116 protein-coding genes, 1 tRNA gene and 1 pseudogene (2 of these 118 cut by a window edge) are annotated in these 113,225 nt (G+C 58.0%); 59 read left to right on the top strand and 59 right to left on the bottom strand.

What is annotated here, in order from left to right; genetic code table 11:
• Together AVO44_RS01410 and AVO44_RS01415 are read left to right on the top strand one after the other, a co-directional pair.
• Positions 1-1,738: the 3' portion of an extracellular solute-binding protein gene (locus AVO44_RS01410; RefSeq protein WP_082677355.1), read on the top strand. Its footprint begins 77 nt before the window's first position; only the last 1,738 of its 1,815 coding nucleotides appear in the window; its start codon lies off the left edge, out of view; it ends in the stop codon at positions 1,736-1,738.
• 575 nt (positions 1,739-2,313) lie between these two features.
• A complete protein-coding gene (locus AVO44_RS01415; protein ID WP_338057215.1) occupies positions 2,314-2,508 on the top strand; it encodes a hypothetical protein in 195 nt (64 codons plus the stop codon).
• Here AVO44_RS01415 and AVO44_RS01420 read toward each other — a convergent pair.
• Positions 2,500-3,123, bottom strand: a complete 624-nt coding sequence (locus AVO44_RS01420; RefSeq protein WP_068332590.1) for a helix-turn-helix domain-containing protein — start codon at positions 3,121-3,123, stop codon at positions 2,500-2,502. The genes AVO44_RS01415 and AVO44_RS01420 overlap by 9 nt on opposite strands.
• A 64-nt stretch (positions 3,124-3,187) precedes the next feature.
• Here AVO44_RS01420 and AVO44_RS01425 point away from each other — a divergent pair, with 64 nt between their 5' ends.
• From AVO44_RS01425 to AVO44_RS01445, 5 genes are all read left to right on the top strand, one after another.
• On the top strand, positions 3,188-4,705 hold the full coding sequence (locus tag AVO44_RS01425; RefSeq protein WP_068331553.1) for a class I adenylate-forming enzyme family protein: 1,518 nt from the start codon (positions 3,188-3,190) through the stop codon (positions 4,703-4,705).
• Positions 4,702-5,361, top strand: coding sequence for a DsbA family oxidoreductase (locus tag AVO44_RS01430; RefSeq protein WP_068331556.1), 660 nt, complete (start codon positions 4,702-4,704; stop codon positions 5,359-5,361). Before AVO44_RS01425 ends, AVO44_RS01430 begins: the two co-directional genes overlap by 4 nt.
• Positions 5,362-5,435: 74 nt before the next feature.
• Positions 5,436-6,644 (top strand): multidrug effflux MFS transporter, encoded by a 1,209-nt coding sequence (locus AVO44_RS01435; RefSeq protein WP_068331558.1) that lies wholly within the window; start codon positions 5,436-5,438, stop codon positions 6,642-6,644.
• A 57-nt stretch (positions 6,645-6,701) separates the two neighbouring features.
• Positions 6,702-8,366, top strand: a complete 1,665-nt coding sequence (locus AVO44_RS01440; protein ID WP_068331561.1) for a metallophosphoesterase family protein — start codon at positions 6,702-6,704, stop codon at positions 8,364-8,366.
• A complete protein-coding gene (locus AVO44_RS01445) occupies positions 8,363-9,037 on the top strand; it encodes a hypothetical protein (RefSeq protein ID WP_068331562.1) in 675 nt (224 codons plus the stop codon). The genes AVO44_RS01440 and AVO44_RS01445 overlap by 4 nt, the downstream gene beginning before the upstream one ends.
• Here the strand turns inward: AVO44_RS01445 and mfd are convergent.
• Complete coding sequence (mfd, locus tag AVO44_RS01450; protein ID WP_068332595.1) at positions 9,034-12,489, bottom strand: transcription-repair coupling factor; 3,456 nt, start codon at positions 12,487-12,489, stop codon at positions 9,034-9,036. The genes AVO44_RS01445 and mfd overlap by 4 nt on opposite strands.
• A gap of 21 nt (positions 12,490-12,510) precedes the next feature.
• Positions 12,511-13,035, bottom strand: coding sequence for a component of SufBCD complex (locus AVO44_RS01455; protein ID WP_068331564.1), 525 nt, complete (start codon positions 13,033-13,035; stop codon positions 12,511-12,513).
• A 119-nt stretch (positions 13,036-13,154) separates the two neighbouring features.
• On the opposite strand from AVO44_RS01455, the gene hemB reads away from it, so the two are divergent.
• The 4 genes from hemB to AVO44_RS01475 all read left to right on the top strand — a co-directional run bounded on the left by hemB (position 13,155) and on the right by AVO44_RS01475 (position 18,011).
• Positions 13,155-14,153: a porphobilinogen synthase gene (hemB, locus tag AVO44_RS01460; RefSeq protein ID WP_068331568.1), complete on the top strand. Its 999-nt coding sequence runs from the start codon at positions 13,155-13,157 to the stop codon at positions 14,151-14,153.
• Between the two features lie 141 nt (positions 14,154-14,294).
• Positions 14,295-14,867, top strand: a complete 573-nt coding sequence (locus AVO44_RS01465) for a lipid-binding SYLF domain-containing protein (RefSeq protein WP_068331571.1) — start codon at positions 14,295-14,297, stop codon at positions 14,865-14,867.
• 174 nt (positions 14,868-15,041) lie between these two features.
• A complete protein-coding gene (locus tag AVO44_RS01470) occupies positions 15,042-17,504 on the top strand; it encodes a penicillin acylase family protein (RefSeq protein ID WP_068331572.1) in 2,463 nt (820 codons plus the stop codon).
• A 111-nt stretch (positions 17,505-17,615) separates the two neighbouring features.
• Positions 17,616-18,011, top strand: a complete 396-nt coding sequence (locus AVO44_RS01475; protein ID WP_068332597.1) for a nuclear transport factor 2 family protein — start codon at positions 17,616-17,618, stop codon at positions 18,009-18,011.
• 3 nt (positions 18,012-18,014) lie between these two features.
• Here the strand turns inward: AVO44_RS01475 and hflX are convergent, their stop codons facing one another.
• The 4 genes from hflX to trkA all read right to left on the bottom strand — a co-directional run bounded on the left by hflX (position 18,015) and on the right by trkA (position 22,565).
• Positions 18,015-19,286, bottom strand: coding sequence for a GTPase HflX (hflX, locus tag AVO44_RS01480; protein WP_068331573.1), 1,272 nt, complete (start codon positions 19,284-19,286; stop codon positions 18,015-18,017).
• Positions 19,286-19,525 (bottom strand): RNA chaperone Hfq, encoded by a 240-nt coding sequence (gene hfq / locus AVO44_RS01485; RefSeq protein ID WP_010440340.1) that lies wholly within the window; start codon positions 19,523-19,525, stop codon positions 19,286-19,288. The genes hflX and hfq overlap by 1 nt, the downstream gene beginning before the upstream one ends.
• 125 nt (positions 19,526-19,650) lie before the next feature.
• Positions 19,651-21,189 carry a TrkH family potassium uptake protein gene (locus AVO44_RS01490; protein ID WP_068331575.1) on the bottom strand — a complete coding sequence of 513 codons (1,539 nt, stop codon included), beginning with the start codon at positions 21,187-21,189 and terminating at the stop codon, positions 19,651-19,653.
• Positions 21,189-22,565: a Trk system potassium transporter TrkA gene (gene trkA / locus AVO44_RS01495; RefSeq protein WP_068331577.1), complete on the bottom strand. Its 1,377-nt coding sequence runs from the start codon at positions 22,563-22,565 to the stop codon at positions 21,189-21,191. The genes AVO44_RS01490 and trkA overlap by 1 nt, the downstream gene beginning before the upstream one ends.
• Before the next feature lie 96 nt (positions 22,566-22,661).
• Here trkA and AVO44_RS01500 point away from each other — a divergent pair, with 96 nt between their 5' ends.
• The gene (locus AVO44_RS01500) at positions 22,662-23,141 is read left to right on the top strand and encodes a hypothetical protein (RefSeq protein ID WP_068331579.1); all 480 of its coding nucleotides are present in this window, start codon (positions 22,662-22,664) and stop codon (positions 23,139-23,141) included.
• A gap of 12 nt (positions 23,142-23,153) precedes the next feature.
• Here AVO44_RS01500 and ntrX read toward each other — a convergent pair whose 3' ends face one another.
• The 5 genes from ntrX to dusB all read right to left on the bottom strand — a co-directional run bounded on the left by ntrX (position 23,154) and on the right by dusB (position 30,402).
• Positions 23,154-24,563, bottom strand: coding sequence for a nitrogen assimilation response regulator NtrX (gene ntrX / locus AVO44_RS01505; RefSeq protein WP_068331580.1), 1,410 nt, complete (start codon positions 24,561-24,563; stop codon positions 23,154-23,156).
• A complete protein-coding gene (locus AVO44_RS01510; protein WP_068331582.1) occupies positions 24,560-26,848 on the bottom strand; it encodes a sensor histidine kinase NtrY-like in 2,289 nt (762 codons plus the stop codon). The genes ntrX and AVO44_RS01510 overlap by 4 nt, the downstream gene beginning before the upstream one ends.
• Before the next feature lie 99 nt (positions 26,849-26,947).
• Positions 26,948-28,315, bottom strand: a complete 1,368-nt coding sequence (locus AVO44_RS01515; RefSeq protein ID WP_068331589.1) for a response regulator — start codon at positions 28,313-28,315, stop codon at positions 26,948-26,950.
• A gap of 12 nt (positions 28,316-28,327) precedes the next feature.
• A complete protein-coding gene (locus tag AVO44_RS01520; protein ID WP_068331590.1) occupies positions 28,328-29,422 on the bottom strand; it encodes a two-component system sensor histidine kinase NtrB in 1,095 nt (364 codons plus the stop codon).
• Positions 29,419-30,402 (bottom strand): tRNA dihydrouridine synthase DusB, encoded by a 984-nt coding sequence (gene dusB / locus AVO44_RS01525; protein ID WP_082677356.1) that lies wholly within the window; start codon positions 30,400-30,402, stop codon positions 29,419-29,421. The genes AVO44_RS01520 and dusB overlap by 4 nt, the downstream gene beginning before the upstream one ends.
• Positions 30,403-30,587: 185 nt before the next feature.
• On the opposite strand from dusB, the gene AVO44_RS01530 reads away from it, so the two are divergent.
• The 6 genes and pseudogenes from AVO44_RS01530 (at position 30,588) to AVO44_RS01555 (ending at position 35,567) form a co-directional block, all read left to right on the top strand.
• Complete coding sequence (locus AVO44_RS01530) at positions 30,588-31,718, top strand: bifunctional 2-C-methyl-D-erythritol 4-phosphate cytidylyltransferase/2-C-methyl-D-erythritol 2,4-cyclodiphosphate synthase (RefSeq protein ID WP_068331591.1); 1,131 nt, start codon at positions 30,588-30,590, stop codon at positions 31,716-31,718.
• Complete coding sequence (locus AVO44_RS01535) at positions 31,715-32,212, top strand: phosphatidylglycerophosphatase A family protein (RefSeq protein ID WP_068331592.1); 498 nt, start codon at positions 31,715-31,717, stop codon at positions 32,210-32,212. The genes AVO44_RS01530 and AVO44_RS01535 overlap by 4 nt, the downstream gene beginning before the upstream one ends.
• Positions 32,209-32,691, top strand: coding sequence for a CinA family protein (locus AVO44_RS01540; protein WP_068331594.1), 483 nt, complete (start codon positions 32,209-32,211; stop codon positions 32,689-32,691). Before AVO44_RS01535 ends, AVO44_RS01540 begins: the two co-directional genes overlap by 4 nt.
• An 85-nt stretch (positions 32,692-32,776) precedes the next feature.
• Positions 32,777-33,019 (top strand): annotated as a pseudogene (locus AVO44_RS01545) (ammonia channel protein); the annotation flags it as partial.
• Between the two features lie 141 nt (positions 33,020-33,160).
• Positions 33,161-33,841 (top strand): orotate phosphoribosyltransferase, encoded by a 681-nt coding sequence (locus tag AVO44_RS01550; protein ID WP_068331598.1) that lies wholly within the window; start codon positions 33,161-33,163, stop codon positions 33,839-33,841.
• A gap of 235 nt (positions 33,842-34,076) precedes the next feature.
• Positions 34,077-35,567 (top strand): replicative DNA helicase, encoded by a 1,491-nt coding sequence (locus tag AVO44_RS01555; RefSeq protein WP_068331600.1) that lies wholly within the window; start codon positions 34,077-34,079, stop codon positions 35,565-35,567.
• 1 nt (position 35,568) lies between these two features.
• Here AVO44_RS01555 and AVO44_RS01560 read toward each other — a convergent pair whose 3' ends face one another.
• Positions 35,569-36,129, bottom strand: a complete 561-nt coding sequence (locus AVO44_RS01560; protein WP_205626517.1) for a GNAT family N-acetyltransferase — start codon at positions 36,127-36,129, stop codon at positions 35,569-35,571.
• A gap of 192 nt (positions 36,130-36,321) precedes the next feature.
• Here AVO44_RS01560 and alr point away from each other — a divergent pair, with 192 nt between their 5' ends.
• From alr to AVO44_RS01610, 10 genes are all read left to right on the top strand, one after another.
• On the top strand, positions 36,322-37,356 hold the full coding sequence (gene alr, locus AVO44_RS01565) for an alanine racemase (protein WP_068331603.1): 1,035 nt from the start codon (positions 36,322-36,324) through the stop codon (positions 37,354-37,356).
• A complete protein-coding gene (locus tag AVO44_RS01570) occupies positions 37,353-38,135 on the top strand; it encodes an MlaE family ABC transporter permease (RefSeq protein ID WP_068331605.1) in 783 nt (260 codons plus the stop codon). Before alr ends, AVO44_RS01570 begins: the two co-directional genes overlap by 4 nt.
• Positions 38,132-38,878: an ABC transporter ATP-binding protein gene (locus AVO44_RS01575; protein WP_068331608.1), complete on the top strand. Its 747-nt coding sequence runs from the start codon at positions 38,132-38,134 to the stop codon at positions 38,876-38,878. The genes AVO44_RS01570 and AVO44_RS01575 overlap by 4 nt, the downstream gene beginning before the upstream one ends.
• A 468-nt stretch (positions 38,879-39,346) precedes the next feature.
• Positions 39,347-39,799 (top strand): paraquat-inducible protein A, encoded by a 453-nt coding sequence (locus tag AVO44_RS01580; RefSeq protein WP_068331609.1) that lies wholly within the window; start codon positions 39,347-39,349, stop codon positions 39,797-39,799.
• Positions 39,800-40,116: 317 nt separating this feature from the next.
• Positions 40,117-40,734 (top strand): DNA repair protein, encoded by a 618-nt coding sequence (locus AVO44_RS01585; protein WP_233421896.1) that lies wholly within the window; start codon positions 40,117-40,119, stop codon positions 40,732-40,734.
• Between the two features lie 119 nt (positions 40,735-40,853).
• The gene (gene radA, locus AVO44_RS01590; protein ID WP_068331617.1) at positions 40,854-42,215 is read left to right on the top strand and encodes a DNA repair protein RadA; all 1,362 of its coding nucleotides are present in this window, start codon (positions 40,854-40,856) and stop codon (positions 42,213-42,215) included.
• Between the two features lie 41 nt (positions 42,216-42,256).
• A complete protein-coding gene (locus AVO44_RS01595) occupies positions 42,257-42,877 on the top strand; it encodes a CvpA family protein (RefSeq protein ID WP_068331620.1) in 621 nt (206 codons plus the stop codon).
• Positions 42,878-43,505: 628 nt separating this feature from the next.
• Positions 43,506-45,029: an amidophosphoribosyltransferase gene (gene purF / locus AVO44_RS01600; protein ID WP_068331624.1), complete on the top strand. Its 1,524-nt coding sequence runs from the start codon at positions 43,506-43,508 to the stop codon at positions 45,027-45,029.
• A gap of 267 nt (positions 45,030-45,296) precedes the next feature.
• Positions 45,297-45,545 carry a hypothetical protein gene (locus AVO44_RS01605; RefSeq protein WP_068331626.1) on the top strand — a complete coding sequence of 83 codons (249 nt, stop codon included), beginning with the start codon at positions 45,297-45,299 and terminating at the stop codon, positions 45,543-45,545.
• 42 nt (positions 45,546-45,587) lie between these two features.
• Positions 45,588-46,232, top strand: coding sequence for an SDR family NAD(P)-dependent oxidoreductase (locus tag AVO44_RS01610; protein WP_068331633.1), 645 nt, complete (start codon positions 45,588-45,590; stop codon positions 46,230-46,232).
• A 61-nt stretch (positions 46,233-46,293) separates the two neighbouring features.
• On the opposite strand, the gene AVO44_RS01615 is transcribed toward AVO44_RS01610, so the two are convergent.
• From AVO44_RS01615 to tatA, 4 genes are all read right to left on the bottom strand, one after another.
• Positions 46,294-47,136, bottom strand: coding sequence for an ATP-binding protein (locus AVO44_RS01615; protein WP_068332605.1), 843 nt, complete (start codon positions 47,134-47,136; stop codon positions 46,294-46,296).
• Positions 47,137-47,254: 118 nt separating this feature from the next.
• Complete coding sequence (tatC, locus tag AVO44_RS01620; protein WP_068331635.1) at positions 47,255-48,130, bottom strand: twin-arginine translocase subunit TatC; 876 nt, start codon at positions 48,128-48,130, stop codon at positions 47,255-47,257.
• Positions 48,127-48,585, bottom strand: coding sequence for a Sec-independent protein translocase protein TatB (gene tatB, locus AVO44_RS01625; protein ID WP_068331639.1), 459 nt, complete (start codon positions 48,583-48,585; stop codon positions 48,127-48,129). The genes tatC and tatB overlap by 4 nt, the downstream gene beginning before the upstream one ends.
• 6 nt (positions 48,586-48,591) lie before the next feature.
• The gene (gene tatA, locus AVO44_RS01630) at positions 48,592-48,807 is read right to left on the bottom strand and encodes a twin-arginine translocase TatA/TatE family subunit (RefSeq protein WP_068331640.1); all 216 of its coding nucleotides are present in this window, start codon (positions 48,805-48,807) and stop codon (positions 48,592-48,594) included.
• Between the two features lie 219 nt (positions 48,808-49,026).
• On the opposite strand from tatA, the gene AVO44_RS01635 reads away from it, so the two are divergent.
• A complete protein-coding gene (locus AVO44_RS01635; RefSeq protein WP_068331641.1) occupies positions 49,027-49,332 on the top strand; it encodes a hypothetical protein in 306 nt (101 codons plus the stop codon).
• A 21-nt stretch (positions 49,333-49,353) separates the two neighbouring features.
• The gene (locus AVO44_RS01640; protein WP_068331643.1) at positions 49,354-50,025 is read left to right on the top strand and encodes a helix-turn-helix transcriptional regulator; all 672 of its coding nucleotides are present in this window, start codon (positions 49,354-49,356) and stop codon (positions 50,023-50,025) included.
• Positions 50,026-50,064: 39 nt separating this feature from the next.
• Here the strand turns inward: AVO44_RS01640 and AVO44_RS01645 are convergent, their stop codons facing one another.
• The 8 genes from AVO44_RS01645 to AVO44_RS01680 all read right to left on the bottom strand — a co-directional run bounded on the left by AVO44_RS01645 (position 50,065) and on the right by AVO44_RS01680 (position 57,486).
• On the bottom strand, positions 50,065-51,231 hold the full coding sequence (locus tag AVO44_RS01645; protein WP_068332611.1) for a LysM peptidoglycan-binding domain-containing M23 family metallopeptidase: 1,167 nt from the start codon (positions 51,229-51,231) through the stop codon (positions 50,065-50,067).
• A gap of 62 nt (positions 51,232-51,293) precedes the next feature.
• Complete coding sequence (locus AVO44_RS01650; protein WP_068331646.1) at positions 51,294-51,944, bottom strand: protein-L-isoaspartate(D-aspartate) O-methyltransferase; 651 nt, start codon at positions 51,942-51,944, stop codon at positions 51,294-51,296.
• A complete protein-coding gene (surE, locus tag AVO44_RS01655) occupies positions 51,941-52,723 on the bottom strand; it encodes a 5'/3'-nucleotidase SurE (protein ID WP_068332613.1) in 783 nt (260 codons plus the stop codon). The genes AVO44_RS01650 and surE overlap by 4 nt, the downstream gene beginning before the upstream one ends.
• 121 nt (positions 52,724-52,844) lie before the next feature.
• Positions 52,845-53,966 carry an ABC transporter ATP-binding protein gene (locus AVO44_RS01660; RefSeq protein WP_082677357.1) on the bottom strand — a complete coding sequence of 374 codons (1,122 nt, stop codon included), beginning with the start codon at positions 53,964-53,966 and terminating at the stop codon, positions 52,845-52,847.
• A gap of 45 nt (positions 53,967-54,011) precedes the next feature.
• The gene (locus AVO44_RS01665) at positions 54,012-55,058 is read right to left on the bottom strand and encodes a methyltransferase domain-containing protein (RefSeq protein WP_068331649.1); all 1,047 of its coding nucleotides are present in this window, start codon (positions 55,056-55,058) and stop codon (positions 54,012-54,014) included.
• Between the two features lie 95 nt (positions 55,059-55,153).
• Complete coding sequence (locus AVO44_RS01670; RefSeq protein ID WP_068331652.1) at positions 55,154-56,266, bottom strand: hypothetical protein; 1,113 nt, start codon at positions 56,264-56,266, stop codon at positions 55,154-55,156.
• A 2-nt stretch (positions 56,267-56,268) separates the two neighbouring features.
• Positions 56,269-57,048 carry an SDR family oxidoreductase gene (locus AVO44_RS01675; protein WP_068331654.1) on the bottom strand — a complete coding sequence of 260 codons (780 nt, stop codon included), beginning with the start codon at positions 57,046-57,048 and terminating at the stop codon, positions 56,269-56,271.
• A gap of 75 nt (positions 57,049-57,123) precedes the next feature.
• A complete protein-coding gene (locus AVO44_RS01680; protein ID WP_068331657.1) occupies positions 57,124-57,486 on the bottom strand; it encodes a SnoaL-like domain-containing protein in 363 nt (120 codons plus the stop codon).
• 109 nt (positions 57,487-57,595) lie between these two features.
• On the opposite strand from AVO44_RS01680, the gene AVO44_RS01685 reads away from it, so the two are divergent.
• From AVO44_RS01685 to AVO44_RS01695, 3 genes are all read left to right on the top strand, one after another.
• Entirely contained in the window at positions 57,596-59,200 is a 1,605-nt protein-coding gene (locus tag AVO44_RS01685) for a peptide chain release factor 3 (RefSeq protein WP_068331660.1), read from the top strand.
• 18 nt (positions 59,201-59,218) lie between these two features.
• Entirely contained in the window at positions 59,219-60,157 is a 939-nt protein-coding gene (locus AVO44_RS01690) for a glycosyltransferase family 2 protein (RefSeq protein ID WP_068331662.1), read from the top strand.
• A 185-nt stretch (positions 60,158-60,342) separates the two neighbouring features.
• Entirely contained in the window at positions 60,343-61,698 is a 1,356-nt protein-coding gene (locus AVO44_RS01695) for a DEAD/DEAH box helicase (RefSeq protein ID WP_068331663.1), read from the top strand.
• Here the strand turns inward: AVO44_RS01695 and AVO44_RS01700 are convergent.
• From AVO44_RS01700 to AVO44_RS01710, 3 genes are read right to left on the bottom strand one after another with little or no spacing between them, the layout of a single operon-like run.
• Positions 61,695-62,597 (bottom strand): DMT family transporter, encoded by a 903-nt coding sequence (locus AVO44_RS01700; RefSeq protein WP_068331664.1) that lies wholly within the window; start codon positions 62,595-62,597, stop codon positions 61,695-61,697. The two genes, AVO44_RS01695 and AVO44_RS01700, sit on opposite strands and share 4 nt — an antisense overlap.
• Before the next feature lie 21 nt (positions 62,598-62,618).
• Complete coding sequence (locus AVO44_RS01705; protein ID WP_068331666.1) at positions 62,619-63,503, bottom strand: fatty acid desaturase; 885 nt, start codon at positions 63,501-63,503, stop codon at positions 62,619-62,621.
• Complete coding sequence (locus tag AVO44_RS01710) at positions 63,496-63,699, bottom strand: DUF2061 domain-containing protein (RefSeq protein WP_068332619.1); 204 nt, start codon at positions 63,697-63,699, stop codon at positions 63,496-63,498. The genes AVO44_RS01705 and AVO44_RS01710 overlap by 8 nt, the downstream gene beginning before the upstream one ends.
• Positions 63,700-63,806: 107 nt before the next feature.
• On the opposite strand from AVO44_RS01710, the gene AVO44_RS01715 reads away from it, so the two are divergent.
• Both AVO44_RS01715 and AVO44_RS01720 read left to right on the top strand, forming a co-directional pair.
• Positions 63,807-64,673 (top strand): helix-turn-helix domain-containing protein, encoded by an 867-nt coding sequence (locus AVO44_RS01715; protein ID WP_068331668.1) that lies wholly within the window; start codon positions 63,807-63,809, stop codon positions 64,671-64,673.
• A gap of 82 nt (positions 64,674-64,755) precedes the next feature.
• Complete coding sequence (locus AVO44_RS01720; protein ID WP_068331670.1) at positions 64,756-64,938, top strand: hypothetical protein; 183 nt, start codon at positions 64,756-64,758, stop codon at positions 64,936-64,938.
• Between the two features lie 6 nt (positions 64,939-64,944).
• Here the strand turns inward: AVO44_RS01720 and AVO44_RS01725 are convergent, their stop codons facing one another.
• From AVO44_RS01725 to bcoG, 3 genes are read right to left on the bottom strand one after another with little or no spacing between them, the layout of a single operon-like run.
• Positions 64,945-65,703 carry an SDR family oxidoreductase gene (locus AVO44_RS01725; protein WP_068331675.1) on the bottom strand — a complete coding sequence of 253 codons (759 nt, stop codon included), beginning with the start codon at positions 65,701-65,703 and terminating at the stop codon, positions 64,945-64,947.
• A complete protein-coding gene (locus AVO44_RS01730; RefSeq protein WP_068331683.1) occupies positions 65,700-67,166 on the bottom strand; it encodes a carnitine 3-dehydrogenase in 1,467 nt (488 codons plus the stop codon). Before AVO44_RS01730 ends, AVO44_RS01725 begins: the two co-directional genes overlap by 4 nt.
• A 39-nt stretch (positions 67,167-67,205) precedes the next feature.
• Positions 67,206-68,117, bottom strand: coding sequence for a 3-dehydrocarnitine:acetyl-CoA trimethylamine transferase BcoG (gene bcoG, locus AVO44_RS01735; protein ID WP_068331686.1), 912 nt, complete (start codon positions 68,115-68,117; stop codon positions 67,206-67,208).
• A gap of 132 nt (positions 68,118-68,249) precedes the next feature.
• Between bcoG and AVO44_RS01740 the strand changes: the two genes are divergently transcribed.
• Positions 68,250-69,236 carry a GlxA family transcriptional regulator gene (locus tag AVO44_RS01740; protein WP_068331691.1) on the top strand — a complete coding sequence of 329 codons (987 nt, stop codon included), beginning with the start codon at positions 68,250-68,252 and terminating at the stop codon, positions 69,234-69,236.
• Between the two features lie 64 nt (positions 69,237-69,300).
• Here the strand turns inward: AVO44_RS01740 and AVO44_RS01745 are convergent, their stop codons facing one another.
• Genes AVO44_RS01745 through AVO44_RS01755 form a run of 3 tightly spaced genes read right to left on the bottom strand, consistent with a single transcriptional unit; the run spans position 69,301 to position 72,314 of the window.
• Positions 69,301-70,347, bottom strand: coding sequence for an aldo/keto reductase (locus tag AVO44_RS01745; RefSeq protein WP_068331694.1), 1,047 nt, complete (start codon positions 70,345-70,347; stop codon positions 69,301-69,303).
• 37 nt (positions 70,348-70,384) lie between these two features.
• Complete coding sequence (locus tag AVO44_RS01750) at positions 70,385-70,843, bottom strand: DNA polymerase III subunit chi (RefSeq protein WP_068331697.1); 459 nt, start codon at positions 70,841-70,843, stop codon at positions 70,385-70,387.
• A gap of 4 nt (positions 70,844-70,847) precedes the next feature.
• Positions 70,848-72,314, bottom strand: a complete 1,467-nt coding sequence (locus AVO44_RS01755) for a leucyl aminopeptidase (RefSeq protein ID WP_068331700.1) — start codon at positions 72,312-72,314, stop codon at positions 70,848-70,850.
• 239 nt (positions 72,315-72,553) lie between these two features.
• Between AVO44_RS01755 and lptG the strand changes: the two genes are divergently transcribed.
• From lptG to rsmA, 5 genes are read left to right on the top strand one after another with little or no spacing between them, the layout of a single operon-like run.
• On the top strand, positions 72,554-73,654 hold the full coding sequence (gene lptG / locus AVO44_RS01760) for an LPS export ABC transporter permease LptG (protein ID WP_068332622.1): 1,101 nt from the start codon (positions 72,554-72,556) through the stop codon (positions 73,652-73,654).
• Positions 73,654-75,816 (top strand): LPS-assembly protein LptD, encoded by a 2,163-nt coding sequence (locus AVO44_RS01765; protein WP_068331703.1) that lies wholly within the window; start codon positions 73,654-73,656, stop codon positions 75,814-75,816. Before lptG ends, AVO44_RS01765 begins: the two co-directional genes overlap by 1 nt.
• Positions 75,807-77,060 (top strand): peptidylprolyl isomerase, encoded by a 1,254-nt coding sequence (locus tag AVO44_RS01770; protein WP_068331705.1) that lies wholly within the window; start codon positions 75,807-75,809, stop codon positions 77,058-77,060. Before AVO44_RS01765 ends, AVO44_RS01770 begins: the two co-directional genes overlap by 10 nt.
• On the top strand, positions 77,057-78,049 hold the full coding sequence (gene pdxA, locus AVO44_RS01775) for a 4-hydroxythreonine-4-phosphate dehydrogenase PdxA (protein WP_068331708.1): 993 nt from the start codon (positions 77,057-77,059) through the stop codon (positions 78,047-78,049). Before AVO44_RS01770 ends, pdxA begins: the two co-directional genes overlap by 4 nt.
• Positions 78,046-78,888, top strand: coding sequence for a 16S rRNA (adenine(1518)-N(6)/adenine(1519)-N(6))-dimethyltransferase RsmA (gene rsmA / locus AVO44_RS01780; RefSeq protein ID WP_068331710.1), 843 nt, complete (start codon positions 78,046-78,048; stop codon positions 78,886-78,888). Before pdxA ends, rsmA begins: the two co-directional genes overlap by 4 nt.
• Positions 78,889-78,945: 57 nt before the next feature.
• Here the strand turns inward: rsmA and AVO44_RS01785 are convergent, their stop codons facing one another.
• The 3 genes from AVO44_RS01785 to prfA form a co-directional block, all read right to left on the bottom strand.
• Positions 78,946-79,527, bottom strand: coding sequence for a DUF4167 domain-containing protein (locus AVO44_RS01785; RefSeq protein WP_068331715.1), 582 nt, complete (start codon positions 79,525-79,527; stop codon positions 78,946-78,948).
• Positions 79,528-79,770: 243 nt separating this feature from the next.
• Positions 79,771-80,613, bottom strand: a complete 843-nt coding sequence (gene prmC, locus AVO44_RS01790; protein ID WP_068331716.1) for a peptide chain release factor N(5)-glutamine methyltransferase — start codon at positions 80,611-80,613, stop codon at positions 79,771-79,773.
• Complete coding sequence (gene prfA / locus AVO44_RS01795; RefSeq protein ID WP_068331717.1) at positions 80,610-81,665, bottom strand: peptide chain release factor 1; 1,056 nt, start codon at positions 81,663-81,665, stop codon at positions 80,610-80,612. Before prfA ends, prmC begins: the two co-directional genes overlap by 4 nt.
• Positions 81,666-81,728: 63 nt before the next feature.
• On the opposite strand from prfA, the gene AVO44_RS21515 reads away from it, so the two are divergent.
• A complete protein-coding gene (locus AVO44_RS21515; protein WP_068331718.1) occupies positions 81,729-82,031 on the top strand; it encodes a hypothetical protein in 303 nt (100 codons plus the stop codon).
• Here the strand turns inward: AVO44_RS21515 and AVO44_RS20540 are convergent.
• From AVO44_RS20540 to AVO44_RS01815, 4 genes are all read right to left on the bottom strand, one after another.
• The gene (locus tag AVO44_RS20540; protein WP_082677358.1) at positions 81,957-82,361 is read right to left on the bottom strand and encodes a DUF1499 domain-containing protein; all 405 of its coding nucleotides are present in this window, start codon (positions 82,359-82,361) and stop codon (positions 81,957-81,959) included. The genes AVO44_RS21515 and AVO44_RS20540 overlap by 75 nt on opposite strands.
• A gap of 63 nt (positions 82,362-82,424) precedes the next feature.
• The gene (speB, locus tag AVO44_RS01805) at positions 82,425-83,372 is read right to left on the bottom strand and encodes an agmatinase (protein ID WP_068331719.1); all 948 of its coding nucleotides are present in this window, start codon (positions 83,370-83,372) and stop codon (positions 82,425-82,427) included.
• A gap of 63 nt (positions 83,373-83,435) precedes the next feature.
• Positions 83,436-84,404 carry an agmatinase gene (gene speB / locus AVO44_RS01810; RefSeq protein ID WP_068331722.1) on the bottom strand — a complete coding sequence of 323 codons (969 nt, stop codon included), beginning with the start codon at positions 84,402-84,404 and terminating at the stop codon, positions 83,436-83,438.
• Between the two features lie 12 nt (positions 84,405-84,416).
• Positions 84,417-85,580, bottom strand: a complete 1,164-nt coding sequence (locus tag AVO44_RS01815; RefSeq protein WP_068331726.1) for a M20 aminoacylase family protein — start codon at positions 85,578-85,580, stop codon at positions 84,417-84,419.
• Between the two features lie 66 nt (positions 85,581-85,646).
• On the opposite strand from AVO44_RS01815, the gene mazG reads away from it, so the two are divergent.
• The 4 genes from mazG to AVO44_RS01835 all read left to right on the top strand — a co-directional run bounded on the left by mazG (position 85,647) and on the right by AVO44_RS01835 (position 88,464).
• On the top strand, positions 85,647-86,504 hold the full coding sequence (gene mazG, locus AVO44_RS01820) for a nucleoside triphosphate pyrophosphohydrolase (protein ID WP_068332625.1): 858 nt from the start codon (positions 85,647-85,649) through the stop codon (positions 86,502-86,504).
• 63 nt (positions 86,505-86,567) lie between these two features.
• Positions 86,568-87,509, top strand: a complete 942-nt coding sequence (locus tag AVO44_RS01825) for a nucleoside hydrolase (RefSeq protein WP_068331729.1) — start codon at positions 86,568-86,570, stop codon at positions 87,507-87,509.
• Positions 87,506-88,018: a GrpB family protein gene (locus AVO44_RS01830; protein WP_068331732.1), complete on the top strand. Its 513-nt coding sequence runs from the start codon at positions 87,506-87,508 to the stop codon at positions 88,016-88,018. Before AVO44_RS01825 ends, AVO44_RS01830 begins: the two co-directional genes overlap by 4 nt.
• Positions 88,015-88,464, top strand: coding sequence for a GNAT family N-acetyltransferase (locus AVO44_RS01835; protein WP_068331735.1), 450 nt, complete (start codon positions 88,015-88,017; stop codon positions 88,462-88,464). Before AVO44_RS01830 ends, AVO44_RS01835 begins: the two co-directional genes overlap by 4 nt.
• Here AVO44_RS01835 and AVO44_RS21210 read toward each other — a convergent pair.
• From AVO44_RS21210 to AVO44_RS01860, 6 genes are all read right to left on the bottom strand, one after another.
• A complete protein-coding gene (locus tag AVO44_RS21210) occupies positions 88,461-88,628 on the bottom strand; it encodes a hypothetical protein (protein ID WP_169794822.1) in 168 nt (55 codons plus the stop codon). The genes AVO44_RS01835 and AVO44_RS21210 overlap by 4 nt on opposite strands.
• 160 nt (positions 88,629-88,788) lie before the next feature.
• Positions 88,789-89,313 (bottom strand): GNAT family N-acetyltransferase, encoded by a 525-nt coding sequence (locus AVO44_RS01840; protein ID WP_068331737.1) that lies wholly within the window; start codon positions 89,311-89,313, stop codon positions 88,789-88,791.
• Between the two features lie 38 nt (positions 89,314-89,351).
• Positions 89,352-90,629, bottom strand: coding sequence for a phosphopyruvate hydratase (gene eno, locus AVO44_RS01845; protein ID WP_068331740.1), 1,278 nt, complete (start codon positions 90,627-90,629; stop codon positions 89,352-89,354).
• Between the two features lie 145 nt (positions 90,630-90,774).
• Positions 90,775-91,656: a DMT family transporter gene (locus AVO44_RS01850; protein ID WP_068332628.1), complete on the bottom strand. Its 882-nt coding sequence runs from the start codon at positions 91,654-91,656 to the stop codon at positions 90,775-90,777.
• Positions 91,657-91,793: 137 nt separating this feature from the next.
• Positions 91,794-92,207: a Fur family transcriptional regulator gene (locus tag AVO44_RS01855; protein ID WP_068331741.1), complete on the bottom strand. Its 414-nt coding sequence runs from the start codon at positions 92,205-92,207 to the stop codon at positions 91,794-91,796.
• A 25-nt stretch (positions 92,208-92,232) separates the two neighbouring features.
• Positions 92,233-92,985 carry an endonuclease/exonuclease/phosphatase family protein gene (locus AVO44_RS01860; protein WP_068332630.1) on the bottom strand — a complete coding sequence of 251 codons (753 nt, stop codon included), beginning with the start codon at positions 92,983-92,985 and terminating at the stop codon, positions 92,233-92,235.
• A 114-nt stretch (positions 92,986-93,099) separates the two neighbouring features.
• On the opposite strand from AVO44_RS01860, the gene AVO44_RS01865 reads away from it, so the two are divergent.
• Positions 93,100-93,372 carry a hypothetical protein gene (locus tag AVO44_RS01865; RefSeq protein ID WP_068331742.1) on the top strand — a complete coding sequence of 91 codons (273 nt, stop codon included), beginning with the start codon at positions 93,100-93,102 and terminating at the stop codon, positions 93,370-93,372.
• Between the two features lie 26 nt (positions 93,373-93,398).
• On the opposite strand, the gene AVO44_RS01870 is transcribed toward AVO44_RS01865, so the two are convergent.
• Complete coding sequence (locus AVO44_RS01870) at positions 93,399-94,817, bottom strand: protein adenylyltransferase SelO (protein WP_068331745.1); 1,419 nt, start codon at positions 94,815-94,817, stop codon at positions 93,399-93,401.
• Positions 94,818-94,903: 86 nt separating this feature from the next.
• On the opposite strand from AVO44_RS01870, the gene AVO44_RS01875 reads away from it, so the two are divergent.
• A complete protein-coding gene (locus AVO44_RS01875) occupies positions 94,904-95,323 on the top strand; it encodes a cupin domain-containing protein (protein ID WP_068332633.1) in 420 nt (139 codons plus the stop codon).
• Between the two features lie 41 nt (positions 95,324-95,364).
• Here AVO44_RS01875 and AVO44_RS01880 read toward each other — a convergent pair whose 3' ends face one another.
• Positions 95,365-96,498 (bottom strand): anhydro-N-acetylmuramic acid kinase, encoded by a 1,134-nt coding sequence (locus AVO44_RS01880; protein WP_068331747.1) that lies wholly within the window; start codon positions 96,496-96,498, stop codon positions 95,365-95,367.
• Positions 96,499-96,749: 251 nt separating this feature from the next.
• Between AVO44_RS01880 and tyrS the strand changes: the two genes are divergently transcribed.
• Positions 96,750-98,003 carry a tyrosine--tRNA ligase gene (gene tyrS / locus AVO44_RS01885; protein WP_068331748.1) on the top strand — a complete coding sequence of 418 codons (1,254 nt, stop codon included), beginning with the start codon at positions 96,750-96,752 and terminating at the stop codon, positions 98,001-98,003.
• Position 98,004: 1 nt separating this feature from the next.
• On the opposite strand, the gene AVO44_RS20880 is transcribed toward tyrS, so the two are convergent.
• The gene (locus AVO44_RS20880; RefSeq protein ID WP_068331749.1) at positions 98,005-98,817 is read right to left on the bottom strand and encodes a hypothetical protein; all 813 of its coding nucleotides are present in this window, start codon (positions 98,815-98,817) and stop codon (positions 98,005-98,007) included.
• Between the two features lie 209 nt (positions 98,818-99,026).
• Between AVO44_RS20880 and AVO44_RS01895 the strand changes: the two genes are divergently transcribed.
• Together AVO44_RS01895 and AVO44_RS01900 are read left to right on the top strand one after the other, a co-directional pair.
• Entirely contained in the window at positions 99,027-99,782 is a 756-nt protein-coding gene (locus AVO44_RS01895; RefSeq protein ID WP_068331750.1) for a 3-hydroxyacyl-CoA dehydrogenase, read from the top strand.
• A 9-nt stretch (positions 99,783-99,791) separates the two neighbouring features.
• Positions 99,792-100,343, top strand: a complete 552-nt coding sequence (locus AVO44_RS01900) for a sugar O-acetyltransferase (protein ID WP_068331751.1) — start codon at positions 99,792-99,794, stop codon at positions 100,341-100,343.
• Here the strand turns inward: AVO44_RS01900 and AVO44_RS01905 are convergent.
• The 3 genes from AVO44_RS01905 to AVO44_RS01915 form a co-directional block, all read right to left on the bottom strand.
• Complete coding sequence (locus AVO44_RS01905; RefSeq protein WP_068331752.1) at positions 100,340-102,148, bottom strand: ABC-F family ATP-binding cassette domain-containing protein; 1,809 nt, start codon at positions 102,146-102,148, stop codon at positions 100,340-100,342. The two genes, AVO44_RS01900 and AVO44_RS01905, sit on opposite strands and share 4 nt — an antisense overlap.
• A 41-nt stretch (positions 102,149-102,189) precedes the next feature.
• Positions 102,190-102,924: a GNAT family N-acetyltransferase gene (locus AVO44_RS01910; RefSeq protein WP_068331753.1), complete on the bottom strand. Its 735-nt coding sequence runs from the start codon at positions 102,922-102,924 to the stop codon at positions 102,190-102,192.
• Between the two features lie 94 nt (positions 102,925-103,018).
• Positions 103,019-103,498 (bottom strand): outer membrane protein assembly factor BamE, encoded by a 480-nt coding sequence (locus AVO44_RS01915; RefSeq protein ID WP_068331756.1) that lies wholly within the window; start codon positions 103,496-103,498, stop codon positions 103,019-103,021.
• A gap of 84 nt (positions 103,499-103,582) precedes the next feature.
• On the opposite strand from AVO44_RS01915, the gene AVO44_RS01920 reads away from it, so the two are divergent.
• The 8 genes from AVO44_RS01920 to AVO44_RS01955 all read left to right on the top strand — a co-directional run bounded on the left by AVO44_RS01920 (position 103,583) and on the right by AVO44_RS01955 (position 108,953).
• Positions 103,583-104,119, top strand: coding sequence for a YceD family protein (locus AVO44_RS01920; protein ID WP_068331759.1), 537 nt, complete (start codon positions 103,583-103,585; stop codon positions 104,117-104,119).
• A gap of 207 nt (positions 104,120-104,326) precedes the next feature.
• Positions 104,327-104,533: a 50S ribosomal protein L32 gene (gene rpmF, locus AVO44_RS01925; protein ID WP_068331762.1), complete on the top strand. Its 207-nt coding sequence runs from the start codon at positions 104,327-104,329 to the stop codon at positions 104,531-104,533.
• Between the two features lie 23 nt (positions 104,534-104,556).
• Positions 104,557-105,645 carry a phosphate acyltransferase PlsX gene (plsX, locus tag AVO44_RS01930; protein WP_068331765.1) on the top strand — a complete coding sequence of 363 codons (1,089 nt, stop codon included), beginning with the start codon at positions 104,557-104,559 and terminating at the stop codon, positions 105,643-105,645.
• Between the two features lie 21 nt (positions 105,646-105,666).
• Positions 105,667-106,638, top strand: a complete 972-nt coding sequence (locus tag AVO44_RS01935) for a beta-ketoacyl-ACP synthase III (protein ID WP_068331767.1) — start codon at positions 105,667-105,669, stop codon at positions 106,636-106,638.
• 96 nt (positions 106,639-106,734) lie between these two features.
• Complete coding sequence (ihfA, locus tag AVO44_RS01940; protein ID WP_008755922.1) at positions 106,735-107,037, top strand: integration host factor subunit alpha; 303 nt, start codon at positions 106,735-106,737, stop codon at positions 107,035-107,037.
• A gap of 18 nt (positions 107,038-107,055) precedes the next feature.
• Positions 107,056-107,676: a MerR family transcriptional regulator gene (locus tag AVO44_RS21445; protein WP_068331768.1), complete on the top strand. Its 621-nt coding sequence runs from the start codon at positions 107,056-107,058 to the stop codon at positions 107,674-107,676.
• A 62-nt stretch (positions 107,677-107,738) separates the two neighbouring features.
• Positions 107,739-107,815 (top strand) — tRNA-Pro (locus AVO44_RS01950).
• A gap of 61 nt (positions 107,816-107,876) precedes the next feature.
• Positions 107,877-108,953, top strand: coding sequence for a 2'-deoxycytidine 5'-triphosphate deaminase (locus tag AVO44_RS01955; RefSeq protein ID WP_068331769.1), 1,077 nt, complete (start codon positions 107,877-107,879; stop codon positions 108,951-108,953).
• On the opposite strand, the gene AVO44_RS01960 is transcribed toward AVO44_RS01955, so the two are convergent.
• From AVO44_RS01960 to argS, 6 genes are all read right to left on the bottom strand, one after another.
• Positions 108,954-109,178, bottom strand: a complete 225-nt coding sequence (locus AVO44_RS01960) for a hypothetical protein (RefSeq protein ID WP_068331772.1) — start codon at positions 109,176-109,178, stop codon at positions 108,954-108,956.
• A 64-nt stretch (positions 109,179-109,242) separates the two neighbouring features.
• Positions 109,243-109,899: an SMC-Scp complex subunit ScpB gene (gene scpB / locus AVO44_RS01965; RefSeq protein ID WP_068331773.1), complete on the bottom strand. Its 657-nt coding sequence runs from the start codon at positions 109,897-109,899 to the stop codon at positions 109,243-109,245.
• Entirely contained in the window at positions 109,892-110,686 is a 795-nt protein-coding gene (locus tag AVO44_RS01970; RefSeq protein ID WP_068331774.1) for a segregation and condensation protein A, read from the bottom strand. Before AVO44_RS01970 ends, scpB begins: the two co-directional genes overlap by 8 nt.
• Positions 110,676-111,683, bottom strand: coding sequence for a beta-N-acetylhexosaminidase (nagZ, locus tag AVO44_RS01975; protein ID WP_068331775.1), 1,008 nt, complete (start codon positions 111,681-111,683; stop codon positions 110,676-110,678). Before nagZ ends, AVO44_RS01970 begins: the two co-directional genes overlap by 11 nt.
• Entirely contained in the window at positions 111,680-112,744 is a 1,065-nt protein-coding gene (locus AVO44_RS01980; RefSeq protein WP_068331776.1) for an SPOR domain-containing protein, read from the bottom strand. Before AVO44_RS01980 ends, nagZ begins: the two co-directional genes overlap by 4 nt.
• An 88-nt stretch (positions 112,745-112,832) precedes the next feature.
• Positions 112,833-113,225, bottom strand: the end of a protein-coding gene (argS, locus tag AVO44_RS01985) for an arginine--tRNA ligase (RefSeq protein WP_068331777.1). It continues 1,353 nt past the right edge of the window; only the last 393 of its 1,746 coding nucleotides appear in the window; the start codon falls outside the window, past its right edge — the gene reads right to left on this strand; the stop codon is at positions 112,833-112,835.

The following is a 113,225-nucleotide window of genomic DNA, read 5'->3' on the forward strand; positions in this document are numbered from 1 at the left end:
TGCAGAATCGGCTCATGGCATAGCTATGTACGGGGACCCTGCCCTACCACCGGATTTTGTGTCTCTGCCCTACGTAAACCCGGATGCACCCAAGGGCGGCAAGGTCGTTTTCGGCAACACCGGCGGCTATAACAGTTTGAACCCGTTTGTGCAAAAAGGCACGTCGCCGTGGCAATTGCGATTTTGGACCCACGAGAGCCTTATGGGCCGATCCTGGGACGAACCTTTCACTCTTTACGGGTTGTTAGCCGAATCAGTTGAGACTGCGCCCGACAGGTCCTGGGTCGAATTTACCCTGCGTGAAAACGCCCGGTTCTCGGATGGCAGTCCAGTGACCGTGGATGATGTCATCTGGTCGTATGAGGTATTGGGTACAGAAGGACACCTGCGGTATCGCGGACTCTGGGGCAAGATCGACAAGATTGAACAAACAGGCCCTCGCGCGGTGCGCATCACGTTCAATGAACCTGATCGCGAACTTGCGCTGATAGCTGGGCTGCGCCCCATCCTGCAAAAAGCGCAGTGGGAGGGGAAAGATTTCGCCAACGCGTCTTTGCACGACATTCCAATCGGCTCGGGTCCCTATGTGGTTGATGGGTATGAGGCTGGTCGTTACGTGACGCTGCGCCGCAACCCGGAATACTGGGGGGCAGATGTCCCGTTTCGCCGCGGCACCATGAACCTGGATGAGATGCGCATCGAATTCTACGGTGACGGCACGGTTCTGTTTGAGGCTTTCAAAGCAGGCGAACTGACTGCCGTGCGTGAGTTCAACGCCGACAAATGGCAAACTCAGTACAACTTTCCGGCCGTGCAACGTGGCGATATCGTCAAAACCGAGATCCCGCATGGTAAACCTTCGGGCATGACCGGCTTCGTCATGAACACGCGCAAGGCTCCGTTTGATGACTGGCGTGTGCGTGAGGCCATGTTGCTGGCCTTTAACTTCGAATTTATCAACGACACGATTACAGGTGGTGTGCAGCCCCGGATCACATCGTATTTCTCAGGGTCCGATCTGGGTATGCAACCCGGTCCAGCAACGGGTCGCGTGGCCGAGTTGTTGGAACCCTATGCCGGCGACCTACCCCCCGGCGCAATCGAAGGCTATGCCCTGCCCGTTAGTGATGGGTCCGCCCGCAACCGAACCAATATCCGCGAAGCAAACAAACTGCTGAACGGGGCAGGCTGGACCATTCAGGATGGCGTGCTGCGGAACGAGGCCGGTCAAGACTTTACCATCAGCGTATTGCTGCAACAGGGCGACACCGAGAGTCAGACAGCCATCGAAATCTACACACGCGCGCTTGAGCGTCTGGGCATCACCATCAGTGTCGAGCAGGTGGATAGCGCGCAATTCGCAGGTCGCACTGCCGAACTGGACTTTGACATGACGTTCTTCCGCCGGGCGCTTTCGCTGTCTCCGGGCAATGAACAGCGGCTGTATTGGGGCAGCCAGGATGCCGACACGCAGGGTACCCGAAATCTGATGGGTGTTGCCTCGCCTGCTGTGGACGGGTTGATCGACACGATGTTGGCCTCAGAGACCCATGAAGATTTCGTGGCCGCAACCCGCGCTTTGGATCGGGTTCTGACAGCAGGTCGCTATGTCATACCCATCTGGAACTTCGATATCGGCCGCATCGCCCATGTGAAGGAACTGAAGCAGCCTAAGACCTTGCCGATCTATGGCGATGGCCCTGAATATATGCCGCAGGTCTGGTGGTACGAAGACTAGCTCAACACCGGTGAAGCTGTGCTGGACGGTGTCGTCTCATTTCTTGGGATGGGTCCGCACATCTGTGGGTTTAGTGACGCTAGTTTGCGACGTAGACCCTTCGCACTTTTCGGCGGATTTCAGCACACGCACAATAACATGCCATATTTAGGGCACTGAGATACGGGTCCCGCCAGAACTTGTTTGTCTACCTAATTCCAGCTTAATTCTAAAAAACGGCCACAAGGGGCTTTACGGATCGCACTTCTTGGCTGTAACCTATTGGTATTTCAATGTGTTGTTAGACTAAATTATCCTGATTATTTCGTGAGATAACTAGCTTTCGACACGTGGCACTTTGATTTTACGGACCGGCCCCCACTCACTCCAAAATCAGGTCCGTAGGCCCGTTGCGTGTCGTGCGCGACGGGCCTTTTTGATTTGGGGCTAGCGATCATTGGGTGCGACATTTTGTCATCCGCGCGGAACCCTGCCCCCTTCGTAACGTGACTATAGGGCTGGGCAGCCGTGAAACCTTAACAACGGAAAGCACACAGATGTTAAGCTGGACTGACCTTACTCAAGACTGGGACGCAATGTATTCACGCGCCAAAAGACGTTTCCCGAACCTGCGCGATCAGGATAAATCACAGCTGTGCAAAGACCGAAAAGGGTTTGAAGCGTACTTGGCCGAGCGCCACCACCTGACCGTCAACGAAGCGCACGAAGAGCTCGAGGATTTTCTGTTTACTGAAGGCCTGAACCGCGAGTGCAGTCGATCTTTAGGCTAGTGACGTCACCCACAGGATTGTTGCGTCCTCGTCGCTGACCGAAATCACGTTGTGACCCATGCTGCCATCATAATAGGCACTGTCTCCCCGACGCATTTCAACTGGTTCGTAGAACTCGGTGTACAGTTTCACAACGCCGGTCAGCACGAAAAGGAACTCTTCTCCGTCGTGGCGCACCCAGCCGTCAAACTCGTCCATTGAACGGGCACGGACGCGGGCGCGATAAGGCAGCATCTGCTTTTTCGTCAGTGTCTCAGCCAGCAGTTCATGCTCGTAGGTTACGGTTGGGTGCGCGGCACCCTGTCCCATACGGGTTACGGCCATACGTCCGATTACCTGGTCGCGCTGAGGGGGCGTAAAAAGCTGGGGCACCGAAATCTCTAACCCTGTCGCCAGCTTTTTCAGCGCGTCATAAGTCGGCGACATCTGCCCGTTTTCGATCTTGCTGAGCGTAGATCGCGCAAGCCCCGCCTGCGAGGCCGCTTGTTCCAGCGTCCAGTTCCGCGCCTTGCGCAACTGACGCACGCGTGCGCCAAGATCCAGCGGCTCAGGATCGCTATGCTCGCCCGAGTCACGGGCAATACGGATAAGGGATGGCTGATCATTTGTGCTCATGCGCAACTCTATAGGCGCACCCTGCTCTGCTTGCAACGCGACAAGCGGCGCGATAGCCAGTGTCATGCTTTCCGTTTTCGACCAAGGGCCATTTCAGGCCTGCCCCACACCGTTTAATCTGGCCGCGCATGTGCTGCAAAAAGCGGATAGCCGACCAGAGAAGGTCGCCCTTTCCGTTCTACGCGGCACTGGTACCGAGGACTGGAGTTACAGCGCGTTGAAAGCGGCAATCCTCGGTACAGCCTCCGGGCTGCTGAACGCTGGGCTGAAACCCGGAGAAATCGTTTTGATGCGGTTGGGAAACACGGTGGATTTTCCCATTGCCTATCTCGGTGCTATTGCGGTCGGGATCGTGCCAGTCCCCACATCGTCCCAGTTGACCGAGCCGGAAACGGAACGCATGATCGCGGACCTGAGCCCCGCCGCCATTCTGCGCGACCCAGGCGTCGCCTGTGCGGCGCATCCTTTGCAGATCACATTGGGCGCGCTGTCAGACATGCGCACCCTGCCCCCCGCTGAGTTTCAGTTCGGCGACCCGAACCGGCTGGCTTACGTCGTTTATACCTCTGGAACCTCTGGCAAGCCGCGCGCCGTGGCCCACGCGCATCGCGCCATCTGGGCGCGGCAGATGATGGTGGATGGATGGTACGGGCTGCGGGATACGGATCGATTGTGCCATGCCGGGGCGTTCAACTGGACCTACACTCTCGGCACAGGTCTCATGGACCCCTGGACCATTGGCGCAACGGCGCTGATCCCGCAACCGGGCACCGACCCTGACGACTTGCCCACCTTGCTGCGCGAACATCGGGCGACAATTTTTGCCGCCGCTCCCGGTGTCTTTCGCAAGTTGCTCAAGACCTCGCAGACCCTGCCTCTGCCAGACCTGCGCCACGGTCTTTGTGCAGGAGAGAAGCTGTCGCGACATCTGCATGCGCAGTGGGCCGACGCGACCGGAACAGAATTGTACGAAGCGTACGGCATGTCCGAATGCTCGACCTTCATCTCGTCCAGCCCTGCCCACCCTGCGCGTGGTGAGGCATTGGGTCAACCGCAGCCGGGACGCCGCGTGGCGATCCTAGGACCGAATGGACCCGTTCCGCAGGGGCAGGAAGGCACCATCGCCATTCACCGCTCGGACCCTGGCCTGATGCTGACCTATCTGAATGCACCCGACGAGGCCGAGGCCCGAATGCAGGGCGACTGGTTCCTTACCGGCGATCAAGGAGCTATGGCCATTGACGGGCAAATCACGTATCTGGGCCGCGACGACGATATGATGAACGCGGGCGGTTATCGCGTCTCACCGGTCGAGGTTGAGGCCGCACTGTCCAAATACCCCGGCATCACGCAAGTCGGCGCTGCGGCGGTTGAGGTCAAGCAGGACACATTTGTGATAGCTGCCTTCTACACAGGCCCGGCAAAGCTGGACGATGCCGACCTGCATGCCTATGTCGAGGCAAACCTGGCGCGGTATAAGCAACCCCGCGCTTTTATTCACATGCCCGAACTGCCAACTGGCGGCAACGGCAAACTCCTGCGCCGGGCGCTTCCGGCCTACTTCAAGGCGAATACACCATGACCCAGACCGTAAAACTCGACATCATGTCCGACCCGATCTGTCCGTGGTGCTATATTGGCAAGACACATCTGGACAAGGCGTTAGCCGCGATCCCTGACCACCCGTTCGTCATCGAGTGGCATCCGTTTCAACTCAACCCCGACATGCCGGACGAAGGCATGGACCGACGCGAATATCTTGAGCGCAAGTTTGGCGGCAAAGAAGGTGCTGTTCGCGCCTATGCGCCGGTTGTTGAACATGCTGAAAAAGCCGGTCTGAGCATAGACTTCGAAGGCATGAAGCGCACGCCCAACACACTGGACGCCCATCGCCTGATCCACTGGGCCGGGATTGAGGGAAAGCAGGGCGCGGTCGTTGACGCTCTGTTCGACGCGTATTTCGTGCAGGCACGAGACATAAGCGACCACGAAGTGTTGGCCGATATTGCCGACGGTGTCGGTATGGACGCGGCCGTTGTGTTGAAGCTGCTGGACTCGAGCGCTGACCGCGACGATATTCGCGCCCGCGATACCCATTCGCGCCAGATGGGGGTCAACTCGGTCCCAACCTTCATCGTGGCCAGCCAGCACGCCGTGCCGGGCGCGCAACCTCCAGAGATGTGGGAAAAAGTGATTGGTGAGATCATGTCGCAGCTTGAGGAGCCCTCTGCAAATTAGCACAGAGCCCTGCGCATTTTGATCCTAGCGCCACCTGACCTGTCGTGATAGCGCGGTCAGGTCAGGAGGACGCCATGACAGGTCGGATGTCTACGGGTGAGTTTATCGCACTGATCGCAATGATGTTTGCGACCATTGCGTTTTCGATCGACTCCATGCTGCCCGCACTTCCTGAGATCGGGGCGCAACTGAGCCCCGATGACGTCAACCGGGCACAGTTAATCCTGACCTCTTTCGTACTGGGCATGGGGATCGGGACGTTCTTTGTGGGCCCCTTGTCTGACGCTTTTGGACGCAAACCAGTGATCTTTGTCGGCTCGGCCTTGTATATCGTTTCGGCGGCGGTGGCTTGGGCGAGTTCCTCGTTGGAATTGCTGTTGGTTGCACGCGTTGCTCAGGGTATCGGCTGCGCTGCACCGCGTGTGGTATCAATGGCCGTTATCCGCGACCTTTATGCAGGCCGGGAAATGGCGCGGATCGTCTCAATTGCCATGATGATCTTTACGCTCGTCCCAGCAGTCGCGCCGATGCTGGGGGCTGGAATGATCGCTATTGCCGGATGGCGCGGAATCTTTGCCTCATTCATCCTGTTCTCGGTCGTCACCGTCCTTTGGATGGGCCTGCGCCTGCCCGAGTCCCTAAAGAAAGAGGACCGCCGGCCACTGCGATTATCCCTGATGGCCTCGGCAGCGCGCGAGATGTTCAACCATCCCACAGTCCGGGTGTCCATCTTCGTGCAGACGCTTTGCCTTGGCATGTTGTTTACCATGTTGACCATGGTTCAACCGGTTTATGACGTGATCCACGACAGCGCGGACAGCTTCCCCTTCTGGTTCGGTTTCGTGGCTTTGATGGCAGGATCAGCAAGCCTGCTGAACGCAGCACTGGTTATCCGGGTGGGTATGCGGCGGCTGGTGACATGGGCTTTGGGTGCGCAGATCATCGTGACAAGTAGCGTTATCGTTCTGAATATGATGCCACTTTCGGCCAATATGTCCTTTGCCGTTTTTGTCTTCTGGCAAACTTCGATATTTTTCACGGCTGGCATGACAATGGGCAACCTGAACGCCATCGCGATGGAGCCGATGGGCCATATCGCGGGAATGGCCGCGTCAGTCATCGGTGCGTTCTCAACCGTTCTGGCCGCTGCCATTGCCGCCCCGATCGGTTTGCTTTTCGACGGGTCCCTAACCCCCCTGACCACCGGAATTTTGGTTATGAGCGCCACCGGCTTCGGGCTTATGCTGCACATGGGCCGGATCGAAAACAGGCTGCTCGTCTGATCTGTGCAGCTTCGGTAAAACTCGCTAGGCTGTCATCGACCTGAGGGGAGGTGATGAATGAGCGACTATTACGACCTAGGGACATATTCCTGTCCGATCAGCACATCTGTACCCGAGGCGCAGCTTTGGTTTGATCGCGGGCTGATCTGGACGTACGGCTACAACCACGATGAAGCTGTTGTTTGTTTTCAGCGCGCGTCTGAATTCGATCCAAACTGCGCCATGGCCTTTTGGGGAATAGCCTACGCTGCAGGACCGAATTACAATCTGCCATGGGATCTGCAGGATGAGCGTGGTCAACAAAAGGCGCTGGCACAGGCCTATGATGCGACTCAGCAGGCGCTTTCCAAAATGGAGGCCTGCACGCCGTTAGAACAGGCACTGATCCGCGCTTTGCCATCCCGCTACCCGCAGCGCGAACCGTTGCCGGACATGCACGGCTGGAACCACGATTTCGCCGACGCGATGCGCGCCGCTTTTGCAGATCATCCCGATCATCTGGACCTGCGCACGATCTATGTCGAGGCTCTGTTGAACCTCACTCCTTGGCAGATGTGGGATCTGAATTCGGGCAAACCCGCCGAGGGCGCAGCGACGCTTGAGGCTCAGAAGGCGCTGGAAGATGCTATGGCCAACGACCCCGGCGCAATGTCCCATCCGGGGCTTCTGCACCTCTACGTTCACTTGATGGAAATGTCGCCAACCCCGGAAAAAGCGCTCAAGGCCGGGGATGTGCTGCGTACGCTGGTTCCTGACGCGGGCCATCTGGTGCATATGCCCACTCATATCGACGTTCTGTGCGGTCACTACCACGATGTTGTGTATTGGAACGAAAAAGCGACCGAGGCTGACTTGAAGTATTACGAGCGTGAAGGTGCGTTCAATATCTACACGGGCTATCGGCAGCACAACTATCACTTCGCCATTTACGGCGCGCTGTTTCTGGGTCAGTTGGAACCGGCCCTACGCGCCAATCAAGGTATGTGGGATACCACGCCTGAGGATTTGCTACGTATCGAAAGCCCGCCCATGGCGGATTACTTTGAAAGCTATATGTCAATGGGACCGCATATCCTGGTCCGCTTTGGCTTGTGGGAGGAGGCGAAGGCCTTAAACCTTCCTGACGACCCTGACCTGTACCGCACTCTGACCGCAACGATCCACTACGCCCGTGCAATCGCGTTTGCCGCCACCGGCGATGTAACGAAGGCAGAGGCCGAGGAACAACTTTTCCTTTCAGCCAAAGCCTGCGTGCCAGAAACGCGATTGCTGCACAATAACCGCGTTATCGATCTGCTTGAAATCGCGAGGGAAATGCTGCGCGGAGAGATTGAGTACCGCAAAGGCAATTTCGATATCGCGTTCGCCCATCTGCGCCGATCAGTCGAATTGGACGACACGCTTCCTTATGATGAACCTTGGGGCTGGATGCAGCCCACCCGTCATGCTCTTGGGGCACTTCTGTTCGAACAGGGCCGCGTGGCCGAGGCTGAAGCCGTCTATCGCGAGGATCTCGGATTGGGCGGCAGGCTTAGCCGTGCCTCGATCCACCCCGACAATGTCTGGAGCCTTAAGGGTTTGCACGACTGCCTGAAGGCACGCCAAGAAGACACTGAAATTACGCAGATCAAACAGAGGCTTGATCTGGCGCTGGCACGTGCAGACCGCGCTGTTGGGGCTTCTTGCTTTTGCGCTCAGGCCGCTATGAGGGCTGCGGAATGAAATACGCGCTGTTGTTGGTGGCCGTCCTGTCCAGTCCGGCCTTTGCCGACCGCCAGACCTTTCCCCCTGCGGATCAGGCCAACCGCGATCCGTCGCTGGTGGCCTTTCGCGAAACCCTGCTGTCTTATGTTTCCGCAAGAGATGTCGACGCCGTCGTTGCGACCGCCTGTCCCGATATCTATCTTAGCCACGGCGGTAGTGGCGGCCCGGCAGAGCTTCGCGCCAATCTTACGCTCGATCCTGAAACCCTGTCGGAAGAAGATCAAGGTAAGGCTGACGAATTGCGCGCGCAGTACTGGGCCGATCTGGAATACACCCTAGCGCAGCCCGGCTATTTCGACGAAGAAGGTGAATTCTGGATGCCGCATCAATGGCAGATCACCTTGCCCGCGTCGCTAGACCCCCAGCTTGCCTTTTTCGTCACCGGCACCGATGTCGCCCTGCGCCAGGGGCCGGACCGCACTGCGCTCACCTTGGGATTGATAAGTCATGAGGTCGTCATCATCCGTGAATTTCAGAACGATACCGAGTATCAGCGCGTTCTGCTGACCGACGGCACACAGGGCTATATGCACCGGGACTATCTTTGGCCCATGACAGGCTATCGCGCCGCGTTTTCAAAATCAGACGCAGGCGACTGGCAGCTTTGCACCTTTGTCAGCGGCGACTAGGCCTTGGCCTTCTTCTTTTCGGCTACGACTTTTTCGGCCAAGTCACGGGCGATTGCGAACGCACCCTTGATCTTGTCGCTGTCCTTCTTCCAGTCACGCCGGACAATGATCTTGTTGTCTTTGACCTTGGCTAGGCCGCGTTGATCCTGAATGAATTCCACCAATCCCTGGGGCGAGGCAAACTTGTCATTATGAAACTGAATCGTTGCGCCTTTTGGCCCACCGTCCAGTTTGGCGATACCGGCCCGTTTGCACATGGCCTTGATGCGCACCACCAACATAAGAGTGTTCACCTCTTTCGGAAGTTTACCGAACCGGTCGATCAGCTCTGCCGCGAACCCTTCCAGTTCAACCTTGGTCGAGAGTGACGACAGGCGGCGATAGAGACCCAGACGCACATCCAGATCGGGCACGTAGTCCTCGGGGATCAGAACAGGTACGCCCAAATTGATCTGCGGCGCCCACTGATCTTCGGTCTCTGTCAAACCCTCCATCTCACCGGCTTTGATCTTGGCGATCGCCTCCTCCAGCATCGACTGATAGAGTTCATAGCCAACGTCGCGCATCTGGCCCGACTGCTCCTCACCCAGCAAGTTACCCGCGCCGCGAATATCAAGATCCTGACTGGCCAGCGTGAACCCAGCCCCCAGCGTATCCAAAGAACCAAGAACCCGCAGGCGCTTTTCGGCTGTGGCCGTCAGCTTCTGGCGCGGTTTTGTGGTCAGATAGGCATAGGCGCGGGCTTTTGACCGACCAACACGGCCGCGAATTTGATAAAGCTGAGCAAGGCCGAACATATCCGCCCGATGCACGACCATCGTGTTCGCTGTTGGAATGTCCAGGCCGCTTTCCACAATCGTTGTGGCCAGCAGCACATCATACTTGCCGTCGTAGAAAGCGTTCATCCGGTCATCGAGTTCGCCAGCCGCCATCTGGCCATGCGCCACGACATAGGTGAGTTCAGGTAGTTGTTCCTTTAGAAACTCTTCGATCTCAGGCAGGTCCGAGATCCGCGGGACAACATAAAAACTCTGCCCACCGCGATAGTGTTCACGCAACAGCGCTTCGCGGATCGTTACGGAGTCAAACTCGCTGACATAGGTTCGGATCGCCAGCCTGTCGATGGGCGGAGTACCGATAATAGACAGATCGCGCACGCCCGTCAGCGACAGTTGCAGCGTGCGCGGGATCGGCGTTGCGGTCAGGGTGAGCACGTGAATGTCAGACCGAAGCTGTTTCAAACGCTCTTTGTGGCCGACGCCAAAATGCTGCTCTTCGTCAATGATCAACAGGCCAAGATTGTTGAATCGAATACCCTTGGCCAACAGCGCATGGGTACCGATCACGATATCCACAGTTCCACGCACCAGCCCATCGCGGGTTTGCTGCGCCTCTTTCGAGGATACAAACCGCGACAATTGACGAACCTCAAGAGGGAAGCCGCGAAAGCGTTCCTTGAACGACGCCGCATGTTGACGCGCCAGCAAGGTGGTCGGAGCAATTACGGCAACCTGTACCCCGGACATCGCCGCGACAAACGCCGCGCGCATGGCGACTTCGGTTTTTCCAAAGCCGACATCACCGCAAATCAGGCGGTCCATCGGTGCGCCCGAATGCATATCCTCCATCACTTCCGCGATCGCGCGCAACTGATCTTCGGTTTCCTGATACGGAAAGCGAGCGCTGAACTCCTCCCACGCGTGGGGTGGTGGGTCCATGACGGGAGCTTTGCGCAGCGCGCGCTCAGCCGCGATCCGGATCAGCTTGTCCGCCATCTCGCGGATGCGCTCTTTCAGCTTTGCCTTCTTGGCCTGCCATGCACCGCCACCCAAGCGGTCCAGCAGACCTTCGTCATGGCCGTATTTCGACAGCAGTTCAATATTCTCGACCGGCAGGTACAGCTTGGATTGCTCGGCATATTCCAACAACAGGCATTCGTGGGCGGCACCTGCGGCGGTAATAACCTCCATCCCCATGTAGCGCCCGATCCCGTGATCAACATGTACCACAAGATCACCGGGGCTGAGGGATTGGGTTTCGGTCAGGAAATTCTCAGCCTTGCGGCGTTTTTTGGGCTGTCGGATCAGACGATCGCCCAGAACGTCCTGTTCGGCAATCACTGTCAAGTTGGGCGTTTCAAACCCGTTCTCCAAGGCCCAGACCGCAAGATGCAGCCCGCGTTTGCCTATGCGCGTTCCATCGGCGACAGCGATGGCCTCGGCCAGACCTTCGTCTTCAATCAGTCCGGTCAGGCGTTCGCGCGCACCTTCTGAGTATGACGCCAGTAGAACCGGACCTTTGGCAAGCTTATCGGAGATATGACTGGCAAGCGCACCAAACAGGCTGACGCTTTCTTGTTGCCGTTCAGGCGCAAAGTTCCTGCCGATCCGTCCCCCAGCGTCAATCACGCCCGGCCCGCTGGCCTGCGGCAACGGGTTGAACTGCATCACACGCCGATCCCCCACTGCCCGGTCCCACGCAGCGTCGTCCAGATAAAGCAATCCGGGCGGCGTCGGTTTGTAAACCGTATCCATGCGGGACCGATTTTCCAACGCCAGCCGTCTGGTTTCGTATTGATCCTCAATCGACTCCCACCGGGCCAGTCGTGCAGGCGTAACCTGATCATCCAACGAGACCGTGGCATCGGGCAAATAGTCGAACAAGGTTTCCAGTTTTTCGTGGAAAAACGGCAACCAGTGCTCGATGCCCTGATGTTTTCTGCCCGCGCTGACCGCCTCATACAGCGGATCGTCCGTACCAGCCGCGCCGAACTCGATGCGGTAATTCTGGCGAAACCGCGTGATGGCGGCCTCATCCAAAATGACCTCGGATACCGGGGCCAGTTCCACGACCTCCAGCTTTTCGGTCGTGCGTTGAGACACCGGATCAAAACGCCGAGCACCGTCAAGAACGTCGCCGAACAGGTCCAATCGGACCGGACCGGATTCGCCCGGAGGGAAAATGTCGATGATCCCGCCCCGTACCGCATAGTCACCGGGTTCCATAACCGTAGGGCTTTGAGTGAACCCCATACGTACCAGAAAGTTTCGCAGAGCGGCTTCGTCAACACGGTGATTAACACGCGCCGTAAACGCGGCTTCTTTCAATACGTCCCGCGCGGGCACGCGTTGAGTTGCGGCATTCAGCGTGGTCAGCAGAACGAACCGGTCGGGCATCTGGTGCACCAACGCGGCCAGCGTCGCAACACGCGCCGCAGCAATATCGGCATTGGGCGACACCCGGTCATAGGGCAAGCAATCCCATCCGGGGAAAACAAAAACCGGCATGTCAGGTGCGAAAAAGGCAAGGGCCGCCCGCATCGCCTCCATCCGTTTGTCGTCCCGTGCGACATGGCAGACGGGCTGGCCCGAACGCTTGATCTCGTTCAGGACAAGCTGCGCGTCAAACCCCTCGGGGGCGCCGCCGACACTTACGTGGTTCGGAGCCGTCATCATCTTGCCTTTCCGAATTTCCTAGCCCAGCACACCGATCGAGAAGTTCTGGTACATGCCCCAAAGCGATGTGATCAAGATCGAAATCATACCGATGATCTGCGTGTAGATCCGGCAGCGGGTTAAAACCTTACTCACGAACTCTAGCGTCTTTTCGCCTGCGCGCAGCTTGCGCGCTGCCCGGATGTGGAGGAGCACCACAAAACAGACGGGGAAAAGCAGAAGGAACACTGCCTGAGCAAATTCTACGCCGTAATAAAACCCAAGTGTGCCCAGCCCGGTAAAAACGAAACAGACCAACCCCAATAGGGCCAGCCCGGACACGTCAACGATATAGATAATCCGGTTTCCATTGATACGAACGATATCCAGAAGGTCCTGTTCCGTCTGCCCTCTGATTCGACGGGCGCGTACCAAAAGGTCATGCGGCACGCCCATCGTCCAATGGCTGACCGACGACCACAACACCGCCAGCGCGATCCAGTACCACAGATTCGAAAAGCTGCGCATGTCGATGATTTCGAAAAGCGTAGAGGATATGTCCAAGCGTCAGCCCTTTATTCCACGTCCTGAGGGGCTAATTCGCACCGGCGCGTTCATCCTTACCCTTGAGACCACACGGAATTCATGCCACCCAATGCGGGATTATTCAAGGAGAGCGCGACATGAAACCCACCATCGCCCCCTACCCCCTGACCCGTTTCCGCAGAGCGCGCCAATCTGCGGCGGTGCGCGGGCTGGTCCGTGAAAACACGTTGACCACGGACGATTTGATTTGGCCCGTTTTCGTGCGTGACGGTGAGGGTGTGGAAGAAGCCGTGCCCTCGATGCCCGGCGTGGTACGTCGATCCGTGGACCTGATCGCCAAGGCCGCGGTTGAGGCGCAAGCGCTGGGAATTCCTGCGATCTGCATCTTTCCCTATACGGATTCCAGCCTGAAAACCGAAGACTGCGCAGAGGCGTGGAACCCCGACAATCTGTCCAATCGCGCCATCCGCGCCATCAAGGCCGCCGCCCCCGATATTGCGGTCATGACGGACGTCGCGCTGGACCCGTACAACATCAATGGTCACGATGGTTATGTCGTCGATGGCGAAATTGTGAACGACGAGACGGTCTCGGCCCTGGTCAAGATGACACTGGCGCAGGCTGAGGCCGGGGCTGACATCATTGGTCCGTCCGACATGATGGATGGCCGTATTGGTGAGATGCGCAAGGCGCTGGAATCAGCCGGACATCAGAACGTAATGATCCTCAGCTACGCCGCCAAGTATGCGAGTGCCTTCTACGGTCCTTTCCGGGATGCGGTCGGTGCTTCGGGCGCGCTGACGGGTGACAAGAAAACCTACCAGATGGACCCGGGAAACTCGAACGAGGCTCTGCGCCTGATCGAACGCGACCTGACCGAGGGTGCCGATATGGTGATGATCAAGCCCGGCATGCCCTATCTGGATATCTGTCGCCGCGTGAAAGACGCCTTTGGCGCACCCACTTATGCGTATCAGGTGTCGGGCGAGTATGCGATGATCCAAGCAGCCGCTCAGAACGGCTGGATCGACGGAGAAAAGGTCATGCTCGAAAGTCTGTTGGCCTTCAAGCGTGCTGGATGCGACGGCATCCTGACCTATTTCGCACCTCAGGTCGCGCGTATCCTGCAAGGCTAAAACCCCAAATTCTCGCAAGTTTTCGCCGATTGTGATCTGTCAGTGCTCAGCTTTCCCGTGACACGCAGCCGCAATCGGCGTAGTCTTGCACACAAGATCGGGTACACCCGACATATCAGGCAGCTATACAGAGAAAACATTATGAGCAGTTCCAATGCATCCCGACTAAGCCGTCGCGGCTTTGCTTTCGGCATGGCCGGCCTTACCCTTACAGCCGCTTGCGGAAATGGCGTGGGCAACTCGAACGCGGTCAAGATTGACGCCCGAGTCGATGCCACGCTAACCGAAATGTACGCGCGCTATCCAAACACTGTCGAAATCGCCAACAAATCCAATGGCATGTTGGTCATGCCGCTGATTACCGACGCTGGGTTCATCTTCGGCGGTGCCTATGGCCAGGGCGCACTGCGCATCAATGGCGCAACGGTAGATTATTACTCGGCCGTTTCAGGCAGCGCAGGTTTACAGATCGGCGCGCAGCAGTATGCCCATGTCCTGTTCTTCATGACGCAGGACGCGTTGGACGACTTCCGCCGCTCCAGCGGTTGGACCGCCGGGGCTGACATCGGCTACGTCGTCGATGCGACCGGCGACACGCTTTCAACCGACACCACGACCTTGCGATCACCCGTCTTGGCCGCCGTATTTGGTCAGGCCGGTCTGAAATTCGGCGCAACGGTCGAAGGCACAAAATACACGCGGATCATTCCGTAACTTCGGGCTGCCACTCCCCCGATCCTGGCCCCCGCCATCGGCCCCAAGCTGTGGCGGGGTTTTTCATTTTTGAGTACCGAAACGGGAATATTCGCGGGTTGCCCCTCTTTCGGTTGGAACCCCCATACACTAGTCTTGCCGCAACAAGAATTGGATCAGGATTGTAGGCCGTAGATGGGATTTGTGTTTCGCTGGCTCGTGCGTATTACAACAGGCCTGATCCTGCTGGCATTGGCCGCGGTGGCCCTCGTATATTTCCTCGCCAGCCAATCTCTGCCGGACTATGATAAAACGGTTAAGGTCCGAGGGCTGACAGCGCCGGTTGAGATCGTTCGGGATACAGCCAATGTGCCGCATATTCTGGGCCAAACTGACCCGGATGTGTTTTTTGGACTTGGCTATGCCCACGCACAGGACCGACTGTGGCAGATGACTGTCATGCGCCGCACAGCGCAGGGCCGCTTGTCAGAAGTATTCGGCACTCGAACCGTCCATGTCGATAAACTGCTGCGCCGACTGGACCTTTATGGCCTCGCCCATCGCTCGGTTGAGGTGCAGGACGATTACACAAAGGCCGCGCTGCGTGCCTATGCCGCCGGAGTGAACGCACGGCTGGAGGAAATCAACGAAAATGCCTTAGGCCGTGGCGCGCCCGAAATGTTTCTGTTCAATGCGGCTGTATCCCCCTGGCAACCCGGCGACAGTATCGCTGTGATCAAGCTGATGGGCCTGCAACTATCTGGCCACCTTCAGGACGAGGTACTTCGCGCCCGTACCTCATTGATGCTGAATGATTCCGAACGTCTGGCCGATATTCTGCCCGACGTGCCCGGCGCAGGCGTTGCAGCACTGCCCGAATATGCCGCTCTGTTTCCCGGTGTGCCGCGTTATGCCCAAGGCATGCCAATGCCCGAAACACCGCTGTCGCCCTTTCCGAAACGTGGCTTGGCCGGCGCATCCAACGCCTGGACTGCTGCCCCGTCACGCTCGGCCAGTGGCGGCACCTTGCTGGCCAATGACCCACATCTGGGCTTCACTGCGCCCGGCACCTGGTATCTGGCGCGGCTGGAACTGGCTAAGGGTGGTGTGATTGGCGCGACCATACCTGGTGTTCCCGCAGTGATGACAGGGCGCAGTGATCGGTTGGGCTGGGGTCTGACCTCGTCCTATCTGGACGATCAGGACGTGCATATTGAACGGTTGAACCCCGACAACCCCGAGGAATACCTGACCCCGGATGGTTACAAAGAATTCCGCACCCGTCCTTCGATCATTGAGATTAAGGACGAGGCACCCATCACCCTGACCCTGCGTTGGACGGAAAACGGCCCCGTCCTGCCTGGCAGCCACTACGATCTGGAGACGATCACCCCGCCCGGTCATGTCGCGTCACTTTCATGGACAGCACTCAGCCCACGCGACACGTCCATAACGGCTTCGATGGAACTTATGAATGCGGACAGTGTCAGGGATGCAATTGACGTGGCCGAGCTTTTCATTGCGCCCTCGCAGAACCTATCGCTGGTCGACAAAGACACGATCGGTATGAAACTGATCGGTGCCATGCCCAAGCGTGACCTGCGCAATCAAAGCCGAGGCCGTATTCCGACGCCCGGTTGGCTGGCTGAAAACCTTTGGCAGGGCCGCTTGCCGTATACCGATAATCCTGAATTCGTCGCGCCGGTTGGCGGCATACTGGGCAATACCAACAACAAGATCATCGACCGCCCCTTCCCGCAGCATGTGTCCTACGAATGGGGCGACACGCAGCGCGTGCATCGTTGGGAACGCCTGATGCAATCGCGCGAGGTCCACACCCGCGACAGCTTTATCGAGGCGCAACTGGATACTGTCAGCTTCACGGCCCGGTCATTGCTGCCGCTGATCGGTGCCGACCTGTGGTTCACCGGAGCGTCGGCCCCTGAAGGCACGCCGGAACGGCAGCGCCAGATCGCCCTTTCCCTGCTGGCTGAGTGGAATGGCGAGATGAACGAACACCTGCCCGAACCGCTGATCTATGCGGCTTGGTTGCGGGCGCTGCAAAACCGTCTGATCTCGGACGAGCTTGGCCCGCTGGCGGCAGAATACAAGCATGTCGAACCGCTGTTTATCGAACGGGTTTATCGCGACATCGACGGAGCGTCGGTCTGGTGCGATGTCCGCCAGAGCGCCCCGAACGAGACCTGCACCGACATGGCCAGACTGGCCTTGGACGACGCATTGATCTGGATCGGTGAAACCTATGGCACTGCGCTGGAATCCTTGCGCTGGGGTGACGCCCATCAGGCCACTCATGATCATCCGGTTCTGGGGTCGGTTCCCGTGCTGCGGTTCTTCGTCAACATCCGCCAATCCACCAGCGGCGGAGACAATACTCTGCTACGCGGTCGAACCTCGGGCGAAGGTCGGGACCCGTTCCAGAACGTTCACGGTGCTGGCTATCGCGGGGTCTATGACTTTGCCGATCCGGACAGTTCGGTCTTTATCACGGCCACCGGTCAATCGGGTCACTTCCTGTCGCGCTATTACGATGATCAGGCGCAGCTGTGGCGGCGTGGGGAATACATCCCGATGTCGCTGGATCTGGATCTGGCGCGGGCCGCTGCCGTGGGGGTCACTACCCTGATCCCGCGCTGATTTAGCCTGTTTCGGCAGGACCTTGCCCTTTTGTGTTACCCGCCGTGGACGCAGACCCGCCTTTTCGCCTACGATCTTAAAGGGTCAGTGTTTTGGACCGGGGGGGTACAGATGGCCAGTATTCGCGATAGGCTGAACAATCTCGCGCGCGACTATGCAATTGCCTGGAGTTCAGGCGACCCGAACGCGGTGGCCGAGTTCTTTGCCCCTGACGGGCAAATTTCGATCAACCGGGGCGAGCCAATTATCGGTCGTTCGGCAGTGGCCGAAATGGCGCGCGGGTTTTACACCGATTTCCCCGACCTTGAGGTCAGGTGCGATATGCTGCGCTGGGCCGGATCGCACGCGATCTTCGTCTGGACACTGGAAGGCCATCATGCCGAAACAGGCAACCATGTGGTCACGCGGGGTTGGGAAGAATGGGAGCTGACCGACAACTACAAAATCCAAACGTCGCTTGGTTGGTTCGATGCGGACGATTATCAGCGTCAGATCGACGGTGTCTGACGCCTAAAGCCCCGCAAATTGCGCTGCTTGTTTGTCGGTCCAAAGAACGGTGATCTGAAACCCATCGTCCGTTTGTTTTTCAGACCGAACCACATCCTGCCGAAACAGCCAGGCGCGCTTGTTGCCTTCGGCAAAATCCAACGAAAGCACTTCCTCGTGCCGTGCGCCCTGCAATTTGGCTGCAATTTCAGCCAAAAGGGGTTCGACGCCTTCACCTGTTACGGCTGAAATGGCAAATATTGCAGGGTCGCGGTCCGCCCGCTTCAGTGCCGCTTCGCGTTCTTCGTCGTTCAGCAAGTCGATCTTGTTCCACACATCCAACCGCGGGCGTTCGTCATCCACACCCAATGATGTCAGGATCGCTTCTACATCCTGTGCCTGCGCTTCAGTGTCTTCGTGGCTTATGTCACGGACATGAATGATGATATCGGCGCCCAGAACTTCTTCCAGCGTGGCCCGGAAAGCCGCAACCAGCTCGGTCGGCAGGTTCGATATAAACCCCACCGTGTCCGACAGGATCACCTCGGGCCCATCGGGGAGTTCGACCCGGCGCATGGTTGGGTCCAGCGTCGCAAACAGCATGTCCTTGGCCATCACCTTGGCCCCGGTCAGGCGGTTGAACAGCGTAGATTTCCCGGCGTTGGTGTAGCCCACCAAAGCAACGATCGGATACGGAACCTTGGCCCGCGCAGCACGATGCAGCGTTCGCGTCTTGACCACTTTCTGAAGTTGCCGGCGTAACCGCACGAGTTGTTCGTCAATGGCGCGGCGGTCGGCCTCGATCTGGGTTTCACCCGGACCACCGACGAATCCCAATCCGCCCCGCTGACGCTCAAGGTGCGTCCAGGCGCGCACCAGTCGCGTTCGCTGATAACTGAGCGCGGCCATCTCGACCTGCAACACACCCTCGCGGGTGCGGGCGCGGTCACTAAAAATCTCTAAGATCAGGCCGGTGCGGTCGAGGATTTTGACCTTCCAGGCCTTTTCAAGATTGCGCTGCTGCACAGGCGTCACGGGGCCGTCGATCAGAACCAATTCAATCTTGTTGTCGTGCAGACGCTCGGCCAATTCTTCGATCTTGCCACTACCGAACAACAAACCAGGCTGGGCACGTTGCAGGCGCACGATTTCTGACCCGATCACATCCAGGTCGGGCAAAGCGGCGGCCAAAGCCACCGCCTCTTCCAGCGCTGGTCCGGGAACGCGGCGCTGTTCATCTGATTTGATTTCCGGATGCAACACCCAAGCGCGGGTGTGCATCCTGTCATGTTCCATCAAGAGGCGTCTTCGCCCTCATAAAGGCTGATCGGCTGCGACGGCATGATGGTCGAAATCGCATGTTTGTAGACAAGCTGCGACTGACCGTCGCGGCGCAGTAACACGCAGAAATTATCGAACCAGGTGATGACACCCTGCAATTTAACACCGTTGATCAGGAATATTGTGACCGGGACCTTTGCTTTCCGTACATTGTTCAGGAACGCGTCCTGCAGATTCTGTCTGTCCGAAGCCATATTTTTATAATCTCGCCATTGTTCTTGCTACGCGCTGCGGACCAACGCGCTCCCTCCGGGTGAGTATGGAGTGTCATTAACCGAGTTTCCAGATGAAAAAACAGTCATTTCGCATATGACGATCGTTAGTCCCGCCATAGACTTGGCGTGATAAGGGCAATAATCGCCAAGGTTTCAAGCCGTCCAATTACCATTGCGGCACACATTGTCAGCTTGGCGCCCCCAGACAGGTCCACCAGACGAATGGGAATATCCGTAGCCAGTTCAATCACAGGACCCGTTGTGCTAAGCGCCGCAACGGTCAAAACCATGGCCTGTTCGAACTCGGCCCCCATCATCGCAAGCAACAGGTTGAACAGAGCCGCAGTCAGCGCGAACATCATAAGAAAGATCCACGCGATAAAGGCGCCATCGCTTTGGATACGCCGATTTCCGCCACCTACGCCACTGACGGATGAGGGGTAGATTAACCGGTCAATTTCGCGCGCGCCGTTCAGGTACAGGGCGAAGACGCGCAGCAACTTGACCCCACCCGCCGTGGTCGCAACGCCGCCACCGATAAGTGCCAAGCCCATCAGGATCAGACCCGGCGTACCCAGCCCGGACAATTGTTGGGAGTCGTTCCAATTGGCACTTTCAAATCCGGCCGTGGTCAGAAACGACAGGACCGTGAACAGCATGCCCCAAAAGACGTTCACCGCGTCGATCGGGCGAATCGTACCGCCAATTTCACTCACACCCGCCAGAGCACGAAAGAACAGAAGCACCGCAATTGCTATCGCGATCATTATACCGATCCGGAATTCGGGATCCTTGTCCAAACGCGTGTAGCCAGACGCAGCGGTATCCGATGAAAACGTCAACCGGGACAGCGCAAAGAACAGAAACAGGAATATGACCGCTTCGCCCGTGATACCGGCCTGCGCGCCTTCTAGCCCTCCGACCGGTGAAATGCCCGACGTCGCCATCGTGGACATGGCGTGACAGATTGCGGTCAGCCCCTGCTCACCCGAGACCAGAAGCAGCACCCAGATCACGGCGGTCAGGCCAGCATAGACCGGTGTCAGCGTGCGCGTAACGCGGATCAGACGCCCGCGCGGGTCAACCTTTTCGCTTTGCGCCACGCCCGAAACCGGTCGGCCGGGCTCCCCGCGTGCTGTCACCTCGAACCCGCCCAACGACAACGGTGCCAGAATCGCGGCGGCTGAAATCCACATCAGCAAACCGCCCATCCAGCCCACCAGTGCGCGCCACAGATGCATCGGGGCGGTCAGGCGATCGGGGTCTGGGAAAATGTCCGCACCTGTGGTTGTCAGCGCACTTACCATATCGAAATAGGCGTTGAGAAAGGTGGTGTTTCCCAGCGCATCATGAAGGGGGATAGCCAGGAACAGTGGCAGCACGATAAAGCAGCCAAGCAACACCGCAAGCTGCCCCAGCGTCCCGCGCCGTGGAACCCGGTTCATGGACGCCAGCGAAATGATCGCAACGACGAAAATACCCAGCAGCCCCGAGTAGAAGAACGACCGCGACACATCATGGTCATCCAGTGCCAATGCATAGATTGCAGGAACCCACATCGACAGTGAAAACACACCCCAGATCAGCAGAAACAACGGCAATCGCCGCAATAGCCTTATCTGTTGTGTGCTCGTGCGCTCCATTAGAAGAAGTCGATTGAAACTTGCAGCAACCGTTCAACCTCGGGCACATCCTTGGCCAAGGCAAAGATCGCCACAACATCCTTTTCTTCGATCCGCAGACTGCCCGACGGGCGCAGCACCTGATCTCCCTTTTGTACGGCTCCCACCAAAACGCCCTCGGGGAAATCAATATCGCGCAACCTCTGCCCTGCAAGCGGCGAGGTCGACAGAACCTCGGCCTCGATAACCTCGGCCTCGGCATCGCCGACTGAATAGACCTGCCGCACGCGCCCGTGGCGAATGTGGCGCAGGATTGAGCTGACAGTCGTGGCGCGCGGGTTGATATAGGCATCGATCCCAAGCGGCCCCATCAGCGCCACCATGCTGGGGTCATTGATCAGCGCAATCGCCAAGGCGCACCCTTCGGCCTTGGCCCGGACAGCAGCCAGCATGTTCGCCCGATCATCATCAGTCACCGCCAACATGGCGTCGGCTCGTTCGATCCCGGCCTCACGCAGCAAGGCGGCATCCAAACCGTCCCCGTTCAGAACAATCGTCCTTTCCAACGCTTCGGCAGCCAGTTCGGCGCAATGGCGGTCGCGTTCGATGATCTTGGCGCGAACCCGGCTTTCGCGTTCTTCCAATGAGCGCGCGACCTCAAGGCCCACATTGCCGCCACCAACGATCACCACACGGTCTTGTTTCTTCTGGGTCTTGCCAAAGACCTCCATCGTGCGGTCCACGTCCTGAACGCTGGTGAAGACATAACATTCATCACCAACAAACAGTTGATCTTCGGCTTCCGGAGCGAAAAGGCTGCCTTCGCGTCGTACACCCACAACGATCGAGCTGAGGGTCGAAAACAGGTCTGTCAGCTGCCGTAGCGGTGTATTCACGATCGGACAGTCGTCGTCGATCCGGATGCCTAACAACTGCGCCTTTCCGTCCATGAACATTTCGGTATCGAAGGCCGAAGGGGCTGAAAGGCGGCGCATGGCGGCGGCGGCGACCTCACGTTCCGGGCTGATGACCACGTCAATGGGCAGGTGATCCCGGCGAAAAAGGTCCGAGTGGATCGCCGCAAGATAGGATTTCGACCGCAGACGCGCGATTTTGCGTTGGATTGAGAATACAGAGTGCGCCATTTGACAGGTGACCATGTTCACCTCGTCCGAATGGGTCGCGGCAATGATCATGTCGGCGTCGCGCGCTCCGGCACGGTCCAGCACATCGGGGTAGCTGGCAAAGCCCGCAATCCCCTGCACATCCAGTGTCTCAGTCGCGCGGCGGACCAGATCGGGGTTGTTATCCACCACTGTCACGTCATTCAGTTCGCCTGACAGGTGCCGTGCAATCTGCCAACCCACCTGACCGGCGCCGCAAATAATGACCTTCATGTTCCTGGCCTTTCTGCCTGAATTGCTTGAATGACAGATGCCCCCAGAGCGGTCAATTCATTTGTCATCGGGGTGAAGCTGCGGCAAGATAAGTGCATGAAAACAGTGCTTCGTTTGCTACTTCCTGTTGTAATCCTGTCGTCTTGCAGTCCGCTTTCGCTGTATTACCGCGAAGGCGAGACCGTGTCTCGCATGCAAGCCGAAACCCAAAAATGCCAGGTCGAAGCGTTGCAGGATGTGCCGGTTGCAAACCAGGTAAGGCAAAGCCCGCCCACCTATTGGCCCGGCCGAACGTATTGTGATGGTCGGGGCCGCTGTTATCGCTCGGCCGGCTGGTGGCAGCCCGGCCAAGTCTACACGGTCGACGTCAACAAGACGCTACGCAATCAGGTCGAGGCGCAATGCATGGCCCAGAAAGGGTATCGCCCGGTCAGCCTTCCACCCTGCAAACAGGGCGTAAAATCACAGGTGCCAAGAACGCGAACCACAACACTGCCACCGCTGAGCACGCAATCGTGCTTTGTAAAAATCGAGGGCGGTTCGTTCCAGATCATTACGCCCGGTCAGGCAGGGTAACGCCCCGGCGAATTACTCCGCCGGTTCTGGTTCATCCAGCTGCGCCACCCGCGCGCCCGATTTGTTCGATGTCACAACGCCCAGTGATTTCAGCTTGCGGTGCAATGCGCTGCGTTCCATCCCGACAAAGCTGGCGGTGCGGCTTATGTTGCCACCGAAACGGTTGATCTGAGTTAACAGATATTCCCGCTCGAACGCTTCGCGTGCCTCGCGCAATGGCAAGGTCGCCAAAGCCCCCGACAGGACAACACGACCCGAATCGTCGGTCTTTTCCTCTTCGGTCGGCAATTCCTTGGCCTCGATCGGACCAGACCCTTCGCCAAGGATAAGGACACGCTCGATCAAGTTCTTGAGCTGTCGGACATTGCCGGGCCACGTCATCGTCTGCAAGAGCGCCACCGCCTCTTCCGAGATTTCGCGTATCGTCAGACCCTGAGATTCGTTGCACATCTCAATGAAATGCTGAGCCAAAACCGGAATATCCTCGCGGCGTTCTTCCAATGACGGCACTGCAATCGGTACCACATTCAGCCGGTGATACAGCTCTTCTCGGAAGCGGTCAGCGGCAATTTCCGCCTCAAGATCACGATTGGTCGACGAGATCACCCGCAGATCAACGCGCACTTTGTCTGATCCACCAACGCGCTGGAATTGCTGGTCGACAAGCACACGCAAAATCTTGGACTGCGTGCCCTTTGGCATATCGGCCACTTCGTCGAAATACACCACGCCACCATGCGCCTCTTCCAGCAGGCCAGATTCAATGCCGCGCTCAGGCGTTTCACGACCAAACAAAACCTCTTCGACCCGTTCAGGTTCGATCCCGGCGCAGTTCACGGTGACGAAGGGAGCATTGGCGCGGTTGGAATGCGCATGGATATACCGTGCTGCGATCTCTTTGCCCGATCCGGCCGGACCACTCAGCATTACCCGGCCATTTGACTTGGTCACTTTGTCCAACTGGCTCTGCATCGCACGGAATGCAGCGGATTTGCCGATCATATCCGAGTTCGTGACCTCTTTACGTTTGAGCGATGCATTCTCGCGGCGCAGGCGAGAGGTCTCCATCGCGCGGCGGATCACCACCATCAATTGGTCAATATTAAAGGGTTTTTCAATAAAGTCATACGCACCCTGTTTAATCGCCGCCACGGCGATCTCGATGTTTCCGTGGCCTGAAATTATCACCACCGGCACATCCGGGTTGTCGCGCTTTACCGCCTTGAGTATGTCGATACCGTCCATGCGGCTGTCTTTCAGCCAGATATCCAGAATCAACAGCCCCGGCGGTTCGGAGTTGATCTCGGCCATGCACTCATCCGAGTTGCCAGCCAGCCGGGTTGAATAGCCTTCGTCCTCCAGAATGTCGGACACCAGCTCGCGAATATCGCGTTCGTCATCTACGATCAGAATGTCACTCATCTTTGGCCTGCTTTCAGTTTGTTAGTATGAATTGCCTGCTTTTGTGGCGCTGTCGTCGGAGAGAAATTGCCCCCCGGTAATCGGATCACGGCCATCGCACCGAAATGGTCCTGTCCGTCAAATTTGGGGGCATCTTCCAGCGTCAGCGCCCCGCCGTGTTCTTCGATAATCTTTTTGACGATGGGCAGGCCCAAACCTGTCCCTTCGTCCCGTGTGGTCACATAAGGCTCGAACAAACGCGCGCGGTCTTCGGGCAATCCGACGCCGTTGTCAGCAATCGTAATCACCGTGCCCGCATCATCTCGGGTCACGTCCACCTTGATCTGAGGTTTCAGGTCTTCCGGCGGTCCCTTTTGCTTGAGCGTTTCAATCGCCTCACCTGCGTTCTTGATAAGATTTGTCAACGCCTGAGACAGCATCGTTGCATCCACATCCGCAAGGATTTGCTGATCCGGCAGCGTGGCATCAATTTGTACGTCCGGTTGTCCGGCTTGCTGCAGCAACACGGCCTCACGCACCAGTCCAACCACGTCTTCTTCGCGTCGATCCGGTTGCGGCATGCGCGCGAATTTCGAGAACTCGTCGACAATGCGTCGCAGATCGTTGGTTTGCCGCACGATCACGGTGGTCATGGATTCAAGGCTATCGCAATCCTCTTCGTCCAATTTGCGCGAGAACTTGCGTTTGATGCGTTCAGCACTCAGCTGAATTGGGGTCAGCGGGTTCTTGATCTCATGCGCGATCCGCCGCGCAACATCGCCCCACGCGGCCATTCGCTGCGCACTGACAAGATCGGTCACGTCATCGAAGGCCACCACGTAACCTTCAAGCCTGCCATCTTCGCCCCGGCGGGTCGCCATGCGGACAAGCAGATTTTCCAACTGACCCTTACGGGTCACCTTGACCTCACCCTGAACCGCTTCTTGTCCGCTTTCTTTGAGGCTTTCAAACAGCGGCAGAAACTCCGGAACCGCGATCCCGATCGAGAGTTTTTCATCCAAGCGCGTCCAGTCCAGCAACCGTTCCGCAGACCGGTTTACAAAAGTCACGCATCCATCCGGATCAACACCCACCACGCCAGACGTCACCGAGCTGAGAACAGAATCAAACAGCCGCCGGCGGCGTTCGATCTGGCGGGTATTCTCAAGCAATGTGTCGCGCTGGCCTTTAAGTTGCCGGGTCATCTGGTTGAAATACCGGCCCAACATCGCGATCTCATCATCGCTGGCCTCTTCGATCACCTGCACACTCAGATCCCCGGCCCCAACGCGCTGTGCAGCAGTCGTCAATCGACCCACGGGGCGTGAAAGACGTTCCGCAAACCACATGCCCAGCGACATAGCTGCCAGGATAAGGATCACAGCAAAGCCAAGGTAAAGCAGGCCAAACTCAAAAAGCACCCTGCCCCGCTCGCTTTCAAGCTGTTGGTAGAACTGCGCCGTTTCCTTGGTGTCATCCAGCAGCGTCAACAACTGGCCGTCGACCTCGCGGCTGACATACAGATATCGGTCAAGATACGCCCGCAACGGAACCAGCGCGCGGAACTCATTGTTTTCCCAGTCAGCGATGATCAAAACACCATTGTCCGAGGATTCAACAAATTGTTCCGGCGTTGGCGCTTCGTAATCGAACAGATAAGACCGATCCCCACGCGAGCGGATTTCGCCGCTGCCATCAATGACATAGGCCTCACGCAGGCCGCGCTGGATTTGCGCCTGACCCTGCGCCAGAACCTCACGCAGTTCGGCGTCGGAAATGTAGAAGTCCAGATTTCTGGCGTTGTCGAGATACCGCGCCAACACCGCAGCGTCCTGCGTTAGCCCCTGCCGATGTTCTAGTTCATAGGCTTCGGCCGCTGTAAGGGACGAACCTACCACCTGCCGTACACGGTCGGAAAACCAGCCTTCCAGACCGATATTCACCGTTAATCCTGCAAAGATCGCGACAGTGACCGTCGGCACCAGTGCCAGCAGCGTAAAAGCGCCGATCAGCCTCAGATGTAGCCGGGAGCCAGCCGATTTCTCGCGGCGCGCTGCGATCAGACTGAAAACCTGACCGAGAACCAACGCGGCGACGACCAGCACATAGACAAGGTCAGCCAGCAGGATCAGGCGCAATGTCGGCGCGGTTGCTCCAAGGTCAAATGGACCGATGACAAGATACGTGGCCAACGCCAGCGCCGGCCCCAGAAGAACCAACCCCAAGGTGCCGAAATTGCGCAGTTTTCGGGATTTCCGCCACCGATTGATCGCTGGAATAGGCCCGCTCTGTGCCCGGGTTGCCACCGTCTGCCCTCATTCTGATGTGCCGCTTGCGCGACGAACCGCCATATGTCGTGGTCCTTGCCGGACGCTGGCCCGGATGCCACGGTTTGTGTGGCGATATTACATCAGTTTACGGCGTCGTGTCACCTGAATATCGAGGTCCGTTATCTTTTTGCGCAGCGTATTCCGGTTAATCCCCAATAGATCTGCACATTTCGCCTGATTTCCACCAGTTGCGTCCAAAGCCAGCTCGATCAGCGGGGCTTCGACCTCGCGCAGGATGCGCTGATACAGACCCGGAGGTGGCAAAATATTGCCGTGCAGGTCGAAATAGCGACGCAAGTGCCGCGCCACCGAAGCGGATAATTTTTCGCGCGCACCATCGCCCAAGACGGGTTCAGCTTCGGGCTGCGTGCCCAACACCATCTCTACTTCGGCCTTTGTGATCTCGTCAGCTCGGCTGGTCAGGCTGAGGCGGCGAATGGCGTTTTCAAGTTGCCGCACATTGCCCGGCCACGAATAGCGTCGGACCAGTTCTACCGCCTCGGGGCTCAGCCAGCGCTTGGCGCCGTGCTCACGTTCCTCCCGCGCTAAAAAGTGCTCGGCCAGCAATGGGATGTCGTCAACACGCTCGCGCAGGGCCGGAACATGAACGGTTGCGCCGCAAAGACGGTAGTAAAGGTCCTGGCGCACCCGGCCGCTCTCCATCGCTTCGGTCAGGTCCGACTGGCTGGTGGCCATAAAGCGCGGTACATGATCGCCGGGTGTATCCATCATCCGAACGATCCGGGCCTGAAGCTCGTCTTCAATATCTGCGATTTCATCGATCAGCAGCGTACCACCGCGCACCCGGGCCATCACCCGTGCCGGCCCTTCCAGGTCACGCAAATCCGAGGCTGTCACCGTCGCAAAAGGTAAAGTACGCCGATCCGAGAAATCATGAATGGCCCGCGCAATCAGAGACTTACCTGTCCCGCTTTCACCAGAAATCATCACTGACAAATCCGTGTTCATTACCCGCGCCACCAACCGGTACAGCGCCTGCATGACAGGTGTCCGCCCTATCAGCGGCAGCTCCTCGGGGCGGTCCTCGGAGGGTTCCGCCACGTCCGTTTGCACCCGCTGTTTTTGCTCCAACGCCCTTGCAGTGCGTTTCATCAGATCAGGAAGGTCAAACGGTTTGGGCAGATAGTCGTAGGCGTCCGCCTCGGCGGCCTGTATCGCGGTCATAATCGTGTTCTGAGCGGATATGACAATGACCGGCAGGCCCGGGCGATCCTCGGCGATCTTGGGCAGCATCTCCAAACCATTTCCATCCGGCATGACCACGTCTGAGATCACCACATCCCCCTTACCCTCACCAACCCAGCGCATCAGCGTGGTCAGTGATGAGGTCGCGTGAACTTTGCACCCCGCCCGGGTCAGGGCCTGCGTCAGAACAGTGCGGATCGTGCGGTCGTCATCTGCAACCAGTACAGTGCCATCCATCAGGTGCTCTCCTTACTCTGCGCTCTCTTGCGCCGTGATTTCGCTTGCCTCTTTGGGTGCCCGCCTCAATGAGATGCGGAACACCGTGCGACCCGGCACCGACTCGGCTGATATCCAGCCGTCGTGGTCCGATATGATCTTGCTCACCAGCGCAAGCCCAAGGCCGGTGCCATTTTCCTTGCCCGATACGAAAGGGTCGAAAATATCGCCGCGGATCTTCTCGGGCAAACCCGGCCCGTCGTCTATGATCTCTATTTGCAGGGGCAGCATATGCCCCGAACCGTCGCTGCGACGAAGCCGAAAGGAATGCTCGTAATAGGTACGTAACCTTATGGTTCCGCCTTTGGGATCAGCAGCTTCCGACGCGTTCTTGAGTAGGTTCAGAACCACCTGCAAAAACTGATCCGGATCGCCGTAAGCCAGAGGCAGCGAGGGATCGTAATCCTCGATGATCCGCATATGTGCACCGAACCCCAGCAAGGCAGAACGCCGCGCACGATCCAGAACATCGTGTATATTCACCGGCTTGAAATCGGGCGGCGAAAGGTTTCCGAATTGCTCGACCTGCTCTAACAGCTTTACGATACGTCGGCTTTCTGCCACGATTAAATCGGTCAGTTCAAGGTCTTGCGGCGAAATGTTCATGCTTAGTAATTGCGCCGCACCCGTAATACCTGCCAATGGATTCTTGATTTCGTGCGCCAGCATCTCAGCCATGCCAATCGCCGACTGTGCGGCCGATTTGACCGTGTTGCCCCGCGTCATGCGCCCGGCCAGTTCGCGCGGGGTGATGATCATGATCATTGACCCCTGATGCCCTATCAACGGCGCGATTTGTAACGCACATTGCAGCGGCGAGCGGTTGCCTGATCCAACATCCACGTCATTTACAAAAAGCGGCGTGCCCTGCTTGCGCGCACGCTCAAAGGCTTCTTCAAGCGGAGCGTCCACGGCGATCTGATCCCAGACGGGATGCCCTAGCACGGACTTCTGCGAGGCATTCAGAAACCCCTCACCCGCCGAATTTACATCGGTGATCCGATCCTCGACATCGATGATGAACGCCGGAACAGGCAGGGACGCCCAAATGCTTTTGTCTGAGTTCACGCAGCCGCCTCCGCATCCGCGCAGAGCGCATCGCCCAGCAGGCGCATCACCTCTTCTGTATCGCGCGAGGTCAGAATGGCGCGGCGCAACGGCGCTGGTGTTCCGGCCTCATCCATGTACCAACCCAGATGTTTGCGCGCGACGCGCAGGCCAAGCTCAGACCCGTAGAACTCCAACATGGCCTGATAGTGCGTGCACACCATATTGACCAAACTGTCACCCGTGGGAATTTCCGGAGCGTCTGTACCATAGAGGTCATGACATACCTGTGCCAAAAGCCACGGTTTGCCCTGCGCGCCCCTGCCGATCATCACGCCATCTGCACCGGATTGATCCAGCGCGGTGCGCGCGGTCGCCGAGTCCACGATATCTCCGTTCGCGATGACGGGGATCGAGATAGCCTTTTTCACCGCGCGAATAGCCTGCCAATCGGCGTTGCCCTTGTAGAACTGGCATCGGGTACGGCCATGGATTGTAACCATGCAGATGCCTGCATCCTGCGCGCGCCTCGCGATTTCAGGCGCGTTCAACAGGGCATCATCCCAGCCCAGCCGCGTTTTCAACGTAACCGGCAGATCGACCGCCCCAACCACAGCTTCAATCAACGTCAAAGCGTGATCGGGCGTTTTCATCAGGGCCGAGCCGGAATACCCGCTTGTGACCTTCTTGGCCGGGCAACCCATGTTTATATCTATGACGCGCGCTCCGCGGTCAGCCACCTGACGCGCGGCCTCGGCCATCCAGTACGCCTCACGCCCCGCCAGCTGAACGGCGGTGTTTTCCACATTCGCAGACAGTTCGGCCCGTTCTCGAACACCGGGTTTAGACTGAACCATTTCCTGGCTGGCGACCATCTCACTCACGACCATGCCTGCGCCAAAACGCATCACCAGATCACGAAAGGGCCGGTCCGTGATTCCGGCCATCGGCGCCAGCATGACCGGCGGGTTCAGGGCTTTGTCAGCAAGTTGAACGTTCAAGGTGCTTAATCCTTAGGCAGTTGCAGGTTTGATATAGAATTGAGCGCATATGAACAACAAATCGACCCCCGACAAGCCCGCAAAATCATCTCTTGCCTATTTTTTAGGCAGATTGACGCGGGTGATTGCCTCTGCATTCACCACAGCCTAAACATCACCTTCGAACCAACCGGAGATCGCGCCCCATGACAACCGTCGCCATCATCGTCGCCGCAGGACGCGGGCAACGTGCCGGCGGGGGAATTCCCAAACAGTGGCGTGCTCTTGCAGGTCGTCGCGTTGCGGATTGGACTATCGACCGGTTTCGCGGCCAAGTGGACCATGTCGTGCTTGTGTTGTCTGAAGAAGATCAGAATGCCTGGGCGGAATTCGAAAACTCTGACCTGATCTTGGCCAAAGGGGGCCATGATCGCGCGGGGTCTGTCCGCAGCGGTCTTTCAGCGCTCAGGTCCCTGGCGGTGCAACGAGTTTTGATCCACGACGTTGCGCGGCCTTGTGTTCAAAAGCAGACTATTCAGCAAGTTTTGACAGCACTCGACACCTATCCAGCCGCGGCCCCAGGATTGGCGGTCACGGATGCGCTCTGGACAGGCGATGGTGTCCTTGTGACCGGCATGCAGGACCGAACCGGCCTGTTTGCCGCGCAGACACCGCAGGGGTTTCACTATGACGCAATCGTCGCAGCACACGCGGCCCACCCCGGAGGCGCCGCAGATGATGTCGAAGTGGCCCGAGCCGCAGGGCTGGATACGGCCATCGTGCCCGGTGACGCGGATAACATCAAAATCACACGCCCCGAGGACTTTGTCCGGGCGGAACGTATATTGGGAAAAGCTATGGATGTAAGGCTGGGCAACGGGTACGACGTGCATCGGTTTGGCGACGGGGATCACGTCATCCTGTGCGGTATAAGGGTGCCGCATGACCGTGGCCTGCAAGGCCATTCCGACGCGGACGTCGGCATGCACGCCGTTACCGATGCTATTTACGGCGCACTGGCGCAGGGCGATATTGGCCAGCACTTCCCACCTTCGGACCCGCAATGGAAAGGCGCCGCCAGCAAGATCTTCCTGCGCCACGCGGTCGAACTGGCCGGGAAGATGGGCTATCAGATTTCGAATGTCGATTGCACGCTGGTCTGCGAATACCCCAAGATTGGCCCCCATGCGCCCTCTATGAGGGACGAGATGGCCCGGATCATGGGGCTGCGCGCCGATCAGGTCTCGGTCAAGGCAACAACGTCCGAGCGTCTGGGCTTCACCGGGCGGAGCGAAGGGATTGCCGCGCTGGCCACCGCATGTCTGGTGAAATCATGACCGCCGCGCGCTTGATCGGAACCGTCTGCGGCGTCGGATACTTGCGCCCTGCACCGGGGACATGGGGATCGCTGGCCGCCCTGCCCTTGGTTTGGGTCCTGCACGCGTTGGGCGGATTCCCGTTGCTGGCAATCGCAACAGTCGCCGTTTTTATCGGCGGTCTCTGGGCCACGCGCGTCATGACCGCAGGGGCAGAAGATCACGATCCCTCCGAGATCGTCATAGACGAAGTGGCCGGACAGTTTATTGCGCTTTGGGCGATTTCCTACCCGTCCTGGGCGCATGGGATCGAGATTACAGCGCTCTGGCCCGGCTGGGTCGCCGGGTTCCTGCTGTTCCGCCTGTTCGACATCACCAAACCGGGCCCGGTGGGCTGGGCCGACCGGCGCAATGACGCGATGGGGGTCATGTTGGATGATGTGATTGCAGGTATTCTTGCCGGAATCGGTGTTCTGATCCTTGCAGGCATATCACACGGAGTACTGGGCCTATGACCGTTGCCGAGCTTCTCGACCAAGCGAAGGCGCAAGGCGTGATGATCTGCACCGCGGAAAGCTGCACGGGCGGTATGGTCGCGGCAGCCTTGACCGATATTCCCGGCAGTTCGGCAGTGGTCGAACGTGGGTTCGTGACCTACACCAACTTGGCCAAGCAGCAAATGCTTGGCGTTCACGCCGAAACGCTGGCCGCTCATGGCGCGGTCTCAGAACAGGTCGCAGGGGAAATGGCTGAGGGCGCGTTGAAACATTCCGACGCACAGCTTGCAGTCTCGGTTACAGGTATTGCGGGTCCGGGTGGTTCGGAATTCAAGCCCGAGGGCCGGGTTTGCTTTGGGCTGGCCGCCAAAGGTGGTCCAACTCACACGGAAACAGTGGAATTCGGCGCGCAAGGGCGCAGCAACGTTCGCTGCGCCGCACGGGACCACGCGCTGTATTTGCTGTCGCAGGGCCTCGTGACTCTCGCACAAAAATGAGGCACACGCTCCTTCAGAGGCCCCATTTGGATCGTTATGGCAACCGCCCCGGTCCTATTCATAAAACTGCCGGGCCTGGCCTTTTGTCGGTGGGCTTGTCCGCACCCGCAACATGCTCAACGTATTCATGATTGCCGCCTTTGGTCTGGGGTCGTGGACGGCCCAACCGCGAGGGCTGGTGATCGTAGGTGCCTTCACGGCAGTTGTCACTTTTGTGTTGATCAAGGTGGTTGCGTTTGTCACCCCGCTTCGCGTAGACGCCGAGACCGAGACAAAGGGTCTGGATCTGTCGGTACACGGCGAACGGGCCAATGACATGAGCAGCTAAGCCCACCTTGGCAAGCTCTGCCCACTCGGGCGCTAAGCGGACCTGTTCAGGGTCCGCTTTTCTTTTGCGCGCAATCCTCTCGACTCTGGGACGGTGCTCGGGCTATTTGCCCGCAACGTCATTCCGTACCGAGGTTGCACCATGATCCCCAGTTCCTTTCCCGATAGCACCGAAATCGCCCGACTGACCGCGCGGATGCTGCTGGAGATCAAGGCCGTCCACTTCAATGCACGCGAACCGTTCACACTGGCCTCTGGCCTGCCCAGCCCGACCTACATTGACTGCCGCAAGCTGATCTCATACCCGCGCATCCGTGCGACCCTGATGGATTTCCTGACTGTCACCGTGATGCGGGACGCGGGTTTTGAAGCGTTCGACAACATCGCTGGTGGTGAAACTGCGGGCATCCCCTTTGCCGCGCTGGTGGCCGAGCGGATGGCCCTGCCGATGACCTACGTCCGAAAAAAGCCCAAAGGTTACGGACGCAATGCCCGTATCGAAGGCGCGATGACCGAAGGTGAGCGTGTCTTGCTGGTTGAGGACCTGACAACCGATGGCGGTTCAAAACTGTCCTTTGTCGACGCCATCCGCGAAACGGGCGCGACCTGCGGACACACAGCGGTGATTTTCTACTACGGCATCTTTCCCGAAACCGAGAAAACGCTCGGCGATCACGGCGTGCAACTGCATCATCTGTGCACGTGGTGGGATGTTCTTGCCGAAGCCAAAGCGCAGAAAGCCTTTGATCAAGAGACACTTGAGGGTGTCGAGGCCTTCCTGAACGACCCGCGCGGCTGGCAGGATGCGCAAAAAACAACCTGAACCCTCTGTGTATAAGCTGGGGGTAAGTCAAAATAGAATCGCCCCAAGGGGGCTTGCATCTTGTGTGGCCGCTTGCCCCCTGCACAAAATGTTGCGTGACACAGCGTTTTTTGGCAGAGTTGTCCAAAGTTATCCCAAGCTGAAGCCAAGTTATACGCGACTTATCTTCAGAAATTTACAGATGGCCCTAGCAGGGTCTGATTGATTAGAACTGCCACAGGGCAGCGGGGACAAAATGAACGAGATTAGCAGTATCGAGCAGGCAGCGGCTCAGATTCAGAATGCCGAAACCATGCCGCACTCCATTGAGGCAGAGCAGCAGCTTCTGGGCGCGATCCTAACCAATAACGATCTGTATGACCGTGTTGCTTCGATCATCGGGGCCGAACATTTCTATGATCCAGTACACGCCCGGATTTACGAGGTAGCCGCCGCACGCATCGCCAAGAATGCGCTGGCCTCGCCCGTGACGCTGAAATCCTTCATGGCCGAGGACGAAGGGCTGAAGGAACTAGGCGGCCCGGCTTATCTTGTCAAACTGGCCGGCGCGTCGATCAGCGCGTTTGCTGTGCATGACTACGCCCAGATGATCTATGACCTTGCTATCCGGCGCGAGTTGATCCGGCTGGGCCGCGATATCTCGGACAAGGCGGCGCGGGTCGAGATCAGCAGCGAACCAAAAGAGCAGATAATCGAGGCCGAGCAACAGCTTTATCAGCTTTCCGAGCAGGGCCAGACCGAACAGGGTTTCAAATCCTTCCTCAAGGCGGTCACAGAAGCCGTCAACGTCACAAACGAAGCGTATCAACGCGGTGGCGGCATGGCAGGGATTTCCACCGGTCTGGCCGACCTCGACAAACAATTGGGTGGCTTGCACCCGTCCGACCTGATCATTCTGGCGGGTCGTCCGTCGATGGGTAAAACGTCATTGGCAACCAACGTCGCGTTTAACGTTGCCAAGGCGTACAAACGCGGCATCAAACCCGATGGAAGTGAAGGCGCGATTGACGGTGGCGTAGTCGGGTTCTTTTCGCTGGAGATGAGCGCCGAGCAGCTTGCAGGCCGTGTTCTGGCCGAAGCGTCTGAGATTTCATCGCATAAAATCCGTCAGGGTGACATGACCGAGGCCGAATTCCGGCGCTTTGTCGACGCGGCCAAGGAACTGGAAGCTTGCCCGCTGTTCATTGACGACACCCCGGCCTTGCCGATTTCGCAACTTGCGGCCCGTGCGCGGCGGTTGAAGCGGACGCATGGTCTGGACCTGCTGGTGATTGACTACCTTCAACTCTGCCGCGGCATGGCCGACAACCGTGTCAACGAGATTGCCGAGATTTCGATGGGCATGAAGGCCATCGCCAAAGAGCTGAACATCCCTGTTATCGCGCTGTCGCAGCTAAGCCGTCAGGTGGAAAACCGGGATGACAAACGCCCCCAGTTGTCTGACCTGCGGGAATCAGGCTCGATTGAACAAGACGCCGACGTCGTTATGTTCGTCTTCCGCGAGGAATATTACAAAGAGCGTGAAAAACCCGGCGATCACGAGTTAGACAAGATGGAAGAATGGAAACAGGCCATGGAACGCCTACACGGCAAGGCCGAAGTCATCGTCGGTAAGCAGCGGCACGGCCCCATCGGTACGGTCGAGCTGTCCTTTGAGGCTCAGTTCACGCGCTTCGGCAACCTTGTCAAACCCTGGCAGCAAGACGGTCAGATCGAGGGTTACTGATCTACCAAAGCTCAGGCTTATTGAATGCGCTGGCGCAGCGCGATGGCCCTTTGATCGGCATGTTCGATTTCCTCAGGGATTGCCCCAACCACCCGTGCGGCATGCTCAGCGTCATGGGCGGTTGGGCATCCGTTTCGGTTATCGGCTGAAACCCTGATTTGCCGTAGTAAGCGGGATCCCCATAGGTAACGACAAAGTCCACCCCTTGCTTACGCAGGTGCCCAAGCCCAAAGCTTATTAGTTTTTGACCAATGCCCGTTTTCTGACGGTCGGTTCGCACAGCCACTGGAGACATGAGGAACACCTGTCGCGGGTCCTGATCATAGTGAAGCCGCGAAAACAAAATGCATCCACACAGCAACCTGTCATCCAAGGCCAAAACCACCACCAAATCATCCTTGGGTGTTGAGTTCAAAAGGTCAGACGACAGAGAGCTGACCGCAAGCCCCTCGGCCTCGCCTTCCGAGGTGGTAAAGACGTGGCGAAACAACGCAGGCAGTTCGTCTGACCATGCTTGGTATTCGGCGGTCAGGTTCAGCATTTTGCCTCCATAAAGTTGCATACACGGTCCTACGTATTGCCCACAGTTGATCACGACTTGGACACAATGGCGAGATACATCAAACAGCACGACCGCCATTTTTTGCCGTGGGGCAAGTATACGGGCCAGAAGTCGCGCAGTATCAAGGATATATGTTCAGGAATTGCCGCATTCCCCCTTGACCTACCGCGATCCAATGTCATGAACAGCACCATGAGTACCGCACGACTGACGATCAACCTACATGCGCTGGCCAGTAACTGGCGCGCGCTCAATGCGAAAACGAATGTCGAGACCGGCGCCGTGGTCAAAGCCGACGCTTATGGTCTTGGGGCCGGGCCGGTATCGGCAACTTTGGCTGAAGAAGGCGTTCGTAAGTTTTTTGTCGCCGTCGCCGAAGAAGGTGCCGCCGTACGCAAGGCCATTGGTCCCGGGCCGATGATCGCCGTGTTCTCCGGCCATATGGAGGGCGACACCGACCTGCTTCGGGATCATGATCTGACACCGCTGATCAACGCACCCGAGCAATTTGTGCGCCACCAACAAGCGATGCCCGAACACGCCTTTGGCATTCAGTTGGACAGTGGCATGAATCGCCTCGGGCTAGAGCTGACAGATTGGGCCGAACTGCGCCCCAAAGCTGAGCCTTTGAAGCCGGTGGTGGTTATGTCTCATCTGGCCTGTGCGGATGAACCCGATCACCCCATGAACCAACAGCAATTGAAAACCTTCCGCGCGATGACCGACGGCGTTGCAGCCCCTCGGTCCTTAGCGGCCACCGGGGGTATACTGTTGGGGCCGGAATTCCATTTTGACTTCTGCCGCCCGGGTGTCGGTCTTTATGGCGGTATGCCGTTCGCGGAGGCCAAACCGGTTGTTACAGTCGATTTACCCGTTATTCAGGTTCGCGCGGTCGAAGTCGGAGAGACCGTTGGCTACGGCAACACCTGGGTCGCCCGTCGTCCGTCTCGCATCGCAACCGTTGCGGCAGGCTATGCGGACGGCCTGCACCGGGCAATCGGAGGTGGCATCGACGCATTCGCCGGTGATCAGCCCTGCCCGGTGGTTGGCCGCATCTCGATGGACTTGATCACGGTCGATGTCACCGATCTGCCCCAAGACCCCGAACGTCTGCGCATTCTGAACGGGCATCAAACCGTCGATGACCTGGCCGAGGCCGCAGGCACGATCGGGTATGAAATCCTCACCTCGCTTGGCGCGCGCTACTCTCGGGGCTACGTAGAATGAATCCTTTCTTTTTGCTGGGCGGGTTGGGCCGGGCGGTTCTGGCCCTTTTCGCCACTTTTGGCCGGGTGGGGCTGTTCGCGTTTCATGCGGTCTCACACATTTTCCGCCCGCCCTATTACCCGCGTGAATTTGCCGTTGCCCTGATGAATATCGGCTGGCTGTCCCTGCCAGTTGTCGGCCTGACTGCCATCTTCACTGGTGGCGCGCTGGCGCTTCAAATCTATGCCGGCGGCGCGCGCTTCAATGCCGAGGCCGTGGTGCCGCAGATCGTCGCCATCGGTATGGTGCGGGAACTTGGCCCTGTCCTTGTGGGCCTGATGATCGCCGCGCGCGTCACCTCCTCCATCGCGGCCGAGATCGCCACCATGAAAGTCACCGAGCAGATCGACGCGCTGGTCACCTTGTCGACCCATCCGATGAAATACCTGACGGCCCCCCGCGTTCTGGCCGCGCTGATCACCGTTCCGCTGCTGGTCGGCATCGGTGACATCATCGGTATCGCAGGCGGCTACGTGGTTGCGACACAGAACCTTGGCTTCAACCCCGCGACCTACCTGTTGAACACCGTCAATTTCCTTGAAACGCGGGATATCGTTTCCTCGCTTGTCAAAGGGGCCGCCTTCGGAGTGATCGCGGCCGTCATGGGGTGCTACTATGGCATGAATTCGGGGCGTGGCGCGCAAGGCGTGGGCCGGGCCACCAAATCCTCGGTTGAGTCTGCCGCTATCATGATTCTCGCCGCCAACTTCATTCTGACAGGGGTATTCTTCTCGCTATGATCCGGATGGAGAATGTAGAAAAAGCGTTTGGGTCCAATCAGGTTCTGCAAGGCATGAACCTTGAGATTGCCAAGGGCACATCGATGGTCATCATTGGCGGCTCGGGCACCGGAAAATCGGTGGCCCTGAAATGCATCCTTGGCCTGATTAAGCCCGACAGCGGTATGATTTATGTCGATGGCAAAGACGCAAGCACGGGCGACCGCGACGCGTTTCTGGCCCGGTTCGGCATGTTGTTTCAGGGGGGAGCCCTGTTCGATTCCCTGCCCGTTTGGCAAAACGTCGCATTTCGTTTGCTGCGCGGCCCAATGAAGCAACCTGCCGACTATGCGCGCGAAATCGCCATCGACAAGTTGCGCCGCGTAGGGCTGCGTTCCAACGTGGCCGATTTGTACCCCTCGGAACTTTCGGGCGGCATGCAGAAACGCGTGGGCCTTGCCCGCGCAATCGCCGCCGAGCCCGAGATCATTTTCTTCGACGAACCTACCACCGGTCTGGACCCGATCATGTCCGGCGTCATCAACGACCTGATCCGCGAGATCGTGACCGAAATGGGCGCCACCGCGATGACCATCACCCACGACATGAGCTCGGTCCGCGCGATTGCTGACAACGTGGCGATGCTGCATGACGGCGTGATCCAGTGGACCGGCCCGGTAAGCCAGATGGATTCCTCGGGCGATCCGTATCTTGAGCAGTTCATCAGCGGGAGCGCAGAAGGGCCGATTGAGGCGGTGCGGTGATGGACCTATCTAAAATTCTTTTTTGACAGGTTATCTCGTACCAACCATGCCCATATGCCATTAGCCGTTATGGTTTCAAGCAATTCCGAAAATGCAGGCAAGCGATGGACGACAAAAAACCAAGGCCATTTGAAGACATTGCCACCCGCTTAAAATGGCACCGGACCAAGGTTCTTGGATAAACCCAAGCAGAGTTTGTTGAAAGCATAGATTTAAAAGAAGTGCTTACTCTTTGTGGGAGGCGGGTACACAGAGATTATCTTTGGGTGGCGCTTTGGTTCTTCGGAAAAAGTATGGGCTGTCCTTAGACTTTCTATACGAAGGAAACGATGACGCGCTGCCGATGGCCTTACGCAATGCTTGGCGCGAGGGCGTCCAAGTCTGACAGGCAATTTACGCGGCTATTCGCAGAGGTGATTTCGTCTATTGTGTAACTAATCGGTCCCGACATGGTAAATAAGTAGGTTCATGACCCTCCGCCTTGCCACCCTCTCACTCCTGATCCTCTACCCCATCGCGTGGTTCGCTCCGCTGATGCGAGCGGGGCTACTCCCGATCTTCGGCTTGTCGGAAATAAGCGTCATAACCGGGCTCCAGTCCTTGTGGAAATCGGACGTCTTCCTGGCACTGATCGTCACGGTCTTTGCCCTCTTCGCGCCTTACATCAAAACCATCGGCACTGCCCTGATCCAATGGGACCTGCTGGATGCACGTGTCCAACCGGCGCTGAATATCCTCGGCAAACTGGCGATGGCCGACATTTTCCTGATCGCGCTTTACATCACGCTGGCCAAGGGAATCTCTTACGCGACCATTGAAACCGCATGGGGCCTATATCTATTCACGGCCTGCATTCTGGCCTCGATCGCACTGGGTCACATTACGGAAATGACACGCAGTTCACGAAATACTCTGAGCTAATTGATTGAAAACACTCATCTGAGTATCATTATCTTATTTCGAGCAGCAAAAAATTGTCGTTTTCAGGTCCGCAGCGGATCAATCTGCGTGTTTTGGATTTCTCCGCTTGGGTCTGGTTGTGTACCGGTTTTTAAAGGAGTTCGTCGACCATGACTGCCCTCCATAATATTACTTTGCAATTTCAGAATGTCTTTTTGAGACTAACTTTTGCACTCATATGTGCAGCAGCCCTTTTCGCCGTTTCCGTAACGTTTTTGTCAGCATTGGGGGTGCTTCCCTGGCTATCCATGCAAGCCGGTCTCGCGGGAGGATCAGCTATGGACGCCGGAATGTATATCCAGATTGGCATAACCATACTGGTTCTCATGCTGGCTTTTTACTTGCCGGCAAATGCACGGATGATGGCCTTGGAAAACAGCCATCGTAGGTTTGCTTTGAACATGCACGATGTGTCCGAAGCCTATCAGTTAGCGCACGCTGCGGATCGTGGCGGTCTGTTCGTCATGTCTTCCGAGTTCGACGCAGTGAAAGAGCGGATAGCCTTCTTGCGCCAGCACCCTCAGTTGCAATCGCTCGAACCCGAGATACTGGAACTGGCAGCGCAGATGAGCCACATCAGCCATGATCTTGCCGAAACCTACGGCGACGCACAGGTCAACCGAGCGCGGACATTCCTGCAACAACGGCAGGAAGAAATCGAAATGTTCCAGCACCGTTTGGAAGAAGCGCAAGTCATCCAGAATGAACTGCGCCAGTGGACACGCGACGTTGAAATGGAAGAAGCAATTGCCCGGTCGCAATTGACGCGCCTCCGGGACGAACTGTTTGAATTGCTTCCAGAATTGTCGGTTCAGTTGCAGGCACAGTCGCAGGATGGCGCACCTGCTTCATCCAGCGTGGTCGCGATGTCGCCACCGCCCCGCGCGGCTGAGTAGGCGCGTATGCGCCCGCCGCGGACGATGGCCCAAGGGGCCTGAGGACGCGGCGCGCCATCGGCGGAGATGAAAGCCCGCAAGGGCTTGAAGAACGGCCCAACCTCGGGCACCAAGGCCGCATGGCAAAAACGACTTTCTCCTGCTCGGCCTGCGGCGCGTCGCATTCGCGCTGGTCCGGGCGTTGCGACGCATGCGGTGAATGGAACACGATCACGCAAGACGTGCCCCTTTCGGCTGGACCCGCGAAAAAGTCACTCGGTGGTAAACGCGGCCAGTCTATCACCCTCACGGATTTATCCACCGAGGAAACGCCCCCACCCCGCACCCTCTGCGGGGTCGAGGAACTGGACCGCGTACTTGGCGGTGGCCTTGTTCCCGCTTCGGCGCTGTTGGTCGGCGGAGACCCCGGCATCGGCAAATCCACCCTCTTGCTTCAGGCCGCAGCGCGGTTTTCCCGCGCGGGCGTCAAGACTATCTATGTTTCGGGCGAGGAAGCCAGCGCGCAAGTCCGCATGCGTGCCCGGCGTCTGGGACTTGAGGACGCACCGGTTCAGTTGGCCGCCGAAACCAACCTGCGCAACATCCTGACGACGCTCGAGGCAGAAAAGCCCGGCCTTGCCATTATCGACTCGATTCAGACGATGTGGGCAGACAATGTGGACAGCGCGCCCGGTTCAGTATCACAAGTCCGGGCCGCTGCGCATGAATTGACCACGTTTGCGAAACGACATGGTGTGTCAATCATCATGGTCGGTCATGTTACCAAAGAGGGTCAGATCGCAGGCCCGCGTGTGGTCGAACACATGGTTGATACCGTGCTTTATTTTGAAGGTGAGCGTGGTCACCAATTCCGTATTCTGCGCGCCGTTAAAAACCGGTTCGGCCCCGCTGACGAGATCGGCGTATTTGAGATGACCGGCAAAGGGCTGGCTCAGGTCACCAATCCTTCGGCCTTGTTCCTGTCGGAACGTGGCGCCCCGAGCCCCGGATCTGCCGTTTTCGCTGGTATAGAGGGCACGCGCCCCGTCCTGGTTGAGTTGCAGGCGCTTGTGGCCCCTTCGCCCCATTCTCAACCCCGCCGGACCGTCGTTGGATGGGACAGCGGGCGGCTGGCCATGATCCTTGCCGTGCTCGAAGCGCGCTGCGGCGTGCCTTTTGCGGGGCTTGACGTCTATCTGAATGTGGCCGGAGGGCTGAAAGTCAGCGAACCCGCCGCAGACCTTGCGGTCGCCGCCGCCCTGCTCAGCGCCCGCGAAGACACGGCCCTGCCCGCTGATACCGTTGTTTTCGGAGAAATCTCGCTATCCGGGGCACTTAGACCGGCCCCGCAAACCGAAAACAGGTTGAAAGAGGCGCAAAAACTTGGTTTCAAATCGGCCATTGCTCCGGCGGGTGGCAAAACCGGTACTGTGGCAGGTCTGACACTCACCCGACCCTCTGATTTGGTGGGGTTTGTTGGCGAAACCTTCGGAGCAGGTTAAGATAGCACCTTAAGGGGCTGAAAAAAATACAGGCGAGGGCCATGGAAGGTTTTACAATTATCGACGGGGTGGTTGCCCTGATCATCGTCGTGTCGGGCTTGCTGGCCTATTCCCGAGGGTTCCTGCGCGAGGTTCTGGCCATCGCGGGCTGGGTCGCGGCCGCCGTTCTGGCCTTTATCTTTGCGCCTCAGGCTGTCCCATTGGTGAAAGAAATCCCGGTGGTCGGGGATTTCCTGCGCGACAGTTGCGAACTATCGGTGATAACCGGCTTTGCCGCAGTTTTTGCCGTTGCGTTGATCGTAGTCAGTATTTTCACACCGCTGTTTTCGTCGATCGTGCAACGTTCAGCCATTGGCGGATTGGACCAGGCGCTTGGCTTTTTCTTTGGCATCGCACGCGGTATCCTCCTGGTTGCCATCGCCTTCTTTGTCTACGACACGATCATGACCGGCCAATCCTACACGATTGTAGACGAAAGCCGCTCTGCCAAAGTGTTCGAACAATTCAGCGACCGGATCGAAGAACAGAACCCGGAACAGGCTCTGGGATGGGTTACACAGCAATATGAAGAGCTTGTTGCAAGCTGTGGCGCTGACACCCAAACCACGCCAGAGCCAGCGGCCCCCGCCGCGGACGAAACAGCACCCGCTACCACTGAATGAGAAAAAGCCCGGTTTTTACCGGGCATTTTTTTCCGTAGCGACGGGATGGGCGAGCTAAACGAAACCCTCGCCCGCGCAGACCGTACATCTCATGGTTTTAACGCCAAAACACCCGTCACAGCGCCCAAAAACCGGCTTACCGTGAATATCCCGACTTTTGACAACCTCTCCAGCTCCATTGCAGATGGGACATGGCGCGCGTCCCATGCCGCGGCAACGATGGCACCGGCGCTTTGTATGCTCTTCCTTTTTTTGTCCTTGCTTGTGTTCCCACATAACCAAGCCCCAATCGACACTAGACGGATTTTGATACTCTTTAATCTTGATATGACAACACAAGGCTGGCCCGGTGTCACCTTTTGATGCCGTGACCGGAAAAACCTTGTGCAGGAAATCACAATTGTGATCCTTTGATGACACAGGTCCCGTTAGGCATTATGTGGATGCCGAACTGACATGGAATCGGAGCTACCGATCTTGCTGTACCCGTTTTTACCTCGCGCCTGCCCGCAGGACGATGACGCGTCTACGTCATCTGTCACGGCGGCACCGCCGGGTGCAAAACCAGCCATGCAGATGTTCAATTCATCACCGCTAGTGAAAACGTCGTAGAAATTGGAGCCCGTACATGTGTGGGATTTTGGGGATCGCAAGCAAGACGCATGATGTCTTTGCGGAAATCTATGACGGGCTGCTTATGCTGCAGCACCGGGGGCAGGACGCCTCGGGCATCGTCACTTACAATGGCGAGTTCTTCCGCGAAAAAAAGGCCAATGGTCTGGTCAAGGATGTGTTTAACGCGCAAGACGCTGAAACTCTGTTGGGCAGAATCGGGTTGGGCCATGTCCGCTATCCGACCGCAGGTTCATTGAGCGCGGCAGAGGCTCAGCCTTTTTTTGTCAACGCGCCCTATGGCATTTATCTGGTCCACAATGGCAACATCACCAACACGGCTGAACAGCGCGAGAAAGTGACCGCCAAGTACAGCCGCCATCTGCGGACCACATCGGATTCCGAAATTCTGCTGAACGTGCTGGCGGATAAAGTGGCCGACGCAATCAAGGTCAACGGTAATGCCGAGCCGATCCGCAACATCTTTGCCGGTGTAAAAATGACGATGGAACGGGTTCAGGGTGCTTACTCGGTAATCTGCCTTGTTGCCGGAGTTGGTATGCTGGCGTTCCGCGATCCGTTCGGAATTCGCCCTCTGTCGGTTGCTAAGCGCGAAGTGGAGGGTGCCGGTGATGATTATGCCTTTGCGTCGGAAGACGTGGCTTTTGGTATCAACGGTTTCAAAAAACTGCGGGACCTAAAGGCGGGTGAGGCGATTCTGATCGACCTCGAAGGCAACATGCACACTTTCCAGGCCGTCGAAGGCCGGTTGACCCCCTGTATTTTTGAGTATGTTTATCTGGCGCGTCCGGATTCATTGCTGGACGGTGTGTCAGTTTACAAAACTCAGATGCGTATGGGCCAGACGCTTGCCCACCAGATTGAGGAGGCAGGCCTTGAAATCGACCGGATCATACCCGTACCGGACAGTGCCCGCCCGGTCGCGCTGGAAGTCGCCAAGGCCACGGGCATCCCCTATCGCGAGGGACTGGTGAAGAACCGCTATGTCGGCAGAACCTTTATCATGCCCGGACAGGAAGAGCGTCAGAAGTCCGTGCGCCGCAAGCTGAACGCCGTTCCGCTTGAGTTCAAAGACCAAAACGTTCTGCTGATCGACGACTCGATCGTGCGCGGGAACACGATCAAGAAAATTGTTCAGATGTGCCGAGAGGCCGGTGCCAAGAAAGTCTACGTCGCCAGCGCCTCTCCGCCCGTGAAGTTCCCAAATGTCTACGGCATCGATATGCCTACAAAGCACGAGTTGATCGCCAACGGCAAAGAGATTGAAGAGATCCGTCAGGAACTGGGGGCAGACGCCCTGTTCTATCAGAACCTTGAGGATCTGATCTGGGCCGCCAAAGAAGGCAACCCCGAGATTGAGTCTTTCGACTGCTCGTGCTTTGACGGCGATTACATCACCGGCAGTGTCAGCAATGACTATTTGAACAGCCTTGAAAACAGCAGTCGCGCGAGCAAGAAAAAAGAAGACATGCAGATGCCGGGTGGCTCGTGGAACCGGGCGGAGCTGGCATCAGGATAAGCCTTTTCGCGAATCAATATTTTGATCGGCCCGCGTCACAAAGGTGATACGGGCCTTTATTTTGGGGTCTCAGATTGGGATGAGTGGATTTTTGCGCACAACCCTTCGCTGAAGAAATCGCAATCCCAATGGCTTCGCCGTCAAAGCCAATCGCATTGCCTTAATGCGACGTCAGATAGGCTTTTACTCGGCCTATCTGTTTGCTAGGTCGCCGATTGCCAACCACTCACAACAAGGGGCCGTGCCAAGGCGGCAGGGCCGAACTTCATGTCGAATTCAACTGTCGAAAGCGCAGCTACGCAAAAGGGTGCGCTGAAGAAAAACTCTGTTTCTGTACTTGGTGTTTTTGGTTCCCCGCAGGATATGCGCGCGCTTATCCGATTGTCTTCTGGACGCATCAAAGAAATCAAACCGGGCAGCCGCGTCTCGTCGGGGACCGTGGTGGCGATCGATCCCGAGGGGATTATGCTGCGACAAAGCGGCCAGACCAAACGGATCGCCATTCCGGGCGGCTAATCCTGTCTTGACGCCCTGCGCCCATAGGTCCAAACCGCTGTCATGACCGATCAGACCAAAATTGCACTCGTTACCGGAGCTTCTCGCGGCTTGGGCGCTGCCCTGGCCGAGGCGCTCGCGCCCGAATATCACATCGTCGCCGTTGCCCGCACGACGGGCGGCTTGGAAGAATTGGATGACCGCATTCAGGCCAAAGGTGGCGCGGCCACGCTGGCGCCGATGGATATTGCCGATCCGAACGCTATGGCGACCTTGTGCCGTGGCATTCACGACCGGTGGGGGAAAGTGGACTTGTGGCTGCACACAGCCGTCCATGCCTCGGCTCTGACGCCGGCACATTTCATCGACCCGAAAGAGTGGACAAAGGCGGTTAGCATCAATGCAACTGCCACGTCTGTGCTGATCCCCTACATCGCGCCTTTGTTGGGTGAGACTGGCCATGCTGTTTTCTTTGATGACCCGAAAGCAGGCCAAAAATTCTATGGCATCTATGGCGCGACCAAGGCCGCTCAGTTGGCGCTGGCACGCAGTTGGGCGCTTGAAACAGAACGCACCGGTCCGCGGGTTTCAATTGTCGAGCCGTCACCGATGCCCACCGCCGTGCGCGCGAGGTTTCATCCCGGAGAAGATCGCGATGCATTGACCGGAACGGCAGACGAAGCCGCACGGATTTTGTCGCTGCTTTAGTGTATGGCCCTTTGGGCCATGCCTCCGGCGGGGATATTTTCAGCCAGATGAAGCGTGCAGGTTATGCGATATGCACACCGTTTCGCCCAGCCAGATCAACGAAGAATTGCCAAGCCACGCGGCCCGAACGCGCGCCGCGTGTCGCCTGCCATTCGATGGCTTCTGCGCGCAGCAAGTCCGCATCGACCGATACGCCGTACGCACCGCAATAGCGTTCGATCATTGCAAGATATTCATCCTGGTCGCAGGGGTGGAAGCCTAGCCAAAGACCGAACCGATCCGATAACGAAACTTTTTCTTCGACCGCCTCAGACGGGTTGATGGCGCTGGAGCGTTCATTCTCGATCATGTCACGCGGCATCAGGTGACGGCGATTGGACGTCGCGTAGAAGACAACGTTCTCGGGGCGACCTTCGATGCCGCCGTCCAACACGGCCTTCAGCGACTTATAATGCTGGTCGTCGTGACTGAACGACAAGTCATCGCAGAACAGGATGAACCTGTGCGGAGCAACCCGCAGGTGATTCAGCAGGCGTGCGACCGAGCCCATGTCTTCACGCTGTAGCTCGACCAGTTTCAGGTCGGGAAAATCGGCCTGCAGTGAGCCATGAACGGCCTTAACGAGGCTGGATTTCCCCATTCCACGCGCACCCCACAACAGTGCATTGTTGGCCTTGAAACCAGCCGCAAAGCGGCGCGTGTTGTCCAATAGCGTATCTCGGGACCGGTTGATGCCAATCAATAGTTCCAGATCGACGCGGTTGACCTGTGTGACCGGCTCAAGCCTATCGGGTTCGATATGCCAGACAAAGGCGGGTGCGGCACCGAAATCCGGCGCGGCCAAAGGGGCCGGTGCCATGCGTTCCAGTGCATCGGCAATTCGGTTCAGGGCTTGGTCATCCATTCGGGCCTCCGGTCGTGACTTGGCGGGTTCAAACCATGTTCCGAACGGCGCAACAAGTACCACGTACGAAAAAGGCGCGCCAATCATTGGCGCGCCTGCTTTCTAACCGTTAACGGATTTACTTGCCGTCTTCTTCACGGATGATCTCGTCATCCGCCTCCTCTTCGTCGTCATAGTAACCGTCTGCGCGCAGTTGCTCTTCGCGCTTCTTTTCAACGCGAGCCACAAGGAAGATTGACACTTCATAAAGCCCGTAGACCACAACAAAGAGAATGATCTGAGTGATTACGTCTGGCGGTGTTACAAGCGCGGCCAGAACCAGAATGGCGACCACGGCATATTTACGCACGCTGCCAAGCCCTTCGGCGCTGACAAGCCCTGCCTTTCCCATCAGCGTAAGCAGAACGGGCAGCTGGAAGCAGAGCCCAAACGCCACGATGAACTTGATGGTCAGGTTCAGATACTCTTGCGCTGACCCCTGGAACACCACGCTGAGCGGAGCGGTAGCCGTGCCGTCAACAACAGCTTCTCCTTCTGCCCCGAACTGCTGGAACCCGAGGAAAAAGTCATAGGCCAGCGGCGTGACGACATAAAACGCAAAGCTTGCCCCCAGCAGAAACATAAAAGGCGAGGCCACCATGAAAGGCAGAAAGGCGTTCTTTTCTGACCGGTAAAGACCCGGTGCCACGAACCGCCACATCTGCATTCCGATGTAAGGAAAGGCCAGAATGAACCCGCCCAGTAATGACACCTTGATCGCGACAAAAAAACCTTCCTGCGGAGAGATAAAGATCAGACCGCAATCCTGCCCCCGTTCTGCCAGCACGTCGCACAGGGGACGAGTGAGGAAGTTAAAGATCGGCGTGGCCACCGTAAAACAGATGATCATGCCAACCAGAAACGCAACGACACAGTGAATCAACCTTGTGCGCAGCTCTGCAAGATGCTCGATCAGTGGGGCCGAGCTGTCTTCGATCTCGTCAGTGTTGGTCATGTCTTGCTTTCAGTTTTCAGCGCGGCCTCGGCCTCTTCGGCCTTGGCAAGAGCATCTGCGGCTTCCTTGGCCTTGCGTTCGGCAGCTGCGCGGGCGGTCGTGGCTTGAATCTTCTTGGCCTGTTCGGCCCGTTCCGCGGCCAGTTTGCCCGTCTCGCTATCGGGGTCGAATTTGGTCGGGTCGATGCTGCGGGCCATGTCCTGTGCGGCTTCTTTCACACCGTCCATGGCGCTGCTGACCGGGTTGGCCGCCGCATTCAAACCCTTCTTGATTTCGTTAACACCCGCTTGGTCCGCCGCTTCGTTCATGGCGCTGCTGAATTCGCGCGCCATTCCGCGGGCCTTGCCGACCCAACGACCGACATTGCGGAACAGCACCGGCAGGTCCTTTGGCCCCACAACGATCAGGGCAACAATGCCGATGACCAAAAGCTCGGTCCAGCCCAGATCAAACATCTTGGTTTAGGCCTTATCTTTTTCTGTCTCAGGCGTAACGTCCTTTGCCACTTCGGCGGCGTCTTGCTCTATCTCGTCGGTGCCTTCTTTTACGCCCTTCTTGAACGATGTGATGCCCTTGCCCACTTCGCCCATCAACGAACTGATCTTGCCGCGGCCAAACAGTACCAGTACCACAACGGCGATCAACAGCAGGCCGGGAAGGCCGATATTATTGAGCATGTCTTTTCTCCTTATGCGTCGGCGCCAGGCGCCGGGAATATGATCTGGGCTTGTGTCTACGCCTGCTAGGCCCGCTGGAAAAGTGGCGGAACGGCGTTCGACCCTCAAATCTGGCGGCATCACACGTTTTTTGCAGACTGGTTTTTTCCAACTGACAGGTTTATGTCAGTTGCACGGGGTTAGGACACGGTTATCGAAACTTGGTCAACGGAGATACAAATGACCCATGTTGCAGAAATCGTCACCTTCACCCTCACAGACGGCACCTCGCCGGAAGAATACGTGAAGCTCAGCCAGGCGTCTGAGGCGTTTGTCCGCTCAGCCCCCGGATTCGTCCACCGTCAGTTGAGCCAAGGTGAGGATGGACGTTGGACCGATTATGTCATCTGGACGGACTTGAAAGCTGCACAAGACGCAGCTGCTCAGCTTCCTCAGCAGGAATGCGCTGCTGGCATGATGGCTGCGATCAATCCCGAAAGCATCCAGATGCGCCATGAGAATGTGCTATGGAAAATGACCGCATAAAGGCTGTCAGAACGGCGTGTCATGCGCCGCACTGACCGTCTGTTCGACATCATCCAGATCCTGCGCGACGGCAAACTGCACCGCGCGCAGGACATCGCGGACCGGCTTGAGGTCTCGGTCCGCACGATTTACCGCGACATGGATACTCTTGTCGCCTCGGGCGTGCCTGTGGAGGGCGAGCGCGGCGTCGGCTACATGGTGCGCGAACAGATCACCCTGCCCCCCTTAACCCTGACCCCGATCGAATTGGAAGCCTTGAACCTTGGCATGGCTATCGTGGCCGAGGCGGCAGACGCTGACCTCAAAGCGGCAGCCGAAACACTGGCTGAAAAGATCGACGCAGTTTTGCCTACTCAAGTCGTGGCCGAGGCGGATACGTGGAAATTCGCGGTGTATCCCTTTGCGGATGCGGCGCGTGGATTGGCCCACATGGCCCCGATCCGTGCTGCGATCAAATCCCGCCAGAAACTGCATTTGTCCTACCGTCGCATTGATGGCGTGCTGACCGAGCGTACGATCCGCCCGTTGCATATGGAGTATTGGGGCCGTGTCTGGACCCTGACCGCGTGGTGCGAGTTGCGGGACGGTTTCCGTGTATTCCGCATCGACTTGATCGAAGCCGTCTCACCCCTGCCCGAGATTTTTGCCGATGAGCCGGGGAAACGGCTCAGCGACTACGACCCCTATAACTAGGTCGCCCAACCAAAGGCAGGTCGAAACCAGCCAGTGCATTTACTGTAAATAGGGCTCGGGATCGACGGCTTCGAAGCCTTTGCGCACTTCGAAATGCACGTAAGAATTGTCTCCGCCCCGCAGTGAGGCGATCTGCTCACCCCGGCGCACGCGATCGCCCTTTTTCACCGTTATCTTGTCGACATTCGCATAGACCGTCAGAAGATCGTTGCTGTGTTTGACGACAATGATAGGTACCTGATCTGCATCTGCGGTAATCGCAGCCACGGTGCCCGCTTCGGCTGCCTTTACAGCCGCGCCCGGAGCGGCAGCGATATCGATACCCTCGTTCTTGCCCTTCTCATAGGTCCGAATGATCGTGCCTGTCACCGGCAGCCCAAGGGCTGCGCTGCTTTGGTTAGTCGGTGCTTCGGCGGTCACGTCCGGTGCTGGCTCGGCCGGGGCGATCACCTCGTCCGGAAGCGGTTGCGTTGCACTCGGCGGGGTCGGCGTTGGCGAACCCTGCCCCGGCTGCGTCACGTTGGTGGCGGCTACAGGAGCCTGTTGTGGTGCGGGTTGGTTCTTGATCGGGATCAGCAGGAATTGATCCTCGCGCACGGTAAAGTCCGGACCTAATCCATTCCATTCGGCCAGCGCATCCACTGGCACATCGTAGAGCCGCGCGATGGTATAAGCCGTCTCGCCGCGTTTAACCTTGTGCCGGATTGGCTCGGGCCCAGATGGCGCAGGGGTCGGAGCGGGTGCCGTCGCCGCAGGCTGCGCGGGCTCCAGCGTCGACGTCCGGACCGACCCATCTGTCGGCGCCTCGTCAATCGCGGTTCCGGCTATGGTGGCGATATCGACGGTACTGGCACCACCGACCGGGCGCGGCAGAGCGATCACTTCACCGTCACGCAACTGATCAGTGGGTTTCAAGCCATTGAAACTTGCCAACTCGCCCTCGGGCAACCCAACCCGCGCGGCAACGTCTGCAACCGTATCACCGCGGCGCGCGACAATCACCTGGTATGTTGGATAGGAAATGACGCCTCGGGCATCCGGGGCTGGACGATTGGCTGTCGCGGCTTGCGCGGCATCAGAGGTCGAAAACCCCCCCACATTTCCACGAAGGTCATAATCCAGCGGACCATCGCACCCCGCAAGGATCACCAAAGCTGTCGCGCCGGTGGCGCAGCGGAGTATCGCTGACTTGGAAACTGCTCTCATCATTCTGTCCTCAACGCCTACCCGTGTTTTCCGGGGTTCCGTCGCGTGTTGCCTAACAATCCTTACACCCCGTCCTTTCCAAGACCCTCTAACAAGGGCACGAAACGAACGGGCAACAACTCATCATAGTCCAGACCGGTCTCGGTCCGCCTGACACGGATCAGTGTCTGAACCGCATCCGACTGTCCCACCGGCAAAACCATGATACCGCCGATTTTAAGCTGCGCCAAGAGCGGCCCGGGCGGATCCTCTGCCGCTGCAGTTACAATGATACGGTCAAATGGGGCCTGCTCGGGCAAACCAAAAGATCCGTCCGTCAACATAGCGGTAACATTGGTCAGGCCGAGGTCGCGGAATAGCTGCCCGGTTTCCCGCACCAGCCGCTTGTGACGCTCAACCGTATAGACCCGGCGCGCCAACTTCGACAGGATGGCCGCCTGATAGCCAGACCCGGTGCCAACCTCTAACACTGTGTCGCGCGGACGCACATCCAACGCCTGCGTCATCAGCCCCACCACCGAAGGCTGGCTTATCGTCTGACCGCACGCAATCGGCAGTGGCGTATCTTCATAAGCGCGATCGGCGAACAAGCCTTTGACGAATTGACCTCGGTCGATCTGTTCCATCGCTGCCAGCACACGCGCATCCGTTACCCCACGCGAGCGCAGGGCAAACAAAAACTGCATGGTTGTTTCGGGGTCCGGTCCGGTCATTCGATCGTCTTCAATGCCTCAAGCGCATCATGGGCTGTCAGATCCGCACGCATCGGCGTGACCGAGATGTAGCCCGCCAGATTAACCGCCGCATCCGTGCCCGGCGCGGTTGGGTTGTGCTGATAGCCGCCTTTGATCCACAGGAACCGCCGTCCCGAGGGCGAGCTGTGCGGCTCGACCGAAAAATGCGTGTCACGACGAAATCCTTGCGGAGCGATCCGCGTGCCCAACACTTCATCTGCAGGCACAGGTGGGAAATTTACGTTGTAGAACAAGCGGTAATCTCCCTGATTTTCCGGCGCAGCATCCAGGATCTTTCGCACCAGACCAGCGCCGAACCGGGCGGCCGTTTCAAACGGATCGTCCAGCCCAAGGTTCCGTGGCCCAAAATACTGCGACAGGGCAATTGCCGGAATGCCCTGCAAAGCGGCCTCCATCGCGCCGCCGACAGTGCCGGAATAAAGCGTGTTCTCGGCCGAGTTATTTCCCCGGTTGACCCCGGACAGCACCAGATCGGGGCGTGCATCCTTCATCACGTCGTGCAATCCGGCCAAAACGCAATCCGCGGGAGAGCCCTCGGCGGCAAACCTGCGCTCGCCCAGTTCGGCGACCATCATCGGGTGCGTGTAGCTGATACAATGCCCAACCCCCGATTGCTCGAACGCGGGCGCAACCACCCAAACCTCGCCCTCGGGTCCAGCCAGATCGGCGGCGATGGCTTCCAGCGCGATAAGGCCCGGCGCATTAATGCCGTCATCATTGGTAAGAAGAATACGCATAAGCCCCATCCGCCGCAGTGTTTGAACCTTGATAGACCCGCCCTCGCGTGGCGGCAAGCAAAGCAGGCGTGCAATCTGAGGCTTTCGCGCACCACTTGGGTCAAAACTGCGCGTCTGAACCCTAAGCCTGGAAAACGAAGCAATGACTGCGGCGCACGGTCAACCACATGACCCGCCCAGGATTTGGCACAAACACGTTTGGCACTGTCGTCTTTAGGATTGATCCGTCATAGTCCATCCGAAATTCGACAAGGCTTTCATTGCCCAAAAAACGCGCGCGTTCCACAACACCACGCGCAGCCTTACCATCGGTTGCAGTAGGCAACGGCCCTTTGCCATTGCGGTCAAAGTCCAACCGAACGTGTTGTGGCCTGAACACGATCTCGACATTTGTCCCGTCCGGAACGCCCGGAGCCAGGAATTGCCCGAACGGCGTTTCAGCCAAAGCCCCTTTCACATTGGTCTTTAAAACGTTGATATCGCTAAAAAACGCCATCGCAGCCTTGTCGACTGGACGTGTGTATACATTGTACGGCGCACCTTGCTGCACGATCTTGCCGCGCCGCATCAAGGCGATCTCGTCCGCCATGCGCATCGCTTCCTCAGGCTCGTGCGTGACGAGAACAACAGCAGCATCCTCTTCCTTGAGAATGGCCAGCGTCTCATCCCGGATTCCATCGCGCAGCCTGTTGTCAAGGCCCGAGAATGGCTCATCCATCAGCATGATGCGCGGACGCGGCGCAAGCGCACGGGCCAGCGCCACGCGCTGCTGTTCCCCCCCAGACAAGTGGTGAGGATATTTGTCAATGAAATGAATCAAATCGACTTTGCGCAAAAGCTCTTCAACCCGGGCGCGCTTTTCGTCCTTGTGGCCTTTCAAACCAAAAGCCACATTGTCGGCCACGTTAAGATGCGGGAACAGCGCGAAGTCCTGAAACATCAGGCCGATCTCTCGACGTTCTGGCGGGATTCGGAACACGGTGTCGCAAATCAACTTGCCGTCTACATAGATTTCACCGGATTCCTGCATCTCGACCCCGGCAATCATGCGCAAGGTCGTCGACTTGCCGCAACCCGATGGCCCCAGAAGGCAAGTCACCTTACCCGCGTCGACAGACAGGGATACGTTGTCAACAACAACCCGCCCCTCGTACCGCGCGATCAAATTTCGAATTTCCAGACGAGGAGGAGTTGCGTCTAATGTCACCGATGGGCCCCGCTGTCTTTTCCCGATCAAATTCATCGGGCTTAGGCGGGGATAGCAACCCCGCCCGTCAGGTGCAAGACATCAGCAACATCCGCCCGACGCGACCTGGCCCGGTGTTTCGAATGCGTTTTCTCCACCGCAATCTTCAAAAACACCATAATGGGTCGAGAAATCACCGATGAACTCGAAATGCTGCGCAAAGCGTGTTTCTTTCAGCATCATCCAGGTATTGCCGCAAACGGGAAAAACCTTGCCAGTTTCCATCGCGTGGTGGTCATCCAATTCAAACAGATGCGGTGCATTGGGGATCGTTCCCTTGTAGATCACCGCCTGACCGTAGTCTTCGCAGGCCGGTTCCAATTTGGGCAGTTTAAACAGGCGGTAGGTGGCCGACTGGAACTTCAGCGGTGCGACGCGTGCCTCGAGAACCGGGTTTTCGATGGTCAGCGGGCGATGCGTGACGCGGCGCGGATCGCCAAACCCAGCCTTGCGGGCAATTGACAGGAAATCATTCAAATACAGCGCACCGGAAAGGCATTCGCCGTACAGAACCTCATCCTCAGCCATGTCTTTCGGCACCCTACGGTCGGCGTAAACGTCCGAGAAATACATCTCGCCACCGTCCTTCAGCAGACGGTGCGCGCCGCGCAAAACCGCCTCTTTGTCCGTGGCCAGGTTGATCACGCAATTTGAAACTATAATGTCGAATGATCCCGGCTCAAGGTTCAGGTCATCAAGCCTTTCGATGTATCCGTGATGGAATTCCACATTGCTGGCCGCATAGCCAAACGCGCTAGCATGGTAATCCTGATGAGCTCGCGCAACCTCCAGCTGTTCGGGCGTCATATCCACGCCGACGACCCGGCCCGTTTCGCCCACCATCGCAGACAGAGCATAAACATCGCGACCCGCCCCGCAACCCAGATCAAGGATGCTCATTCCCTTCAAATCCAGCGGCGCGATCAGGCCACAGCCGTAGTAACGGGTCAGCACCTCATCATGAACTTTGGACAGAACCTGTTTCAGATGATCCGGCATGGCGTCCGGGGTACAGCACGCATTGGTCTGCAAATCCGAACTGCTTTGCAGCACTTCACCATAGTAATTCTGCACAGACTCATGATTCATCACAGGTTTCCTTTTCCCGATGGCTGGAAATCAGGTAATTCAGCCCTGTCGTTGGCGCAATCCGCTGAGGCAAAATCTGACGAAAGCGTGAGGGTCTATGCGAGTAATTCGAAGTCCGCACCCGTGCGCACCCGTCCATTGACCTGAATTTCAAGCCGATGCGCACCGGGAACCAACGTGTATGTGGATGCGTTCCCCTTTAGCTTGTGCGACTTACTAAGGCTCAGCCCACCATCACGCAGTTTAGCCTGTTTAAACTTGTGAACCTTAGCTGAGGTTTTCCCTCCAGGCCTCTGAAAGTGAACGATATAATCGACTAGAACAGGTTGATTATTCTGTCCGCTTAGCAAGACATCGAATTCCAACACCCCGTCAATCCGCGCCTCACCTTTTATTTGCAATTCAACGGTGACATCGGCCTCGGGATCATATCCCAGCAGTGTCATGGCCCCCGGATGACCTGTTTTGACCAACCCGCGCAGGGTATGAGATGTCATCCAACGCAGTTCATCCCGATCTTGCTGACCTTCTGCTTCCCACGCGCGTAACCGATCCAAAACAAGATCAGGGTTCTTCTTGGTGATGTCGTTCAGATGGTTCGCCACCGACCGCGTGACGTAGCGCGTCGGATCTTTGTGCAACCGGTCCAGCAAGTGTAGCGGATCGGTCAAGTCCAGCCCGACCGCCTGCCCCCAAGGCAGTCTGGGCCTTGTACCCTCGCTTACCAACCGGCGCACGTGATAGCTGTCATGATCACACCAGCGTTCCATTCGATTCAGCACCAGCTGTGGATGAGTGTTCAGGAACGGACGAATGGCCCATTCCATCGAAAAGCGCTGCGTCACTTCTTCCAGCACATCAAGTGCTAGGTCGGGATGACCCAATCCCACGGACGCGATCCATTCGCCCAGAGGAGCAAAGATAAAATCGCCGAAATCGTCATCCTTTTTGGTTGGATCAAGCGGTGGCGGCAACGCCCGCAGCAGGGTCGGCGCGACATCCGGCAGCGCCCCCGGAAAGGCATTTTGCAGGCACTCGGCAATCCAGGCTATGCGCTCTTTCAACTCAAGGTCCAGCAAGCGGGACATCACCTGCCCTTCAAAGGCTTGGGCATCAAAGGTCGGCGCAGCCCCGGCGAACAAACCCGCCAGATAGCGGGTCTTTTCCTGGTTATACAACTGATCTTTCAGCGAGAATCCTTGTGACATCCCTACATCGTCATGTTTGTGGCGCCACCATCCAGCAGGATGTTCTGCCCCACGATAAAACCCGCCTGTTGCGAGCACAGAAACGCGCAGGTCGCGCCGAATTCCTGCCGCGTGCCATAGCGGCGTGCAGGAATCGTTGCCGCGCGCTCGGCCCGAGCGTCATCCATTGAGATACCCTTTTGCTCTGCCACACCGCTATCCAGCGCATCCGCGCGGTCGGTGGCGTGGATACCCGGCAGCAGGTTGTTGATCGTCACGCCATACGGTGCCACCTGCCGCGACGTGCCTGCGACATATCCGGTTAATCCGGTCCGCGCAGCGTTTGACAGGCCCAGAACGGCGATCGGTGCCCGCACGGATTGCGAGGTGATATTCACGACCCGGCCCCAGCCCTTGTCCATCATTCCCGGCAACAGTGCTTTCATGAACGCAATCGGCGTCAACATATTGGCATCCAGCGCCTTGATAAAATCGTCACGCTCCCAATCCGACCACATGCCGGGCGGCGGACCACCAGCATTTGTCACAAGAATGTCAACGCCTTGCGCGGCTTCGATAACCTGCGCCTGACCATCAGGTGAGGTCACATCGCAGGCAACGGTCTGCACCGAAACGCCGTGCTGGGACCTCAGACGATCGGCTTCGCGCTCAAGCGTATCGGCCCCGCGCGCATTCATCACCAGATCGACACCTGCCTCGGCCAATGCCTCGGCACAGCCCAAGCCCAATCCCTTGCTGCTGGCGCAAACCAGCGCTCTTTTTCCGCGAATACCCAGATCCATCTGATCCTCCCTGCCTTTCATTGGCCGCATGTCTAGCACCGGCCAGACAGGAAAGACCAGATTGGCAACACCGGCTTAATAGAAGAATTCTTCCCGCACGATCTTGCCATCGGCGACGTGATAGACGCCAACTTCGCGCATATCGAAACTCTCACCGCTTTCCTTCACCTTACCCTGCACCTCGAAGATCACGGCAAAACGGTCATCGCCGTGCAGATACGGATCACTGACCGTGGCGCTTGAAACTTCGTGCGCACCTTCCCACCATTCGTGCTTACCGCGGATTCCGTCCACACCATGCGTTTCCCGGCCAGAGCCGTCCATGTCCTGCGCTTCAACCGAAACCGCATCTGCCGCATAAAGCTCAGGCAGGTTTTCCTTGGCGCGATCCTCACGACATCCGGCAACCAGCTCTTCTGCAATCTCTTTCAGGTTCATTGGTCTTCTCCTCTATTTGTTCTCTTTATGTTCTTATTGCCACAGCAACACGATTCTGAACATCCCCTTTATCTTGCCTCGGCCGGTTTCCCCGCCTATACGCGCGCTTATGCTTGATACCTCGAACCAACCCGTACTGCCGCCCGAGATCGCCCGACGCCGGACATTTGCCATCATCTCGCACCCGGATGCGGGCAAAACAACGCTGACTGAAAAGTTCCTTCTTTACGGGGGCGCGATCCAGATGGCCGGCCAAGTGCGCGCCAAGGGTGAGGCGCGGCGTACGCGTTCGGATTTCATGCAGATGGAGAAGGATCGAGGCATCTCGGTTTCCGCCTCGGCCATGTCGTTTGACTATGGCGATTTCCGGTTCAATCTGGTCGATACGCCCGGTCACTCGGACTTCTCGGAAGATACCTATCGCACGCTGACCGCCGTGGATGCCGCCGTGATGGTCATCGACGGCGCAAAAGGTGTGGAAAGCCAGACGCAGAAGCTGTTCGAGGTCTGCCGCCTGCGCGATCTGCCGATCCTGACCTTCTGTAACAAGATGGACCGCGAAAGCCGCGATACGTTCGAGATCATCGACGAAATCCAGGAAATGCTGGCCATCGACGTCACGCCCGCCGCATGGCCGATTGGCGTGGGGCGCGATTTTATCGGTTGTTACGACATGCTTCGCGACCGGCTGGAGCTGATGGACCGTGCCGACCGCAACAAGGTGGCCGAAAGCATCCAGATCGACGGTTTAGATGATCCCAAACTGGCTGAGCACGTGCCCGAGCATCTGTTGGAGAAGCTGCTGGAAGAGGTTGAAATGGCGCGCGAACTGTTGCCCCAACTCGACCCACAGGCGGTGCTGGAAGGGCATATGACGCCAATCTGGTTTGGCTCGGCCATCAACTCGTTCGGGGTAAAGGAACTGATGGAAGGTATCGGCGCCTACGGGCCGCAACCGCAGATTCAGTCGGCCGAACCACGTCAGATTGCACCCGATGAGAAAAAGGTCGCCGGGTTTGTCTTCAAGGTGCAGGCCAATATGGACCCCAAGCACCGCGACCGTGTGGCCTTTGTGCGTATGGCATCTGGCCATTTCAAGCGCGGCATGAAGCTGACGCATGTACGGTCGAAAAAGCCGATGGCGATTTCGAACCCCGTGCTGTTTCTCGCCTCTGACCGTGAGTTGGCTGAAGAGGCCTGGGCCGGTGACATCATCGGCATCCCGAACCACGGCCAGTTGCGCATCGGTGATACGCTGACCGAGGGCGAGGCGCTGCGCGTGACTGGCATTCCGTCCTTCGCACCGGAACTGCTGCAAGGCGTTCGCGCAGGCGATCCGATGAAGGCCAAGCATCTGGAAAAAGCCCTGATGCAATTCGCCGAGGAAGGCGCGGCCAAAGTGTTCAAACCCTCAATCGGCTCGGGCTTTATCGTCGGCGTTGTCGGCGCGCTGCAGTTCGAAGTGCTCGCCAGCCGGATCGAGATGGAATATGGCCTGCCCGTCCGGTTCGAAGCGTCTCAGTTCACGTCAGCCCGTTGGGTCAGCGGCGACAAGGCCGAGGTTGAAAAGTTTGTCAACGCCAACAAACAGCACATCGCCCATGACCATGATGGTGACATCGTGTACCTGACCAGACTGCAGTGGGACATTGACCGAGTTGTGCGTGACTATCCGGCACTGAACCTGACGGCGACCAAGGAAATGATGACGTGATCGGCCAAAACGCTGTTTATGACCGGTAACCCGACCTGGGGCATTGTTTCGACCGTTCGGGGCCCGACCCCGGACATACTGCGCTTTGTGGCCTATCACCTCGACTTGGGTGTCGACCGGATGTACATCTTTCTGGACGAACCCAACTCGGCAGCCTTTGGCGCGCTGGATGGGCACAAAAAGATCGACGTCCATACGTGCGATCACAGGTTCTGGGCAAGCCGGAAACGCGACCGGCCCCAAGCGCACCAGACTCGCCAGACGGCGAATGCATCCTTCACCTATCGCAACACTGACCTGGATTGGCTGACCCATATCGACATGGATGAGTTTTTATGGCCGGACCGCCCCATTTCTCAGTGTCTTGCAGAGGTCTCTGACGACCTTCCCGGTGTCCGGGTCCGACCGATCGAAGCACTGGCCAGCGGTGAGGATGAGTACAAGGCGTTTATCCCCCAAGGCCTGCATCGCGAAAAACTCGTTCAGACGATATACCCAAGCTTCGGTGCATTTGTTCGGGGCGGTTTCTTAAGTCATTTGCAGGGTAAGATATTCGCCCGCACCGGTTTGCCAAAGATCAGTTTTCGTATCCACAATCTGCTTCAGAACGGCGAGCCCTTGCCCTGCAAAGCCGAGCTACCCGGCGTCGACATTTGCCACCGCCACGCACCGGATTGGGACTGCTGGCTAGCTCACCTTCCATTCCGGCTTGAGTGTGGCTCTTATCGCCCCGGAATGTCCCCAAACGTGCCGCGTGCCGATGGCGGGATGAACATGAACGAATTGCTAACCCGTATCGACGCCGAAAACGGTGTCGACGGGCTGCGCAGTTTTTTCGATGAGATCAGCGGCGCAGACCCCGAGGTGCATGCGCGGCTTGAGAAATTTGGCATGCTCCGGCATCGGCCCCTCAATTTGAACGCCAAGCTTGCGAAACACTTTCCCGGAAGTGCCTGAATTGTTGCGGTAAACCCCCATCTGCAGGACGCAGAAACATCTTCGGGGGACTTCATTTGACCCCGACCTACGATTTTGTTATGTCCCGCTCCAAGCCGAAATGCGCGATGTTGCGTATGGCCTTCCGGGCCCGGCACACCTTTGACGCGCGGGCCAGGTCTAGTGTCCGCAAAAACCGGACATACATGACAAAGTTTAACGAACTGAACCTGAACCCCAAGGTCCTCAAAGCCATTGAGGAAGCTGGATACGAAACCCCCACCCCGATTCAGGAAGGCGCGATACCGCCTGCTTTGGAGGGGCGCGATGTGCTGGGTATCGCCCAGACCGGGACCGGCAAAACTGCCAGTTTCACTCTGCCAATGATCACCTTGCTAGCGCGCGGTCGTGCGCGAGCGCGGATGCCGCGGTCGCTGGTGCTGTGCCCGACTCGCGAGTTGGCCGCACAGGTGGCCGAGAATTTCGATACATATTCAAAACATCTTAAACTGACCAAGGCGCTGCTGATTGGAGGTGTCAGCTTTAAGGAACAAGAAGCCCTGATCGACCGCGGCGTTGACGTCCTGATCGCCACACCGGGCCGCCTGCTGGACCATTTTGAACGCGGTAAGCTGTTGCTGACCGGCGTTCAAATCATGGTGGTGGACGAGGCCGACAGGATGCTGGATATGGGGTTTATCCCTGATATCGAACGCATCTTCTCGCTGACACCGTTCACCCGCCAGACCCTGTTCTTCTCGGCCACCATGGCCTCAGAGATTGAGCGGATCACTGACACTTTCCTGTCCGCCCCCGCCCGGATCGAGGTTGCGCGTCAGGCCACGGCCTCGGAAACGATTGAGCAAGGCGTGGTGATGTTCAAGGGCGGACGACGCGACCGCGAGGCCAGCGCGAAGCGTAAGGTTTTGCGTGCTCTGATCGACGCCGAAGGCGACAAGTGCACAAATGCGATCATCTTTTGCAATCGCAAGACTGATGTGGATATCTGCGCGAAATCGCTGAAGAAATATGGCTATGACGCCGCCGCGATTCATGGTGACCTGGATCAGTCGCAGCGAACAAAGACACTGGACGGGTTCCGTGACGGGTCGCTACGCCTATTGGTGGCATCAGACGTCGCCGCGCGGGGGCTGGACGTTCCTTCGGTAAGCCACGTGTTCAACTTCGACGTTCCCAGCCATGCCGAGGATTACGTCCACCGTATCGGCCGAACCGGTCGTGCCGGACGCGATGGCAAAGCGATCACGATCTGCACAGGCCGCGATGAAAAGGCCTTGGATGCAATTGAAAAGCTGATCCAAAAGGACATCCCGCGGCTCGACAATCCAGTCAAGGACGAACCGAAACCGGCCGAGAAGCCCGAGAGAAAAAGCAAGCCTTCAGACGGGAAAAAGAGCGACAGCAAGAAGACCGACCGCAAGAAGGACAAAGAGCCCAGAGGACGTAGCCGACGTGACGACAATGGCTCGACCGTCGTGGGCATGGGCGATCATCTGCCGAATTTCATCGCCCTCAGCTTTGATGAGCGCCGAACGGGCTAGATCGCCAGCACCAGCGCCAGAATCGACACACCAAGCAACGTCATCCCGGCGATCTCGCGCCGGGTGATCTTCTCATGAAAAAACAGGATCGAGGCAAGCAAGCTGAAAATAAGCTCGACCTGCCCTAGTGCCTTGACGTAGGCCGCGTTTTGCAGCGTGAAGGCAAAGAACCAGCAGAACGATCCGCACAGGCTGGTCAGGCCAACAAACACACCTGTACTCCGTGTCTGCCACACAGCGACAAGTTCGGCCCGGTCGCGCCACAAAAGCCAAAGCCCCATGCTGATAAACTGGAACGTGACGACGAACGCCAAGGTGATCAAGGCACGGAACCAAGCATCGATGTCCCCCAACTCCAGCGATGCGCCGCGATAGCCGACCGAAGAAAATGCAAACAGTACACCTGATCCCAACCCCAAGCGGGATGCGCGGTTGGATAGGTGTTTCCACCAGGCCCCACCGCCTTCGGGGCTTTTCGACAACAGCAACACTGCGGCGAGCCCCAGTATGATCGCCAAAAGCGCCCCGTTCGAGATTTGATCGCCCAGCACCAAAAATCCAACGATAGCGGTTTGAATCACTTCGGTTTTCTTAAAGGTAATTCCCACGGCAAAGTTACGCTGCTTAAACAGGGCAACGACGCAGATCGTCGCCAGGATTTGAGCGGAGCCACCAACCATTGCGTACAGCCAGAACCAAGCGGTCAATGGCGGTGGGCTATACCCGGTTACAAGCACCGCGATGGTCAGCGCCATAACCGCAAGCGGTAAAGAATACGCAAATCTGGCGAATGTCGCCCCGGCTGCCGTCAGCCTCACGGTGCTCAGCGATTTCTGAAGCATGAACCGCACCGTTTGGAACGAGGCGGCAGCGATGGTGACGGGAACCCATAAACTCATAGGGCCCCTTGTGTCGCTAAATCACTCCTTTGACCAGAGCGGATGCGCCACCGGGTCCTTCGCCCGCCAAAGGTATGTCCGGATAATCTCGGAATACGACCGATAGACATAGGCGTGGTTACTGCTCAGATACCGATCTTTATCTGCGCGGTACAACGCAGGAAGCCGATACCATGGCGCACGCGGATTCATGTGATGAACGACGTGCAGGTTATTGTTCAAGAACAGAAAAGCCAGAAGTCCGCGATCTTCTATAATCACCGTACGGGCGCTTGTATCCTCATGCGCGCGGTGTTCCAGAAAGGTACGAATCTTCACAAGGCCAAGGCCAAAATAGGCTGAGAGCAGATAGGCCCAAATCGGCATCAATGTCTGCGAGACAACCCAGAGAACCGCCGCGACCCCAAGCAGGTGGATTGCCCAGGCCCGCAGGATTTCATTGTCTCCGCGCAGTGCTCCGTGCACTTCATCCCGCATGAACATGACCTGTCCGATCGCTGGGCCTAGCACAATACGACCCAACAGCGTGTTGTTCACGCTTAGCATCCGCTTTTGCCAGGGTTGCAATGACGTCCAGACTTTGGGGTCCAGATAATTCGACTCTGGGTCATCATAGGGGTCGGTCAAGGTTTCGTCGCGATGATGCGCCAAATGTAAATCGCGGAATCTTTGGTATGGGATGAAAAGGGTTAGCGGCAGCGCCATCAGCGCCTCGTTCAACCACCTGCTGCGGAACGGGTGGCCGTGCAGTGCCTCATGCGTCAGCGAAGAGTGCAGCGCTGCGACCAGCGCCATCGCTGGGATCGCCGCCCATACTGGCAGAAGGAAGATCACAGCCAACCAAGCGCCATAGCATGCAACGATCAGGCCAAGGGTGCGCCATTCAGGCGATGCGGGCCTAGACATTGCGGCCCCACGCTATACCGGCCCAGACACGCTCATAAATAACATAGAGCGTCAGACCAATTGCAGTATTCACAATCGCCAGCGTTCCCCCGACCGCTGCCGAGCCGGTGGCGACAAGCCCAACCAGCGTCATCACGGCCAATCCCATCGCATTCCACAGGACAGCTTTCACGACAGATCTTCGTCGCGTTTCCATTCCGTCACCCATATTGTTGTTATGTCTTCAAAATAACGGGGCACCGCATACGTTGAAAATTCTGAATATGATTAACAAAATTCATCAATTGTGATATTTTAAATCATATGCAGAATAAAATCGACAAACGACACCGTGCGGCACAGTTCCGACAGCGCCTCGCCCGCGCAATGGAAGAGCGCCAAGTGAGCCAAAGCGCCATTGCCCGTCAAATCGGCGTGGATCGTTCGACCGTCTCACAATTATTGACGGATGAGGGCGCACGACTTCCGAACGCCCATGTGGTTGGAAGCTGCGCCTCGGCCCTAGGGGTTTCTGCGGACTGGCTTCTGAGCTTGTCTGACCGACCGGAAAGCGCAGCCGAGCTTTTGGCCAGTTCGCTTACAATGACCGAGGCCCCTCGGGCGCTGGTGGACGAACGTATTTTCCAATGGCACCAAGAGGCGGCGGGCTACAAAATTCGTTATGTACCAGCAACTTTGCCGGACATGTTAAAGACGCGCGCCGTGTTAGAGTGGGAATACGCACCACATTTGGGCCGAACCGCCAATCAAGCGATCGGAGCTTCAGCCGATCGTCTGACATGGATGCGCAGTGCTCAGTCGGATTATGAAATCGCGATGCCTCTCTATGAAATCGACAGCTTTGTAAATGCCACCGGGTATTACGAAGGGTTGTGCCCCAAAATACGGCGGGACCAGATTGACCATCTGCTTGATATCTGTGAACAGCTCTATCCGCGGCTACGAATTTATCTGTTTGATGCGAAACGGCTTTACTCTGCCCCGGTTACGATTTTTGGTCCGCTTCTATGCGTATTTTATGCTGGCAGCCACTATATGGCTTTCCGTGATCGCAACCGGATCGAGACTTTTACCCGCCATTTCGACCGCTTAGTGCGCGAAGCTGATCTGACTGCGCGCGACTTCCCAGAGCACCTGAGGCGTCTCCGTTCTGCAATTTCTGACCCTTAAAGATGCGTCAACGCGAAACCTATGCTATCGTCCATCGGCGCGAATCTTCGGGTAATCCGATCACAGACGGAGGACGACAGGAATGGACGCACTACAAACCGCACAATACGCACGGGCCCTATATACTGCTCATGGTGACCAGGCCGAGGCGGAAGCCGCGCAGAAAATGCGCGAATGCGAAGCCGCCGGAAATGTCCAGGAAGCAAAGGACTGGCAGGCTGTCCGCCAGACCATTCGCCAGTTTCGCGGTCCCAACCAGGGCTGACCCCACCTAGATTTTCGGGTCGGGGTTTACAGTATGGCCATCCACTGCGATGACCTGACCCGATATCAGCCGCGCCGAATCTGAGGCGAGGAAAACAGCCATATTGGCAATGTCGCGGCCCTCGACAAATCTGCCCATAGACGTGCCCGCGGCATACCCTGCATACACCTGGTCGCGGGTCATGCCCTTGGCAGCAGCCTCACGTTGCAGAACACCTTCCATCCGCGGCCCTTCCACCGCGCCGGGACAGATCGCGTTGGCGCGGATGCCGTGCGGGCCAAGTTCCATTGCCAAGGTCTTCATCAACCCGATCACGGCCCATTTCGCCGCAGCATAGGGCGAGCGATATGGATAGCCGTACTGACCAGCAGTTGAGGACGTAAGGATAACGCTGCCCGTTTGTGCCGCCTTCATCAAAGGCGCGGCGTGTTTTGCCGCCAGAAATGCGCCGTCCAGATTGACCGAGATGCAGGATCGCCAATCGCTCAGGTCAACATCCTCGACGGCAGCGGTTGGTCCGGCAATTCCGGCATTAGCGCACAAAGCATCCAATCCGCCCTTGGTAGCCATGGACTGAAACACGGCACTCATATCGGCTTCGTTCGACGCATCAGCTTTACGCGCCGTCCAGTGTTCGGGCACGGATTGCAGCGCGGTGGCATCTATATCGGTGATCCAGACATCGTATCCTGCCGCATCGAACGCCTCGGCCATGGCGCGACCCACGCCCGAAGCGCCGGCCGTGATCAGCACGCGCCGTGTCATGCCGGTTTACGGATCGCGGCCCCCGCTCCCTCGGGGTACGGCAACCCGGCCTGCGCCTCAGCAATCTGTGCCATTGCGGCTTCGATCTCGGGCGAAGGCGCACTGGGGCGACGCGTTTCAAGGCTCACATGCAGCAAAAAGCTTTCGCCCGTTGCCAACAGCTTTTCACCCTCATACATGCTGTGGAACACGTGCAGCTTTTTACCCTGCCCCAGCAACATCTGGGTGCGTATTTGAATTCTGGCCCCTGCGTGCACTTCGTCGATGTACCGGATGTGGTTTTCGGCCGTAAAGTAACTGCCGCCCGATGCGATATAGTCCATGTCGCACCCGATAATCTCCATGAAACGGTCCGTCGCGGCGGCGAACGCCTCAAGATACTTCGCCTCGTTCATATGACCATTGTAGTCGGTCCAATCCAACGGCACCGCGCGGGACAGGGTCAGAATCGGCTGGGTCAAGTCGGCTTGTTCAAGCGTCGGTAAAGCACCGGGTTTGAGCAGCGCGTCGTGTTGGTTCAACACCGCCCCCGCACCGTAGTTTTGCGCCTTCAGCGCGCGCATCATGCTGACAAGGTTGTTGTCGCGAATACGCTCCAACTCACGGATCGAGTGCATGCCTGATTGCGCATCGGACTGTTCGGCAATCAAGTCGACCAATTCATCGGTGAATTCGGGCACATCCATCAGCTTAGTCCAGGGCCATTTTAAAGCTGGTCCGAACTGCGCCATGAAATGCCGCATCCCGGCCTCGCCCCCGGCCACGCGATAGGTTTCGAACAGGCCCATTTGCGCCCAGCGAATGCCAAAGCCCATGCGGATCGCCTCGTCCACCTCTTCAGTCGTGGCGATACCGTCCTTGACCAGCCACAACGCTTCTCGCCAGACCGCCTCAAGGAACCGGTCCGCGATATGCGCGTCGATCTCTTTCTTGATGTGCAGCGGGAAGAACCCCACCGATTTCAGCAAATCCTGCGCGCGGGCCACCATCTCGGACGGGTTCTTTTCCGTCGGAACCAATTCGATAAGCGGCAGCAGGTAGACCGGGTTGAACGGGTGCGTCACGACGATCTGCTCGGGACGCAGCGCGCCTTCCTGAAGCTCCGACGGTTTGAACCCGCTTGTCGAGGAGCCGATGATCGCACCAGGGTCACATTCCTCCTGCAAGCTCTTGTAAACTCTCAGCTTCAGATCAAGCCGCTCTGGTACACTTTCCTGTATCCAAGTGGCCCCCTTTACGGCCTCAGCCATTTCATCATGGAAGGTCAGTGTGCCCTCGGAGGGCAGCGGTACGTCGCTTAAACCCGGCAGAGACCGCCGCGCATTCTCAAGAACCTCACCGATTTTACGCTCGGCCTCGGGGTCCGGATCAAAGACCCGCACGTTCCAACCATTGAGCAGAAACCGTGCGGCCCATCCGCCGCCAATTACGCCGCCACCGATGATTGCTGCTGTTTTTGTCATGTCTTCATTCCATTCCTTGGACGAGATTCAGCCTGCTATCTAAACTGGCGCCCGCTTGGTCAGCCCCAGCTTCTCACGCACGTCCTGCGGCCCGGTCACGCGCGCGCCCATATTCTCAATGATGGTTCCGGCGCGTTCGACCAGCTGCCAGTTTTCGGCCAGCACGCCCTTGTCGAGCCACAGGTTATCTTCGAGGCCAACGCGGACGTTGCCCCCTGCCAGAACCGCCGCCGCGACATAGGCCATCTGGTTGCGGCCCAGAGAAAACGCGCTGAACGTCCACTCATCCGGCACGTTGTTGACCATTGCCATAAAGGTGTTCAGGTCGTCCGGCGCGCCCCACGGCACTCCCATGCACAGCTGCACCAGCGCCGGGCTGTCCAGCACGCCATCTTTTACCAGTTGCTTTGCATACCACAGATGACCGGTGTCAAAGGCCTCGATCTCGGGTTTTACGCCCAGATGAGTCATCATACGCCCCATCGCCTGTAACATGCCCGGCGTGTTCGTCATGACGTAGTCGGCCTCGGCGAAGTTCATGGTACCGCAGTCCAGCGTGCAGATCTCGGGCAGGCATTGCGCCACATGCTCAACCCGAGCCGCCGCACCGATCATATCCGTCCCGTCTTCGCGCAAGGGCAAGGGCTGCTCGGTCGGGCCAAACACCATGTCCCCGCCCATCCCTGCGGTCAGGTTCAGAATGACGTCGACCTCGGCCTCACGAATCCGTTCCGTGACTTCGCGGTACAAGTCCAACCGCCGGCTGGGCGCGCCGGTCTCGGGGTCGCGCACGTGGCAATGGACCACCGCCGCCCCGGCCTTTGCCGCGGCGATCGCGCTTTCGGCGATTTGCTTCGGTGAACGTGGTACATGCGGGCTGCGATCCTGCGTTCCGCCTGAGCCTGTCACGGCGCAAGTGATGAAGACGTCGCGGTTCATTTCCAGAGGCATCGTGTTCTCCCCAGTTTATACCCGGTTTTGCCCTGAGTTTTCCCCAGGCTTCTCCCCGGATTCCGATTTGCGTTCGCCCCCGACTTTGACGCAGCCTTAGGAAAACACTTGCCAGAATGCGAATCGAACTTGATGAAATCCGCGAAAAACATATTGCAGCCCGAACATCGCGCCCTGAAAACGGCGGTGCTGGTGCTGGACGAATGCAACACGCTGAGTTTTGCGTCGGCAGTAGACCCGATGCGTGCGGCAAACCGACTGGCAGATCGTCCGGCCTTCGACTGGGATTATGTGACCGCCAAGGCGGAACCGGCCATGCTGACCAGCGCGCTGAGCGTGCCGGGCATCCCTTTGGCACGGCTGCAAGGTTGCGACCTGATGATCGTTCTGGCCGGGTTCCAATTGGCCCGTCACGCAACGCCCAGCCTGCTGGCTGGCCTACGCCGAATCGCAAAAACCGGGGCGACGATGGCGGGGATCGACGGTGGCCCTTGGCTGCTGGCCGAAGCGGGGCTTTTGGACGGCCACGCCGCGACCACGCATTGGGAAGACCTGGCAAATTTTGCAGCCCGCTTCCCTGAGGTTGACGTACGACCCGACCGGTTCACGGTCTCGGGCAATCGCCTGACCTCGGGCGGTGCGATCCCGGCGGTTGAGATGATGTTGCACATTATTGCCGCGCGCCACGGCGCGGGTTTTGCCGCACGTGTTTCCGGCCTATTCCTCTATGACGGTGCGCCCGAACCGACGAAACCGCAAAGCCGCACCGGTGCGCCGCATCGTCATACGGCGCTGACGGCCAAGGCTAACGCACTCATGGAGTCCTCTCTTGATGAACCCCTCCCGCTGGTCGATATCGCCGAGGCGCTTGGCACCAGTCCCCGCACTTTGCAGCAACAGTTTCGCCTGCGCCTTAATACCACGCCGCAAGACCACTATTTGCAACTGCGCCTGGCCGAGGCCCGCCGTCTGGTCACCGACACGGACATGCCTTTGATGGACGTGGCGCTGGCAACGGGCTTTGCTTCACAATCCAGCTTTGCACGGGCCTTCCGCACAGCCCACGGCCTGTCGGCCCGTGACCTGAGGCAGGAAAGAACGCAAGCACCCCACCACTGATCGGGCTCTGCCCGCCCAGCCAAATTCAATGAGACGGTCGGGCGGGGCTTGGCGGGTAACGCCGTTAGAATGGCATTGGATGCGCGCGATGGGCCTGACCGATCTCGGCCATCACCTCATCGGATAGCCGAAGATCCTTGCCTGCCAGAATATGCTCCAACTGTGCCACTGACGTCGCGCCAAAAATCGCGGACATCATGAAAGGCCGTGTGCGGCACCAGGCCAGCGCCATATGGACCGGATCCAACTTGTGCCGTTCAGCGATCTCCAGATACGCGGCCACGGCCTGAAACACGCGGGGGCTGTTACGTCCGCCCATCTCAGCCACCAGGGACATGCGTGAGCCGTCAGGCACCGCTCCACCCTGATACTTGCCGGTCAAAAAGCCTGCGCCCAGTGGCGAAAAGGCCATCAGACCGACATCCTCATGCACGCTCAGCTCAGCCATATCCGTATCGAAATGACGGCAAAGCAGCGAATACTCGTTCTGTACCGACGCGACCCGCGGAGCGCCCATCTGCTCAGCGATCCGCAGCCATTGCGCAGTGCCCCACGCGCTTTCGTTGGACAGCCCAAAGGCACGGATGTTGCCCTTATTAACCTGCGCCTGCAACGCCTCAAGGCACTCTTGCATGTTGTCCAGAACTTCATTCGTATTTTGTCCCGACGGGGCATAGTTCCAGTTTTGCCGGAACATATAGCTGCCCCGGTTGGGCCAGTGAAACTGGTACAGATCAATGCAGTCTGTCTGTAGCCGCCGCAAAGAGCCCTCGATTGCCTCAGGGATCGTCTGCCCGGAAATGGGCGCACCGTCGCGGGCGTGGGCAAACCCCGCGCCAGAATGCTTGGTCGCCAGAATGTAATCCCCCCGGCGCGACGGGTTTGCCGCATTCCAATTGCCCAGAATCTCTTCGGTCCGGCCCACGGTTTCCTTCGAGATCGGGTTCACCGGATACATCTCGGCCGCGTCCACGAAATTGATCCCGGCATCCAGCGCCATGTCAATTTGAGTATGCGCATCCTCCTCGGACGTCTGCGCGCCAAATGTCATCGTTCCCAGGCACAGGTCTGTCACCATGATCCCCGTGCGGCCCAAAGGCTTCATTTCCATCTGTCTCTCTCCTGAGAAGTCTTTCGGGGCCAGAGCGTTATGCTTCGGCCTTTTTTTCCCAACGGCCCGACTCCTCGGACCAGTATTGCGCCGCGCAGCCTGCGGCTGTCAGCGCTTTCCACTGACCGCGCGCATGCTGAACGGCGTGATCATCATTGCCATCGAACAGGATGCAAACCCGTTCCAAAGTGGATACTTCATCCGCATCCACAGGCGCGCCGTCTACCGCCATTACACAAGCCGGATCATTCGCGGCTTCTGGTTCAGTCGTCAGCAATATGGGCTGCGCCGCGTCATGCGGACCACCGGCGCGGCCATGTGGCAAGAACCCATCTTCCGGTCCCAGCCACAGCTTTTCATCCAGCCAATCCATCCGCGCAGGATCGGTACCCCGCACGGCAATCTTCCATCCGGCCTGACGTGCCTTGTCCAGCAACACCGGCAGTGTTGCTTCCAAAGGCTGTCGCGTCAGGTGGTAGAAATAGACGGCGCCCATCTTTTTACTCGAAGTGATCCTGCACAAGGCGGCTGAGCGCGCGAACACCCCAGCCGGTTGCCCCCTTGGGTGCGTAGGACGTTTCTGACGAAACCGAGGCCACACCCGCGATATCGAGATGAATCCACGGCGTTTCCTCTTTTACGAAACGCTGCAGGAACTGCGCTGCCGTGATCGAGCCTGCCGGGCGACCGCCGACATTCTTCATGTCCGCGATGCGCGATTTCAACTGTTTGTCATAGGCGTCGCCCAAGGGCATCCGCCACGCGCCCTCATCCTCGGCCTTGGCCGATTTCAGGAAGGCATCGCAGAACGTATCGTTGTTCGAGAAGACGCCCGCATTCTCGTGCCCAAGGCCGATGATGATCGCGCCGGTCAGGGTGGCAAGGTCGATCATGCCTACCGGCTTGAACCGCTCTTGCGCGTACCACATCACATCGCACAGAACCAAACGACCTTCGGCGTCGGTGTTGATGATCTCGACCGTGTCACCCTTCATCGACTTGACCACGTCACCGGGGCGCGTGGCGTTGCCTGATGGCATGTTCTCAACCAGACCGACCAGACCCACGACATTGGCCTTGGCCTTGCGCTTGGCCAGCGCCCGCATGGCGCCAGCAACGACCCCGGCACCGCCCATATCCATCGTCATATCTTCCATGCCGCCCGCTGGCTTCAGCGAGATACCACCTGTGTCGAATACAACGCCTTTTCCGACCAAGGCCAGCGGCGCATCGTCCTTGTCCCCACCGTTCCACTGCATCACAACAACCTTCGATGGGCTGACCGACCCCTGCCCGACGCTCAGCAGCGTGCGCATACCAAGCTCAGCCAGCTTGTCCTCTTCCAGAACCTCGACCTCAAGCCCCAACTCTTTCATCTCGACCAAACGCGCAGCGAATTCGGTGGTGGTCAGAACGTTGGCCGGTTCGTTGGTCAGATCACGCGTCATCCGCACACCATCGGCCACGGCGTAGAGCGGAGCGAAGGCGGCTTCGACTTCGTCAGACTTCTGGTGGCTGATCGTGACAGAGCCGCCTTCGTCCGTGTCCTTGGTCTTGTGCGCATCAAACGCATAGCTGCGAAGCGCGATCCCCATAGCCAGCTCTTCCGTTCGAACCTGGCTGCCTGCCATCACAAGGATGTCCTTGCCGCCTGCCAGCTTTGCCAACGCCGCACCGGCCTTTCGCGCCTCGTCCGCGTCGGGACGGCGCGGCAAGACCACGATATCCAGCGCTTCGGCCGCCATGCCGCCGGGCCAAGCCAGCGAGATCACGTCGCCAGTTTTGACCTTTTCAAACCGGTCGCTTTCAACCAACCGCGCCACCGCACCACGAGTCAGGCGGTTGGCGCGGCGCACTGCGGGGCTCATCTTTCCATCGGCCGGAATGATAATGGCGACCCTGCCCTCGGCCTGTGTCATTAGGTCCGCGTCGAAAGGTTGAAACCGGATCGGTACAAGACTGCTCATCGCAAGCTCCTCAGATTCTGTTCACCAAGACCTAGCCCGCGCTAAGCATCTTGACCAGATAGCAGTTTTCCCCGCGCGCCAATTGCATTACAGTCCGGAAAAAAACCGACCGGATCGAGGGACAGTGAATTGGCGAAACAGGGCAGGCATATGCCGAAGCGCATCTGCGTAGGCAATTGCGGCTATAGCCACATATGCCTCTGCTGCCACATCGACCCTCGCGGGTGGGAGGCTCGGCCGTGATCCTCGACCGTTATTTCGCCCGTCGTTTCATGCAGAGCTTTCTGGTTATCGGCGGTATTTTTCTCACGTTGATGATTCTCATCGACCTGGTCGAGCAAGCCCGGCGATTCAATTCAGAGAATCTGTCATTCGGCAAACTGTTACACCTAACCCTTTTGAATACACCGGCAGCCATTAACGAGATGCTGCCACTGCTGGTTATTCTGGCTACAATCGCGCTTTTTATTGGTATGGCGCGCAGCTCGGAACTGGTGGTGACGCGGGCCATTGGGCGATCAGGTATCCGTGCGTTGTTTGCCCCTGTGACGCTGGCGCTGATCATCGGCGCAATGGCTGTCGCGCTGCTGAACCCAATCTCAGCCGCCACATCCGAGGAATACTGGCGCCTTTCCGGAGCCTACAAGAACCAGGACAATTCCGCGCTATCGATTACGAGAGAAGGTGTATGGTTGCGTCAGGGTTCGATCAACGGGCAGTCCGTCATTCACGCTCGCGGCACAACGGCTTCAGACGCGCTTGAACTCACCCGGGTCACAATCATCACCTTCTCGCCGGATGGAAAACCGACGCAACAAATCATTGCCGACAAAGCACGCTTGTCGAGCGACTCGTGGGTTCTGTCGAACGCAAAGATCTGGTCGTTGGCAGATGACGTAAATCCTGAGGGCGCCGCCGAGGTACACGAGCAGATCGAAATCCCCACCACTCTCACGCGGCAGAGAATTCTGGACACGCTGAGCCAACAGGGTCTGATTTCGATATATGATCTGCCCCAGCTTATCCGCGACCTCAAAGAGGCCGGGTTTTCCACCAAACAATATGAGGTGTGGCTGCAGGTCGAACTTGCGCGGCCTCTGTTTCTGATGGCAATGGTCATGATCGGCGCAGCCTTTACCATGCGCCATGTTCGCTTTGGCGGCACGGGGATTGCGGTGTTGTCTGCCGTTCTGCTGGGCTTTGCCATCTACTTCGTTCGCAATTTTGCCCAAATACTCGGGGAAAACGGTCAATTGCCTATCTTAGTCGCAGCCTGGGCACCGCCCTTTGCAGCCATTCTTCTGTCTCTCGGTCTTCTGCTTCATGCGGAGGACGGCTGATGCGGCTCATTTCCAGCCTTTTGCTGTCCGGTGCCGTCGCTCTGGCGCTGCCAGCAGTGACCGCCGCACAGACCCAGCCATCAGCCAACCCGGCGCAGGATACACAACAGGAAGACCAGCCCGCCCTGCTTGTGGCGGACATGGTTTTCATCACGCCTGACCGTGTTTTGGTTGCTGAAGGCAACGTCGAAGCCTTTCAGGGCGACATCAAAATCACCGCTGACCGCATCACCTATGACCGAGAAAGCGGCGCACTTACGCTCGAAGGGCCAATCCGCATCGATGAGGCCGGAGAGACAACGCTGCTGGCGGATTCGGGTGAACTGGATGACGGAATTCAGAACGGCCTGCTGATTGGCGCGCGAATGGTGTTCGACCAGCAGGTTCAGATTGCGTCGGTCCAGGCGACCCGTGCTGGCGGCCGGTATACGCAATTCAGCAAGGTATCGGCCACCTCATGTCACGTCTGCGCCAACGGGCGACCGCCAATCTGGCAGATCCGCGCCCGGAAAGTGACGCATGATCAACTGGAACGGCAACTGTATTTTGAAGGCGCGCAATTCCGTGTGCTAGACCTGCCGGTGTTCTATTTTCCCTATCTGCGGCTGCCTGACCCAACGTTGGAGCGCGCTACAGGGTTTTTGGTGCCCTCGGTGCGCACCACCTCGCAACTGGGAACGGGCCTGCAGGTACCGTATTTCATCAAGTTGGGTGATCACAGGGACCTTACGCTCACCCCGTATGTTTCATCCAAGACTAAAACCCTTGGGCTGCGCTATCGTCAGGCTTTCAAGAAAGGCCGCATTCAGCTTGAAGGCGCCTATACACGTGACGATCTGCAACCGGACGAGGATCGCGGATACCTGTTTGCCAACGGTTGGTTCAATGTCCTGAACGGATACCGTTTCCTTTTCAACATCAAGACCACGTCAGACGACGCATACCTCGCCGACTATGGCCTACCTGACTTTGACCGCCTGCGCAGTGAGATCGCGCTGGAGCGGATCAAACGCGACACTGCATTTCGTACCAGCTTTATCCACTACAAAACACTGCGTGACAGCGAAGATCAGGATGAAATCCCGTCGCGAGTGTTTGATCTCTACTACCAAAAGCGCTTGTTCCCGACCTCTGTCGGCGGCGAGGTGCGGCTGGGCTTTATTGCCCACACTCATGAGCGGACCAGTGACGAGGATATTATCGGGCGTGACGTCGCCCGTGCCACCGTTGATGCAGAATGGCTGCGCAACTGGACATTCGCGACCGGTCTGCGGGTCGAAGCGCGCCTGGGCGCATCAATCGACAGGTTCGATATTCGCAATGACAGCGAGTTCCCTAACAACGTCACCCGAACTACGCCGCGCGCTGCGCTGACACTGCGCTATCCGCTTGGTAAGCAAGAGAGCTCGGGCGCGACGCAAGTCCTGGAACCGATTGCCCAGATCGGCTGGACCCATGTGTCCGACGAAGATATTCCAAACGACGAAAGCACGTTTCAGGAATTTGATCAGGGCAATCTGTTGTCCCTGTCCCGATTTCCCGCCCCGGATCGGCGCGAGGACGGGCTTACAGGTGTATTCGGGGTAAATTGGTCGCGCTACACGGCCGGGAACTGGCGCGCGCTGGTCACGATCGGTCAGGTGTTTCGCGCAGATGCCGACCCGAATTTCAACCTGACATCGGGTTTGCAGGGCACGTCCTCGGACCTGCTGTTGGCGGGACAGCTTAGCACGGCCAATGGCTGGACCTTGGCCGGCCGCGGCCTTTTGAACGGGGATTTCAGCTTTGCCAAGGCTGAACTGCGTGCAGGCTGGCAACAACAGACAGTTGGTGCCACGGGCAGCTATGTCTGGCAAGAGCCCGACCCGGACGAAAATGTGGACGACGAGATTTCGGAAATCCGGTTGACCGGGCGTTACAGGGTGGATGAAAACTGGAACACACGGGCGTCGGCGCAGTATGACCTTAGCGAATCTGAACCGATCCGTTATGGGCTTGGTGTGACGTATCGGAACGAATGCGTGCAGGTTAACATGAATGTCAGCAGGCGATTTACTTCGTCGTCAAGTATTGAGCCTTCGACCGAATTCGGGTTTACCGTAGCCCTGACGGGTTACTCCGTCAAAAGTGGCGGCCAACAATACAAGAGAAGATGCAGTTGATTTCAGGTTTCACCAGTTTCCTCCGCTCCGGTTGGCTTCGTTCGGTCGCCCCTGCCCTTGTCGGGGCAATGCTTGCTTTGGCATCACCACAGGCGCACGCGCAAAGCCCATTCTCACCGGCGATCAAGGTCAACCAGGACATAATCACCTGGTATGAACTGACACAGCGGCAGCAAATGTTGATTGCACTTGGCGCTCCGGGCGCGACCGAGGATGAAGTACGCGACGCCCTGATCGACGACAGGCTGCGCCGCCAAGTTATGCGCGAAGCCGGGATTGAAGCCGCCCCCGAAGACATCGAGCTTGGCATCGACGAATTCGCCGCGCGGGGACAGTTATCGACCGACCAGTTCCTGCAATTGCTGGCTGATGAAGGGGTCGATCGCGAAACTGTACGTGATTTTGTTGCAGATCAGCTTTCCTGGCGCGACTACGTCAGCGCGCGTTTCCTGTCACAAGCCCGCCCAAGCGAGGAAGAGATCAACCGTGCCCTTGGTGAAGCTGGTGGCGGAGGTTTGCAAGTACTGCTGTCCGAAATCATCATCCCGGTTAATCCGCAAACCGTAGCGCAGGCCGAGCTTTTGGCGCAGGAAATTTCCCAGTTGCAGGGTTTTGATACGTTTTCATCGGCGGCAACGCAGTATTCGGCGGCGGCCACGCGGGACAACGGCGGGCGTCTGGATTGGTTGAACCTGTCTGACCTTCCTCCTGCGCTTCAGCCAGTCGTGCTGGGGCTGAAGGACGGCGACATTACGCAGCCATTGTCACTGCCCAACGCCATCGCCCTGTTCCAGATGCGCGGCATCCGCGAGGTGGCCGCCGGAACGACCCGTTTTTCCGAGATCGACTACGCGATTTACAATTTGCCCGGTGGCCGCAGCGCCGAAACACTGGCAAGGGCTGCCAGGCTCCGCGAGGATATTGACACATGCGACGACCTCTACGGCGTCGCGCAGGGTCAGCCGCCCGAAGTTCTGCAACGCATCCAGGCCAGCCCCAGCGAAATTCCGCGTGACATAGCGCTTGAGCTTGCAAAGCTCGATCTGAACGAGGTCTCGACGACGCTGACACGCAACAATGGTCAAACGCTGTTGTTCCTGATGCTCTGCACCCGCACCCGCGAACTGGGCGAGGATACGTCGCGCACCGACGTCGCCAACGCACTGACTCAACAGCGGCTTGCGGCTTTTGCAGAAAGCCTGCTGGCCCAGCTGCGTGCAGAAGCAAACATCGTCGAACAATGACAGCGCCGATTGCGCTCAGCTGCGGGGAACCGGCTGGAATAGGCCCTGAGATTGCAGCAAAGGCGTGGTCGGCTATGCGCGATAGCTGCCCGTTCTTCTACATCGGCGATGCGGCGCATTTACCGCCTTCAACACCAGTTGCGCGCATTTCGCACCCGTCCGAGGCGATAGATACCTGCGCCACCGCTCTGCCGGTTCTTCAACTGGACTTTCCCGCGCCCAACGTGCCCGGGGAACCCGACCCAGCGAACGCGCCATCGGTGGTTGCCGCGATTGAGCAGGGCGTGTCACTGGTACAATCGGGTGCCGCGTCGGCGCTGTGTACGGCGCCAATTCACAAGAAAGCCCTGATTGACGGCGCTGGTTTTGGCTATCCCGGACATACCGAGTTTTTGGCCGCACTTGCAGGCCGGGACCGTGTTGTCATGATGCTGGCCAGCGATCAGTTGCGTGTGGTGCCAGCAACCATCCACATCCCACTGTCCGAAGTGCCCTCGGCGCTGACCCCCGAGTTGCTGACCGAAACCATCTTGATTACCGCTGAGGGACTACGACGCAATTTTGGCATCGCACACCCCCGGATTGCCGTTGCCGGGCTCAACCCGCATGCGGGCGAAGGTGGTAAAATAGGGTCCGAGGAAGTGGACTGGATCGCAAACCTGATCACTGATCTGCCTACGAAGGATTTTACCGTCACTGGCCCACACCCGGCGGATACGATGTTCCATGCCGCCGCCCGCGTCCGTTATGACGCAGCGATAGCGATGTATCATGATCAGGCACTGATTCCTATCAAAACGCTGGATTTCGACAAAGGCGTGAACGTCACGCTTGGTTTGCCTTTTATCCGCACCTCACCCGACCACGGCACCGCGCTTGATATTGCTGGACAGGGTATCGCTACCCCCACCAGTCTGATCGAGGCTCTTAAGCTTGCACAGCGGATGGCGCACAGCTCAAAACTCAGCATGTCGGCAACCAAGTCATGAGCGCGATCGACAATCTTCCCCCGCTGCGCGAGGTCATCGCAAAACACCAACTATCAGCACGCAAATCGCTGGGTCAGAACTTTCTGCTGGATCTGAACCTGACGGCAAAAATTGCCCGCCAGGCTGGAGATCTCAGCGCATGCGACGTATTGGAAATCGGTCCCGGCCCTGGTGGATTGACACGCGGGCTGCTCTCTGAGGGCGCGCGGAAGGTTGTTGCTGTGGAGAAGGATACGCGCTGTATCGCGGCTCTTAACGACATTGCAGCGGCCTATCCCGGACGGCTTGAAGTGATCAACGGCGACGCTCTGGAAATCGACCCTCTTGATCACCTGACGCAACCAATCCGAGTCGCAGCCAACCTGCCTTATAACGTAGGGACGGAGTTGCTGGTCCGCTGGTTGACCCCACCGCAATGGCCGCCTTTTTGGAAAAGCCTGACGCTGATGTTCCAACGAGAGGTCGCTGAACGTATCGTCGCCCAACCCGGCAGCAAAGCCTATGGTCGCCTTGCCATCCTTGCTCAGTGGCGGGCCGAGGCGCGGATTACCATGTCTCTGCCCCCCGGCGCGTTTACCCCGCCACCCAAGGTGTCCAGCGCCGTTGTTCACCTGACGGCACTGCCCGAGCCGCGTTTTCCCGCAGACGCGACCACTTTATCACGTGTCGTTGCAGCCGCCTTCAATCAGCGGCGCAAAATGCTGCGGGCTTCGCTGAAGGGTGTTACGCCTGATATCGAAGACCGGCTTCTGGCCGCAGGGATCAAGCCGACGCAACGCGCCGAGCAGGTTCCACTTGAAGCCTTCTGCGCATTGGCCCGCGAAATTCAAAAAGACTAGGCAAAAATGAAAAGCCCCGGAATGACCCGAGGCTTTTGGCAATGCTGGTGTTTGCGTTTATTCCGCAGCTTCGGGTGCGTCGCCATCTGTATTCGGCGCTTCGTCTGCTGGCGCAGCCTTGGGCTTTCGCGTGCGCGGACGACGGGGAGGCTTTTCTTTCTTCTCGGGCACGTCTACCGCCGGAGCCGCAGTCTGACTTTCCGGCGTCTCGACCAGACCGGATTCAGGGGCTGACCCTTCGCTTGCGAAATCCATTACATCGGGCTGCGGCGATTCGGCCAAGTCGGCTTGGCGAGCGGCTTCACGCTCCTGCCGCTCGGCGCGCTCGCGGTCACGCTCGGCCTGCCGTTCGCGATTCTGGCGCTCCTGCTCTTCCCGGCGTGCTTCGATTTCGCGCTGTGCTTCGCTCAGCAAACGCAGGTAATGCTCGGCATGCTGCTGAAAGTTTTCCGCAGCTACACGGTCATTGGAAAGCTGGGCATCGCGCGCCAACTGGTTGTATTTGTCAATGATTTGCTGGGGCGTACCGCGCACCTTGCCTTCAGGACCCGAGCTGTCAAAAACCCGGTTCACAACGTTGCCACCAGAAGGGCGATTGCGGTTATTCTTGGCCCGCGAGCGGGATTTGGAAGATCTCATCTTAATTTACGTCAGCCTTGTCATTCGGTGCCGATCACGTCGCGCCCTGCACTGCTCAATGGCTTTAGCCGTCACGCGATGTCGACTTTTTTGGGCTTGGCGTCAGGGGCCCGCTGAAACAGCGTCAGCCTCGCCGACTGACTCTGAGTAAGCATGTCCAGCGCGTGCAGACAAGAGGTTTGTCCAAAAATTCGCAGCTTTTTTACAATTATCGGCACTTTTTAGCCTCACCTTGGGCTGCAACTATGGCATTCTGGCCATAACAACACGGTCGCGACCGTCCAGATCGGGGATGATCCGCGTTCCCGTCAGACCCGCTGCTTCAAACAGCGACAGAACGCATTTTCCCTGAGTTGGTCCAATTTCTACCAAGATGCGCCCTCCGGGCATCAGGAAGTCCTGTGCCGAGGCAGCGATATGGCGGTATGCGCCAAGGCCGTCACCCTCGTCCGTCAAGGCCATACGCGGCTCGTGTTCTCGCACTTCGGGCGAAAGGTCCTGCAGCTCGCTCAGCGCAATATAAGGCGGATTCGAAACAATTAGATCGAACTGGCCATGAATGTTCTCAAACCAGTCAGAGCATACAACTTCGGCACGCCCGTGTATCTTATGAGAGACCGCATTTGCGCTGGCCTGCAGGCAGGCGGCTTCGCTCAGATCTGCGCCAACACCCGTCGCGCTGGTCCGCTCAAGCAACAGTGTGATCAGGATACAGCCGGAACCGGTGCCCAAATCCAATACATGGTCAAACGGTTCGCTCAGCGCGGCCTCGATCAGCGTTTCGGTTTCAGGGCGCGGATCAAGAACATCGCGGCTGACACGGAACCGACGGCCGTAGAATTCACGTTCGCCCAGAAGATGTGATACCGGCACCCGAATGGCCCGCAATGAGATCAATTGGTCATAACGTTCGGCAATTTCGGGTGACAGTTCTTCGGGTGCAATCAGCGTAACCCGGCTGGCTTCGATCCGCGCGGCGTGGGCCAGCAGAACCCGCGCATCACGAGCCGGATCGTCCACACCCGCAGCCCGCAGGCGTGCAGTGGCCGCGACCATGGCCTGCGCTGCCGTCAGCGCAGCGATCATTGCGCCATCTCCGCCAACAGCCGCGCCTGATCATCAGCCGTCAGCGCGTCGATCACCTCATCCAAGTCGCCCTGCATGACCTGATCCAGCTTGTACAGCGTCAGGTTAATCCGATGATCCGTCATGCGGCCCTGCGGAAAATTGTACGTCCGGATACGTTCGGACCGATCGCCCGAGCCAACTTGACTGGCCCGATCTGCCGAACGTTCACTGTCGATCCGCTGCCGCTCAAGATCAAAGAGGCGTGTTTTCAGCACCTGCATCGCGATCTCTCGGTTGCGATGCTGCGACTTTTCCGAGCTTGTCACCACCAAACCGGTCGGCAGGTGTGTGATCCGCACCGCCGAGTCGGTTGTGTTCACATGCTGCCCGCCGGCCCCCGAACTGCGCATCGTGTCGATACGAATGTCATTGGCGTCAATCTGAATATCGACATCCTCGGCTTCGGGCAGAACCGCGACCGTTGCGGCCGACGTATGGATGCGCCCGCCGCTTTCGGTTTCCGGTACGCGCTGAACGCGATGCACACCGGATTCGTATTTCATTCGGGCAAAGACATTTTCGCCTTTGATATGGGCGACCACCTCCTTGATCCCGCCAAGGTCCGAGGTCTGTTCCTCGATGATTTCAAATTGCCAGCCGCGGTTTTCTGCATAGCGCTGATACATCCGCAGGAGGTCACCCGCGAACAATGCGGCCTCATCCCCACCTGTGCCCGGTCTGATCTCAAGCATCGCTGGGCGCGCGTCCGCCTTGTCACGCGGCAAAAGCGCCAGTTGCAGCGCATGTTCGGCCTCGGGGATACGGGCTTGCAGCGCTGGAATCTCCTCTTCGGCCAATTCCTTCATATCCGGATCAGACAGCATCTCCTTGGCCTCAGCCAGATCAGCGACAAGCTGACGCCACGACATGATCTGATCAACGACCGGCTTCAGGTCGGAATACTCCTTGGCCAGCGCCGCGATATCTCCACCCGAGGCGCCATCGGCCATGGCCGCTTCGAGGTACTGGAATCGCTGGGTTATCTGCACAAGGCGTTCTTCTGGGATCATCCGCGCGGTGTCTCTTAATCCGAGGCTTTGGTCAAGGGCCGACCGTGTGCTAAGCTGCGGCTCATGAAAGGTTTGGCGCTTGTTTTTCTATTGTGCGCGGCCCCTGCCCTGGCCGATGTTGTTGGCCCCGGCGGCAAGGTACAGGACTGCTATTGTACCGACAAATCCGGCACACGCATCGAACTGGGCGAGTTGATCTGCCTTCAGGTCGATGGCCGCATGTTCACGGCCCAGTGCCAGATGTCGCTGAACGTGCCGATGTGGCGCGAAGTGCAGGAGGGATGCTTGTCTTCAAACCTTCAGAGCATCCAGCCATCCATCAACTCGGTCCCGATTTACCCCGAAATCGCTCCGCCCAAATCGTAGACGCCCGTGTATGCGCAGGGTGTCACCGTCCTGCTGCGCTGTTGTGTAGTCCGGAAAACCAAAGACCCTGCTGCGCGTTACGTAAGTGACCATTCCCTCTGGCACGGATCCCGCCAAGACATCAGTGCGGGGCGCTTGCGTGGCAATGACATGCAGACGCACTAGGCCATTGGGTAGATCTTCGACAATGCGGAACACACCGCCGGGCATGTCCCGATCTGCGTCACCGGCAAGGGCAACGTGCCAACGATCAGGATCAGTTGGAGCGAAACGAAACACGGTCAATGCGATCAACACGGCCAGCAGCCCAAGAATTAACACTCGTTTCATCCCGAACCTTTTACATTGCAGAGCAGTTCTCTGACCTTTGAAATAGAGTGCGTGGTAGAATTTCTACCGCGACAACACTCCGGGCAGGATGCAAAGCATCTCGAACAGCAGGTTTGCTGCCGTAAGCGCTGTATTGCCCGATGGGTCGTAGGGCGGTGAGACCTCAACCAGATCGCAGCCCACCAGATTGATTCCGCTAAGCGCATGGATCAATTGCAGCGCCTGCGGGGTCGTCAGCCCCCCGATCTCAGGCGTACCCGTTCCGGGTGCGAAGGACGGGTCCAGGCTGTCGATGTCAAACGACAGGTAAACCGGGTGGTCCCCAACCGTTTTGCGAACCTGGGACCCGATTTCCGTAAGGTTCTGCTGCCACAACTCCCACGCGGGGAACTGGCGGAAACCCCAGCCCTTGGCTTCAGAAAAATCCGATGCTGCGTAGCCCGAGCCGCGAATGCCGATCTGAAAGGTCTTGTCAGGAATGATCAGCCCCTCTTCGTAAGCGCGGCGGAAGACGGTGCCATGTGTCTCTTTCTCGCCAAACATCTCGTCGTTGACATCTGCATGCGCGTCCACATGGACCAACGCAACCGGCCCGCGCTTGGCTGCGATCGCTCGCAGGATCGGCAATGTGATCGAATGATCGCCCCCCATTGCAACAGGCGTCACTCCGTTGGCCACGATGGTATCGTAGCTTTCCTTGATGATCTTCAAACTGTCGGCCAGCGAAAAGGTGTTGATCGCCAGATCGCCAATATCTGCGATCTGCAAACTGTCAAAGGGCGCGGCAGAGTTTGCCATGTTGTAGGGCCGGATCATCGCACTTTCGCTGCGAATTTGCTTGGGCCCGAATCGAGTGCCAGACCGCCACGATGTCCCGATATCCATCGGAATGCCCAAAACAGCGACATCCAGCCCGGCCAGTTTATCCGATTGCGGCAGACGCATGAACGTGTTTGGCCCCGAAAACCGCGCAAGGTCATTTCCGCTGATGGGTTGGTTAAAATCAGTCATTCTTGAAATTCTCCCGTCTGGCCGTTTGGTGAGCCAGATAGCGGAAAGATGGCTAACCAATGGTTAACCCTGTTCCAACTTTCTCCAACCCAACAGGCAGATGATCTGCGTTGCCACATGCGCCCCCGCAATCGCCGTCGCGCCCGATGTGTCGTAAGGCGGAGAGACCTCGACCACGTCTCCGCCTTTGATGTTTATGCCTGCGATATCGCGCAATATGATCTGCGCCTGGATGGAGCTTAGCCCGCCCCAGACCGGCGTACCCGTGCCGGGGGCAAACGCGGGGTCCAGACCGTCAATATCGAAGCTCAGGTAAACCGGGCTGTCGCCAAGAATGCCCTTGATCTTTTCCGCCACCGCAGCGGGTCCGGCTTCATAAACCTCGCGTGCGTTGATAATGTTGACGCCCAGCGTATCTTCGTTGGTGGTGCGAATCCCCACCTGAACCGAGCGTTTTGGGTCCACGATCCCCGACTTGACTGCCTTGTAGAACATCGTCCCGTGATCAACGCGGGACATATCGTCATCCGCCCATGTATCTGTATGCGCATCGAATTGCAGCAGCGACATGGGCCCATATTTCTCGGCATAGGCTTTCAGGATCGGAAAGCTGATATAGTGATCCCCGCCCAGCGAAACCGAGGCCACGTCAGCCGCCAGTATCGTTCGGATATGATCGGTGAGCAGATCGGGGAAGGCCGGAATATTGGCATAGTCATAGGCCACGTCGCCGTAGTCGATGATTGCCAGCTCACTCAGCGCATCAAACGGCCAGCCATAGGGCGCGTCAGGGGATTGCAACGCGCTCGCCTCACGGATCGCGCGGGGACCCAGTCGAGTACCGGGTCGGTTTGTGACGGCCTGATCGAACGGCACGCCAGTGACGGCGATATCCACACCGGTCAGGGTCTTGGTGTAAAGCCGCCGCAGGAACGAGGTTGCCCCGCCAAACGTGTTTTCAAAAGACAGCCCTTTGAGGTCCGGGTTGGTAAAGGCTTCGTCTACCTGAGTTTTTGCGTCTTCCAGTGCCATGTGGTTTCCTTTTTACCCCAGCGGCTGCGCCTTTTCGACGATCCGCGCAAGGAACGAGGCGCCCACCGGCGCGATCTCGTCATTGAAATTGTATTTCGGATGGTGCAGCCCGGCCCCCTTGCCCTGACCCAGAAACAGGTAGGCGCCCGGACGGGCCTGCAGCATGTATGAAAAATCCTCGGCCCCCATGTTGCGGGTCATATTGTCGACAACCTGTTCGGGCCCCGAGATTTCGCGCGCTACGTCAGACGCGAAGCGGGTGCTTTCGGCATCGTTAATCGTGGCGGGATAGTCCACCTCGTAGTCCAACCGCGCCTCGACCCCGTACGAGGCCGCTTGCCCCTGCACGATCTGCTCCATCCGCTCAATCACCATCTGTTGGACCGCTGGATCGAACGTGCGTACCGTGCCGTTGATATAGGCTGTATCGGGGACGACGTTATTCACCGTACCTGTGTGAATCTGCGTGACGGAAACGACAAGATCGTCAAGTGCGTGGTGATTTCGACTGACGATGGTCTGAAGTGCCTGCGCGATACCACAGGCAGCCATGACAGGATCGCGGGTTTCGTGCGGCATGGCGCCATGACCGCCAACACCTTGGATATACACATGGAACGTATCCACCGCCGCCATGATCGCACCCGGTGTCGTGTGAAAGGCCCCCTCGGGCAGGCCCGGCGCGTTGTGCAGCGCATAGACTTGGGCAATGTCGAACCGATCCATGATGCCTTCTTCCACCATAACACCAGCGCCGCCGCCCTCTTCTTCGGCGGGTTGAAAGATCAGCGCCACCCGCCCACAAAAATTCCTCGTCTCGGCCAGGTATCGCGCGGCCCCCAACAGCATAGTTGTGTGGCCGTCATGACCACAGGCATGCATTTTGCCGGGATGTTTCGAAGCGTATTCAACACCCGTATCCTCAGGTATCGGCAGCGCGTCCATATCTGCCCGCAGGCCAATGGTCTGGCCATCGCCCTGCCCGTTGATAATCGCGACAATCCCCGTTGTGGCGATTCCTTCGTGCAGCTCATCAACTCCGAACCCGCGCAAACGGTCAGCTACAAAAGCCGCCGTTTCATGGCAGTCGAAGGCAAGTTCTGGGATGGAATGCAGGTGTCGGCGCCACGTGGCCATATCGGAAGAGAAATCAGCAATTCGGTTGACGACCGGCATCTGGGGTGGACTCCTGATCCTGAGTGCGGAATGCATGCATCTGACACCGGAACGAAAGGGTTCGCAATGGCCGAAAATCCTCTGATCCACGACAGCGACGCCGGGATCGAGCGTCTGCTGGAAATCATGCGCCGCCTGCGCGACCCTGAAACAGGCTGCCCGTGGGATATCGAACAGGATTTTGGCACGATTGCCCCCTACACGATTGAAGAGGCCTATGAGGTCGCCGACGCCATCGAACGCGAGGCCTATGACGAGTTGAAGGGGGAATTGGGCGACCTGCTGTTCCAATCCGTCTTTCACGCGCAAATGGCCGAAGAAGCCGGGTATTTTACCTTTCAGGACGTGGTCCGCACCATGTCGGACAAGATGGTCGCCCGCCATCCGCATGTGTTCGGAGACGAATCGCGCGACAAATCCGCAGAACAACAAACGCTGGATTGGGAAACCATCAAGGCAGCAGAACGCGCTGGCAAAGAACAAAAAGGCGCGCTGGACGGTCTTGCAGCAAACCTGCCCGCCCTCCTACGCGCCCACAAGCTGCAGAAACGCGCCGCGCGCGTAGGGTTCGACTGGCCTGATGCGAGCCATGTCCTCGCAAAGATCACCGAAGAGGCCGCCGAGTTGGAAGAGGCACGCAACCGGATGGACCCCGACGCGCTTGAAGATGAGTTCGGCGACCTGCTGTTCGTGATGGTCAATCTGGGCCGTCATCTGGGTATCGAGCCAGAGGCCGCTCTGCGCCGCACCAACGCCAAGTTCACCCGCCGCTTTGAACAGGTTGAGGCACGCCTGGCTGCCCGTGGCAAGACCCCGTCACAAAGCGATCTGGCCGAGATGGATGCGCTCTGGGATGAGGTGAAAACCGAAGAGCATCGCGCCAATGGCAAACTCCCGCCTGTGGATGTACCGAGCAACGCCTGAAACCGCTGGACAAGCGCGGTTACACTTGCGAGTGTCCGCGCTTCAAGATCCCGGAGGTAACGCATGGCACCGCGCAAAATCATCATAGACACCGATCCTGGTCAGGACGACGCAGTGGCCATCCTGCTGGCGCTGGCCAGCCCGGAAGAGATCGACGTGTTGGGGATTACCGCCGTCGCCGGAAACGTGCCGCTGGAGCTGACCGCCAAAAACGCGCGCATTGTCTGCGAGTTGGCGGGGAAAACGCATATTCCAGTATACGCCGGTTGCGACCGCCCCCTGAAACGCCCTTTGGTCACGGCAGAGCATGTGCATGGCAAAACCGGGCTTGATGGCCCCGTTCTCCCTGATCCACAAATGGCTTTGACCGACGGGCACGCGGTGGAGTTCATCATCGACACGCTGCGTAAGAACAAGCCTGGAACTGTCACGTTGTGCCCGCTTGGGCCGCTGACCAACATTGCCACCGCTTTTCAGAAAGCCCCTGACATCATCGACCGGGTGCCGGAAATTATCTTGATGGGCGGAGCGTATTTCGAGGTTGGAAACATCACACCAACCGCTGAATTCAACATTTATGTCGATCCTGAAGCCGCTGATATCGTTTTTAAATCTGGCGCTCCAATCATCGTCATGCCGCTGGACGTAACGCATAAGGCGCTGGTTACGAAACAGCGCAACGATGCCTTCCGCGCGCTTGACACAAAAGTTGGTCACGCTGTGGCCGAAATGACGGATTTCTTCGAACGCTTCGACAAGGAAAAATACGGCTCGGAGGGCGCGCCGTTGCACGACCCCTGCGTGACAGCCTATCTGATCCGGCCAGAGCTATTTTCGGGCCGTCACATAAACGTTCAGATTGAAACACAGTCTGAATTGACCATGGGCATGACCGTTGCCGACTGGTGGGGTGTCACGGACCACCTGCCCAATGCGTTGTTCATCGGGGATATTGACACCGATGGCTTCTTCGATCTGCTGACAGAAAGACTGGCCCGGTTATGAGCCTTCTTTCCTCGCCCGATCCAGCGTGGCCGCAGCAGGCTATCACCGAAGTCACGCGCTGGCAGAATGCCGATTTGCCCGGCCTTGTTGAGATCCATCATATCGGCTCAACCTCGGTCCCTCATCTGCCTGCGAAGCCGATCATCGATCTGCTGCCGGTCTTTGCGGACCTCGATCAAATGGATGCCGCCCGACCGTTGATCGAAGCATTGGGATACGAATGGCTGGGTGAATTCGGTCTGCCTGGTCGGCGCTATGTCCGCAAAGACGATCCTGCGACAGGTAAACGGATTATGCAGGCCCATTGTTACGTCCAGAATTCATCGGAGATCACCCGCCACCTTGCGTTCCGCGATGCGCTACGCGCCGATCCGGCGCTTCGGGATGCTTACGCGGCGGAAAAGACCCGGTGCGGAAATCTGCACCCGAACGACTACCACGCTTATGGCGACTGCAAATCCGACTGGGTTGCCAAAACAGAAGCCAAAGTATTGGAAAATATGAAATGAGCGCCGCACTTAAGCTCGCCCGCCCCGATGATCTGGACCGACTCATGAGCTTGGTCACGGCTTTTCATGCGGAAGAAGGCATTGAACAGGACGCGGATCAAAGACGTGACGCCCTATTGCCATTGCTGGAAGGTATCCCGCACGGATGCATTTACCTGATCGGTCCGGGTCGCGCACCGTTGGGTTACATTGTGCTGACCTTCGGCTGGTCGGTCGAGTTTGGTGGCATGGACGGCTTTGTCGATGAAATCTACATTCGCCCTGCCATCCGCGGGCGCGGCATCGCTACAGAAGTGCTGCACAATCTGCCTAAGGCACTGTCCCATGCAGGATTGACCGCCCTGCACCTTGAAGTCGATCGCGCGAACGAGACCGCGCAGAAGCTTTATTTGCGCACGGGGTTCAAACCGCGCGACAAATACATGCTGATGAGCAAGGTTCTTTAACGCGACTCGCCGCGGAAGATGAACATTGGCATATCCATGTCTTGAACCGGGTCACCAGACGACACCGCTTCACCCGTGATTGGGTAGGTCCCCGGCCCCGCACAGGCCGCCAAGAGTATGGTGCTGATCACTGAAGCTACGAGAAGGAATTTAGAACCAGTCATGGTGTGCTCCTTTCTGTAATTTGTTCAGAATACCTCAACTCGATCCGGGACAAGTATGAAAAAGTTCACACATAATAATATATATGACGGTTTATTTTTTACGCGACGGATTCCTCTGCGTTTTCAATTAGAAAACCAAGCGAAAATAACTGCACGTTCTTCAGGCAGAGTTGTTCGCGCGCAGATCCATCTCAAAAAACAGCAGATGACCCCTCGCGATTTCTGGAATCTCTGAATAAGCATCCCGCAAAGAGAACCCCATCGACAGGTATAAACGCGCAGCAGTCTGCATCGGTTTGCCTGTGTCCATACGAATATAATCAAATCCGCGCTCGCGGCACTGTTCGATAAGGGATTGCATTATCGCAAAACCCACACCTGCGCCCCGCACGCTATCTGCCACGAATACGCGTTTTATCTCGGCTACGCGCGGGGCGATCGTGTGGAACATCCCGCACCCGACGGGCTGATCATCTTTCACAGCAAGACGCATGCCACCGTTTGGCGGGCTGTGTTCCGTTTCTATAGACGAAAGCATCCGCGCATATTTTTCGTGTGGATAGAAGGTTCGAACTATTTTCTGAGAGTGCGCATCCAGCGTCAGCAGAAAATCACGATAGTCCCAACACAAACGCCGGACCGCTTCGACTTGGTCCGGCGTTGTTGGTTCTGTAATGCGAAGCACGGGCTGATCCTCGGTAAATTCAGGGATCAGCGTAGCATTCAGCGCTTAAGGATCGAAGCCCCGGCATATTCTGCCACTTCGCCCAGAGATTCTTCGATGCGGATCAATTGGTTGTACTTGGCCAACCGGTCCGACCGCGCAAGCGAGCCGGTCTTGATCTGACCGCAATTGGTTGCAACGGCAAGATCGGCAATTGTGGCATCTTCGGTTTCACCCGAGCGGTGCGACATCACGTTGGTATAGCGCGCACGGTGGGCCATATCGACGGCGCGCAGGGTTTCGGTGAGTGATCCGATCTGGTTCACCTTGACCAGCATCGAGTTCGCGCAACCGCGTTCGATCCCCTCGGCCAGACGCGCGGGGTTGGTCACGAACAGGTCGTCACCCACCAGTTGCACCTTGTCGCCGATAGCGTCGGTCAGGGCTTTCCAGCCGTCCCAGTCATCCTCGGACATGCCATCTTCGATCGAAATGATCGGATAGTCGTTGACCAGAGCCGCAAGGTAGTCCGCATTCTCTTCTGAGGTCAGGCTCTTGCCCTCACCCGACAGAACGTATTTGCCATCCTTGTAGTATTCGGTCGCCGCACAATCGAGCGCCAGGTGAATCTCCTCACCCGGTTTGTAGCCCGCCTTTTCGATGGACTTCAGAATGAAATCCAGCGCTTCGCGGGTGGAGGCGATGTTGGGTGCAAAACCGCCTTCATCACCGACACCCGTGGCCAGCCCCGCCGCTGACAGTTCTTTTTTCAGCGTGTGGAACACTTCGGAGCCCATGCGAACCGCTTCGCGGATATTTGCGGCCGAAACGGGCATGATCATGAATTCCTGGATGTCGATCGGGTTGTCTGCGTGTTCGCCCCCGTTGATGATATTCATCATCGGTACTGGCAAAACGCGGGCCGACGTGCCGCCAACATAACGGTACAAGGGCTGAGTTGTGAAATCTGCCGCCGCTTTCGCAGTCGCCAGCGAAACGCCCAAAATTGCATTCGCCCCCAGACGGCCTTTGTTCTCGGTGCCGTCCAGTTCAATCATGGCTTGGTCGATGGCGACCTGTTCGGTCGCGTCAAAACCAACCAGTTCCTCGGCAATTTCACCGTTGACCGCCGCGACGGCCTCTAGCACGCCCTTGCCCATATAGCGCGACTTGTCGCCGTCACGCTTTTCCACCGCCTCATAGGCTCCGGTAGACGCACCCGAGGGTACAGCAGCGCGGCCCATGGTGCCGTCTTCCAGAATCACGTCCACCTCAACGGTCGGGTTGCCCCGGCTGTCCAGTATTTCGCGTGCGTGGATGTCGATGATGGTGCTCATGAGGCGCGTTCCTGTCGCTAAAATAACTTGCACGCCTCATACCATCACCCGACAAAAAGTAAACCGGATACGTTACCGCTAACACAGACAAATACGAGGGTTTAGGGCTAACAGTTTATCGTTTTTGTCTGCCTGTGGCGATCCCTCAGACCAACGTCGCAAGCTCACGGGCCAACTTCCGCTCTCTCATGAAGGTGTACATGCCCGACCCCATGATCAACGTGGCACCGGCCAGTGTCATCAGGTCAGGACGCTCGCCAAACATCAGCATTCCCGCCGCAATCGAAAAGACCAACCGCGTGTAGCGAAACGGGGTCAGCGCCGAAGCCTCACCAATCCGCATGGCGGTGACGATCCCATAGTAAGCGACGACGCCAAACAAGATGGCCCCCAAATACGGACCGATTTGTGCCGTTTGCAGTGGTACCACGGGTTGCGCCGTAAAAACCTTTAATACGAGGCCGGCAAGCGCAATCGCAAGATAGGCCTGAAGCGCCACAACGGAAGAAGCCACCCGGACATCCAGCTTACGCGTGATCACGTCGCGCGCGGCAATCGCAATAACAGTGGCCACGACAAAGAGCGACTCGGGCTGAAAACCCTGAAGCCCCGGGCGGATAATCATCAAGACACCGATGAAACCCACGCCAATCGCGCTCCAACGTCGCCAGCCGACATGCTCGCCCAGAAACAGGGCAGCTCCCATAGTGACAGCCAGCGGCATTGCCTGAAACACGGCGGCCACGGTGGACAGCTCCACCAAGGACAGTGCGGTCACAAAAGTCAGCGCGCCAACCGCTTCGGCACCGGCACGTACCAAGGGAAGTGGACGCCATGCAAACGGATCAAAGATACGTTTTCGCGTGACCACCGACATCACGGCAAAAACCAGCCCGCAGACCAGCCCAAGAACAATCATGATCTGACCGGTCGGCACTGTGGACGACAGGTGCTTGATGAACATGTCCTCAAGAGTGAAGGCCGCCATCGCACCGACGACCAGCAATATGCCGTTTACGTTGTTCATGATCATGTCCGTTGAAACCTGCAGCCCGACTCACGGCCGCAATCTTCACCAAAAGCGCAACCAAGCCTTACGGGCAAGCGTTATCGGGCTGGAAAACATGAATTCCCGTGCGCCTGCCCTTCGCAATTCGTGATGATTCAGTCCTGTTTGAGCGGCACGCCGTACAGTTCCAGCCGGTGGCCTTTCAGCTTGTAACCCAGCTTGGCGGCGATCTTTTCCTGCAACACTTCGATTTCAGGGTCGACGAATTCGATCACTTCGCCTGACTGCATGTCGATCAGGTGGTCGTGGTGATCACGTTCGGCATCTTCATAACGCGCCCGCCCGTCTCCGAACTCCAGCCGGTCGAGAATCCCCGCCTCTTCGAACAGTTTGACGGTACGATAGACCGTAGCGATCGAGATACCCGAATCCACCTTGGACGCGCGGGCATAAAGCGCCTCGACATCGGGGTGATCGTCGCTTTGTTGCAGCACTTGGGCAATTGTGCGGCGCTGGCCCGTCATACGCAGTCCTTTTGCTTCGCAGCGGGCGATAATCGTATCGGTCATGTGTGACCCTCAGAGTAATTCGGGCTTATGTCTTAATACGTCTGTGCGGATGGTGCCACAGGGGATTTGCATCTTGGGTCACACGGCGCAGATCAGCCCAGATCGGCAGATGATCCGAGGCGATATGAGCGGGCCGCGCATCATGCACGCCGTGCAACACCGCCTCTAACCCCCCGCCCAGCGCGATCCGGTCCAGCGCGCCCAGCGGTTGAGCCGCTGGAAAACTCGGAACCGGCGGCAGAAATCGCATATCAGGGGCCAGATGATCCAGCACCGGCTGGCGTGACCATTCGTTGAAATCCCCAGCCCACACGGTCGGCATATCGTTCAGCTTCTTGTCAAATCGGCGGATATGGGTGATTTGCTGCCGTCTGGACGCTGGCAGCAGACCCAGATGCATGCCAATCACGCGCAACGGCCCGATCTGCGTGTCGAACTCGACCTGCACCATGCCCCGTGGCTCTAGCCCCGGCAGGTCGTGATGTCCCTTCTGGCGCACACGGATCGCGTCGCCGCGCCAAATCACGGCGTTGCCATGCCAACCCAGACTGCCTGCCCCGCCCAGATCAACAATTTGCCACCCTGCCTCATCCAGCATGAAATGCGGCAACGCAGCAGGGCGCGGCGGCAGGCGTTTGTCGGCCTCTTGCAGCACCACGATGTCAGCCTTCATGCTGTCGATAACCTGCATGATGCGCTGGGGCTGCCGTCGGAAATCCAGCCCGACGCATTTCTGAATATTGTAGCTGGCAATGCGCAGGGTCGACTGGGGTTTCATGTGGCTCTGATCAAACAAATACAGATAAAGTGCCACGCTGGGCGCTGGGTGCAACCCCCTGATTCCCGCCATACAGGGCGAACCGCGACAACCTGACTAAAAAATAGGCGGCAAATGCAGCTCCTCTTGATCACCGCGCCGTTGGCACCTTATGCCGACACGACACGGGATATCCGCCCTGTCGTTTCGGGTGTCATTAACATAGTGCTGGGCTTGGCGCTTCTGTCAGCGATTTACATTTTGCCAATGATCTTCATTACGATCTGGCCTGCGACCAAGCTATCGCCTGCGCGAAGCGTTTGGCGCAGCGCTGATCGTAAGCGCCGCCGTGTTAGAGATTTTGCGGGATTAAAAGGCAAGCCAGGTGTCTACCGACAGGGGCTTTAAACGTTCAGATCAACCCTATGGCACCTTTACGTCCCGCAGAAGGTCGCGTGGACCACTTCCCTTTCGGTCGGAGGTCGCGCTAGATCGGTGGCCTCGGGCTGATCCTCGTAGGGGTGTGCAAGCACGGCGTTGAGCCGGTGGAACGGCGCATAGTCCCCCTGAACAGCCGCCTGGATCATCTGCTCGACTCTGTGATTACGCGGGATAAAGGCGGGGTTGGCGGCATTCATCACGGCCTGAGGGTTTTCCTCGCGCTTCAGCCGTTCCTGCCACACCTTCGCCCAGTCATCGAATGCGTCGGGGGCAAGGAACTGATCGCGAGCCTTGCCACTGCTTAACGCCCGGAAGGTATTGGTGAAATCGGCCGAGTTCTGCGCCATCCGGGTCAGCAGGTCAGCGATCAACGCCTCATCGCCTTTGTCTTCCGATGACAGGCCGATCTTGGCGCGGAACCGGGCCAACCATTCCTGCTGTATCAGACCGGGCATTGCGTGCACGATCTCGGTCGCCTCTTCGACGGCGTGCTCGGGGTCCTCGAATTGCTGGATCAAAGCCGTTGCAAGCTGTGCTAGGTTCCACACGGCAATGTCGGGTTGATTGGAATACGCATAGCGCCCCATCCGATCAATCGAGCTGTACACTGTGTTCGGGTGGTAGCTGTCCATAAAAGCGCAGGGACCATAGTCAATCGTTTCGCCGGCGATTGAGAAATTGTCGGTGTTCATCACCCCATGGATAAAACCCACGCTCATCCAACCTGCAATCAGCCGTGCCTGTGCGTCGCGCACCGCGCGCAACAGGTCCATCGGCCCCGTTGCATTCGGATAGTGTCGGGCGATGGCGTAGTCGGTCAGACGCTTCAGGCTGTCAATCTGTCCCCGACCGGCAAACACCTGAAACGTTCCCACACGTAGATGGCTTTGTGCGATGCGTGTCAGAACCGCGCCGGGCATCGGACCTTCGCGCAGAACAACCTCACCGGTTTCAACCGCGGCCAGCGCTCGGGTCGTGGGAATGCCCAGCGCGTGCATCGCCTCAGACACGACATATTCCCGCAGTACCGGGCCCAGCCACGCACGGCCATCGCCCCGGCGGCTGAACGGGGTCTGACCTGACCCCTTCAACTGAATGTCGCGACGCACGCCATCTGTACCAACGGTTTCACCTAGAAGAACGGCGCGCCCATCGCCAAGCTGGGGGTTGTAGTTACCGAACTGGTGCCCCGAATACAGCTGCGCAATCGGTTCGGCTCCTTCAGGAACAACGTTCCCCGCAAAAGTCTGGGCCATTTCCTCTATTTCACCGGGGGTTATGCGCAAAATTTGTGCCAAGTTGTCATTGAATGCGACAAGGCGCGGCGCGCGCACGGGAACCGGCGCCTGACGGGCGAAGAAGGTGTTCGGGAGCCTAGCGTAGCTGTTGTCAAAAGGGATATTCAAGGTCATGCCGCAAACATATTGTCGAAACGCCCAAATACCATAGCGGATCGCACACCCGCATGCATAATCACCCCAACACCCCCGAGGACCCCATGACCGCGCAAGAGATCATCGACCGCCTGCACCTGCAACCCCACCCCGAAGGCGGCTGGTTCCGCGAAACCTGGCGGGCCGACAACGCTGGTCGCGCTACGGGCACCTGCATCTATTTTCTTTTACAAGCAGGTGAACGCAGCCACTGGCACCGTGTTGACGCGACCGAGATATGGTTGTTCCACTCTGGTGCGCCGCTGACCTTAACCCTCAGCCCTTCGGATAAAGGCCCAGCGACCGACCACTTACTGACCCCTGACCTGACCAAAGGTGCGCCGCAAGTGATTGTGCCCAAGAACCACTGGCAGTCTGCGCGCGCGACCGGCGACTATACTCTGGTCAGTTGCACCGTCTCGCCGGGCTTCGAGTTTGATGGCTTCGTGTTGGCCGAGCCGGGATTTGATATTCCGCGCGGTTGAAAGGCTATCTTTTGCGCGCTCGTTAGTGTCGATCCCGGTTTTCAAGCTTTGGCAATCGTCTGGTTTCGCCCCGGAACCATGCTCACAACCCCGCCGCCAACAAGCGCTTTGACCCCTGTTGTTCCGGGGCACGAGGTTGGCAGGCCGCGCGCAACGCGGACGGCCAGATAGGCAAAGGCTTGCGCCTCAAGCATGTCGCCGTCCAGACCCACCGCTTCGACCGGTTCGACCGGACAGTCAAGTGAGACACGCAGCATTTCCATCAGCACCGGGTTGTGCCGACCACCCCCGGTCACCAACACGCGCGCAGGCGGTTTCGGGCAATGCTCCATACCCTGCGCCACGCCTGCCGCACACATGGCGGTCAACGTAGCTACGGCATCGGCATCGTCCAGTTCCTTCACCAGCTTGATCATCTCGACAAAGTCGTTTCGGTCCAGAGATTTGGGCGGCATTCGGTTAAAATACGCCTCAGCCAGAAAAAGTTCGAGCGCGCCGGTCTCAACCGTGCCGCCTTTGGCCATTGCTCCATCGCGATCCATCTGCAGGCCGAAACGCGCTTGCATGAGGTCATCCACCGGCGCGTTGGCTGGACCGGTGTCAAATGCCAACAAGGCTCCGGGCCTCTCTGGCGCGTCAAAGCTGGGGTCCACATACGTAAGGTTACCCACGCCGCCCAGATTCAGGAAACACAGCGGCTGAGTCGCGCCGATCCATTTGGCGCAGGCGAAGTGAAAGAACGGCGCCAGAGGCGCACCCTCACCACCCATCGCGATATCATCACTTCGGAAATCCCATACAACCGGCACGCCCAGCGCCTGCGCCAGCCCTTTGCCATCACCAACCTGCAACGTGCCCCGCCCGCGCGGCTCGTGCGCAAGGGTCTGTCCATGAAATCCGATCAGGTCAACCTCATCGAATTCCGAGAGCGCCTCGGCATGAGCAATCGTCACCAACTCAGCCGCCTTATCCACCATCGGCCCGTGCCAATGGCCCAGTGCGGCGTGCAGATCAGCTCGTTCCGTTTTTGAGTATGCGCGATACCCGCTTGGGCCGAACCCGAAAATCTGGTGCCCGTCAGTTTCAACAACCGCGGCATCCACGCCATCCAGCGATGTACCAGACATCGCCCCCAAGGCCCTGATCGGCCCGTGTTTCCTGATGGCCCGGTTCACACTCACCTCGTTTTTCTTGTTATGTGACGCACAACCTGCACGTCGGATGATCGGAAAGGCAAGTCACATCGAACGCAAACCGAGTAATTTGGAATTACATGCGCGCCTGAAACCACAAAAAACTCGGAACGAAATCGTGGAACGGGTAACGATCGCAGTCACCAGCCCACGTTTTCGTGGAAAAGGTGCCTTTTCCTTGCCTGACACGCCGCCTATACAGTGCCCCGCAACATAAACCCAAAGGGCACGATATGACCTACCACCCCAAATCGGATTTCATCGCGACGATGATCGAGCGCGGCTTTCTCGCCGACTGCACCGATTATCAGGGCCTTGACGAAGCGCTGATCAGTGGGTGCAAACCGGCCTATATCGGCTTTGATGCAACGGCCAAGTCGTTGCATGTGGGCAGCCTGATTCAGATCATGATGCTGCGCTGGTTCCAGAAAACCGGCCACCAGCCGATCACCCTGATGGGGGGCGGTACCACCAAGGTGGGCGACCCGTCTTTTCGTGCGGATGAACGCCCCCTGTTGGGCCCGGAACAGATCGACGAAAACATCGCGGGCATCAAGAAGGTGTTCGCGGCCTATATCGACTATGACACTGACGCCGAAAACAAAGCGCTTATGCTGAACAATGCCGAGTGGCTGGACGGTCTGAACTACCTTGATTTCCTGCGCGATATCGGGCGGCATTTCTCGGTCAACCGGATGCTTTCGTTCGAGTCCGTGAAATCGCGGCTGGATCGCGAACAATCGCTGAGCTTCCTTGAATTCAACTACATGATCCTTCAGGCCTATGACTTCCTCGAGTTGAACCGCCGGTATGGCTGCGTTCTGCAGATGGGTGGCAGTGACCAGTGGGGTAACATCGTCAACGGGATCGACCTGACCCGTCGCGTTCTGGATCACGAAATCTACGGCCTGACTTCGCCCCTGCTGACCACCAGCGACGGCAAGAAGATGGGCAAATCTCAGGATGGCGCGGTTTGGCTGAACGCCGACATGCGCTCTCCCTACGAGTTCTGGCAGTTCTGGCGCAATACCACCGATGCGGATGTGGGTCGCTTCCTGAAGCTTTATACCGAACTGCCCGTGGATGAGTGTGACCGTCTGGGTGCGCTGCAAGGGTCCGAGATCAACGAGGCCAAGATCCGCCTTGCCAATGAAGTGACGACACTGGCCCACGGAGCCCGGGCCGCTGAGACCGCCGAAGCCACCGCACGCGAGGTGTTTGAAAAAGGCGGTGTTGGTGGAGACCTTCCCACCTTGACGCTAAGCTCGGATGAGCTGGGCGACGGGATGTCCATCGTGCAGGTCATCGTGAAATCAGGGCTGGCAAAATCGGGCAAAGAGGCCAAGCGTCTGATCGCCGAGAACGGCGCCAAGCTGGATGACGCACCGCTGACCGATGCAGGGCTGATGATTGATGCAGCTGCGCTGTCCTCCCCAATCAAACTGAGCGCCGGGAAAAAGCGGCACGCTCTGGTTCAGTTGGGCTGATCTAAACCTGAAGGAAGCATAAAACGGCCACCTGATTGGGTGGCCGTTTCTGTTGGACGAAAGTAACGGCGCGATTATCGCTTACCGCCTTTTCCGCCGCCGTTGTTTCCACCATTGCCGTTGCCGTGGTTGCCAAAGCGCCGTTGTTGCCGCCGTTTCCGTTGCCGTGGTTGCCACCGTGACCGCCGCCGTTATTGCCACCGTTGCCGTGGTTGCCACCGTGACCGCCGCCATTGTTGCCGCCGTTGCCGTTACCGTGGTTGCCACCACCGCCGCCGTTGTTACCGCCGTTGCCATTGCCGTGGTTGCCACCACCGCCGCCGTTATTGCCGCCGTTGCCGGATCCACCGCCGTCACCGGAGTCGCTTCCGCCACCATCGCCCGGGTCGCTTCCTCCGCCATTACCCGGACCGCTGCCGCCACCATTACCGGGGCCGGTTCCTCCGTCAGAGTCACCTCCGTTGTCCACGCCCGACGATGCAAACTCTTCACCTCCGCGGGACTCGCCCAAATTACCTGACGCAGTGATTGATGCGGTTGGCAAGTCCGTTAACAAGGCGGATAACCCGGGGCATTGCGCAGACGTGTTTTGCAGTGTTGTTGCAAAATCTGACCGCGTTTGCAGACGCTCCAAGAAGCTGGGCGTAACCTGCTGACACTCGCATAACGCCCGGTAATCACCTCGGTTTGCAGCATCTCGCGCAGTTTTCCAATTGCAGACCTCTGGTGCCGCTGCGACGGTGCCTGCTGCTATCACGGTCAGAAAAGGTGCCGCTATCAGCGCGGGAACTCTGACCTTTGAACTCTTGAACATATCGCTTAACTCCTTGCTGGGCGTTCGTGCCACGCCTCATTGCATTCGATATCGATGTGAGACCCGGGTATTAAGCGTGGTTAAAGATTGTCTGAGTTTGCCTTGAGAAACGCTTTGAAAACTGTCTCTGAGGCATCAAAACCGTGGACAGAACCGAAACCCTTGCAGTAAATGAACATACGTTCATATCCCGAAGGAAAGGATCCGCCATGCAATTGTCTTCCACATCCGCGGTCATCACTGGCGGCGCTTCGGGGCTTGGCGAAGCGACCGCCCGGTATTTTGCCGAACAGGGCGCAAAAGTTACGATTCTTGATCGCGATTCCGAGCGGGGCGAAAGGGTTGCATCCGAAATTGGCGGCACTTTCGTGCAAACGGACGTAACTGACGAAGGATCGGTTGCTACGGCCATTGCGCAGGCGATGGACAATATGGGACGCATCACGGCCACTGTGAACTGCGCGGGGGTCGCGTTTGGGATCAAGACCGTTGGTAAGGACGGCCCCCACCCTTTAGACGCCTTCCAACGCACCATAGACATCAACCTGGTCGGAACCTTCAACGTCTCGCGTCTGGCTGCGGCCGAAATGGCAAAGAACGAACCCGAACCGGACGGCGCGCGTGGCGTGATCATCAATACCGCTTCGATCGCGGCTTTTGATGGGCAAAAGGGTCAGGCGGCTTATGCGGCCTCGAAAGGCGGTGTCGTAGGAATGACGCTGCCCATGGCGCGCGATCTGGCCTCGACCGGCATCCGGGTTATGGCCATCGCACCGGGCATATTCATGACCCCCATGCTGGCCGGGCTGCCCGAAGAGGTACAGCAACAGCTGGCCGCTGACGTTCCCAACCCTGCGCGACTGGGTGATCCGCGTGAGTACGGCAAGCTGGCCGGTTTCATCGTCGAGATGGGGTATCTGAACGGTGAAGTTATCCGTATCGACGGCGCACTGCGCATGCGATAGGTCTGCCCCATGACCGAAAGAGAAAAGATGCAGGCCGGGCAATGGTATTGCTGTCTGGACCCCGAGCTTGACGACTTGCGCGCCCATGCCCGACGCGCAGTACACGCCCACAACACCTGTCCCCCGGATGCGCGGGGAGCGATGGCCCCGGAGTTACTGGCGCTGTTCGCAACCATTGGGTCAGATTGCTTTTTCGAAGCTCCGTTTCACTGCGCGTACGGGATCAACATACACCTTGGCGCGCGGGTGTTCTTCAATGCGGGCTGCGTGATTCTGGATACTGCACCCGTGCGGGTCGGAGATGACTCGATGTTCGGCCCGCATGTTCAAATCTATTGTGCCCAACATGCCAAAGACCCGGACGAGCGCGCGCAAGGGCTGGAGATCGGGCTGCCCGTCACGATTGGTCGACACGTCTGGGTTGGCGGTGGGGCTATTCTGATGCCCGGCATTACTATTGGCGATAATGCCACGATAGGCGCAGGTAGCGTCGTGACCAAGGACGTTGCCGCCGGAGAAACGGTTGTGGGTAATCCCGCCCGGCCGCTTCGGCGCCCCTAGGCGCCCTCGGCCTTTTCTTCGAGCGTTAGCCACTCATCCTCAGCCGCGGCCAGTTTCTCTTGCCGTTCGACCAAAGCTTCGGTGGCTTTTTGGAATTTGACCGGCTCGCGGGTAAAGAGCTCGGGATCAGACATGAGCTCTTCCAGCTTGCCGATCTCGGCTTCAAGCCGGGCAATCTCGGCGGGCAGTTTTTCAAGCCGGTGTTTTTCCGAGAATGACAAGCCTGATTTCGGCTGGCTTTCCAACTTCACCTTCGGGGTTGAAGACTTTGTTTTTTCGGACTTTTTCTCGACAACATCACCCCGTTGCATGATGTAGTCTGACCAGCCGCCCGCGTAAACAGTTGCACGGCCATTGCCTTCCATAGCTATAGTCGTTGTGGCGACCCGATCCAGAAAATCCCGGTCGTGACTGACCAGCAGAACAGTGCCGTCATAATCGTCCAGCAGTTCTTGCAGCAGATCCAGTGTTTCAACATCCAGATCGTTGGTTGGTTCGTCCAGCACCAGCAGGTTCGAAGGTTTCGCCATCAGCTTCGCCAGAAGCAAACGCGCTTTCTCACCACCTGACAAAGACTTAACAGCCGCCCTTGCCTGCGCTTCGTCGAACAGAAACTCCTTGAGGTAACCGACCACGTGCTTTGGTTGACCTCCGACCATGACCTGATCAGCCTTGCCAGATACCCGCATCTCCGGGTCACCGGTCAGACTGTCCCAAAGGGTCATTTCCGGGTCCAGTTGCGCGCGAGTTTGGTCAAACACGGCGATCTCCAGATTGGTGCCCAAGGTTAAGGAGCCCTCATCCGGCTGTTCCTGACCCAACAGTATTTTCAAGAGCGTCGTCTTGCCCACGCCGTTCGGCCCGACAAAGGCCACCCGGTCGCTGCGTTGCACCAGCAGGTCCAGGTTCCGTACAATCTGCGTTTCACCAAAGGACTTCGACACGCCCTTGGCTTCGATCACTTTTCTACCGGACTTCGGTCCCGCCTCCAGCGCCATAGCAGCCGCGCCCTGACGCTTGATCTGAGCCGCCTTTTCGTCGCGAAGGGCTTGCAAGGCGCGCACCCGACCCTGGTTGCGTTTTCGCCGCGCGCTGATGCCCTCGACGGCCCATTTGGCCTCGGACTTGATCAGGCGATTCAGCTTGTGGCGCTGCTGGTCCTCTTCTTCCCAGACCTTGTCACGCCATGCTTCGAACGCCTCGAATCCCTGTTCCTGCCGCCGCACCATTCCACGGTCAATCCACAAGGTCGCGCGGGTCAGAGCCCGCAGGAATGCCCGGTCATGCGAGATCAACACAAAAGCCGCCCGCGTCGATCCCAACTCGCGTTCCAGCCATGTGATGGCTTCGATGTCCAGGTGGTTGGTCGGTTCGTCCAACAACATTAAATCGGGCGCTTCGGCCATCAGTTTGGCCAGCGCCGCCCGCCGACGCTCCCCACCCGAGGCGGTTTCAACCGCGCGTTCGGGATCGAACTTCAACCCCTCCCCGGCTCGCTCAACCTTATACAATTCGCCCGGCTCTAATCCGCTGGAGGCATAATCACCCAGCGTTGCGAACCCCTCCATGCCGGGATCCTGCTCCATGTATCCAACGGATTTTCCGGGCGGCACCACGATGTCACCTTGGTCAGCCTCAACCAACCCGGCCATGACTTTCATCAGGGTGGATTTTCCCGACCCGTTCCGCCCAACCAGTGCGACGCGATCACCGGGCTGAACCACCAAATCAAGTTCGGAAAACACCGGATCACCCCCGAAAGTCAGGGAAATGCCGGACATCTGCAACAAAGGAATTCTCGCCATGCCCGCCAGCTAAACCGGTAAGGCCATAGCGTCAACGGCGATTACCCGGCCACCGCCCGCAGCAGACGTTTCCGCGCCGGGGGAATTGCGCCAATCTCAAGCCCGGTGAAGACATGCAGCGTATTCATGTGGCGATCTACCACCGCGTGATCGCTGACCCAGCCGCCCATCATCAAGTAGGTTCGCAGCAAGGGTGGCATCCGCATCATCGCCTTTTTTACGTCCGGTCTGCGGCGCAGACGCGCGGCAAACCGAAAAACATCCGGTGCCTTCACCCGTGGCAACCAGCGTTTTGGCGCAAGATGGCGATGTTTCAGCATGGCGAAGGCGTCCAGATACTCTTTGGTCTCGGTTCCTGCGAAAGAGGAACAGCCAAACAGCATCTCAACCCCGTTCTGATCGACATAGGTGGTCATCGCCCCCCAAGCGACGCGAAGGATATCCGGATCGGTCCAGTCAGGATGGATGCAGAACCGCCCCATTTCGACCATCCGGCCTTGGAACCCTTCCAGAGCAGACAGGTCATAGAATTGCGCCGAATAGCTTTGGCCGATCTCGGACCCATCTTCCATGGTCAACATGCGGAAGCAGCAGACTATCTGTCCGCCCTCCCGCATGTCTTCAATAAGGATATGAGCGCAGACCGGATCGAACTGATCCTGATCGGTCTGTTCCGTGCCGAAGGCCAGCGTCCGAAGCCGCTGCGCCATCGCCAGATCGTTTTGCGACTGCGCAAGACGGGCGCGGTACCGCCCTTTCAAAAGCAAGTGTGCCATGGTCGCATCCTCCACGGTTGCTGACCGGTTTCCTCTTGCCGCGTCCTTACCACAGACTGCATGACTGTCGTATGACTATCGCGAGATGTGGCTGTTACTCCTGCGACGCGCCCGGAATGTTAGCCGGGTTGAAGTTGCCGATGTTACCCAGCAGCTGACGGATAAAGCCTTGGCCCTGAATTGTGGATTCGGTCACGCGGCGGTCCAATTGGACCACAATACCATCTTCAAGCCCGAACCGTTCGATGTTCCGGACAACTCCGCGGTCATCAAAGCTGATCGCTACCAACTCGCGCGAGACTACCTCAGGCTTTTTCGGGCCGTAGTGACGAACGCGGGATCGCACGTAGTAATAGCCCGAATCCCGAACCACACCTGATGAGCTTGGGGCACCTACCGCTTCGGCCACGCTGTCGCGGGTGTCCACGCCCACCGTGATCTCGGCCAGGTCCTCGGGGGGCGGGATATATCCATGATTCTTGAACACGGGCGTACACGCACTGGCAGCCGCCAGACAGGCCACAAAGACAAGCGTTTTCGACGCCGGTTTCAACCTGTTTACAAGCTTCAACATTTACACCCTCTTGCCTTGGCCCCGTACGGACCCTATCCGATTACAGAAACCGCAGCCTCGGTTCAACACAGGAAAGGGTCACGAATGAGCAACCAGACATCTCTGCGGGTGGCCGACCTGCCCCAAAACGCGCCAACGCCGTTTGACTTGCGCCCTGACGCCAAGGCACTAGAGGCTATTAAAGACGATCTTGGCCTGCTTGGTCTACGCAAGCTCAGTTTCGTAGGTGATGTGAGGGCACAAGGCAAGCGGGACTGGGCCCTGAACGGCAAACTGGGTGCCACGGTGATTCAGCCATGCGTCGTCACGCTTGAGCCGGTGACAACCCGGATCGACATCCCAGTGGCCCGAATCTTTGTGGCTGATTGGGTCGATCCCACGGAAGCTGAGTTTGAAATTCCCGAAGGCGACGACACCGAACAGCTTGGTGCTGAGATTGATCCCACCCTTGTCATGGTCGAGGCATTGTCCCTGGCCCTGCCCCAATATCCGCGCAAAGACGGTGCTGAACTAGGTCAGGCTGACTTTACCGAGCCCGGCAAGCAGGCGATGACGGACGAAGATGTCAAACCGTTTGCAGGTCTGGCTGGTTTGCGTGACACGTTGAAAAAAGACGAGTGACACAGGCTGGTTTTCCTGTCATAGCAGGCCCTCAGAAAAATCGCTTGAACATGACGAGAATCGCAGTATTTTCGCGCGCTCATCGGAATTTGGGTTGGACAACGTGGGGCTTGTGCCCTAAACGCGCGTCAAACCACGAAAAAAACGAAGAATGAAACCCGGCCCTCAGCGAATCTGTTGGCCCATAGTTATACAAAGGTTGAGACCATGGCCGTCCAACAGAACAAAGTTTCCAAGTCGCGTCGCAACAATCGCCGCGCACACGACGCTCTGGTTGCTGCAAACCCGAACGAATGCCCGAACTGTGGCGAGCTGAAGCGCCCGCACCATGTTTGTGCAGCCTGCGGCCACTACGATGACCGCGAAGTCGTCGCACAGGCCGACGAAATCGATCTGGACGAAGACGCGGCCTAAGCCTTTAAAACAGCAGGCAAGGCATGACTGAACAGCCCTCGCACGCCGGACGGATTACCATCTCGGTTGACGCTATGGGTGGAGATTCGGGGCCCGCAACCGTGGTTGCGGGCATTGCCAAATCGGCGAACAAGAACCCCGACATCGCGTTCATCCTGCACGGGCCTGAGCAGACGTTACGCAAACTTGTCGCCAAACGGCGCGTCCTTGAGGGTCGCGTCGTTTTTCGTGATTGCCCCGATGTGGTCACGATGGAGGACAAGCCCAGTCAGGTTGTCCGCAGTAGCAAGCAGACGTCGATGTGGTCGGCGCTTGAGTCCGTCCGCCAGAATGAGGCGCACGGTGCCGTTTCCTGTGGCAACACGGGCGCGTTAATGGCGCTGTCGATGATACGTCTGCGTAAATTGCCGGGTGTGAACCGCCCGGCGATTGCGATTCTGTGGCCGTCCCGCAACCCACAGGGGTTCAACGTTATGCTGGATGTAGGCGCGGATGTGCGCGCCGACGCCAAAGATCTGCTGCAATATGCGCTGATGGGTGCATCCTACGCCCGAAACGGGATGGCGCTTGAACGCCCTCGGATCGGTCTGCTGAATGTGGGTACTGAAGAACACAAAGGCCGCGCTGAACTGAAAGAGGCGCACGCCTTGATCGCAGAGTTTGCTGAGCAAGCAAATTTTGACTTCGTCGGCTTTGTCGAGGGCAGCGACATTCCCGGCGATAAGGCCGATGTCGTTGTAACCGATGGATTTACCGGCAACGTGGCAATCAAGACCGGTGAAGGTACGGCAAGCCTGATCGGCGAGCTTTTGCGCCAGGCTTTCAAGTACTCTCCACTCTCCCGTCTGGCCTCGGTGCTGGCCATCACGTCGCTCAATCGTCTAAAAAAGCGCATTGATCCGCGCCGCGTGAATGGTGGGGTCTTCCTTGGCCTCAATGGAACAGTGGTAAAATCGCATGGTGGCGCGGATGCCACCGGAGTCTCGGCAGCAGTCAAACTGGCCTATACCCTGGCACAGTCTGGTTTCGCCGAAAAATTGGCGGCACGGGTTGCATCAACAGCCGAGCTTGCACAAGATGCCGCCCACACGCCGTCAAAGGCCGGCGAATAACAAAAAAGGCAGTACCCCCAAATGGCAGGCCGTTCAGTTGTCGTAGGTGTCGGACATTATTTGCCAGAGCGCATCGTTCCGAATTCCGAGTTTGAAAAGACGCTTGATACAACGGATGAGTGGATCAGAACCCGCTCAGGTATTGAACGCCGCCACTTTGCCGCTGATGACGAAAAAACGTCGGATCTGGCGTCCAAGGCGGCTCAGGCGGCTTTGGACGATGCTGGTCTGACCGCCGACGATATCGATGCGATTGTTCTGGCCACTTCGACCGCCGACCTGACCTTTCCCTCTGCCGCCACGATGGTTCAGGCCCAGTTGGGCATGACCAAAGGGTTCGCTTTTGATGTTCAGGCGGTATGCGCCGGATTTGTCTTTGCGCTTAGCAATGCCAACGCCCTGATCTTGTCAGGACAGGCCAAGCGCGTGCTTGTCATAGGGGCCGAAACCTTTTCACGAATCATGGACTGGACGGACCGGTCGACCTGCGTGCTATTCGGCGACGGTGCTGGCGCCTTGGTGTTGGAACTGCAAGAGGGCGAAGGAACCGCACAGGATCGGGGCATTCTGGCGATCGACCTTAACTCGGACGGGCGATACAAAGATCTGCTTTATGTCGATGGCGGCGTGTCCACCCAGTCGACAGGTCATTTGCGTATGCAAGGCAATCAGGTCTTCCGCCATGCCGTTGAAAAACTTGCAAAAACAGCTGAAACCGCTCTGGATTCGGCTGGCCTCAGCAGTGCCGATGTTGACTGGATCGTGCCCCATCAGGCCAATATCCGGATTATTCAGGGCACTGCCAAGAAAATGGGTCTGTCGATGGATAACGTGGTCGTTACGGTGCAGGACCACGGTAATACGTCGGCTGCGTCTATCCCGCTTGCTCTGTCCGTGGGCAAACAGCGTGGTCAGATCAAACAAGGCGATCTTGTCGTGACTGAGGCCATTGGCGGTGGTTTGGCCTGGGGCGCGGTGGTTCTGCGCTGGTAACCGGCGCAAATCAGCTTACACACAGGCGCGCAATTCATTGATATTGACAGCGAATTTCCCCTCGCCGTATTCTCGGTCAGCAACAGGGGAAAAGGTATGGGCGATAAAACACTGACCCGAATGGATCTGAGCGAGGCTGTCTTTCGTGAGGTCGGCCTGTCACGCAACGAAAGCGCGCAACTCGTTGAAAGCGTTTTGAATCATATGTCCGACGCGCTGGTGCGCGGTGAACAGGTGAAAATCTCGTCTTTTGGCACGTTCAGCGTTCGGGATAAGACCGCCCGCATCGGCCGCAACCCCAAAACAGGCGAAGAGGTTCCGATTCAGCCGCGCCGTGTTCTGACCTTTCGACCGTCGCACCTGATGAAGGATCGCGTCGCCGCAGGGAATCGAAAGTAAGATCGGGGCGGCACGGTCATGAGCAAGTCCCCCGACGCGTTTCGCACCATCAGTGAAGTTGCGGTCTGGCTGGACGTTCAGGCTCATGTTTTGCGATTCTGGGAAAGCCGTTTCAGCCAGGTCAAACCGGTAAAGCGCGCCGGAGGTCGTCGGTATTACCGTCCCAACGATATGCGCCTACTGGGTGGCATTAAGAAATTGCTGCATGAGGATGGGATCACCATCAAAGGCGTGCAACGTATCCTGCGCGAAAAGGGTGTGGCCTATGTTGCCGCGCTTTCCCCAAGCTTGGACGACGTGGCAGAGGCGGACACCGCGGCAGACGAAAATGTTGTTGTTCCGTTCACTTCGAAACCCGTACAGACGGGCGAACAGGTCAAAATGGACTTGGGCGAGAGTGAACCCGCCATTGGAACAGTTGCACCCGCAGCACGGGCAAAAGCTGCATCGCCCGAACCTGAAACAAGACCCGAGCCCACCAGACCGGACGGTCAGGATAAGGCACCTCAGAAGCGCGGTATTGCAACGCAAGCTTGGACCCGAATGGATTTCGATGACCAGCTTTTGAAGCAGATTGCTCCTATGGCAAAGGACTTGCGCGCCATTCTGGAGCGTATGGAAAACCGAACGGCGGGATAAGAAAAAAAGGCGATGATTTCCTCTTGCCCCTGCCGGGAAAGTCTTTATGAACACCTCAACGTCGGGCTATGGCGCAGCCTGGTAGCGCGTCCGTCTGGGGGACGGAAGGTCGCAGGTTCGAGTCCTGCTAGCCCGACCAAATCACACCGACGTTTATGGCAGACAGGCCAGATCCCGCTCTGGCATCAGGGGGGATCGGAATGACAGGTGTATGCCCGAACCAGCAGATCGAAGCGATGATCGCGCGTGGTGAGATCACCGCCAACCCCGAGGTGATCCCTGCACAAGTTCAACCTGCAAGCCTTGATTTACGTTTGGGAACAGTCGCTTACCGAGTCCGTGCATCGTTTCTGGCAGGCGAAGGACGCTCGGTCGCGGATCGGCTGGCCGAGTTTGAGATGCACCGAATCGATATCTCGAACGGGGCGGTTCTTGAAAAAGGGTGCGTCTATCTGGTGCCTTTGATGGAGTCGCTCGCGCTGCCCAAAAGCGTAACCGCGGTTGCTAACGCCAAAAGCTCGACAGGACGGCTGGACCTGTTAACCCGCACCATCACCGATGGAGGTACCGAGTTCGACCGCGTGCCTGCGGGCTATGCTGGTCCTTTGTACGCCGAGATCTGCCCCCGTTCCTTCTCGGTGCTGGTCCGTCCGGGGATGCGGCTGAACCAGATTCGGTTCCGACAAGGTCAGGCCGTGCTGAGCGACGCGGAACTGACCGCGTTGCACAACGAGTCGCCGCTGGTCGATGGACCAGCGGTGATTCAGGACGGGCTGGGCTTTTCAGTCGACCTGCAACTGCCCGACACCGATCTTGTCGGCTATCGTGCCAAGCCACATACAGGCGTGATCGATCTGGACCGGATCGGCGAATACAACCCGCAGGAATACTGGGAAGAGGTGCGGACAACGGAAGGTCGCATTATTCTGGACCCCGGCGCATTCTATATACTGGTCAGTCGTGAGGCGGTGCACATCCCGCCCATGTATGCCGCAGAGATGGCCCCTTATCTTGCCATGGTTGGTGAGTTTCGGGTGCATTATGCCGGGTTCTTCGACCCCGGCTTTGGCCACGCCGCAGCAGGTGGTGCGGGATCACGCGGTGTGCTGGAAGTGCGCTGCCACGAAGCACCGTTTGTTCTGGAACACGGTCAGGTCGTCGGTCGGCTGGTCTATGAAAAAATGGCCGAGATGCCCACGCAGCTTTACGGCTCGGGCATCGCGTCAAACTATCAGGGTCAAGGCTTGAAGCTTTCCAAACACTTCAGAGTTGACTGATCAGAATTTCATGAATCGACGCATCTGACGCGTTACTTTCTGTGCCTGACCCAGTTGTTGTGACGGGCGTGGCCCTGCGGTGTTGCCGCGTTTGGGTGCATCGGTGCCTTGGTCCGACCCACCACCCATTCGGCTTGCCACGTCAAAGCCCTTGTCGACGCCTTTGTTAATGAGGCGACGCATGACCTGACGGACGATCATGTCAATGATCCGATTGGCGTTCATAGTTCAACTCCATTTCCTGAGCCCTAACATAAGCGATCAGTGTGGCAACAAAAGGCCCCGCTGATCACTCTTCCTCGAACAGCTCCGTCTGATCTTCGTCTTCTTCGTTTTCCTGCCCCTCGCCTAAGGGAATTGTGCCGGGCGGTGGGCGGTTTTCCAGCAACCCCGCTGCACGCAGTTCTTTGAGCCCAGGCAGGTCGCGGGCGTTTTCAAGCCCGAAATGGTCAAGGAACTGCGGCGTGACCACAAACGTCACCGGACGACCCGGCGTCATACGGCGGCGGCCCAGCCTGATCCACTCCATCTCAAGCAATTGATCGATGGTCCCGCGCGAAACCGAAACGCCGCGTATCTCCTCGATTTCAGCCCTTGTGCAGGGTTGGTGGTACGCCACGATGGCCAGCGTCTCGATCGCGGCACGACTCAACTTGCGAGTCTCGACCGTTTCCTTTTGCATCAGAAATCCCAAATCCGGGGCCGTTCGAATGGCCCAGGCTTCGCCAACACGGGTAACCCGAACACCGCGACCCTCATAGCGTTTCTGAAGTATTTCAACGGCTTGCGCTGCGTCGCTACCATGCGGCATACGGGCCTCAAGATCGGTGATCGTCACCGGCTCGGCGCTGGCGAACAACACGGCTTCGACCATGCGTTCCTGCTCTGCCATTGGGGGCGCTTCGAACAGGGTGCCGGTGCCTTCGTCTTCGGGGGCGTCAATCACGGTTGTCAGTCCTCTTGCGCAGTTGGATCGGGGCAAAGGTTTCGGCCTGCTTGATCTCCATATGTCCTTCTTTCACCAGTTCCAGCGAGGCCGCGAACGTCGCCGCGGTGGCTGACCTGCGACGCACTGGATCAGCATCCCACCCTTGGGGCAGATAGGTTTCCATATCCGTCCAAGTCCCAGCAAATCCGATCAGGGGTCGCATCCGTTCCAGCGCCTGCTCCATGGTAAACACCGCATCGCGATCCATGACAAAGGGGCGGAATTCGTCACGTGTTCGAATACGCGCATATCCCTGCATGAGGTCCAGCAAAGTGGCCGAATATGTCACCGTGCGGATGCGAGTGACATCCTCACCCTGCCCGCGTTTGAAGAAATCGCGCCCCAGTTGGTCCCGTGCCATCAGACGTGCGGCAGCGTCGCGCATGGCCTGAAGGCGTTCAAGCTGAAACGCCAGATGCGCGGCCAGTTCTTCACCAGATGGCCCCTCGTCATCAGGATCAGGGGGCAACAGCAGGCGAGACTTCAGAAAGGCCAGCCAAGCCGCCATCACCAGATAGTCAGCAGCCAGTTCGATGCGCAGTGCACGTGCCTTTTCCACAAAGGCAAGATATTGATGCGCCAGCGCTAAGACCGAGATTTTCCGAAGGTCGACTTTTTGTGTACGGGACAGGGTCAGTAATACGTCCAACGGGCCTTCGAACCCGTCGACATCAACGATCAGCGCTTCGGCCGCAAGGCGATCCGCGACCGAGACCGGGTCTTCGCTAAAAAGGTTATCGTTCATACACCTGCCCGCCCATTAGGGCAGATAGTTCCGCTTCGGCAGCTTGGATGTCAAGTTCCGCAGGCTTTTGACGCATAGCCAGCGCCTTTTTCGCGCGTTTCTGTGCCTGTGCAGTCATTTCCCCGGCCGCAATCAGAACCTTTTCGCGGGCGGCGAACAATCCGTTGCAATGCAATACGACGTCGCACCCGGCGCTCAGCGCCTTGCGCGCAATATCCTCGGGCGAACCGCTGAGGGCTTTCATTGAGATATCGTCCGTCATGATCAACCCGTCAAAACCGATCTTGTTTCGGATCAAGCTGATCATGGTGGGTGAAATCGTGGCTGGTTGCGGGTCGATAGCGTCATAGACCAAATGCGCGGTCATCCCCATCGGCAAGGTGTTGAGGGCACGGAACGGCGCAAAATCCATCTGTTCCAGCGCATCTTGCGTTAGGCTCACATGCGGCAGATCGTGGTGGCTGTCCAAGGTCGAAAAACCATGCCCAGGCATATGTTTGAGCACTGGCAAAACACCCCCGTCCAGATGCCCCTGTGCAACTGCACTTCCGATTCTGGAAACCACTCTCGGATCAGAGCCATAGCATCGGTTTTTCAGGAAAACGTGGGTATCCTGGCGCGCCAGATCGACCATCGGCGCGCAGTTGCTGTCGATGCCTAGCTCAAAAAGTTCATGAGCGATCAGACGATATCGTAGATACATGGCCCGTTCGGCATGATCCCCGGCACGCTGGACGTGATCAAGCGGTGGCATCCAATCCCGTGCCAACGGTGCGCGCAAGCGTTGAACGCGGCCACCCTCCTGATCGATTGTGATAGGGCAGTTGCGGCCAACAGCGTTGCGGAAGTCATCGCAGAGGGCACGCACCTGATCGGCGGTCTCAATGTTTCGGGCGAACAGAATGAACCCGAAGGGATTCATTTCGCGAAACAGGCTTTTTTCTTCGGGCGTCAGGCGTAAACCTTCCGCATCGCTGATTGCCGCGCCGAACGTCACCGAGCGGCGACCGGAATACAATCAGCGCCCTGCGCCTCAAGCGCCGCACAGAACTGACGCGAGTCACTCAGGTCGTCAAATCCGACAACGCGCAGGCGGTAAAACGTCCGTCCACCACGTGAAGTTTTCTGGATAACCCGTTGCTTACCAACCATATATTCACCAAATCGACCATTCAAACGATCCCATTCTGCCGATGCAACATCAGGGCTTTCATACGCACCCAGCTGGGCCATTCTTGTGCCCTTGGTCAACGTGTTTGGGTCCACATCCAGACCCACCGCCGCCTTTACGGCAGCGTTGATCGCGTCCTCAGTGCTTTTGCTGGTCGAAATCCCAGCCGGTCTGGAACGCGCCGGGCGGGTAATGGGCCGCAGCGAGCGGCGAACACCCGGCAGGGCTGCCAGTTCTGGATCGGGTAGAAGCGCCGCCAAATCGGCGGGGTCAATCGCGGGCTCTTCTTCGGGCGTTACCAGTGCTGCAAGCTGCACTCCAACTTCGGTCGTGTTGTCGGTTTTTGCCGCCTCGCCTGCCAGTTCAGCGACCAGAGCATCCACGTTGCCTTGACGCAACCGCGCGGCTTCCTGATCGGAAATCTCTTCCTGCACGACATGCACGGCAGGAGTGGCACTTAAGGGTTCAACCGGAATATCCTCATCCGCCAAAGAAACCGGGCGGGGCGCAAGGATCAGCCTATCCGCCGGAGGCGCTGCAGTCCCGACTGCAGCCACAGTATTCACAGCAAGCCCTTGGTGATCCGCAGGCGTTCCGCCCGGGTTTTCAGGCTGAATTCGCATCGGTCCTTCGATGGCCCGCACCACCGGCACGCCGCTGACGTCCCGCATGACAAGCTTGTAGCCCCAGACACCAATCCCTGCGACCAGTGCCAGCGATGCAGCCGCTCCCATAGCGTTCAGGATACGACCCAGCCCCGCAACACGCGGTGCCTCATCATAGTCCGGCAAATCCTCGGGATACTCATACCCATCCTGCGGATACGGTTGATTCGTATAATGCATATGGTCGGGGCGCGCCTGCCCCGCGTAATCGTAACGTGCCATGTCCGCCTCACCGCCCGTTTTGCGCCGGAAAACAAGGCGCGCGGGTCATTTCTTGCCTACCTCGAACCGGCGCGTCGGGCGGAGTTTGTTACCGCATCTCCTGCGCCGGAGTGACACCAAGAATACCCAAGCCTGCTGAAATCACAACAGAAACAGCCCGGGCCAATGCGATTTTCGACTGGCTTGTGGCAACATCGCCATCTTGAATGAAGCGCAGTTGAGTTTCGTCGTTCCCTTTGTTCCAAAGCGCGTGGAAATCTCCTGCAAGCTCGTAGAGGTAAAAGGCAACGCGATGCGGCTCGTTAGTGCGCGCCGCGATTTCGACCAGACGTGGCCATTCCGCCAGCTTCTTGGCAACCGTCAGTTCAGAGGGGTGGTCATTCTTGCTCAGGTCCGCGCTGGCAAGGGTAGCGTCATCGGCGGCGATACCGGCTTCGGCAGCACGGCGCAGCACGCTCATGACGCGGGCATGCGCATATTG

This window comes from Ruegeria profundi, assembly GCF_001507545.1.
GTDB classification, from domain to species: domain Bacteria; phylum Pseudomonadota; class Alphaproteobacteria; order Rhodobacterales; family Rhodobacteraceae; genus Ruegeria; species Ruegeria profundi.

Coding starts and splice junctions, on each gene's coding strand:
- AVO44_RS01515 (WP_068331589.1), bottom strand. CDS start 28,315: ATGGATGGCACTGTACTGGTTGCAGATGACGACCGCACGATCCGCACT.
- AVO44_RS01645 (WP_068332611.1), bottom strand. CDS start 51,231: ATGAGAGCAGTTTCCAAGTCAGCGATACTCCGCTGCGCCACCGGCGCG.
- eno (WP_068331740.1), bottom strand. CDS start 90,629: ATGAGCACCATCATCGACATCCACGCACGCGAAATACTGGACAGCCGG.
- AVO44_RS01615 (WP_068332605.1), bottom strand. CDS start 47,136: ATGGATGACCAAGCCCTGAACCGAATTGCCGATGCACTGGAACGCATG.
- AVO44_RS21515 (WP_068331718.1), top strand. CDS start 81,729: ATGAAAGGTTTGGCGCTTGTTTTTCTATTGTGCGCGGCCCCTGCCCTG.
- AVO44_RS01420 (WP_068332590.1), bottom strand. CDS start 3,123: ATGAGCACAAATGATCAGCCATCCCTTATCCGTATTGCCCGTGACTCG.
- AVO44_RS20880 (WP_068331749.1), bottom strand. CDS start 98,817: ATGTTCAAGAGTTCAAAGGTCAGAGTTCCCGCGCTGATAGCGGCACCT.
- hemB (WP_068331568.1), top strand. CDS start 13,155: ATGAAACCCACCATCGCCCCCTACCCCCTGACCCGTTTCCGCAGAGCG.
- AVO44_RS01765 (WP_068331703.1), top strand. CDS start 73,654: ATGCGGCTCATTTCCAGCCTTTTGCTGTCCGGTGCCGTCGCTCTGGCG.
- AVO44_RS01610 (WP_068331633.1), top strand. CDS start 45,588: ATGACCGATCAGACCAAAATTGCACTCGTTACCGGAGCTTCTCGCGGC.
- tatA (WP_068331640.1), bottom strand. CDS start 48,807: ATGCTCAATAATATCGGCCTTCCCGGCCTGCTGTTGATCGCCGTTGTG.
- AVO44_RS01560 (WP_205626517.1), bottom strand. CDS start 36,129: ATGCAACTTTATGGAGGCAAAATGCTGAACCTGACCGCCGAATACCAA.
- AVO44_RS01475 (WP_068332597.1), top strand. CDS start 17,616: ATGGCCAGTATTCGCGATAGGCTGAACAATCTCGCGCGCGACTATGCA.
- mazG (WP_068332625.1), top strand. CDS start 85,647: ATGGCCGAAAATCCTCTGATCCACGACAGCGACGCCGGGATCGAGCGT.
- AVO44_RS01710 (WP_068332619.1), bottom strand. CDS start 63,699: ATGGAAACGCGACGAAGATCTGTCGTGAAAGCTGTCCTGTGGAATGCG.
- rsmA (WP_068331710.1), top strand. CDS start 78,046: ATGAGCGCGATCGACAATCTTCCCCCGCTGCGCGAGGTCATCGCAAAA.
- AVO44_RS01660 (WP_082677357.1), bottom strand. CDS start 53,966: ATGAATTTGATCGGGAAAAGACAGCGGGGCCCATCGGTGACATTAGAC.
- AVO44_RS01570 (WP_068331605.1), top strand. CDS start 37,353: ATGAATCCTTTCTTTTTGCTGGGCGGGTTGGGCCGGGCGGTTCTGGCC.
- AVO44_RS01935 (WP_068331767.1), top strand. CDS start 105,667: ATGGCAGGCCGTTCAGTTGTCGTAGGTGTCGGACATTATTTGCCAGAG.
- AVO44_RS01555 (WP_068331600.1), top strand. CDS start 34,077: ATGAACGAGATTAGCAGTATCGAGCAGGCAGCGGCTCAGATTCAGAAT.
- AVO44_RS01770 (WP_068331705.1), top strand. CDS start 75,807: ATGCAGTTGATTTCAGGTTTCACCAGTTTCCTCCGCTCCGGTTGGCTT.
- AVO44_RS01670 (WP_068331652.1), bottom strand. CDS start 56,266: ATGTCACAAGGATTCTCGCTGAAAGATCAGTTGTATAACCAGGAAAAG.
- AVO44_RS01720 (WP_068331670.1), top strand. CDS start 64,756: ATGGACGCACTACAAACCGCACAATACGCACGGGCCCTATATACTGCT.
- AVO44_RS01900 (WP_068331751.1), top strand. CDS start 99,792: ATGACCGAAAGAGAAAAGATGCAGGCCGGGCAATGGTATTGCTGTCTG.
- ihfA (WP_008755922.1), top strand. CDS start 106,735: ATGGGCGATAAAACACTGACCCGAATGGATCTGAGCGAGGCTGTCTTT.
- AVO44_RS01425 (WP_068331553.1), top strand. CDS start 3,188: ATGCTTTCCGTTTTCGACCAAGGGCCATTTCAGGCCTGCCCCACACCG.
- AVO44_RS01910 (WP_068331753.1), bottom strand. CDS start 102,924: ATGGCACACTTGCTTTTGAAAGGGCGGTACCGCGCCCGTCTTGCGCAG.
- AVO44_RS01580 (WP_068331609.1), top strand. CDS start 39,347: ATGACCCTCCGCCTTGCCACCCTCTCACTCCTGATCCTCTACCCCATC.
- tyrS (WP_068331748.1), top strand. CDS start 96,750: ATGACCTACCACCCCAAATCGGATTTCATCGCGACGATGATCGAGCGC.
- AVO44_RS01700 (WP_068331664.1), bottom strand. CDS start 62,597: ATGAGTTTATGGGTTCCCGTCACCATCGCTGCCGCCTCGTTCCAAACG.
- AVO44_RS01745 (WP_068331694.1), bottom strand. CDS start 70,347: ATGGAAATGAAGCCTTTGGGCCGCACGGGGATCATGGTGACAGACCTG.
- AVO44_RS01680 (WP_068331657.1), bottom strand. CDS start 57,486: ATGAACCTGAAAGAGATTGCAGAAGAGCTGGTTGCCGGATGTCGTGAG.
- AVO44_RS01915 (WP_068331756.1), bottom strand. CDS start 103,498: ATGTTGAAGCTTGTAAACAGGTTGAAACCGGCGTCGAAAACGCTTGTC.
- AVO44_RS01850 (WP_068332628.1), bottom strand. CDS start 91,656: ATGAACAACGTAAACGGCATATTGCTGGTCGTCGGTGCGATGGCGGCC.
- AVO44_RS01470 (WP_068331572.1), top strand. CDS start 15,042: ATGGGATTTGTGTTTCGCTGGCTCGTGCGTATTACAACAGGCCTGATC.
- AVO44_RS01540 (WP_068331594.1), top strand. CDS start 32,209: ATGACCGTTGCCGAGCTTCTCGACCAAGCGAAGGCGCAAGGCGTGATG.
- AVO44_RS01575 (WP_068331608.1), top strand. CDS start 38,132: ATGATCCGGATGGAGAATGTAGAAAAAGCGTTTGGGTCCAATCAGGTT.
- AVO44_RS01785 (WP_068331715.1), bottom strand. CDS start 79,527: ATGAGATCTTCCAAATCCCGCTCGCGGGCCAAGAATAACCGCAATCGC.
- AVO44_RS01750 (WP_068331697.1), bottom strand. CDS start 70,843: ATGGGCGCCGTCTATTTCTACCACCTGACGCGACAGCCTTTGGAAGCA.
- AVO44_RS01415 (WP_338057215.1), top strand. CDS start 2,314: ATGTATTCACGCGCCAAAAGACGTTTCCCGAACCTGCGCGATCAGGAT.
- AVO44_RS01980 (WP_068331776.1), bottom strand. CDS start 112,744: ATGGCACGTTACGATTACGCGGGGCAGGCGCGCCCCGACCATATGCAT.
- AVO44_RS01865 (WP_068331742.1), top strand. CDS start 93,100: ATGCAGCTCCTCTTGATCACCGCGCCGTTGGCACCTTATGCCGACACG.
- AVO44_RS01695 (WP_068331663.1), top strand. CDS start 60,343: ATGACAAAGTTTAACGAACTGAACCTGAACCCCAAGGTCCTCAAAGCC.
- AVO44_RS01955 (WP_068331769.1), top strand. CDS start 107,877: ATGACAGGTGTATGCCCGAACCAGCAGATCGAAGCGATGATCGCGCGT.
- AVO44_RS01825 (WP_068331729.1), top strand. CDS start 86,568: ATGGCACCGCGCAAAATCATCATAGACACCGATCCTGGTCAGGACGAC.
- AVO44_RS01465 (WP_068331571.1), top strand. CDS start 14,295: ATGAGCAGTTCCAATGCATCCCGACTAAGCCGTCGCGGCTTTGCTTTC.
- AVO44_RS01730 (WP_068331683.1), bottom strand. CDS start 67,166: ATGACAAAAACAGCAGCAATCATCGGTGGCGGCGTAATTGGCGGCGGA.
- speB (WP_068331722.1), bottom strand. CDS start 84,404: ATGGCACTGGAAGACGCAAAAACTCAGGTAGACGAAGCCTTTACCAAC.
- AVO44_RS01895 (WP_068331750.1), top strand. CDS start 99,027: ATGCAATTGTCTTCCACATCCGCGGTCATCACTGGCGGCGCTTCGGGG.
- AVO44_RS01685 (WP_068331660.1), top strand. CDS start 57,596: ATGCTTGATACCTCGAACCAACCCGTACTGCCGCCCGAGATCGCCCGA.
- prfA (WP_068331717.1), bottom strand. CDS start 81,665: ATGATCCCAGAAGAACGCCTTGTGCAGATAACCCAGCGATTCCAGTAC.
- AVO44_RS01650 (WP_068331646.1), bottom strand. CDS start 51,944: ATGACCGGACCGGACCCCGAAACAACCATGCAGTTTTTGTTTGCCCTG.
- plsX (WP_068331765.1), top strand. CDS start 104,557: ATGACTGAACAGCCCTCGCACGCCGGACGGATTACCATCTCGGTTGAC.
- AVO44_RS01970 (WP_068331774.1), bottom strand. CDS start 110,686: ATGAACGATAACCTTTTTAGCGAAGACCCGGTCTCGGTCGCGGATCGC.
- AVO44_RS01635 (WP_068331641.1), top strand. CDS start 49,027: ATGACCCATGTTGCAGAAATCGTCACCTTCACCCTCACAGACGGCACC.
- purF (WP_068331624.1), top strand. CDS start 43,506: ATGTGTGGGATTTTGGGGATCGCAAGCAAGACGCATGATGTCTTTGCG.
- speB (WP_068331719.1), bottom strand. CDS start 83,372: ATGACTGATTTTAACCAACCCATCAGCGGAAATGACCTTGCGCGGTTT.
- AVO44_RS01875 (WP_068332633.1), top strand. CDS start 94,904: ATGACCGCGCAAGAGATCATCGACCGCCTGCACCTGCAACCCCACCCC.
- AVO44_RS01755 (WP_068331700.1), bottom strand. CDS start 72,314: ATGAGCAGTCTTGTACCGATCCGGTTTCAACCTTTCGACGCGGACCTA.
- bcoG (WP_068331686.1), bottom strand. CDS start 68,117: ATGCCTCTGGAAATGAACCGCGACGTCTTCATCACTTGCGCCGTGACA.
- AVO44_RS01830 (WP_068331732.1), top strand. CDS start 87,506: ATGAGCCTTCTTTCCTCGCCCGATCCAGCGTGGCCGCAGCAGGCTATC.
- mfd (WP_068332595.1), bottom strand. CDS start 12,489: ATGACGGCTCCGAACCACGTAAGTGTCGGCGGCGCCCCCGAGGGGTTT.
- AVO44_RS01725 (WP_068331675.1), bottom strand. CDS start 65,703: ATGACACGGCGCGTGCTGATCACGGCCGGCGCTTCGGGCGTGGGTCGC.
- AVO44_RS01855 (WP_068331741.1), bottom strand. CDS start 92,207: ATGACCGATACGATTATCGCCCGCTGCGAAGCAAAAGGACTGCGTATG.
- AVO44_RS01860 (WP_068332630.1), bottom strand. CDS start 92,985: ATGAAACCCCAGTCGACCCTGCGCATTGCCAGCTACAATATTCAGAAA.
- AVO44_RS01435 (WP_068331558.1), top strand. CDS start 5,436: ATGACAGGTCGGATGTCTACGGGTGAGTTTATCGCACTGATCGCAATG.
- AVO44_RS01675 (WP_068331654.1), bottom strand. CDS start 57,048: ATGGATCTGGGTATTCGCGGAAAAAGAGCGCTGGTTTGCGCCAGCAGC.
- AVO44_RS21210 (WP_169794822.1), bottom strand. CDS start 88,628: ATGACTGGTTCTAAATTCCTTCTCGTAGCTTCAGTGATCAGCACCATA.
- AVO44_RS01715 (WP_068331668.1), top strand. CDS start 63,807: ATGCAGAATAAAATCGACAAACGACACCGTGCGGCACAGTTCCGACAG.
- hflX (WP_068331573.1), bottom strand. CDS start 19,286: ATGGAACATGACAGGATGCACACCCGCGCTTGGGTGTTGCATCCGGAA.
- AVO44_RS01835 (WP_068331735.1), top strand. CDS start 88,015: ATGAGCGCCGCACTTAAGCTCGCCCGCCCCGATGATCTGGACCGACTC.
- ntrX (WP_068331580.1), bottom strand. CDS start 24,563: ATGAGTGACATTCTGATCGTAGATGACGAACGCGATATTCGCGAGCTG.
- AVO44_RS01595 (WP_068331620.1), top strand. CDS start 42,257: ATGGAAGGTTTTACAATTATCGACGGGGTGGTTGCCCTGATCATCGTC.
- AVO44_RS01585 (WP_233421896.1), top strand. CDS start 40,117: ATGGACGCCGGAATGTATATCCAGATTGGCATAACCATACTGGTTCTC.
- AVO44_RS01665 (WP_068331649.1), bottom strand. CDS start 55,058: ATGAATCATGAGTCTGTGCAGAATTACTATGGTGAAGTGCTGCAAAGC.
- AVO44_RS01690 (WP_068331662.1), top strand. CDS start 59,219: ATGACCGGTAACCCGACCTGGGGCATTGTTTCGACCGTTCGGGGCCCG.
- AVO44_RS01905 (WP_068331752.1), bottom strand. CDS start 102,148: ATGGCGAGAATTCCTTTGTTGCAGATGTCCGGCATTTCCCTGACTTTC.
- surE (WP_068332613.1), bottom strand. CDS start 52,723: ATGCGTATTCTTCTTACCAATGATGACGGCATTAATGCGCCGGGCCTT.
- rpmF (WP_068331762.1), top strand. CDS start 104,327: ATGGCCGTCCAACAGAACAAAGTTTCCAAGTCGCGTCGCAACAATCGC.
- tatC (WP_068331635.1), bottom strand. CDS start 48,130: ATGACCAACACTGACGAGATCGAAGACAGCTCGGCCCCACTGATCGAG.
- AVO44_RS01705 (WP_068331666.1), bottom strand. CDS start 63,503: ATGTCTAGGCCCGCATCGCCTGAATGGCGCACCCTTGGCCTGATCGTT.
- AVO44_RS20540 (WP_082677358.1), bottom strand. CDS start 82,361: ATGAAACGAGTGTTAATTCTTGGGCTGCTGGCCGTGTTGATCGCATTG.
- AVO44_RS01530 (WP_068331591.1), top strand. CDS start 30,588: ATGACAACCGTCGCCATCATCGTCGCCGCAGGACGCGGGCAACGTGCC.
- AVO44_RS01430 (WP_068331556.1), top strand. CDS start 4,702: ATGACCCAGACCGTAAAACTCGACATCATGTCCGACCCGATCTGTCCG.
- AVO44_RS21445 (WP_068331768.1), top strand. CDS start 107,056: ATGAGCAAGTCCCCCGACGCGTTTCGCACCATCAGTGAAGTTGCGGTC.
- trkA (WP_068331577.1), bottom strand. CDS start 22,565: ATGAAGGTCATTATTTGCGGCGCCGGTCAGGTGGGTTGGCAGATTGCA.
- AVO44_RS01870 (WP_068331745.1), bottom strand. CDS start 94,817: ATGACCTTGAATATCCCTTTTGACAACAGCTACGCTAGGCTCCCGAAC.
- AVO44_RS01605 (WP_068331626.1), top strand. CDS start 45,297: ATGTCGAATTCAACTGTCGAAAGCGCAGCTACGCAAAAGGGTGCGCTG.
- AVO44_RS01815 (WP_068331726.1), bottom strand. CDS start 85,580: ATGCCGGTCGTCAACCGAATTGCTGATTTCTCTTCCGATATGGCCACG.
- prmC (WP_068331716.1), bottom strand. CDS start 80,613: ATGATCGCTGCGCTGACGGCAGCGCAGGCCATGGTCGCGGCCACTGCA.
- AVO44_RS01445 (WP_068331562.1), top strand. CDS start 8,363: ATGAAATACGCGCTGTTGTTGGTGGCCGTCCTGTCCAGTCCGGCCTTT.
- AVO44_RS01740 (WP_068331691.1), top strand. CDS start 68,250: ATGAAATCCGCGAAAAACATATTGCAGCCCGAACATCGCGCCCTGAAA.
- AVO44_RS01920 (WP_068331759.1), top strand. CDS start 103,583: ATGAGCAACCAGACATCTCTGCGGGTGGCCGACCTGCCCCAAAACGCG.
- AVO44_RS01490 (WP_068331575.1), bottom strand. CDS start 21,189: ATGGAGCGCACGAGCACACAACAGATAAGGCTATTGCGGCGATTGCCG.
- AVO44_RS01550 (WP_068331598.1), top strand. CDS start 33,161: ATGATCCCCAGTTCCTTTCCCGATAGCACCGAAATCGCCCGACTGACC.
- radA (WP_068331617.1), top strand. CDS start 40,854: ATGGCAAAAACGACTTTCTCCTGCTCGGCCTGCGGCGCGTCGCATTCG.
- AVO44_RS01535 (WP_068331592.1), top strand. CDS start 31,715: ATGACCGCCGCGCGCTTGATCGGAACCGTCTGCGGCGTCGGATACTTG.
- AVO44_RS01640 (WP_068331643.1), top strand. CDS start 49,354: ATGCGCCGCACTGACCGTCTGTTCGACATCATCCAGATCCTGCGCGAC.
- AVO44_RS01500 (WP_068331579.1), top strand. CDS start 22,662: ATGAAAACAGTGCTTCGTTTGCTACTTCCTGTTGTAATCCTGTCGTCT.
- alr (WP_068331603.1), top strand. CDS start 36,322: ATGAGTACCGCACGACTGACGATCAACCTACATGCGCTGGCCAGTAAC.
- AVO44_RS01440 (WP_068331561.1), top strand. CDS start 6,702: ATGAGCGACTATTACGACCTAGGGACATATTCCTGTCCGATCAGCACA.
- hfq (WP_010440340.1), bottom strand. CDS start 19,525: ATGGCTTCGGACAGACAGAATCTGCAGGACGCGTTCCTGAACAATGTA.
- tatB (WP_068331639.1), bottom strand. CDS start 48,585: ATGTTTGATCTGGGCTGGACCGAGCTTTTGGTCATCGGCATTGTTGCC.
- pdxA (WP_068331708.1), top strand. CDS start 77,057: ATGACAGCGCCGATTGCGCTCAGCTGCGGGGAACCGGCTGGAATAGGC.
- AVO44_RS01960 (WP_068331772.1), bottom strand. CDS start 109,178: ATGAACGCCAATCGGATCATTGACATGATCGTCCGTCAGGTCATGCGT.